This is a genomic window from Pseudomonas sp. CP-1, assembly GCF_021213715.1.
Lineage (GTDB): Bacteria > Pseudomonadota > Gammaproteobacteria > Pseudomonadales > Pseudomonadaceae > Pseudomonas > Pseudomonas aeruginosa.
This window is the reverse complement of the sequence record NZ_JAJQKY010000021.1, coordinates 1-113,509: the sequence shown is the minus strand read 5'-3', so window position 1 is coordinate 113,509 and position 113,509 is coordinate 1. Positions and strand designations below refer to the sequence as shown.

Annotated in this window: 101 protein-coding genes and 5 pseudogenes; 58 read left to right on the top strand and 48 right to left on the bottom strand. The window is 65.5% G+C overall.

The window, feature by feature from the left end; all coding sequences use genetic code 11:
- Together LT948_RS28115 and pedF are read right to left on the bottom strand one after the other, a co-directional pair.
- The coding region (locus LT948_RS28115; protein WP_232197129.1) for a hypothetical protein at positions 1-96 on the bottom strand (96 nt) is incomplete at its 3' end.
- Positions 97-182: 86 nt separating this feature from the next.
- On the bottom strand, positions 183-620 hold the full coding sequence (gene pedF, locus LT948_RS28110) for a cytochrome c-550 PedF (protein ID WP_003088533.1): 438 nt from the start codon (positions 618-620) through the stop codon (positions 183-185).
- A gap of 312 nt (positions 621-932) precedes the next feature.
- On the opposite strand from pedF, the gene exaA reads away from it, so the two are divergent.
- Positions 933-2,804 (top strand): quinoprotein ethanol dehydrogenase, encoded by a 1,872-nt coding sequence (gene exaA / locus LT948_RS28105; protein WP_023099665.1) that lies wholly within the window; start codon positions 933-935, stop codon positions 2,802-2,804.
- Positions 2,805-2,857: 53 nt separating this feature from the next.
- The gene (locus tag LT948_RS28100) at positions 2,858-3,505 is read left to right on the top strand and encodes a pentapeptide repeat-containing protein (RefSeq protein ID WP_003088520.1); all 648 of its coding nucleotides are present in this window, start codon (positions 2,858-2,860) and stop codon (positions 3,503-3,505) included.
- 26 nt (positions 3,506-3,531) lie between these two features.
- On the opposite strand, the gene LT948_RS28095 is transcribed toward LT948_RS28100, so the two are convergent.
- Genes LT948_RS28095 through LT948_RS28085 form a run of 3 tightly spaced genes read right to left on the bottom strand, consistent with a single transcriptional unit; the run spans position 3,532 to position 5,021 of the window.
- Positions 3,532-4,209 (bottom strand): response regulator transcription factor, encoded by a 678-nt coding sequence (locus LT948_RS28095; protein WP_003088518.1) that lies wholly within the window; start codon positions 4,207-4,209, stop codon positions 3,532-3,534.
- Positions 4,210-4,221: 12 nt separating this feature from the next.
- A complete protein-coding gene (locus LT948_RS28090; protein WP_003110776.1) occupies positions 4,222-4,872 on the bottom strand; it encodes a sensor histidine kinase in 651 nt (216 codons plus the stop codon).
- A gap of 8 nt (positions 4,873-4,880) precedes the next feature.
- Positions 4,881-5,021, bottom strand: a complete 141-nt coding sequence (locus tag LT948_RS28085) for a hypothetical protein (protein ID WP_003088510.1) — start codon at positions 5,019-5,021, stop codon at positions 4,881-4,883.
- 515 nt (positions 5,022-5,536) lie between these two features.
- Here LT948_RS28085 and agmR point away from each other — a divergent pair.
- Complete coding sequence (gene agmR / locus LT948_RS28080) at positions 5,537-6,202, top strand: response regulator AgmR (RefSeq protein WP_003132666.1); 666 nt, start codon at positions 5,537-5,539, stop codon at positions 6,200-6,202.
- A gap of 9 nt (positions 6,203-6,211) precedes the next feature.
- A complete protein-coding gene (locus LT948_RS28075; protein WP_003113465.1) occupies positions 6,212-7,075 on the top strand; it encodes a DMT family transporter in 864 nt (287 codons plus the stop codon).
- A 1-nt stretch (position 7,076) separates the two neighbouring features.
- Here the strand turns inward: LT948_RS28075 and nahK are convergent, their stop codons facing one another.
- The 5 genes from nahK to LT948_RS28050 all read right to left on the bottom strand — a co-directional run bounded on the left by nahK (position 7,077) and on the right by LT948_RS28050 (position 16,491).
- Positions 7,077-9,722, bottom strand: coding sequence for a hybrid sensor histidine kinase/response regulator NahK/ErcS' (nahK, locus tag LT948_RS28070; protein WP_003139767.1), 2,646 nt, complete (start codon positions 9,720-9,722; stop codon positions 7,077-7,079).
- The gene (gene nosP, locus LT948_RS28065) at positions 9,652-10,815 is read right to left on the bottom strand and encodes a nitric oxide-sensing protein NosP (RefSeq protein WP_003139768.1); all 1,164 of its coding nucleotides are present in this window, start codon (positions 10,813-10,815) and stop codon (positions 9,652-9,654) included. Before nosP ends, nahK begins: the two co-directional genes overlap by 71 nt.
- 102 nt (positions 10,816-10,917) lie before the next feature.
- Positions 10,918-12,117 (bottom strand): porin, encoded by a 1,200-nt coding sequence (locus LT948_RS28060; RefSeq protein WP_003088502.1) that lies wholly within the window; start codon positions 12,115-12,117, stop codon positions 10,918-10,920.
- Positions 12,118-12,383: 266 nt separating this feature from the next.
- Positions 12,384-14,711, bottom strand: coding sequence for a pyrroloquinoline quinone biosynthesis protein PqqF (gene pqqF, locus LT948_RS28055; protein WP_023112475.1), 2,328 nt, complete (start codon positions 14,709-14,711; stop codon positions 12,384-12,386).
- A 76-nt stretch (positions 14,712-14,787) separates the two neighbouring features.
- A complete protein-coding gene (locus LT948_RS28050; RefSeq protein ID WP_003139773.1) occupies positions 14,788-16,491 on the bottom strand; it encodes a phosphoethanolamine transferase in 1,704 nt (567 codons plus the stop codon).
- 525 nt (positions 16,492-17,016) lie between these two features.
- Here LT948_RS28050 and brnQ point away from each other — a divergent pair.
- Both brnQ and LT948_RS28040 read left to right on the top strand, forming a co-directional pair.
- A complete protein-coding gene (gene brnQ / locus LT948_RS28045) occupies positions 17,017-18,330 on the top strand; it encodes a branched-chain amino acid transport system II carrier protein (RefSeq protein WP_003113469.1) in 1,314 nt (437 codons plus the stop codon).
- A 235-nt stretch (positions 18,331-18,565) separates the two neighbouring features.
- Positions 18,566-18,805, top strand: coding sequence for a hypothetical protein (locus tag LT948_RS28040; protein WP_003088496.1), 240 nt, complete (start codon positions 18,566-18,568; stop codon positions 18,803-18,805).
- Between the two features lie 66 nt (positions 18,806-18,871).
- Here the strand turns inward: LT948_RS28040 and LT948_RS28035 are convergent, their stop codons facing one another.
- Together LT948_RS28035 and LT948_RS28030 are read right to left on the bottom strand one after the other, a co-directional pair.
- Positions 18,872-19,219, bottom strand: a complete 348-nt coding sequence (locus tag LT948_RS28035; protein WP_003088494.1) for an I78 family peptidase inhibitor — start codon at positions 19,217-19,219, stop codon at positions 18,872-18,874.
- Between the two features lie 91 nt (positions 19,220-19,310).
- On the bottom strand, positions 19,311-19,544 hold the full coding sequence (locus LT948_RS28030; RefSeq protein WP_023099670.1) for a hypothetical protein: 234 nt from the start codon (positions 19,542-19,544) through the stop codon (positions 19,311-19,313).
- Between the two features lie 184 nt (positions 19,545-19,728).
- Here LT948_RS28030 and LT948_RS28025 point away from each other — a divergent pair, with 184 nt between their 5' ends.
- Positions 19,729-20,229 carry a hypothetical protein gene (locus LT948_RS28025; RefSeq protein WP_003117402.1) on the top strand — a complete coding sequence of 167 codons (501 nt, stop codon included), beginning with the start codon at positions 19,729-19,731 and terminating at the stop codon, positions 20,227-20,229.
- Positions 20,230-20,249: 20 nt separating this feature from the next.
- On the opposite strand, the gene LT948_RS28020 is transcribed toward LT948_RS28025, so the two are convergent.
- Complete coding sequence (locus LT948_RS28020; RefSeq protein WP_003117401.1) at positions 20,250-20,621, bottom strand: 5-carboxymethyl-2-hydroxymuconate Delta-isomerase; 372 nt, start codon at positions 20,619-20,621, stop codon at positions 20,250-20,252.
- A 128-nt stretch (positions 20,622-20,749) separates the two neighbouring features.
- The gene (locus tag LT948_RS28015) at positions 20,750-21,085 is read right to left on the bottom strand and encodes a hypothetical protein (protein WP_003111314.1); all 336 of its coding nucleotides are present in this window, start codon (positions 21,083-21,085) and stop codon (positions 20,750-20,752) included.
- 304 nt (positions 21,086-21,389) lie between these two features.
- On the opposite strand from LT948_RS28015, the gene LT948_RS28010 reads away from it, so the two are divergent.
- On the top strand, positions 21,390-22,979 hold the full coding sequence (locus LT948_RS28010; RefSeq protein WP_003111315.1) for an ABC-F family ATPase: 1,590 nt from the start codon (positions 21,390-21,392) through the stop codon (positions 22,977-22,979).
- A gap of 85 nt (positions 22,980-23,064) precedes the next feature.
- Here the strand turns inward: LT948_RS28010 and LT948_RS28005 are convergent, their stop codons facing one another.
- Together LT948_RS28005 and azoR2 are read right to left on the bottom strand one after the other, a co-directional pair.
- Positions 23,065-23,331 carry a hypothetical protein gene (locus LT948_RS28005; protein ID WP_015503049.1) on the bottom strand — a complete coding sequence of 89 codons (267 nt, stop codon included), beginning with the start codon at positions 23,329-23,331 and terminating at the stop codon, positions 23,065-23,067.
- Between the two features lie 106 nt (positions 23,332-23,437).
- Entirely contained in the window at positions 23,438-24,046 is a 609-nt protein-coding gene (azoR2, locus tag LT948_RS28000; RefSeq protein WP_003088332.1) for an FMN-dependent NADH-azoreductase AzoR2, read from the bottom strand.
- A 147-nt stretch (positions 24,047-24,193) separates the two neighbouring features.
- Between azoR2 and LT948_RS27995 the strand changes: the two genes are divergently transcribed.
- Positions 24,194-25,129 (top strand): LysR substrate-binding domain-containing protein, encoded by a 936-nt coding sequence (locus LT948_RS27995; protein ID WP_033995833.1) that lies wholly within the window; start codon positions 24,194-24,196, stop codon positions 25,127-25,129.
- Between the two features lie 10 nt (positions 25,130-25,139).
- On the opposite strand, the gene LT948_RS27990 is transcribed toward LT948_RS27995, so the two are convergent.
- Together LT948_RS27990 and LT948_RS27985 are read right to left on the bottom strand one after the other, a co-directional pair.
- Positions 25,140-25,856: a DUF1294 domain-containing protein gene (locus tag LT948_RS27990; RefSeq protein ID WP_049878882.1), complete on the bottom strand. Its 717-nt coding sequence runs from the start codon at positions 25,854-25,856 to the stop codon at positions 25,140-25,142.
- Positions 25,857-25,927: 71 nt separating this feature from the next.
- Positions 25,928-26,761, bottom strand: coding sequence for an undecaprenyl-diphosphate phosphatase (locus LT948_RS27985; RefSeq protein WP_003088326.1), 834 nt, complete (start codon positions 26,759-26,761; stop codon positions 25,928-25,930).
- 281 nt (positions 26,762-27,042) lie between these two features.
- On the opposite strand from LT948_RS27985, the gene pnuC reads away from it, so the two are divergent.
- The 8 genes from pnuC (at position 27,043) to LT948_RS27945 (ending at position 33,415) form a co-directional block, all read left to right on the top strand.
- Positions 27,043-27,618, top strand: a complete 576-nt coding sequence (pnuC, locus tag LT948_RS27980) for a nicotinamide riboside transporter PnuC (RefSeq protein WP_015503052.1) — start codon at positions 27,043-27,045, stop codon at positions 27,616-27,618.
- Positions 27,615-28,142, top strand: a complete 528-nt coding sequence (locus tag LT948_RS27975; protein WP_003117398.1) for an AAA family ATPase — start codon at positions 27,615-27,617, stop codon at positions 28,140-28,142. Before pnuC ends, LT948_RS27975 begins: the two co-directional genes overlap by 4 nt.
- 302 nt (positions 28,143-28,444) lie before the next feature.
- Positions 28,445-28,936 (top strand): hypothetical protein, encoded by a 492-nt coding sequence (locus LT948_RS27970; protein WP_003117397.1) that lies wholly within the window; start codon positions 28,445-28,447, stop codon positions 28,934-28,936.
- On the top strand, positions 28,933-29,502 hold the full coding sequence (locus LT948_RS27965; protein WP_033995831.1) for a hypothetical protein: 570 nt from the start codon (positions 28,933-28,935) through the stop codon (positions 29,500-29,502). Before LT948_RS27970 ends, LT948_RS27965 begins: the two co-directional genes overlap by 4 nt.
- A 56-nt stretch (positions 29,503-29,558) precedes the next feature.
- A complete protein-coding gene (locus tag LT948_RS27960) occupies positions 29,559-30,581 on the top strand; it encodes a hypothetical protein (protein WP_003088317.1) in 1,023 nt (340 codons plus the stop codon).
- A 61-nt stretch (positions 30,582-30,642) separates the two neighbouring features.
- Positions 30,643-31,323, top strand: a complete 681-nt coding sequence (locus LT948_RS27955) for a C39 family peptidase (protein ID WP_003117395.1) — start codon at positions 30,643-30,645, stop codon at positions 31,321-31,323.
- Positions 31,324-31,336: 13 nt separating this feature from the next.
- Complete coding sequence (locus LT948_RS27950; RefSeq protein ID WP_003117394.1) at positions 31,337-32,089, top strand: hypothetical protein; 753 nt, start codon at positions 31,337-31,339, stop codon at positions 32,087-32,089.
- A gap of 60 nt (positions 32,090-32,149) precedes the next feature.
- Positions 32,150-33,415 carry a transporter gene (locus LT948_RS27945; RefSeq protein WP_003088309.1) on the top strand — a complete coding sequence of 422 codons (1,266 nt, stop codon included), beginning with the start codon at positions 32,150-32,152 and terminating at the stop codon, positions 33,413-33,415.
- 133 nt (positions 33,416-33,548) lie between these two features.
- Here the strand turns inward: LT948_RS27945 and rbsK are convergent, their stop codons facing one another.
- The 7 genes from rbsK to LT948_RS27910 all read right to left on the bottom strand — a co-directional run bounded on the left by rbsK (position 33,549) and on the right by LT948_RS27910 (position 42,329).
- Positions 33,549-34,475, bottom strand: coding sequence for a ribokinase (gene rbsK, locus LT948_RS27940; protein ID WP_003117393.1), 927 nt, complete (start codon positions 34,473-34,475; stop codon positions 33,549-33,551).
- 53 nt (positions 34,476-34,528) lie between these two features.
- A complete protein-coding gene (locus tag LT948_RS27935; RefSeq protein ID WP_003119158.1) occupies positions 34,529-35,542 on the bottom strand; it encodes a LacI family DNA-binding transcriptional regulator in 1,014 nt (337 codons plus the stop codon).
- Between the two features lie 3 nt (positions 35,543-35,545).
- Positions 35,546-36,544 (bottom strand): ABC transporter permease, encoded by a 999-nt coding sequence (locus LT948_RS27930; RefSeq protein WP_003088303.1) that lies wholly within the window; start codon positions 36,542-36,544, stop codon positions 35,546-35,548.
- A 23-nt stretch (positions 36,545-36,567) separates the two neighbouring features.
- The gene (locus LT948_RS27925) at positions 36,568-38,100 is read right to left on the bottom strand and encodes a sugar ABC transporter ATP-binding protein (protein ID WP_033995828.1); all 1,533 of its coding nucleotides are present in this window, start codon (positions 38,098-38,100) and stop codon (positions 36,568-36,570) included.
- 21 nt (positions 38,101-38,121) lie between these two features.
- Complete coding sequence (locus LT948_RS27920; RefSeq protein WP_003088297.1) at positions 38,122-39,081, bottom strand: sugar ABC transporter substrate-binding protein; 960 nt, start codon at positions 39,079-39,081, stop codon at positions 38,122-38,124.
- A gap of 218 nt (positions 39,082-39,299) precedes the next feature.
- Positions 39,300-40,628, bottom strand: coding sequence for a sigma-54 dependent transcriptional regulator (locus tag LT948_RS27915; RefSeq protein ID WP_003119160.1), 1,329 nt, complete (start codon positions 40,626-40,628; stop codon positions 39,300-39,302).
- A 135-nt stretch (positions 40,629-40,763) separates the two neighbouring features.
- Positions 40,764-42,329 (bottom strand): RimK family protein, encoded by a 1,566-nt coding sequence (locus LT948_RS27910; protein ID WP_232197128.1) that lies wholly within the window; start codon positions 42,327-42,329, stop codon positions 40,764-40,766.
- 190 nt (positions 42,330-42,519) lie between these two features.
- On the opposite strand from LT948_RS27910, the gene LT948_RS27905 reads away from it, so the two are divergent.
- From LT948_RS27905 to LT948_RS27880, 7 genes and pseudogenes are all read left to right on the top strand, one after another.
- On the top strand, positions 42,520-43,617 hold the full coding sequence (locus LT948_RS27905; RefSeq protein WP_003088292.1) for a GNAT family N-acetyltransferase/peptidase C39 family protein: 1,098 nt from the start codon (positions 42,520-42,522) through the stop codon (positions 43,615-43,617).
- A gap of 157 nt (positions 43,618-43,774) precedes the next feature.
- Entirely contained in the window at positions 43,775-43,909 is a 135-nt protein-coding gene (locus LT948_RS33230; RefSeq protein ID WP_003088290.1) for a hypothetical protein, read from the top strand.
- A 310-nt stretch (positions 43,910-44,219) separates the two neighbouring features.
- Positions 44,220-46,115, top strand: coding sequence for a di-heme-cytochrome C peroxidase (locus LT948_RS27900; RefSeq protein ID WP_003111268.1), 1,896 nt, complete (start codon positions 44,220-44,222; stop codon positions 46,113-46,115).
- A 178-nt stretch (positions 46,116-46,293) separates the two neighbouring features.
- Positions 46,294-47,433: a catalase family protein gene (locus tag LT948_RS27895; protein ID WP_003121990.1), complete on the top strand. Its 1,140-nt coding sequence runs from the start codon at positions 46,294-46,296 to the stop codon at positions 47,431-47,433.
- Between the two features lie 522 nt (positions 47,434-47,955).
- The gene (locus LT948_RS27890; protein WP_023091908.1) at positions 47,956-49,389 is read left to right on the top strand and encodes an ABC-three component system protein; all 1,434 of its coding nucleotides are present in this window, start codon (positions 47,956-47,958) and stop codon (positions 49,387-49,389) included.
- Positions 49,389-50,102: an ABC-three component system middle component 1 gene (locus tag LT948_RS27885; RefSeq protein ID WP_103119351.1), complete on the top strand. Its 714-nt coding sequence runs from the start codon at positions 49,389-49,391 to the stop codon at positions 50,100-50,102. Before LT948_RS27890 ends, LT948_RS27885 begins: the two co-directional genes overlap by 1 nt.
- A pseudogene (locus LT948_RS27880) lies at positions 50,099-50,692 on the top strand (AAA family ATPase); the annotation flags it as partial. The gene LT948_RS27885 and the pseudogene LT948_RS27880, both read left to right, overlap by 4 nt.
- A gap of 479 nt (positions 50,693-51,171) precedes the next feature.
- Here the strand turns inward: LT948_RS27880 and LT948_RS27875 are convergent.
- Positions 51,172-52,107 (bottom strand): recombinase family protein, encoded by a 936-nt coding sequence (locus LT948_RS27875; RefSeq protein ID WP_218816338.1) that lies wholly within the window; start codon positions 52,105-52,107, stop codon positions 51,172-51,174.
- Between the two features lie 216 nt (positions 52,108-52,323).
- Here LT948_RS27875 and LT948_RS27870 point away from each other — a divergent pair.
- Positions 52,324-52,707 (top strand): annotated as a pseudogene (locus LT948_RS27870) (transposase); the annotation flags it as partial.
- A 288-nt stretch (positions 52,708-52,995) separates the two neighbouring features.
- Here LT948_RS27870 and LT948_RS27865 read toward each other — a convergent pair.
- Genes LT948_RS27865 through LT948_RS27850 form a run of 4 tightly spaced genes read right to left on the bottom strand, consistent with a single transcriptional unit; the run spans position 52,996 to position 58,721 of the window.
- Positions 52,996-54,231 (bottom strand): TolC family protein, encoded by a 1,236-nt coding sequence (locus LT948_RS27865; RefSeq protein ID WP_003089075.1) that lies wholly within the window; start codon positions 54,229-54,231, stop codon positions 52,996-52,998.
- Positions 54,231-54,533: a DUF3240 family protein gene (locus tag LT948_RS27860; RefSeq protein WP_003288512.1), complete on the bottom strand. Its 303-nt coding sequence runs from the start codon at positions 54,531-54,533 to the stop codon at positions 54,231-54,233. Before LT948_RS27860 ends, LT948_RS27865 begins: the two co-directional genes overlap by 1 nt.
- Positions 54,526-57,609, bottom strand: a complete 3,084-nt coding sequence (locus LT948_RS27855) for an efflux RND transporter permease subunit (RefSeq protein ID WP_003089077.1) — start codon at positions 57,607-57,609, stop codon at positions 54,526-54,528. Before LT948_RS27855 ends, LT948_RS27860 begins: the two co-directional genes overlap by 8 nt.
- The gene (locus LT948_RS27850; RefSeq protein ID WP_003089078.1) at positions 57,609-58,721 is read right to left on the bottom strand and encodes an efflux RND transporter periplasmic adaptor subunit; all 1,113 of its coding nucleotides are present in this window, start codon (positions 58,719-58,721) and stop codon (positions 57,609-57,611) included. Before LT948_RS27850 ends, LT948_RS27855 begins: the two co-directional genes overlap by 1 nt.
- Positions 58,722-59,090: 369 nt before the next feature.
- On the opposite strand from LT948_RS27850, the gene LT948_RS27845 reads away from it, so the two are divergent.
- The 3 genes from LT948_RS27845 to LT948_RS27835 all read left to right on the top strand — a co-directional run bounded on the left by LT948_RS27845 (position 59,091) and on the right by LT948_RS27835 (position 61,487).
- A complete protein-coding gene (locus LT948_RS27845) occupies positions 59,091-59,765 on the top strand; it encodes a heavy metal response regulator transcription factor (RefSeq protein ID WP_003288515.1) in 675 nt (224 codons plus the stop codon).
- Entirely contained in the window at positions 59,762-61,156 is a 1,395-nt protein-coding gene (locus LT948_RS27840) for a heavy metal sensor histidine kinase (RefSeq protein WP_003089080.1), read from the top strand. The genes LT948_RS27845 and LT948_RS27840 overlap by 4 nt, the downstream gene beginning before the upstream one ends.
- A 124-nt stretch (positions 61,157-61,280) precedes the next feature.
- Positions 61,281-61,487: a hypothetical protein gene (locus LT948_RS27835; RefSeq protein ID WP_003089081.1), complete on the top strand. Its 207-nt coding sequence runs from the start codon at positions 61,281-61,283 to the stop codon at positions 61,485-61,487.
- A gap of 98 nt (positions 61,488-61,585) precedes the next feature.
- Here LT948_RS27835 and chrA read toward each other — a convergent pair whose 3' ends face one another.
- Together chrA and LT948_RS27825 are read right to left on the bottom strand one after the other, a co-directional pair.
- The gene (gene chrA, locus LT948_RS27830) at positions 61,586-62,953 is read right to left on the bottom strand and encodes a chromate efflux transporter (RefSeq protein WP_003089083.1); all 1,368 of its coding nucleotides are present in this window, start codon (positions 62,951-62,953) and stop codon (positions 61,586-61,588) included.
- A complete protein-coding gene (locus tag LT948_RS27825) occupies positions 62,946-63,887 on the bottom strand; it encodes a chromate resistance protein ChrB domain-containing protein (protein WP_023095846.1) in 942 nt (313 codons plus the stop codon). Before LT948_RS27825 ends, chrA begins: the two co-directional genes overlap by 8 nt.
- A gap of 158 nt (positions 63,888-64,045) precedes the next feature.
- Here LT948_RS27825 and LT948_RS27820 point away from each other — a divergent pair, with 158 nt between their 5' ends.
- Positions 64,046-65,350, top strand: coding sequence for an MFS transporter (locus LT948_RS27820; protein ID WP_003089087.1), 1,305 nt, complete (start codon positions 64,046-64,048; stop codon positions 65,348-65,350).
- An 80-nt stretch (positions 65,351-65,430) separates the two neighbouring features.
- Here LT948_RS27820 and LT948_RS33225 read toward each other — a convergent pair whose 3' ends face one another.
- The 3 genes from LT948_RS33225 to LT948_RS27810 form a co-directional block, all read right to left on the bottom strand.
- Complete coding sequence (locus LT948_RS33225) at positions 65,431-65,553, bottom strand: hypothetical protein (protein WP_016713062.1); 123 nt, start codon at positions 65,551-65,553, stop codon at positions 65,431-65,433.
- Positions 65,554-65,614: 61 nt separating this feature from the next.
- A complete protein-coding gene (locus LT948_RS27815) occupies positions 65,615-66,295 on the bottom strand; it encodes a hypothetical protein (protein WP_003089089.1) in 681 nt (226 codons plus the stop codon).
- 12 nt (positions 66,296-66,307) lie between these two features.
- Positions 66,308-67,045 (bottom strand): HupE/UreJ family protein, encoded by a 738-nt coding sequence (locus LT948_RS27810; protein ID WP_003089091.1) that lies wholly within the window; start codon positions 67,043-67,045, stop codon positions 66,308-66,310.
- A 511-nt stretch (positions 67,046-67,556) separates the two neighbouring features.
- Between LT948_RS27810 and LT948_RS27805 the strand changes: the two genes are divergently transcribed.
- The 7 genes and pseudogenes from LT948_RS27805 (at position 67,557) to LT948_RS27775 (ending at position 73,367) form a co-directional block, all read left to right on the top strand.
- Positions 67,557-67,862, top strand: a complete 306-nt coding sequence (locus LT948_RS27805; protein WP_003089094.1) for a metal-sensing transcriptional repressor — start codon at positions 67,557-67,559, stop codon at positions 67,860-67,862.
- Between the two features lie 20 nt (positions 67,863-67,882).
- The gene (locus tag LT948_RS27800) at positions 67,883-68,323 is read left to right on the top strand and encodes a YqaA family protein (RefSeq protein WP_003089095.1); all 441 of its coding nucleotides are present in this window, start codon (positions 67,883-67,885) and stop codon (positions 68,321-68,323) included.
- Positions 68,320-68,556 (top strand): annotated as a pseudogene (locus tag LT948_RS27795) (TraX family protein); the annotation flags it as partial. The gene LT948_RS27800 and the pseudogene LT948_RS27795, both read left to right, overlap by 4 nt.
- 687 nt (positions 68,557-69,243) lie before the next feature.
- Entirely contained in the window at positions 69,244-69,690 is a 447-nt protein-coding gene (locus LT948_RS27790) for a hypothetical protein (protein ID WP_003288519.1), read from the top strand.
- Between the two features lie 30 nt (positions 69,691-69,720).
- Complete coding sequence (locus tag LT948_RS27785; protein WP_003089107.1) at positions 69,721-69,960, top strand: ribbon-helix-helix domain-containing protein; 240 nt, start codon at positions 69,721-69,723, stop codon at positions 69,958-69,960.
- Positions 69,960-70,370: a putative toxin-antitoxin system toxin component, PIN family gene (locus LT948_RS27780; protein ID WP_003150546.1), complete on the top strand. Its 411-nt coding sequence runs from the start codon at positions 69,960-69,962 to the stop codon at positions 70,368-70,370. The genes LT948_RS27785 and LT948_RS27780 overlap by 1 nt, the downstream gene beginning before the upstream one ends.
- Positions 70,371-70,373: 3 nt before the next feature.
- Complete coding sequence (locus tag LT948_RS27775) at positions 70,374-73,367, top strand: Tn3 family transposase (RefSeq protein WP_003299771.1); 2,994 nt, start codon at positions 70,374-70,376, stop codon at positions 73,365-73,367.
- A 12-nt stretch (positions 73,368-73,379) separates the two neighbouring features.
- On the opposite strand, the gene LT948_RS27770 is transcribed toward LT948_RS27775, so the two are convergent.
- From LT948_RS27770 to LT948_RS27760, 3 genes are read right to left on the bottom strand one after another with little or no spacing between them, the layout of a single operon-like run.
- The gene (locus LT948_RS27770; protein WP_003089113.1) at positions 73,380-73,592 is read right to left on the bottom strand and encodes a GDCCVxC domain-containing (seleno)protein; all 213 of its coding nucleotides are present in this window, start codon (positions 73,590-73,592) and stop codon (positions 73,380-73,382) included.
- A gap of 7 nt (positions 73,593-73,599) precedes the next feature.
- A complete protein-coding gene (gene merP / locus LT948_RS27765) occupies positions 73,600-73,875 on the bottom strand; it encodes a mercury resistance system periplasmic binding protein MerP (RefSeq protein ID WP_003150552.1) in 276 nt (91 codons plus the stop codon).
- Positions 73,876-73,887: 12 nt separating this feature from the next.
- Positions 73,888-74,238: a mercuric transporter MerT family protein gene (locus LT948_RS27760; RefSeq protein ID WP_003089115.1), complete on the bottom strand. Its 351-nt coding sequence runs from the start codon at positions 74,236-74,238 to the stop codon at positions 73,888-73,890.
- Between the two features lie 74 nt (positions 74,239-74,312).
- On the opposite strand from LT948_RS27760, the gene merR reads away from it, so the two are divergent.
- Together merR and LT948_RS27750 are read left to right on the top strand one after the other, a co-directional pair.
- The gene (gene merR / locus LT948_RS27755) at positions 74,313-74,711 is read left to right on the top strand and encodes an Hg(II)-responsive transcriptional regulator (RefSeq protein ID WP_003089120.1); all 399 of its coding nucleotides are present in this window, start codon (positions 74,313-74,315) and stop codon (positions 74,709-74,711) included.
- 66 nt (positions 74,712-74,777) lie between these two features.
- Positions 74,778-76,154, top strand: a complete 1,377-nt coding sequence (locus tag LT948_RS27750; protein WP_218816337.1) for a hypothetical protein — start codon at positions 74,778-74,780, stop codon at positions 76,152-76,154.
- Positions 76,155-76,518: 364 nt separating this feature from the next.
- Here LT948_RS27750 and LT948_RS27745 read toward each other — a convergent pair whose 3' ends face one another.
- The 4 genes and pseudogenes from LT948_RS27745 to LT948_RS33405 all read right to left on the bottom strand — a co-directional run.
- The gene (locus LT948_RS27745) at positions 76,519-77,394 is read right to left on the bottom strand and encodes a M48 family metalloprotease (RefSeq protein WP_023980447.1); all 876 of its coding nucleotides are present in this window, start codon (positions 77,392-77,394) and stop codon (positions 76,519-76,521) included.
- A gap of 709 nt (positions 77,395-78,103) precedes the next feature.
- Positions 78,104-78,484, bottom strand: coding sequence for a DUF4354 family protein (locus LT948_RS27740; RefSeq protein WP_023112951.1), 381 nt, complete (start codon positions 78,482-78,484; stop codon positions 78,104-78,106).
- Between the two features lie 417 nt (positions 78,485-78,901).
- Positions 78,902-79,246 (bottom strand): annotated as a pseudogene (locus LT948_RS33410) (methyl-accepting chemotaxis protein); the annotation flags it as partial.
- 183 nt (positions 79,247-79,429) lie between these two features.
- Positions 79,430-80,197 (bottom strand): annotated as a pseudogene (locus LT948_RS33405) (PAS domain-containing protein); the annotation flags it as partial.
- A 308-nt stretch (positions 80,198-80,505) separates the two neighbouring features.
- Here LT948_RS33405 and LT948_RS27730 point away from each other — a divergent pair.
- Positions 80,506-80,802 carry a DUF7660 family protein gene (locus tag LT948_RS27730; protein WP_003088248.1) on the top strand — a complete coding sequence of 99 codons (297 nt, stop codon included), beginning with the start codon at positions 80,506-80,508 and terminating at the stop codon, positions 80,800-80,802.
- A gap of 46 nt (positions 80,803-80,848) precedes the next feature.
- On the top strand, positions 80,849-81,418 hold the full coding sequence (locus LT948_RS27725; protein ID WP_073657428.1) for a GNAT family N-acetyltransferase: 570 nt from the start codon (positions 80,849-80,851) through the stop codon (positions 81,416-81,418).
- A 61-nt stretch (positions 81,419-81,479) separates the two neighbouring features.
- On the opposite strand, the gene metE is transcribed toward LT948_RS27725, so the two are convergent.
- From metE to LT948_RS27695, 6 genes are all read right to left on the bottom strand, one after another.
- Positions 81,480-83,780 carry a 5-methyltetrahydropteroyltriglutamate--homocysteine S-methyltransferase gene (gene metE / locus LT948_RS27720; RefSeq protein WP_033951382.1) on the bottom strand — a complete coding sequence of 767 codons (2,301 nt, stop codon included), beginning with the start codon at positions 83,778-83,780 and terminating at the stop codon, positions 81,480-81,482.
- A gap of 132 nt (positions 83,781-83,912) precedes the next feature.
- A complete protein-coding gene (locus LT948_RS27715) occupies positions 83,913-86,183 on the bottom strand; it encodes an OsmC domain/YcaO domain-containing protein (protein ID WP_031627920.1) in 2,271 nt (756 codons plus the stop codon).
- A gap of 80 nt (positions 86,184-86,263) precedes the next feature.
- Positions 86,264-86,590, bottom strand: a complete 327-nt coding sequence (locus tag LT948_RS27710) for a DUF2149 domain-containing protein (protein WP_003088238.1) — start codon at positions 86,588-86,590, stop codon at positions 86,264-86,266.
- The gene (locus LT948_RS27705) at positions 86,590-87,066 is read right to left on the bottom strand and encodes a MotA/TolQ/ExbB proton channel family protein (RefSeq protein ID WP_003088234.1); all 477 of its coding nucleotides are present in this window, start codon (positions 87,064-87,066) and stop codon (positions 86,590-86,592) included. The genes LT948_RS27710 and LT948_RS27705 overlap by 1 nt, the downstream gene beginning before the upstream one ends.
- Positions 87,063-90,908, bottom strand: coding sequence for a cobaltochelatase subunit CobN (gene cobN / locus LT948_RS27700; protein ID WP_073657427.1), 3,846 nt, complete (start codon positions 90,906-90,908; stop codon positions 87,063-87,065). The genes LT948_RS27705 and cobN overlap by 4 nt, the downstream gene beginning before the upstream one ends.
- On the bottom strand, positions 90,908-92,869 hold the full coding sequence (locus LT948_RS27695; protein WP_023091916.1) for a TonB-dependent receptor domain-containing protein: 1,962 nt from the start codon (positions 92,867-92,869) through the stop codon (positions 90,908-90,910). The genes cobN and LT948_RS27695 overlap by 1 nt, the downstream gene beginning before the upstream one ends.
- 167 nt (positions 92,870-93,036) lie before the next feature.
- On the opposite strand from LT948_RS27695, the gene LT948_RS27690 reads away from it, so the two are divergent.
- From LT948_RS27690 to LT948_RS27605, 18 genes are all read left to right on the top strand, one after another.
- A complete protein-coding gene (locus LT948_RS27690) occupies positions 93,037-93,846 on the top strand; it encodes a class I SAM-dependent methyltransferase (RefSeq protein ID WP_003088221.1) in 810 nt (269 codons plus the stop codon).
- Between the two features lie 157 nt (positions 93,847-94,003).
- Positions 94,004-96,031: a ribonucleoside triphosphate reductase gene (locus tag LT948_RS27685; RefSeq protein WP_033995820.1), complete on the top strand. Its 2,028-nt coding sequence runs from the start codon at positions 94,004-94,006 to the stop codon at positions 96,029-96,031.
- Positions 96,032-96,074: 43 nt separating this feature from the next.
- Complete coding sequence (gene nrdD / locus LT948_RS27680) at positions 96,075-96,221, top strand: anaerobic ribonucleoside-triphosphate reductase (protein ID WP_003088212.1); 147 nt, start codon at positions 96,075-96,077, stop codon at positions 96,219-96,221.
- Complete coding sequence (locus LT948_RS27675; protein WP_023095776.1) at positions 96,218-96,916, top strand: anaerobic ribonucleoside-triphosphate reductase activating protein; 699 nt, start codon at positions 96,218-96,220, stop codon at positions 96,914-96,916. Before nrdD ends, LT948_RS27675 begins: the two co-directional genes overlap by 4 nt.
- Before the next feature lie 193 nt (positions 96,917-97,109).
- Entirely contained in the window at positions 97,110-98,510 is a 1,401-nt protein-coding gene (locus tag LT948_RS27670; RefSeq protein ID WP_073657426.1) for an NAD(P)/FAD-dependent oxidoreductase, read from the top strand.
- A 12-nt stretch (positions 98,511-98,522) separates the two neighbouring features.
- Positions 98,523-98,870, top strand: coding sequence for a cupin domain-containing protein (locus LT948_RS27665; protein WP_021264670.1), 348 nt, complete (start codon positions 98,523-98,525; stop codon positions 98,868-98,870).
- Positions 98,871-98,914: 44 nt separating this feature from the next.
- Positions 98,915-100,147, top strand: coding sequence for an aromatic amino acid transport family protein (locus tag LT948_RS27660; protein WP_003088197.1), 1,233 nt, complete (start codon positions 98,915-98,917; stop codon positions 100,145-100,147).
- Positions 100,148-100,210: 63 nt separating this feature from the next.
- On the top strand, positions 100,211-101,758 hold the full coding sequence (locus LT948_RS27655) for a PucR family transcriptional regulator (protein WP_030047271.1): 1,548 nt from the start codon (positions 100,211-100,213) through the stop codon (positions 101,756-101,758).
- A gap of 568 nt (positions 101,759-102,326) precedes the next feature.
- Entirely contained in the window at positions 102,327-103,553 is a 1,227-nt protein-coding gene (locus tag LT948_RS27650) for a DUF2599 domain-containing protein (RefSeq protein WP_003112111.1), read from the top strand.
- Between the two features lie 106 nt (positions 103,554-103,659).
- Complete coding sequence (locus tag LT948_RS27645) at positions 103,660-104,340, top strand: hypothetical protein (RefSeq protein ID WP_033995818.1); 681 nt, start codon at positions 103,660-103,662, stop codon at positions 104,338-104,340.
- A gap of 91 nt (positions 104,341-104,431) precedes the next feature.
- Positions 104,432-104,938, top strand: a complete 507-nt coding sequence (locus tag LT948_RS27640) for a sigma-70 family RNA polymerase sigma factor (protein WP_003088185.1) — start codon at positions 104,432-104,434, stop codon at positions 104,936-104,938.
- The gene (locus tag LT948_RS27635; protein WP_023108110.1) at positions 104,935-105,885 is read left to right on the top strand and encodes a FecR domain-containing protein; all 951 of its coding nucleotides are present in this window, start codon (positions 104,935-104,937) and stop codon (positions 105,883-105,885) included. Before LT948_RS27640 ends, LT948_RS27635 begins: the two co-directional genes overlap by 4 nt.
- A 208-nt stretch (positions 105,886-106,093) precedes the next feature.
- Positions 106,094-108,508, top strand: a complete 2,415-nt coding sequence (locus LT948_RS27630) for a TonB-dependent receptor (RefSeq protein WP_023122565.1) — start codon at positions 106,094-106,096, stop codon at positions 108,506-108,508.
- A gap of 40 nt (positions 108,509-108,548) precedes the next feature.
- Positions 108,549-109,700, top strand: a complete 1,152-nt coding sequence (locus LT948_RS27625; protein ID WP_033995817.1) for a PepSY-associated TM helix domain-containing protein — start codon at positions 108,549-108,551, stop codon at positions 109,698-109,700.
- Positions 109,697-109,885, top strand: coding sequence for a hypothetical protein (locus LT948_RS27620; protein WP_003088166.1), 189 nt, complete (start codon positions 109,697-109,699; stop codon positions 109,883-109,885). Before LT948_RS27625 ends, LT948_RS27620 begins: the two co-directional genes overlap by 4 nt.
- A gap of 1 nt (position 109,886) precedes the next feature.
- Complete coding sequence (locus LT948_RS27615; protein WP_011666695.1) at positions 109,887-111,098, top strand: MFS transporter; 1,212 nt, start codon at positions 109,887-109,889, stop codon at positions 111,096-111,098.
- Entirely contained in the window at positions 111,095-112,735 is a 1,641-nt protein-coding gene (locus tag LT948_RS27610; protein ID WP_010794068.1) for an alpha/beta hydrolase, read from the top strand. The genes LT948_RS27615 and LT948_RS27610 overlap by 4 nt, the downstream gene beginning before the upstream one ends.
- Before the next feature lie 42 nt (positions 112,736-112,777).
- Positions 112,778-113,314: an HIT family protein gene (locus tag LT948_RS27605; protein ID WP_033995814.1), complete on the top strand. Its 537-nt coding sequence runs from the start codon at positions 112,778-112,780 to the stop codon at positions 113,312-113,314.
- Positions 113,315-113,509 lie beyond the last annotated feature (195 nt).

Sequence of the window (113,509 nt, the reverse complement as noted above, 5' to 3'; positions counted from 1 at the left end):
CTTGACCGGAGGCACGAACTCGCCGCCGATGTAGTTGCCGTAGCGAGGCTTGAAGGTGACGACGGCACCGGGGGTTCCGGGCGCTGCGTAGATCATGGCGAAGCTCTCCTGTGTGGTCGTTCCGCCGTGGCGCGGCGGACTCGTGGAAGGGCGCCGCGGTCGGCGGCGAAGGGTCGGGCGCGTCACTCGTCGACGTGCACGCTTTCCAGATAGCTGCGGATCGCCCAGAGGCCTTCCTGGCTGATGAAGTCGGCCATCTTCGGCATGTACACCGCGCCATCGCGCACCGCGCCGTTGATGACCCGCTCCTTGAACCATTCGTCGCCCTCGGCGCCGGTCTCCAGCAGGCGCAGGTCCGGGGCGATGCCGCCGGACTTGGCTTCCAGGCCGTGGCAGCGCGCGCAGTTCTGGTTGTAGGCGGAGGCGCCGATCTCGACGGCGAGGTCGTGCTTGGCGTAGGGCTCGCGGTAGGGGTTGGTGTCGCGCCATTCCTTGCCCAGCGGCTCGAGTCCCTTGGTGTCCACTGCCTGGGGGGTCACATCGCCGTGGGCCAGCGCCAGGCTCGAGAGGCTGAGACCGGCCAGCACCAGCAGGCCGCGCAAGGCGTTGTTCTTGTTCATCACTTCATTCCTCCGGGGAGACAGGACAAGGCACGGGCGCCAAACGGCGCTCATCACCATCCTAGGAAGCTCCGCCGCGCGCCCGAATCCTGCTTTGGGCGTCCTCGCCTACTCCCTTCGGAGTAGAGCCTCGGAAGGCCTTACGCGGGGCTTTGGCAGCAAGTCCAAGTCATGCCCCGGCCGGGAAGTCTTCCCGGACGAATCGGGCGATCTTCCGTTCCCGTCGGCGCGCCCCGCTTCCACCATGAAGCCGCCGCGGCCCGAGCAGCGGCCTGCCGTTTCTCGACCCTCACTCCAAACGGGAACCCGATCATGACAACAAGAACCTCACCCGCCCCTGCCGGCCTCCTGCGCCCGAGCCTGCACTGCCTCGCCTTCGCCGTCGCCCTGGGCAGCGCTGGCGCCGCGCTGGCCAAGGATGTGACCTGGGAGGACATCGCCAACGACGACAAGACCACCGGCGACGTGCTGCAGTACGGCATGGGCACCCACGCCCAGCGCTGGAGCCCGCTCAAGCAGATCAACGCCGACAACGTGTTCAAGCTGACCCCGGCCTGGTCGTACTCCTTCGGCGACGAGAAACAGCGCGGCCAGGAGTCCCAGGCCATCGTCAGCGACGGCGTGATCTACGTGACCGCCTCCTACTCGCGGCTGTTCGCCCTCGACGCGAAGACCGGCAAGCGCCTGTGGACCTACAACCACCGCCTGCCCGACGACATCCGCCCGTGCTGCGACGTGGTCAACCGCGGCGCCGCGATCTATGGCGACAAGGTGTTCTTCGGCACCCTCGACGCCTCAGTGGTGGCGCTGAACAAGAACACCGGCAAGGTGGTGTGGAAGAAGAAGTTCGCCGATCACGGCGCCGGCTACACCATGACTGGCGCGCCGACCATCGTGAAGGACGGCAAGACCGGCAAGGTCCTGCTGATCCACGGCAGTTCGGGCGACGAGTTTGGCGTGGTCGGCCGCCTGTTCGCCCGCGATCCGGATACCGGCGAGGAAATCTGGATGCGTCCCTTCGTCGAAGGCCACATGGGCCGCCTGAACGGCAAGGACAGCACGGTGACCGGCGACGTCAAGGCGCCCTCCTGGCCGGACGATCGCAACTCGCCGACCGGCAAGGTCGAGTCGTGGAGCCACGGCGGCGGCGCTCCCTGGCAGAGCGCCAGCTTCGACGCCGAGACCAACACCATCATCGTCGGCGCCGGCAACCCCGGCCCGTGGAACACCTGGGCGCGCACCGCCAAGGGCGGCAACCCGCACGACTACGACAGCCTCTACACCTCCGGCCAGGTCGGGGTGGACCCGAGCAGCGGCGAGGTGAAGTGGTTCTACCAGCACACCCCCAACGACGCCTGGGACTTCTCCGGCAACAACGAACTGGTGCTGTTCGACTACAAGGCCAAGGACGGCAAGATCGTCAAGGCCACCGCCCACGCCGACCGCAACGGCTTCTTCTATGTGGTCGACCGCAGCAACGGCAAGTTGCAGAACGCCTTCCCCTTCGTCGACAACATCACCTGGGCCAGCCACATCGACCTGAAGACCGGCCGCCCGGTGGAGCGCGAGGGCCAGCGCCCGCCGCTGCCGGAACCGGGGCAGAAGCATGGCAAGGCGGTGGAAGTATCGCCGCCGTTCCTCGGCGGCAAGAACTGGAACCCGATGGCCTACAGCCAGGACACCGGCCTGTTCTACGTGCCGGCCAACCACTGGAAGGAAGACTACTGGACCGAGGAGGTCAGCTATACGAAGGGCAGCGCCTACCTGGGCATGGGCTTCCGGATCAAGCGCATGTACGACGACCACGTCGGCAGCCTGCGCGCCATGGACCCGGTCAGCGGCAAGGTGGTCTGGGAACACAAGGAACACCTGCCGCTCTGGGCCGGGGTGCTGGCCACCGCCGGCAACCTGGTGTTCACCGGCACCGGCGACGGCTACTTCAAGGCCTTCGACGCGAAGAGCGGCAAGGAGCTGTGGAAATTCCAGACCGGCAGCGGCATCGTCTCGCCACCGATCACCTGGGAACAGGACGGCGAGCAGTACCTCGGCGTGACCGTCGGCTACGGCGGCGCCGTGCCACTGTGGGGCGGCGACATGGCCGACCTGACCCGGCCGGTGGCCCAGGGCGGTTCCTTCTGGGTATTCAAGCTGCCCAGCTGGGACAACCGCACCGCCAGCCGCTGATCCCTGCGCCGCGCCCTGCGAGGCGCGGCTTTCCCCGCCTGCGGAGTATCCCGATGAAGACCTTCCTCCTCTGCGCCGCCTTGCTCGGCGCCGGCCTGGCCCAGGCCGCCGACGACATCGACGACGTCCGCGTCATCGCCGGCTGCCGCCTGGAGCCCGGCGCGCGCTGCGCCAAGGCCGACTTGCGCGGCGCCGACCTGCGCAACCTCGACCTCGGCCGCATCGACCTGGCCGGCGCCGATCTCTCCGGCGCCGACCTGCGTCACGCCAGGCTCGACCTGGCCAACCTGGAAAAAGCCAACCTGCGTGGTGCCGACCTCACCCGCGCCAGCCTACAGCAAGCCAACCTGCGCGGCGCCGACCTCTCCGGCGCCAGGGCGGTGGCCATCCAGGCCTGGGGCCTGTTCGCCCAGGGCGCCCAGTGGCAAGGCGCCGACCTCACCGCCGCCTACCTGGAGTTCGCCCGTCTCAGCGGCGGCCGCCTGCACCAGGCCACGCTGCGCGCCGCCGACCTGGAGATGACCTGGCTGTCCCGCGCCGATCTCAAGGGCGCCGACCTGCGCGACGCCAACCTGCAGGAAGTCAAGCTGGCCGAGGCCAACCTGGAAGATGCCGACCTGCGCGGCAGCAAGGTGCGCTTCGGCAACTTCCAGGGCAGCAACATGCAGGGTTGCAAGGATTGCCCCGCGGGCTGGCAGTGAAGCGCCGGACAGCAGCGACGGCCCCCCTAGCCGAGGCTGCCGCGAGCCTCCTCGGCGAGCGGCAGCGGCAGGCCCAGCCGCAGCACGCCGCTGTCGATGGCCCGGTGCACCAGTTCCGCCTGGGTACTCACCTGCAACTTCTGCTTGAGCAGGCTGACATGGTTGGACACGGTCTTGGCGCTTACCCCCAGGTGCTCGGCCACCTCGCGCAGGGCCAGGCCACGCGCGAGCAGGCGGAAGATCTCGAACTCGCGACGGGTCAGCCCGCGCAACGCTGCCCCGCCCTGCTCTTCCCACGACTGGCAGGCCAGGCGCGTGGCCAGCGGCTGCTCCAGATAGAGCTGGCCGGCGAGCACTCGCCGTATCGCCTCCAGCAGCACCGTCGGCGCCGCGCGCTTGGTCACGTAGCCGCGGGCACCGGCATCCAGCGCCTGGCGCACCAGGGCCAGTTCGTCGTGGAGGCTGAAGAACAGCACACGCAACTGCGGCAGGCGCTGGCGCAGCCGGCGAGTCAGCTCCAGGCCGCTGATGCCCGGCAGGCCGAGATCGACGATGACCAGCGAAGGAATGTCCCGCTGCACCGCCTGCAAGGCTTCTTCGCCATCGCCGGCCTCGCTCACCTCCACGTCGGGGAGCAGCCCGCGCAACAGCGCGGCCAGCCCTTCGCGGACCACGAAATGATCGTCCACCAGCAGGATCCTCATCGTCCCCTCCTCTCAGTCGCCGCGTTCCAGCGGCATCCGCAGGCGCAACGCCAGGCCCTGTCCGGGACGGCTGCGCAGGCTCAGTTCAGCGCCCAGGCAGCGCGCGCGCTGGCGCATCGAGTCCAGGCCGAAGCCGGGTGCCGGGTCCGCCGCGCAGCCGCGACCGTCGTCGCGTACGCTCAGGTAGAGAAAGCCGCCACGGCGTTGCAGGCGGATCCGCACGCGGCTGGCGCCGGCATGCCGGGCGACGTTGTTCAGCGCCTCCTGCAACAGGCGGTAGAGATGGGTCCCGGCCGCCGCATCCAGGGGCGGCAGCGGACCGCCCAGGCGCAGCTCGCAGGCGATGCCCTGGCCTTCCTGCCAGTCCGCCACGCAGGCGCGCAGCGCCTCGTCCAGCGACTGGCGTTGCAGGGCCGGCGGCGGTAGACCGCGCAGCAGCGCGCGGAAGCTGTCGTCCAGCCCCTGGCAGTAGCGCTCCAGGCGTGCCAGCGCCGGCTGCCCGTCGCCTGCCGTGCAGCGCAGCAACAACAGTTGGGTGCGGATACCCGTCAGGTACTGGCCGATATCGTCATGCACCGCCTGGGCCAGCAAGCGCCGCTCGCGCTCCTGCACGGCGAGCAGCCAGCGGCACTCCGCCGGGCCGGCGGGTCGCAGGTCATCCATGGCGTGGCTCAGGGGGCGATCCGACAGGCCTGTCCGACGGCGCAGGCGGCAGGTCTTTCCTGGCCGAGGTGGCGGGAATAGAGGAAATCGAACCCGAGCAGGCTGAGGATCAGCAGGATGGGCAACACCAGGGTGACGGCGATGCGCATGGCGGCGACTCCTGTCCATTGTCGTTGTCGAGACATGCTAGGACGCGCGGAGCCACGGCGTGCTACTACCTTGGTACTGCCGGGCCGCTACTTTTGCGCGGCCACCCGCCTCCAGCCGCCCTTGCGGGCGCCGCCGATGCAGCAGGAGCGCTGCGCAAGCGCCTGGTCCTGCTACTTTGGTACTGGTTCACCCCTCCGGACGTCGAATTTCCAAAGCAGCGCGCCTGCCCTGTAATGACGCATACAAGAAGAAACGACGAGAAGCCGCCATGCCCCGCCTTGCCTTGCCCCGCGTAGCGCCCGACTACCCTGCGGCGGTCCCGCCGCAGTACCGAGTTCGCCTTCTCCGCCTACCCGGCTGCCGACCGTCCGCGACGCGTCCCCGGCAGCGCGCGGCGGAACGCCCGCCCGCTGGGCTATCGCGCCCACGGCTGCTACCGTGAGCGCATTCGCATCCGCCCGCGTGCCCCGAGCCGCCACCAGCCGCCCATAACGACAATAACGAGGTGCAGGCCATGTACAAGATCCTGATCGCCGACGACCACCCGCTGTTCCGCGAGGCCATCCACAATGTCATCGCCGACGGATTCCCCGGCAGCGAAGTGATGGAAACCGCCGACCTCGACAGCGCCCTGGGCCTGACCCAGGAACACGACGACCTCGACCTGATCCTGCTCGACCTGAACATGCCCGGCATGCACGGCCTCAACGGCCTGATGAACCTGCGCAACGAGGCCCCGACCATTCCCGTGGTTATCGTCTCCGCCGAGCAGGACAAGCAGGTGGTGCTACAGGCCATCACCTACGGCGCGGTGGGCTTCATCACCAAGTCCTCGCCACGCGCGCAGATGACCGAAGCCATCGAGCAGATCCTCAACGGCAACGTCTACCTGCCCTCGGACGTGATCCGCACCCAGAAGAGTTCGCCGCGACGCAGCGGCCACGAAGAACACGGCATCTCCCCGGAACTGCTCCAGGCCCTGACCCGCAAGCAGCTGCTGGTGCTGGAGCGGATGACCAAGGGCGAGTCGAACAAGCAGATCGCCTACACCCTGGACATCGCCGAGACCACGGTGAAGGCGCACGTCTCGGCGATCCTGCGCAAGCTCAAGGTACACAACCGGGTCCAGGCGATCCTCAGCGCCGGCGACATCGACTTCGCCGCCTACCTGCGCCGCTGAGACCCGCCGATGCCCGACCGCCGTACCCTGCTGCTCACTGTCCTGGCGATGCTGGCCTTCGCCGGCAATTCGCTGCTCTGCCGCGCGGCGCTGAAGGACACCGCCATCGACGCGGTCAGCTTCACCGCCCTGCGTCTCTTCTCCGGCGCCCTCATGCTCGCCGTCCTGCTGCATCTGCGCCGGCGCCCGGCCACGCCCGCGCGCGGCGGCTGGCGCGGGGCGGCGGCGCTGTTCGTCTACGCGGCCGCGTTCTCCTACGCCTACGTGCAGCTGGACGCCGGCACCGGCGCGCTGCTGCTGTTCGGCGCGGTGCAGGTCACCCTGCTGCTGGCCGGCCTGCTGCGCGGCGAACGGCTGGGCGGACAGGCGCTGCTCGGTTTCCTGCTGGCCCTGGGCGGCCTGCTGTTCCTGTTGCTCCCCGGAGCCAGCGCGCCGCCGCTGGGCGGTGCCCTGCTGATGCTCCTGTCCGGCCTCGCCTGGGGCCTCTATACCCTGCTCGGCCGCGGCGGCGGCGATCCGCTGGCGGTCAGCGCCGGCAACTTCCTCCGAGCCCTTGCCTTCGCCGCCCTGCTGCTCCTGGCATTCCACGGGCAGTTGCGGCTGGACGGCGCCGGACTGGCCTATGCCCTGCTTTCCGGCGCCCTCGCCTCCGGCCTCGGCTACGCCGTCTGGTACAGCGCACTGCCGGGGCTGACGGCGATCCAGGGCGCCTCGGTGCAGCTCAGCGTGCCGGTGCTCGCCGCCCTCTGCGGCGCCCTGTTGCTCGGCGAGCCGCTCGCCCCGCGATTGCCGCCGGCGACCCTGGCGGTGCTCGGCGGGATCGCCCTGATCCTCGCCCCGCGCCTGGGCCGCGCGGCGCGCGAAGGCGCCTGAATCAGACCGAGGCTTCGCGCTCCAGCAAGTGGCAGAGCGCGGTCTTCAGCTTCATCGGCCGCACCGGCTTGTGCATCAGGGTATGGCCAAGCTCGCGGACCTGCTGCTTGAGCTCGTTGCTGTAGTTGGCGGTGATCATCAGCGCCGGCAGCGGCGAGCCGCGCCGGGCGTTGATCGCGGCAACCGCGTCGACGCCGTTGCGCTGGTCGTCGAGGTGATAGTCGACGATCAGCAGGTCGGCCTCGGCATGGTAGTTGTCGACCTGTCGCGCCAGGTCTTCCTCCGACAGCGCCGTCACTACCCGGCAGCCCCAGGCTTCGAGCAACGTGCGCATGCCGGCGCAGATCGCCGCATCGTTGTCCAGCACCCACACCCGCGAACCACGCAGGCGCTCGCGCAGGTCGTCCGCGCTGGCCAGCGGCTCGGCGCGACTGCGCGGGGCATGGCGGGCCAGCGGTACCTCGATGGCGAAGCATGAGCCCTTGCCCGGCAGCGAGCCGACCCGGACCCGGTGGCCGAGCATGCGGGCGATCTTGTCGACGATCGCCAATCCCAGGCCGAGCCCGCGGTCCTGGTGACAGCGCTGTGACTCGCCGCGCTTGAATTCCTGGAAAATCTCGCCGAGCTTGTCGGCGGCGATGCCCACCCCGGTGTCCCAGACCTCGATCGACAGGCGCTGCCGATGCCGGCGGCAACCCAGCAGCACGCGCCCTCGCGGGGTATAGCGGATGGCGTTGGAAAGCAGGTTGCGGAGGATTCGCGCGAGCAGTTGCTGGTCGCTGCGGACCAGCGCCCCGCAGGCCACGAAGTCCAGGCGCAGGCCTTCGCTGGCGGCTACCTGGCGGTACTCCGCGGCCAGGTTGCCCAGCAGTTCGCCAAGCTCGAACGGGGCGATGTCCGGGGTGATCACGCCGGCGTCCAGCTTGGAAATGTCCACCAGGGTGCCGAGCAGGTTCTCCACGTCCTCCAGCGAATGGCTGATGTTGTTCACCAGCGCCTCGTTGTCCCGCGTCGCGCTGCCGCGCTCCTGCAAGGCGCTGGTGAACAGCCGCGCGGCGTTCAGCGGTTGCAGCAGGTCGTGGCTGACCGCCGCGAGGAACTTGGTCTTCGACAGGTTGGCCTGTTCCGCCTCGCGCTTGGCCTCGCGCAGGCGCGCCTCGACCTGGCTGCGCTCGTGGATCTCGCGCTTGAACTGGTCGTTGAGGGTGGTCAGCTCGGCGGTCCGCTCGCGCACCCGCTGTTCGAGGTTCTGGTAGGCCTGGTGCAGCGCCTCGGCGGTCCGCCGGCGCTCGGTGATATCCCGAATCAGCACGAACAGCCCGGCGACCCGGCCGTCGGCCTGGCGGTTCGGCACGTAGGAGCGCTGCATGTAGCGCTCCTCGCCGGACAACGCGGTCTCGGCGATCTCGAAGGTCACGCTTTCGCCGGCCAGGGCCCGCTCGAAGTACGGCTCCAGGCGCCGGCAGTGCTCGGCGCCATGCACGTCGCGCAGGCAGCGGCCGAGCATCGAGCCGCTGGGCCAGCGGTACCACTCCTCGTAGACCTTGTTGGTGAATTCGTAGACCAGTTCGTCGCTGAGATAGGCGATCAGCGCCGGCACCTGGTCGGTGATCAGGCGGATCCAGCGCTCGCTGGCACGCAACGCCTCGGCGTGGCGATAGCGTTCGGTGATGTCGGTGAAGGTGTTGACGAAGCCGCCGGTGGGCAGCGCATGGGTACGGATCTCCAGCACCCGGCCATCGAACAGGCGCTGCTCGCGGGCGCTCAGCGGACTCCCCTGGGAGTCCTGGCTGCGCGGCGTGAGCAACGGCAATTCGCTCTCCGCCATGACTTCGGCGAAGGCCCGGTGCCCGGCGATCGGCGCCAGCCCGCAGAGCTCCAGGAAGCGCCGGTTCCACAACTCCAGCACGCCGTCGGCACCGACCATCGCCACGCCCTGGGAGAGATTGTCCACCGCCCGCTGCAACAGGTGCGACTTCTGCGCCAGCGCCTGCTCGCGGCGCGCGGTCTCGCTGAGCTTGATCTCGGTGACGTCGCTGTAGAGCACCGCCAGCCCGCCGTCGCGGGTCGGCCGTTCGCTCATCCGCAGCCAGCGCTCGTCGCGCAGGCGATACAGGGTCTGCTGGTCGCCGCCGCGCTGCTCCTCGACGATCAGCCCGCCGCTGCGCGCCAGCCGGTGCAGTTCGGCGCGGCGCATGCCAGGACCGATCCGCGCCCGGCTGTCGACCCACAGCGCGCGGAAGCGCTCGTTGAACAGCACGATGCGCTGCTGCGGATCGAACAGGACGAAGGCGTCGGAGATGCTTTCGATGGCGTCGAGCAGATGCTGGTGGGCGGTCTCGGCACGCAGGCGAGCGTCGCTGAGCAACTGGTTGCTGGCCTTCAGTTCGAGCATCGTCTGGCTCAGCGCGTCGGTGCGCTCGCGGACCTGCTCGGCCAGCACCACGGAATACTGGAAGGCGCCGTAGGCCTCGTCGCTCTGCGCGGCGCTCGACTCGATGCGTCCGATCAGCGCCTGGTTGATCCGCTGCAACTTGTGCCGCTCTTCTTCGAGGGCGACGACCCGCGCCTGCAGCTCAGCGACGGACACCTCCACGGGGTCGGCCAATGGCGACCCCGGTGAAGGTCTGGTTGATATGCATGCCATTGAATTGCTCTCCGTAGGTGTTGAAGCCGATCACCTGCTGGCTGCGGAGAAACGCGGCGGTAGCTTGCGTGTCACCGCCGACCTCCAGCTCCAGGCGCCGCAGGAAGCAGTCGCAACCGATGGTCAGCAACGGCGGTCCGAGGCGCTCGTGGAGGCGGCGGAACTGCGCCTCCAGGTTGGGCAACAGCGGGCCGGTGCTCATCGCGGTGAGAACGATGCCGTTCTCCACCGCACAGTAGAACGTCAGGCTCAGGTCCTCGTTGGCCTGCTGGATCGAGCGCACGTAATAGCGTTCGTCGACCCGCACCGCCAGCGGATGCGCGGAGAACAGGGCGAAATCCAGCGCCTGCGGTGCCACCCCGACCAGCCGGGCGTATTCCAGCGCCGCCGGCTCGGCGTTGAGTTCGTGGACCCGCCGGCTGCCGCTGTCGGCGCGGGTCACCACCAACTTTTCGGCGCGCGGCACCACGTGATGGGTGGTGAAGACCTCGAAGTCCAGCCAGGTGTTGACCAGCACCACCACTGCCGCCCCGGTATGGAACTGGCCCTGGTGGTAGACATGGGTGTGGGTCAGGTGCCGGTCGTCGCCGGCCGAGCCACCGAAATGCGGGATCGCGCCGAGCGCCGCGCCAAGCGCGGCGAGCACCACCTCTTCGCGGCTGGACAGGCCGTCGAGCAGGGTCAGGGCGAAGCTGTGGTCCTTGATCGGCGCCAGGCCGCCGCGGCGACAGCCGGCCACCAGGGTCTCGACCATCTGCTGCGCGTCCAGCAGGCTGAAGCGCTCCATTTCGTCGATCAGCGCGCTGCTGATGGCGAAGCTGCGCACGTCGAAGCCCACCGCGCTGACGCAGCCGCGCCCGTAGCCCGCCGGAGTGATCTCGCCGGCGGTGGTGCAACCGACCAGGTCGATGCCGCCGAAGTAGCGTTCGAGCATCTCGCCGAGGGCCGGCAGGTCGTATTCCGCGGAACAGAAGAACAGCACGAAGCCCAGGTGCGGATGGATAAGCTGGCGCGCCAGGTCCTGGGCCACCACTTCGACGTCGCGGGCGCTGGACATGCCCCTGCAGACCCCTTCCCCCTGCCCTTCGTACATGCCCGCTCCCCCGTCGTTCCGCCTCGCCAGCATTCTACGAAGGGCGCCGCCGCGGCCCCTATCCTACTTGGGTCGCGGCGGGGTCCTTCGAAAGTAGCGGTATCACCAGTTCAGTACGGCGCCGAGGGCCACGGTGTCGGTGTCCTCGTCGAGCGCGGCACCGTCGCGCCCGTCGATCCGGTAGCGGTTCAGCTCGGCGACCAGCTTGAGGTTGTCGTTGATCGTGCGGAAATAGGCGATGCCGCGACTCTCGTAGTCGGCCGCGGAACCCAGGCCGTTGCCGTCGTCGACGGTCTTGCCGTAGGACAGCGCCAGGCGGTTCTTGCCCCATGAATACGAGCCCTGCAGCAATGCGCCGCGGCTGTCCACCTCGCGCAGCGCGGCTTCGCCGGCGTTGTTGGTGAAGAAGGGATTGATGCCCTTGGCGGTGAACCCCGAACCGGTCACGGAGAAACCGCCCATCTTCACCTGCAAGCCATAGCCGACCCCCTTGGAAGTCACGCTGTCGACGCTGTCGCTGGTGTTCTTCGAAGTCTGGTAGCCGCCGTTGATCCAGCTGTAGACCTGCGCCCCAGCCAGGTCGAACTGGTAGCTGACCTCGCTCTCGTAGCGCGGGTTGTCCTGGTAGGCCTTGTCGTCGAGGCCGTCGCTGGCATCTTTGTCGATCTGGTTGGAGTCGATCGGGTCGAGGATGCCCACGGCGATGCGCAGGCCGGGCAGCAGGTCGTTGTTGCGGTAGGTGATTTGCGAGGTGGGGAACGGATACGGATAGCCGGTGCCGATGTTGCCGAAGGAGACGCCCTTGCCGTCCACCAGGCCGAGGGTGTCGCTGGGGTTGCCGAAACCGGCCAGCAGTTCGTCGAGGAAGATGTTCGAGCGCGAGAACAGGCCGAAGTCCTTGCCGATCAGCACCTCGCCCCAGTCGCCGGCGACCGTGCCGTAGAACTGACGGACGTCGATGGCGGTATCGGTGCCGTCGGTCTCGCTGTCGTTGATGGTCACCCAGAAGGAGGCGCGACCGCCGAGGCTCAGCTCGTCGATCTTCCTGCCGAAGTTGAAGCCGATGTAGTTCGGCAGGAATCCCATCTTCACCCGCGACTGGCGGCGATCGTAGGTCTCGCCCTGGCGGTCGACGTCGCTGTTGACGTAGAAGGCATTGAAGTAGCCGTCGGTGGAAAAGGTGGTCTCGTCCTTGTCGTACAGCAGGATATCGGCGGCGGCCGGTTGCAGGCCGCCCAGGGCACCCAGCGAGGCCAGGGTCAGCGGCAGGATTCGGCGAACGGCGGTGTTGTTCTTGTTCATGGCGCACTCCGCGAGGTGAAACGACCGGGCCGGTCGTGGCGGAGCCGATTATCGAAACCGGGAAAGCCCGGCCATACGCTTCCTTGGGCCTGCTTCGACGCTTCTTCATGGTGGGCGTGGGTGCCGCTGCGCAAGGCGCGGGCAGCGCTCCTCCGGCGGTAGCGCAACCTTGGTCGCGGCGGGAGCGCCACCGAAGCAGCGCGGCTTTCGACCTAACGCCGCAGTGACGCCGGCAAGGCTGTCGTCGAGTTACCGCGTGGCTCGCTTCAGCGCCGGCTGGAAAGCACCCACCAGCCGCCGCGCGCCTCCAGCAACCGGGCCTGGGCCGCGAGCAGGTCGTCGCCGCTCAGGCCGAGGGCGGCCTCGGCGAGCAGCCGGGAGCGACCGGCGCCACCGCCAAGGTGCTCCGCCCAGGCGCGCCGGGCTCGCTCGGCGAAGCTACCCGGCGCTCGGCGCAGGTCGTCGGCGAGGGCTTCGCGCAGGCCGGCCAGGCGTTGCGCCGGCAGTTGCGCGAGCGCCTCGACGGAGCGCTGGAGGAAGGTCTCCATATGCTCCAACAGGCGTTCCGGGCAGGCACGCGGGGATTGCGCGGCGAACAGCAGGCCGCGCCGGGCGCCGACCTCGCGGAAGCCGCAGAACAACGCGTAGCCCAGTTGCAGCTCGTCGCGCAGGCGCCGCTGGAAGGCCGGTTCGTGCAGGCGCGCCAGCAAGCGCCAGGCCGCCTCCATCGGCACCTCCGGCGAGGGCAGCGGGCAGAACAGCAGCAACGCCGACTCGCCGTCCACGGCCAGTTCGCGGCGATGCCGTCCGGGCCTCGGCGGCATAGGCTCCAGGCGCTCGCCGGCAGCCTGGCCGGGCATCCATCGGGGATCTGGCATCGCGGCCTGCATGACCAAGGCGTCCCAGCGCGTCCGCCGCCAGTCGTCGACCTCCGCCAGCGGCTCGCCGAGTAGGCCGGGCAAGGCGTCCAGCAACTGCCGGATCGGCAGGCCAGTGGCGCTGCGGCGCCGCTCGGCAGAGGACAGACGCTCGCCGTTTGCGCGCCAGTCGGGCGGCGCCGCGAGGAGCCGGGCCAGGGCCGGGCGCACGGCGGCCTCGAGGCGATCGCGCGGACCGAGCAGGCTCAGCGACCAGTCTTCGCCGAGCGCCTCCAGGCCCATCTCCACTCCCCCCAGGCGCGCCTGGCCGCACAGCGGACGCAACGCCTGGCGCAGCGCCAGGAAGCGTGACCGTGCGGGCACACCGGGAAAGCGCCAGCGCAGGAACAGCGCGCCCTCGGCGGCGGCACTGGGCGGCAACGGCAGTTCGAAGCGCCAGGCATGCCGCTGCGCGGTCAGCGGCGGCGCTGCGGCAACCGGCGCCACGCTCAGGCGGAAGCCCGCCGACCAGCGCGCTTCGGCGCCGTCGAGTTCGCCGTCCAGGTGCAGCCGCAGGCAGCGGTCGGCGCGCAGCGCGTCCAGGCAGGCCGGGCGAATCTCCGCCGGCAGGCCGAGAACGCGCTGGCGTAGTCGCTCCAGCGGCGCAGTGGGCTCCGCCAGCAACGGTCGGCGCGCCGCCAGCAAGCTGGCGGCATCGTCGCGCAGGGCGCCCAGCCAGTCGAAAAAGGCCGCCTCCAGCGCCGCCGCCGCGCTGCCGTCGAACAGTTCGAAGGTCAACGCCAGGAGCGCCTGCCGCGCGTCCCGATGAACCACCCGCAGCGCCGCCGATTCGCCCAGGCCCTGTTCGCCGAGTGCCGCCAGCAACCCACCCGGCGAGCGATCGCCGAGCAATTCGGCGAACGCCAGCAGGGTCTGTTCGTCGGTCCCCCGCAAAGCGTCGAGGGCAAAGCCCAGCACCAGCCGCGGAGGTCCCGGCAGGCGCAGCGCCAGCGCTTCGCCGGCGAAGGGCAGCAACGGCGGCGGCGGCGGACTCGCGCCTGGCGCGCGCCCCGGCAGGTCGGCGCAGGCACGCTGCGCCAGCCTCTCCAGCTCGTCCAGTGCCTGCGGCCCTTGCAGCCATAGCTGGCAATTGCCGGCGTGATAGTGGGCGGCATGGAATTCGCGCAGGGCCCGCTGGAACGCATCGCTCTCCAGGGCCAGGCTGTCGCGGCGCCCGGCAGCGAAACGCCGCAGGGGGTGTCCGGCGGGCAGGCCGAGGGCCAGCGCCGCGTCGATCAGGGTCTGCTCGTCGGCCGAGCGCGCCAGGTATTCGGCCTCGAGCACTTCGCGCTCGCGCCGTTGCGCATCGATGTCCAGCAAGGGGCGGGCGAGCATGTCGATCAGCCGTGCCAGACCGGCGCCAAGGTGCTCCGCCGTCACCTCGAAGAAATAGTCGGTGGTCCTGCCCCGGGTGCTGGCGTTGACCTGGCCGCCGCGCACCTGCAACCACGGCATCAGGCGCTCGTCGCCGGGAAACGCCGCGCCACCGAGAAACGACAGGTGCTCGAGGAAGTGGGCCAGGCCGGGATGCGCGCTCGGCTCGTCGTGGCTGCCCGCCGCCACCCGCAGCCAGGCAGCGGCGCGCGATGCCGCCGGATCATGCGCCAGGTGCAGGCGCAGGCCGTTGGGCAGCACGCAGGCGCGGCTCCTGGGGTGGTGTTGGGCGTGGCGATCCATGGGCGTCCTCGCGGGTTCCGAGGCTGAACCTTACCCTTCCGCGAGGCGAAGGAAATAGTCCTTTCGCCGGGTCGTATCAGGAAGCCGGCGGCTCCTGGCCAGACGCTTCCTCGGAGTACAGCGCCCGTCCGCCGTCGGCCTTGAGCGCCTGCAGGACCTCGGGCGCACGGCACGGGGCGAACAGGTCGAGGCCGGGATCGTAGGCGCCGGTGCGCACTTCCAGCAGGCCGAGCATCGAGTGGAACAGGTTGTCCTGGGACAGCTCCTCGTTGCTGCGCTGGCGCAGGCAGCCACTGTCGAGGCCGAAGGCGCTCTGGTAGCCGGGCGAGAACCAGGCCAGCATGCCGACGTGCTTCTGCTGGTCCGGCGCCAGCAGGTAAGGCGTGCCATGCAGGTAGAGGTTGTACTCGCCGAGCGACTCGCCATGGTCGGAGAGGTAGAGCATGCCGGTATCGATGCGCTCTTCGTTTTTGCGCAGCAGGTCGATCAGGCTGGCCAGCACGTGGTCGGTGTACAGCAGGGTGTTGTCGTAGCCGTTGATGATGCTGTCCCGCGAGCAGGCGCTGAAGTCGTTGCTGGCGCAGACCGGGGTGAACTTCTCGTACTCCCTGGGATAGCGCTTGAAGTAGGCCGGGCCGTGGCTGCCCATCTGGTGCAGGACCAGCACGGTGTCCTGTTGCAGCCCGTCGATGAAGGCCTGCAAGTCGCGCAGGAGGATCTCGTCATGGCACTCGCCGCCGGCGCACAGGGCCGGATCCTTGCTCTCGCTCAGGTCCTGGAAGGCGACGCGGTCGCAGGTGCCCTTGCAGCCGGACTGGTTGTCCCGCCACAGGACCCGCAGGCCTGCGCGCTGCAACACATCGAGAAGGCCTTCCTGGGTGCGCGCGCGAGCGTCGCTGTAGTCCGCGCGGCCCAGGTTGGAGAACATGCAGGGCACCGACACCGCGGTCTCGGTACCGCAGGAGTGCACGTTGGAGAAGTTGATCAGGCCCTCCTCGGCCTTCAGCCGCGGGTTGGTCTCGCGAGCGTAGCCGTTGAGGCCGAAGTTCTGCGCCCGCGCGCTCTCACCCACCACCAGCACGGTCAGCGACTTGCGCGCATGGCCCTGCCACAGGTCGGCGCGCCGGGCATCGACGGCGATCGGCCGCAGCGGCTGGCTGGCGGCCTGGGCCTGGCCCTTGGCGTAGCCGATGGCGGCGCCGACCAGGTTGCTCGGGGTGACCTGCAGGCGCAGTTCCTTGTTGTTGCGGAACAGCGAGGACAGCCCCTGGTAATTGGCCAGCGCCACCCCGGCAAGCAGGGCCAGGCAGGCGAGCGCCACCAGCAGCTTGCTCAGCAGCTCGCGTGGCCACGGCCGGTAGCGCACCGGCGTGCGCCACAGCAGCCAGACCGGCAGCGCGCCAAGCAACGCCAGGTAGACGGCGAGCTTCGGCGAAAGCAGGTCGGCGACCTCGGCCGGGTTGGTCTGCATGACGTTGCGCAGCATGCCGACGTCCATCAGCACGCCGTACTGGGTCATGAAGTAGGTGGTACCGGCGGCCGCCAGGATCAGCAGGGTCAGCGCCGGCTTGAGCAGCCAGCGGAACGCCAGCAGGGTCAGCGCCAGGTTGAAGATCGCGGCGATCATCAGGCCGACCGCCAGCATCATGCCGAGGCCCTGCCAGCCCGCCGGGGTGATCGCCAGCAGGCGCTGCCACAGCGGCAGGTTGTAGAACAGCAGGAAGGCGAGGCTGACCAGCAGGGTCAGCAGTTCGGGACGGACGGCACGGGCTTTCGACATGGGCATGGATCTTCACTGACTTCCGGGTTGCCGTGCGCAGCGTTGCCCCTGGCAGCACTCGACGACGGCGGCAGTCTGCTCGGCGATCCGTCAATCTTTCGTGAAGAATACCTACAGAAAACGTAACCCTCCGAAAGCGCCGCAGCCCTTGTATTCCGGGGCTTTCAGCCGGATTGCAAAAAGTTCGCGGGAAGCTTTCCGGGCGCTCTCCGGGTTCGCCGGCATCCCCCCGCATGGCGCCGCCGACGCAGGCGGAAGACAGCAAGCGGCAAGGAACGCGGAGGGCTCCGGCGCCAGTGCCTACGGACTGTTCTGATTGCGACGTCGTTTTTCAACAAAAGGACAGCCAGACCAATGTCTATCCCGCGACCACGGCATTTTCGTTAGCATGCCAAGCTTACGGCCCGGTTCCCACAAGGACGGCGGCCGCCTCCCCTGCTCGTCCCATCCAGATGAGTGCCGTTTCCCCTACCCCCCGGGAAACCCTTCTGTGAATTTCCTCGAGCAGCGCGGTACCTCTCCAGCATGAACGCTTTGAAAGGCCGGGACATCCTGGCGCTTGGTTTTATGACCTTTGCCCTGTTCGTCGGGGCCGGCAACATCATCTTCCCGCCCATCGTCGGCTTGCAGTCCGGCCCCCATGTGTGGCTGGCGGCGCTGGGCTTTCTGATCACCGCGGTGGGGCTGCCGGTGATCACCGTGATCGCCCTGGCCAAGGTCGGCGGTTCGGTCGACGCCCTCAGCCATCCGATCGGCAGGTATGCCGGCGGCCTGCTGGCGGCGGTCTGCTACCTGGCGGTCGGCCCGCTGTTCGCCATTCCGCGCACCGCCACGGTGTCCTTCGAGGTCGGCGTGGTGCCGCTGCTCGGCGAGAGCGGCACGGCGCTGTTCGTCTACAGCCTGGCGTACTTCCTCCTCGCCCTGGCCATCTCCCTCTACCCCGGTCGCCTGCTGGACACCGTCGGACGCTTCCTCGCCCCGCTGAAGATCCTCGCCCTGGCGATTCTCGGCGTCGCCGCCTTCCTCTGGCCCGCCGGCCCGATCGGCACGGCCCAGCCGGAGTACACCCAGGCCGCGTTCTCCCAGGGTTTCGTCAACGGCTACCTGACCATGGACACCCTCGCCGCGCTGGTCTTCGGCATCGTCATCGTCAACGCCATCCGTTCCCGCGGCGTGCAGTCGCCGCGGCTGATCACCCGCTACGCCATCGTCGCCGGGCTGATCGCCGGCGTCGGCCTGGTGCTGGTCTACGTCAGCCTGTTCCGGCTCGGCGCCGGCAGCCATGCCATCGCCGCCGACGCCAGCAACGGCGCGGCAGTCCTGCACGCCTACGTGCAACATACCTTCGGCAGCCTCGGCAGCTCGTTCCTGGCGGGACTTATCGCGCTGGCCTGCCTGGTCACCGCGGTCGGCCTGACCTGCGCCTGCGCCGAGTACTTCTGCCAGCGCCTGCCGCTGTCCTACCGCAGCCTGGTGATCATCCTGGCAGGGTTCTCCTTCATCGTTTCCAACCTCGGCCTGACCAAGCTGATCCAGGTCTCGATCCCGGTGCTCACCGCGATCTATCCGCCCTGCATCGTGCTGGTGGCGCTGAGCTTCTGCATCGGCCTCTGGCATTCGGCGACGCGCATCCTCGCCCCGGTGATGCTGGTTTCCCTGGCGTTCGGCGTGCTCGATGCCCTGAAGGCGGCGGGCCTGGGCCAGGACTTCCCGCAATGGCTGCTGCACCTGCCGCTGGCCGAACAGGGCCTGGCTTGGTTGATCCCCTCGGTCGCCACTCTCGCCGCCTGCAGCCTGGTAGACCGCCTGCTGGGCAAGCCTGCGCAAGTCGCCGCCTGAGCAGGCCCCAGCGGCCTGCCGCTTGTTCTCCCGGCCGAGCGCGGGACATGCCGGCGGGCGGCGCCAATCGCGGCGTCCGCCCCACGGCCCGGCTGGCGCCTGCCGCCGCCGGCAGCGCTTCTTCCCGCGTTCAGCCGAACGAATAAGCACTATCGAGCGGGATGATTTCTAGCGCAGCGGCGCGGTTGTTAGCCTTTCGACCATTCCCCCAGGAAAGCGAATCCAGGAGCCGGTCATGGCCAAGGCACTCATCAGCGTACTGTTGTTCTCCCTCGCCCTCGCCGGCTGCGCCAGCGACTACAACCCCTCTCGCCCGTACAGCAGCGACGAGGTCAGGCAACTGGCGCTGGAAGACCTGGCCCGGCGCAGCCTGTCGTTCGAGGAATACCAGGCCAAGCGTCAGGCGATTCTCGAGGAAAAACCGCAAACCGCCGTCAGCCAGTCCAACGCCGCCCTACGCAGTACCGCCATCTGAGGCCTTTTCGAACGGCCAAGAGAAAGCCCCGCGATGCGGGGCTTCTTCGTATTCGGGGCTGGGCGGTCAGCCGCAGGACAGGCGCTTGATCACCAGCGTGTCGTCGACATCGATGTTCAGCCGGCGCGGGTTGTAGTCCATGGTCACGGCATCGTGCGGGCGCAGCGCCCGGGCGACTTCCGCTCCGGCGGCGCGGCGGGCCTCTTCGACGATGGCCGCGGAAGCCTGCTTGCCGACATAGGCCTGCACCGCGTTGGCATCGCAACGGCCGTCCGCTGCCGGGGTGGCCGCGGGCGCGCTGGCGCTGCCGGTGGCTACGCTGGCGCCTTCGGTGGACGGGCTGTCGCCGTTGCTGCTGCAACCGGCGAGCAGGGCCGCGAGAACGAGTGCACTGGAAAACTGCTTCAAAGGCATACCGCCTCCTCTGATCTTCTGGGATCGCCACCTTACCAGTGGCATGGGTTTCCTGGCGAAACTGCAATCCGCGCTGACAAATTCGCCAGCTTCAGTCGCCGCTCAGGCGCTGCAGTTCGCGACGCACCATGGCCGCGTACTCCGGCGGACGCAGGAGGTAGAGTTGGCCCGCGACCCAGTCCAGCCAGCGGCCGCCCTGTTCGGCGCGGGCGTCGAGCAGGCGCCGCGCCTCTTCCTCCGCCCGTTGCCGGTGCTGCCGATGGAATGCCTGGCGCTTCGACAGGCTGGAGGCATCTCCGGTTCGATCGTCGGGAGTGTCGGTCATGGCTCTCTTCGCAACCTGCTGCACAAGCCGGACATTCTAACCGCGGAACGCCGTTGCCGTTCGCGGCAAGCGCTTGCCTCCGCCCCGCCCTGCGCCATGTGCCGAGCCCTCTGGCGCGGGGTTCGGCGACCTGGCACGGCCCTTGCGACGGAGCGGCGGTCATTCATTTCCATGGAGGCAGGTCATGAACAGCATCGGTCCCGCCAGCCTTTCCGGCTGGTCTGCGCGTTACCCGAACAACCAGCGGCAAGCCAGCACCGAGATCGGCAACGGCGATCTGCTGAAACCGCGCCCCGCCCTCGGCACGCCATTGCGCAACGAGGCCGTCGATCCCGCCGCGGAGTCCGCCCGCCAGGCCCTGGACGAGGGTTTCGCGAAGCTGAACCTGACGCTGAAGCAGAACCAGGCGAATGCCACTGCCGGCGCCGGCGAAGGCAAGTCGGCCTATGACGAGTTCAAGGAGTACATGCAGAAATCGCCCGCCGAGCGGATGCGCGAGCAGGTCCTGAAGAGCCTCGGCCTGACCGAGGAGGAACTGGACGCGATGCCGCCGGAGAAACGCGAACAGGTGGAGAAAGGCATCGGCGAACGCATGCGCGAGATGATCGCCATGCAGAACGGCCAGGCGCCGGGACGGCAAGAGGACCCGACGCAGGCCGGCGCGACGCTGAACGCCTGGATCTGAGCCAGGTGCGCGCCAGTCTCTCAGCGCTGCCGGGCGACGACGCGCTTGGCGTAGCTGGCGCGCTCCATCTCGCGCACTTCGACGCTGACCTGCACGCCCTCCACGCCGCCGCCCGCCACCGCTCCGGCAAGCACCTCGCCGAGCGCCTCGCCCAGCGCCTGGCGGGTCGCCGCGTCGCGCCCGTCGAGGATCGACAGGCAGGCATGCAGGTAGGCGCGCTCGACCGCTGCGGTTCCCTGCCGGTAGGCCTCCAGGGTGACGAAGCGCGACTTGATGTCCGCCTCGCCGAATTGCCCGGAAGCGAACAGCGCGGCATTGGCCTGCTCCAGCAGTTCGCCGGGGGACGTTTCGAGGCGGAGGTTGGCAGTGGCTTCGATAACGAGATGCGGCATGCTGGCGGGCCTTGCGGGGAATGGAGAGCGGGATTCTAGCGGCTCGACGAGCGATGCGACAGCCGGCCTGCGCCTGCGTGGCTCAGTCAACCCGGCGGCCGCGAAAGCCCGCGCGTAGATGGCGCGGATCAGCGCGTCTCGCAGGCCTGCCGCTGGCCCTTGGCCGGCGTGTACAGGTAGCCGGGCGTGTCGCCCGCCTGGCGGTACAGGACCGAACCGTCGCTATAGGAAATCGCGCTCAGCGCCTGGCCATCGGCGAGGCTGCGGACATCGCCGCCCAGCGACTGGACGCTGCTGCCGTCGGGCAGCTTGAGGCTGGCGAAACCGTCGATCACCTCGAGTTTGCCGAAGTCTCCGCAGTGCAACGCCAGCGGCCCGGAAGCGGCCTTCCGGTCCGACGATGAATCCCCGCAACCGCCCAGCAGCGACAGAACCAACAACGCGGGGAGAACAGCGGGCTTCATCGGGGAGTCCTTTGCGGATGAGCGGAAGACGGGACTCTACCACCTGCCGGGCGGCGGGAAAAACCGCTTCGGCGTACGCTGTCATGCAACGGCAGGCGCACCTGTGAGACAATTCGCCGAATGCCAGGCATCACACCCCGCCTTCATCGCGCTACAGCCACGTCATGACGCTGGCTGCGGCACTCCACGAATGCCCGCAGGATCGACCCATGCTCCAGATGGAGCGCAGCGGAAAGCCGAGAACCGGTAGCAGACCGGTATCGCCACGGTCCAGGCGTGCGTAAGTCCTCTATAGGTAAAGAAGTTGATCTCCACCGCGAATATCACCATGCAGTTCGGCGCCAAGCCGCTGTTCGAGAACGTTTCCGTCAAGTTCGGCAACGGCAACCGCTACGGCCTGATCGGCGCCAACGGTTGCGGCAAGTCGACCTTCATGAAGATCCTCGGCAACGACCTGGAGCCGAGCGCCGGCCAGGTCATGCTGGAACCCAACGTGCGCCTGGGCAAGCTGCGCCAGGACCAGTTCGCCTACGAGGACTTCAGCGTCATCGATACGGTGATCATGGGCCACGAGGAACTCTGGGCGGTGAAGGCCGAGCGCGACCGCATCTACTCGCTGCCGGAAATGAGCGAGGCAGATGGCATGGCGGTGGCCGAGCTGGAAGTCCAGTTCGCCGAGTTCGACGGCTACACCGCCGAGTCCCGCGCCGGCGAGCTGCTGCTCGGCCTGGGCATCCCGCTGGAGCAGCACTTCGGCCCGATGAGCGCCGTCGCCCCCGGCTGGAAGCTGCGCGTGCTGCTGGCCCAGGCGCTGTTCTCGGACCCGGACGTGCTGCTGCTCGACGAACCGACCAACCACCTGGACATCAACACCATCCGCTGGCTGGAAGGCGTGCTCACCGCGCGCAACAGCACCATGATCATCATTTCCCACGATCGCCACTTCCTGAACAGCGTCTGCACCCACATGGCCGACCTGGACTACGGCGAGCTGCGCCTGTTCCCGGGCAACTACGACGAGTACATGACCGCCGCCGAACAGGCCCGCGAGCGCCTGCTGTCGGACAACGCCAAGAAGAAGGCGCAGATCGCCGAGCTGCAATCCTTCGTCAGCCGCTTCTCGGCCAACGCCTCCAAGGCCAAGCAGGCCACCAGCCGCGCCCGGCAGATCGACAAGATCCAGCTGGAAGAGGTCAAGCCGTCCAGCCGGGTCAGCCCGTTCATCCGCTTCGAGCAATACAAGAAGCTGCACCGCCAGGCGGTGACCGTGGAAAACATCAGCAAGGGCTATGACGGCAAGCCGCTGTTCAAAGGCCTGAGCCTGCAGGTCGAGGCCGGCGAGCGCGTCGCCATCATCGGCCCCAACGGCATCGGCAAGACCACCCTGTTGCGCTGCCTGGTCGGCGACCTGCCGGTGGACGGCGGCGAGGTGAAATGGACCGACAGCGCCGACGTCGGCTATTTCGCCCAGGACCATGCCGACGACTTCGCCGACGACATGAGCCTGTTCGACTGGATGGCCCAGTGGACCCAGGGCGGCGAACAACTGGTGCGCGGCACCCTCGGCCGCATGTTGTTCTCCAACGACGAGATCAAGAAGTCGGTAAAAGTGATCTCCGGCGGCGAGCAGGGCCGCATGCTGTTCGGCCGGCTGATTCTCAAGCGTCCCAACGTGCTGGTGATGGACGAGCCGACCAACCACCTGGACATGGAGTCCATCGAGGCGCTGAACCTGGCGCTGGACAACTATCCGGGCACGCTGATCTTCGTCAGCCACGACCGCGAATTCGTTTCCTCGCTGGCTACCCGCATCATCGAGCTGGGCGAGAACGGCGTGACCGACTTCAGCGGCAGCTATGACGACTACCTGCGCAGCCAGGGCGTGATCGTCTGAGTCCCCGTCGCGCAACGCAAAAGCCCCGCATCCGCGGGGCTTTTTCATTCCGACATGGACGCGCAGGGCCTATGGGGAGCGCGACTCAGTCGACGTAGCCGGCCATCATCGCCGCGCGGGTCGCCAGGCGCTGGCCCTCGGCGATCTTCTCGCGCTGTTCGGCGGTCAGCTCGCGGGGCGGGTGGTCCTTGATGTAGGCAGCCACGTTCACCCCGATGTAGACGATCAGGGCGGCGGCGATCAGGACGTTCTTCGGATTGATGTCCGAGCGCCGCTTGCAGGCTTCGCAGATGCCGCTCTCGACGAGACGGGTCGCTCGGGTGCCGCAGTTGCGGCAGTAACACGCGCTCACAGGCCGGTTCCTTGTGCTTGTAATTGTCCGGCCAATCTACACGCAGCGCGCCGCTGCGCACAACGCGAAAACCCCGCCGAAGCGGGGTTTTCCGATGACGCGGGGATCAGGCCGCGGCGAACTGCCCGGCGATCTGCCGGCGGGCGGCGGCGATGGCCTGGGCGCGGGGCTCCTCGCCATAGGCCAGGCCTTCGGCGCGAACCACTTCGATATCGGTGATGCCGAAGAAGCCCAGCACGGTGCGCAGGTAGCCTTCGTGGGCCGCGCCGGTCGGCTGGCCGGCATGCACGCCACCGGCGGTGGAGACGATCACCACTTTCTTGTCGCCGGCCAGGCCAACCGGGCCGTTCTCGGTGTAGCGGAAGGTCTTGCCGGCGACCGCGATGCGATCGATCCAGGCCTTGAGCTGGCTGGAGATGGTGAAGTTGTACATCGGCGCGCCGATGACCACGACGTCGGCGGCGAGGAACTCTTCCAGCACTTCTTCACCCACCGCGACTTCATGCTTCAGCGCGGCATCGCGCAGCTCCGCCGGGGTGCTGCCGGCGGCCAGGGTCAGGGCGGAGAAATGCGCCACCGCGTCGGCGGCCAGGTCGCGGTAGGTGACGTCAAGCCCGTCTTCGTTCTGCCGCCAGGCCTGGACCAGCTCGGCGCTCAGTTGGCGGGAAGCGGAGGCGTCGCCGAGGATGCTGGAATCGATATGCAAAAGTTTCATGTCTCGCTCCTGAAAGTGGGGGATCGCAGTGTGGCGATCGAGTGGTTTGCATCCTACCGGCAAGGCCAATCGACGATTAGTCGGCAGAAACATGACTATTCGTCCCACACATAGGACAATCTGTTTTTCCCCCAGCGGAGCGCCTGCATGCCCCACGACCTCAACGACCTCTACTACTTCGCCAAGGTGGTGGAATGCGGCGGCTTCGCCGCGGCCGGACGCGAGACGGGGATTCCCAAGTCGCGCCTGTCGCGGCGCATCGCCGAGCTGGAGGAACGCCTCCAGGTACGCCTGCTGCACCGCACGACACGCAAGCTGGTGCTCACGGAGGTCGGCGAACGCTACCTGCAGCACTGCCGCAACCTGCTGCTGGAAGCGGAGATGGCCGACCAGGTGATCGCCGAGCTGAGCGTCGAGCCGCGTGGCCGGCTGCGCCTTTCCGCACCGGTGGCCATGGCTTCGAGCAACCTGGCCGACCTGTTGCCGCGGTTTCTCGAACGACACCCGCAGGTCCAGCTGGAAATCCTCCTGACCAACCGCCGGGTCGACCTGCTCAACGAGGGGGTGGACGTGGCACTGCGCGTGCGCGAACTCGGCGACGAGGACCCTGCGCTGGTCTGCCGGCGCCTGGCTCCGGCGACCACGCAGATCCTCGCCGCCCCGTCGCTGATCGCCGGGCATCGCCTGGAACATCCGGAAGACCTCGAGGACCTGCCCTTCCTCGGCGCTATCCATAACGACCGCAAGGTCCACGCGACCCTGATCGGGCCGGATGGCAGCCGCTACCAGTTGGAACGCGAACCGCGCCTGGGCGTCGACGACTTCGTCCTGCGCAAGAAAGCCGCCGTGGCCGGCCTCGGCGTCACCCTGCTGCCCGAAGGCTACTGCGACAGGGAACTGGCCGATGGCAGCCTGGTGCGCATCCTGCCGCAGTGGACCTTGCCGAAAAGCACCATGCAGGCCGCCTACCTGCCGCGCAGCAGCCAGATTCCGGCGATCCGTGCTTTGATCGACTTTCTCGTGGAAGCCCTGCAACGCCCCTCGGGCGAGACCGGCCCGGCCTACCGCCGCGCCCGCGAGTGAGCCGCGCCGTTCAGCCGATCCACTGCAACAGCGCGGCGGACAGGCGCCCGCCGAGCAGGCTGTCGAGCCAGAACAGCTGGTGCAGCAGGACGATGCCCCAGAACACCAGTTGGAACGAGAGCTTGCGGGTCTTGTGGCGGAACGCCTGCTGCGCGACCAGCGCGCCAGGCCAACCGCCAAGCAGCTCGAACAGGTGCAGGCGGACCTCCGGGGTACGCCAGTCGCCGCGTGCGGCGCTGCGCTTGTCCTGCCAGTAGAGGGCGAATGCGAGCAGGCTGGCCAGCGGATAGGCCAGCAGCGGCCAGAGGGCCTGTCCGTCCAGGTACATCCGCCAGGCGCCGGCGGCCGGCAGCACGCAGAGGATCAGCAGGACCAGCAGCTTCGCCAACGGGTGCTGCAACGCGCTCGGCGGAGTCGGCGCCGGCCGTGCCTGGGCCCGCGTCACCGGCGCCTGGGCGCCACGGCGGACAGTCGGCGGGTCGAGGGTCAGCGCGTCCAGCCGCGCCCTCTCGGCGCGCAGGCGGCCCTGGGCGTCCTGGCTGGCGAGGAACCACACCTGGTCGCCCTGGCGGGGACGGCGGTCACCGCGGAACGCGGAGATATGCAGGAAGACTTCTTCCCCGCCGGTCTTCGGCAGGATGAAGCCGAAGCCCTTGTCGTCGTACCAGCGGCTGATCATGCCCGGCTTTTCCATATCCACTCGCTCGCTACCCGTTTCGCGCTGCATTCTAGCCACCCGCGGCGGCCAGGCGAAAAAAAACGCGGCTCGCGCCGCGCCTTTTACCTGGTTCCCGGGCCTCACATTTCGCCGGCGGTGCTCCAGTCGATCAGGTGGAATTGCCAGGTCGCCAGGATCAGCAGGCCGAAGGCGATCCGATACCAGGCGAAAGCCGCGTAGCTGTGGTTGCCGATGAACTTCAGCAAGGCACGCACCGCCACCATGGCGAAGACGAACGAGGTGACGAAGCCGACGGCGAACACCGGCAGGTCTTCGGGGCGGAACAGGTCGCGGTACTTGTAGCCGGAATAGACCGCGGCGCCGACCATGGTCGGCATCGCCAGGAAGAACGAGAACTCGGTGGCCGCCTTGCGCGAAAGGCCGAACAGCAGGCCGCCGATGATGGTCGCGCCGGACCGCGAGGTGCCGGGGACCATCGCCAGGCACTGGGCACAGCCGATCTTCAGGGCGTCCTTCCAGGTCATGTCGTCGACGTGTTCGGCGTGGATCACATGCTTCCGGCGCTCGGCCCAGAGCATGACCACCCCGCCCACCACCAGCGCCAGGGCGACGGTGATCGGATTGAACAGCCACTCGTGGATCAGGTCGGCGAACAGGACGCCGAGGACTACCGCCGGGAAGAACGCGATCAGCAGGTTGGCGGTGAAACGCTGGGCCTGGCGCTGGCTCGGCAGGTCACGGACGACTTGAAAGATCTTTCCACGAAACTCCCAGACGACAGCGAGGATCGCCGCCAGCTGGATGATGATGTTGAACGCCTTGGCGCGTTCGCCGCCGAAGCCGATGAGGTCGGCGACGATGATCTGGTGCCCGGTGCTGGAAATCGGCAGGAACTCGGTCAGCCCTTCCACGACGCCCAGGATGAACGCCTGGAAAGCAGTCCACCACTCCATGTTTCTCCCCCTTCTACTACTGTCCCGAACGAGCTTTCGTTGTTCTCGGCGATACACTTGCCGTCTTTTATGAAGGCCTTACGACTCCGAAGAACCCGACCAGTTCCCCCACTGCCGAAGTCGAAACCGGCGGGCATGCTACCAGAGCGGCCGGCAAAGAATCTTGGAATTGTTGCCGGCCGGCGTCCGAACGAATCCGTCCGCGCCCCCCTTTTTCCCAGGCCTTCGCGAAGCGCCGGATACATTCGCTACAATGCGTCCTCGTCGCATGAGGGCCTTCCGTGTCACCCCTTGAACTCTTCGCCGCTTCGCTCGGCGCCATCGCCGTCTACCTGACCGTCCGCCAGAATCCCTGGTGCTGGCCCATCGGCCTGGTGATGGTGGCGCTCTACGCCTGGATATTCTTCGAGGTGAAGCTTTATTCGGACATGCTCCTGCAAATGGTCTACGCGGCGCTACAGCTCTATGGCTGGTGGCAGTGGACCCGCGGCGGGCAGGACCACGACGGCCGCTCGGTGAGCCGCCTGAACGCCGCGCAGCGCCTCTACGGGCTCGGTGCGGGCCTGGTCGGCAGCGTCGCGCTCGGTTACCTGATGGCCAACCACACCGATGCCGCCAGTCCCTGGTGGGACGCCGGATTGACCGCCTTCAGCCTGGTGGCGCAATGCTGGATGGCGCAGAAGCGCCTGGAATGCTGGGCCCTGTGGATCGCCGTGGACGTGCTGTTCGTGGCGCTCTTCGCCAGCAAGGCGCTGTACCTGACCGCCGCCCTCTACGCCCTCTTCACCCTGCTGGCGATCCACGGCTGGCGGACCTGGCGCCGCGACCCGGCATTACGCGAGGGCGTCGTCGCATGAAGGTGCTGGTACTCACCGGGCCCGAATCCAGCGGCAAGAGCTGGCTTGCGGAGCAGCTCCAGGCCCGCTTCGGCGGCCGGGTGGTCGGCGAGTACGTCCGCCACTTCATCGACGAACAGCGCCGCGACACCTGCTACGCCGACATCCCCGCCATCGCCCGCGGGCAACTGGCCTGGGAGGACGCCGCTCGCGCGGAACGGCCGGCGCTGCTGATCCTCGATACCCACCTGCTGAGCAACATCCTCTGGAGCCGGATTCTCTTCGGCGCCTGCCCGGACTGGCTCGAACCCGCCCTGCTGCGGCGGCGCTACGACCTGCACCTGCTGCTCTCGCCGGAGGGCGTAGCCTGGAGCGCCGACGGCCAGCGCTGCCAGCCGGAACTGGCGCAGCGCCAGGCATTCCATCGCGAATGCCATGCCTGGCTGGAGCGGCATCGGCAGCCCTACCGCGCCATCGCCGGCGACTGGGCCGAGCGCCGGCGCCAGGCTTTCGCCGCAGTGCAAGGGCTGCTCCGGGACGGCTGACGGGCCGGCCCTGTCACGCCGCCGATACACCGCCAGCGCGGTCCGGGCCTTGGCGCAGAGCGTTTCGCGACGGCACCGCGGAAAGCTGTCTCGGCGCTGAAACAGCTCCAGGCGCGTCCCCGGCAGGCTTCGCCCCCTGGTTGGCGGGCCTGCTGTTGCACGGATGCAACACTGTCCGCCAGGTTCCCCCGGCACTCACGGCCAAGTCCTTGATGGACAAGGAAAGCGCAAAACCGGCACGCCCCATGCTCGCTCCCTGCCAACGCTGATTAGGGCTCAGCGCCAACGAAGGAAGCGCCATCATGTCGGGGAGTTCGCTACGCATCGTCGTTCCAGCGCTGCTGGTCATCGTCGGCTCCGTGCCGGCGAACCTCCCGCCCGCGCATGCGGCGGACGGCACGATCGTCGTCCAGCGCCAGGTCCAGCCACGGGTCGCCTACCGTCCGAGCATGGTGCCCGACCCACATCCCACCGTCGTCGACACCAACGTCTCCGCCGAGGTCAACGCCCTCGCCAACGGGGCGGCCAGCGGCAATACCGTGAGCCGCGAACTGGGCGATGCCGACTTCGCCATCGTGACCAGCGGTTCCGGGATTCGCAGCATGATTCTCCCCGGTGGCGCCCTGCCGGGTTTCGCCAACCAGCCGGCGAACCCGGCGACGGTCCAGGCCGTCGGCAACCTCGGCACCACCCACGGCGCGGGAGGCGGCGCCGGCGCCGGCCTCGCCGGGCAGATCAACGGCAGCCTCAAGCAGGGCCTGGCGCCGCTGCAGATGCTCGGGGGTGGACAATGAAGCGCCTGTCCGCCCTCCTCCTCGCCTTCGCCTGTATCGCGTCGCTCCAGGCCGACCCGCTGGCCTCACGCAATCGCGCCAGCATCGATGCCAGCGGCACCTACCGCGGCAACTTCGCCCTCAACCAGGCCGCCGGCGACGCCCAGCAACAGAGCAACGTTCGTGTCGTCGCGGTCGGCTCCGCGGCCCTCGTCGGCAGCGACCAGCGCCAGCATCTGCAACTCGACGCCAGCCAGCCGATCGCGGCTAGCGCCAGCATCTCGGGGGCGGCGCTGCGCGGCAGCGGCATCCTCGGCGTCAACCAGGGCGCCGGCCTCGGCAACCAACAGATCAACGCCTTCCGGCTGAGCGTCAGCAGCGGCCCGGAAAGCCTGGATGACAGCGTTCTCGCGCAAAGCGTGGCGCTGACCAAAGTCTCCGGTTCGGCCACTCCGGTCCCGGGAGGACGCAGCGTCTCGACGGACGATCGCGCCTTCGCCGGGAGCAGCGGCGTGGTGCAGGTGAACCAGAGCGCTGGGGTGGGCAATCAGTCGATGAACACCCTCAGCGTCAGGGTCATGGAATGACTCTGCCAAGCCAACACAAGCCCAACACTAAGCACAGAAATGCAAGGAGAAACGCCATGAAAGCGACTATGGTCCTGACCCCGCTGGCCCTGGCAATGGCTGCAGTGCTGTCGGTATCGGCCTACGCCGGAAACGAAGGTGGCTGGCACCCGCCGAAACCCAACCCGCAGTCGAACAACAAGGGCGGAGCCACGGCCCTGGTGGTGGATACGCAGCAGAACTACAACAACAAGGTCAGCAACTTCGGCACGGTGAACAATGCCTCGGTGAGCGGCTCGATCAAGGATGCCTCGGGCAACGTCGGGGTCAACGTCGCCGCCGGCGACAACAACCAGCAGGCCAACGCCGCCGCGCTGGCCAGCGCCGACGCCAGCTTCGTGTTCGGCACCGCGACCGCCAGCACCAGCGTGCTGCAGAGCGGCTACGGCAATACGCTGAACAACTACTCCAACCCCAACACCGCATCGCTGAGCAACTCGGCCAACAACGTCTCGGGCAACCTGGGCGTCAACGTCGCCGCCGGCAACTTCAACCAGCAGAAGAACGACCTGGCCGCCGCCGTCTCCAACGGCCAGTACAGCACTGCCGGTAGCGCCGCGTCGCAGACCTCCACCGGCAACACCACCGTCAACAGCGCCAACTACGCCTATGGCGGCACCTACGTGTCGCTGAAGCTGAACGCCGACGGCAGCTACAAGGGCACCTCCGACCAGATCGGCAACGTCTACCTCGACACCTGGGAAGGCCAGACCCATCCGGGCGGCAGCAATACCGGCCACATCGACGTGGACAGCCAGGCCCAGGGCGCCAAGGACCTGAACCACGACGGCGGCGCGTTCGCCTTCAAGGAAAAGGGCGACGTCGACCTGAAAGGCACGGTGTCCGGCTTCATCCCGGCGATCGTCGGCTTCAAGACCCCGGTTACCAACAACGCCAGCCTGAGCAACTCGTTGCAGAACGTCTCGGGCAACGTCGGGGTGAACATCGCCGCCGGTGGCGGCAACCAGCAGAGCAACTCCCTGTCCATCGCCGCCGGTTGCAGCAGTTGCCCGGCCGGTGGCGAGAGCCTTGGCTTCTGATCCTGGCCCAGGGGTTCCGGCGCCAGCCGGAACCCTTTTCCATCCGACACAGGAATCGGCCATGCGCACGCTCATCCTTTCCCTGCTGCTGCTCGTCGACCTCACCGCCCAGGCGGCGACCCTCGGCTTTCCCGCCCTGCCCGGCGGCGGCCTGGTCTACAAGCAGGTGCAGAGCATCCGCGAGCGGCGCTTCGCCGACCTGGTCGAGCAGAAGACCGATTTCAGCTGCGGCGCCGCGGCCCTCGCGACCATCCTGGAGAAGGCCTACGGCGCCCCGCTCGACGAGCAGGCGGTGATCCAGGGCATGCTCGCCCACGCCGACCCGGAGATCGTCCGCACCCAGGGCTTCTCCATGCTCGACATGAAGCGCTACGTCGAATCCATGGGCATGCGCGCGCGCGGCTACCGGATCGAGGCGGCGCAACTGGAACAACTGAAGATCCCCGCCATCGTGCTGATGGAAATCCGCGGCTACAAGCACTTCGTCGTCCTGCAACGCACCCAGGGCGAGTACGTGTACGTGGGTGACCCGGCGCTGGGGCACAAACGCTACGCGCTGACAGAGTTCGCCAAGGGCTGGAACGGCATCGTCTTCGCCGTGATCGGCCAGGGATACGACCGCGGCAATCCGCTGCTGACGCCGCCCGAACCGCTGACCGCGCGCAATCGCCTGGACCGCTTCAAACCGGTCAGGGACGCCGAACTGATGGAGTTCGGCTTCATCCAGAGCGATTTCTTCTGATCGCAGGAGCCGGATGCTCCGGGAGCACGCCATGTACCCGCACCACTGCTTCGTCCTCGCCTGCTGCCTGGGCGCTGCGCTGCCCGCCCCCGCCAGCGACCTCTTCGCCCCCGCCGAACTGAGCGACCAGGAGCTTTCCCAGTTGCGCGGGCGCTACGTGCTGCCGGGGCGGATCGTCAGCTTCGGGGTGACCATGAGCAGCACCTGGCAGAACGCCAGCGGCCAGGTCCTCGGCGCACGCGTCGACCTGCAGGTGCGGCAGAACCTGGCGCGCCCGGTCCTCAACGTCACCCTGGTCGATCGGCCAGGCGACGCCCCGCCACCCGTCGCCGGCAACGGCCAGGTCCTCGGCGGCGCCGGACTGGCGCAGACCCAGGGGGTCAGCCAGAGCATCCGCACCGCCGGCGACCACAACAGCGCCAGCAATGGCGTCAGCATCGAGGTCCGCCACGGCGAGGCGCCGCCGCCACTGCCGGGCGGCACGCCGCTGGAAGGTGCGCTCGCCCTCAGCGGCGAGGCCGGGACGGTGAAGGTCACGCCGAACGGCGGCGCCCTGCAACTGGCGATCCAGGCCAGCGGCCAGGGCGCCAGCCTGCAACGCCTCGGCGCCGGCGGACTGGTGCAGAGCGTGGCGCTCAGCGGAAACCGCAACCTGGTGCAGAACCTGGCGGCGCTCGAGGTGATGCTCAAGGACCGGCCGGGCGCCGATCCGGCACTGAATTGCGCCTGGGAGCAATTGCGCGCGCTGCGCCCCAGCGGCTACTGAAAGTTGATCTAGTCTGAAATCACTGTGCTATCGGAAGGCCATAAAAACGGAACGGCAAACATGACCCAGACACTCTCGCTGCGAGCTGTCCTCTGCGCCACCACCCTGGTTTCCCCGTTCCTGGCGCAGGCCGCGACGGAGTCCGAGGTCGAGGCGCTGAAGAAGGAACTCCTGGAGCTGCGCCAACGCTACGAGGCCCAGCAGAACGCCCTGATGGTCCTCGAACAGCGCGTGCGCCAGGTCGAGGCGCAACCCCAGGCGCCGCAGCCGCAACGCCTGGTCAAGTCGATCCAGCCGCCGGCGCAGGCGCGCAACGACGCCAACGCGGTCGCCGGCACCTACGGCGCCAGCCTCAAGGACGATGGCGCGCCCGCGCCCAGCGTGGAAAACATCTACCAGGACGCCAGCGGCTTCTTCGGCGGCGGCACCTTCAGCCTGGAGACCGGCCTCACCTACAGCCACTACGACACCCGCCAGTTGTTCCTCAACGGCTTCCTGGCGCTGGACTCGATCTTCCTCGGCAACATCGGCGTGGATCAGATCGATGCCGACATCTGGACCCTCGACCTGACCGGCCGCTACAACTGGAACCAGCGCTGGCAGGTGGATATCAACGCCCCGGTGGTCTATCGCGAATCGACCTACCAGTCCGCCGGCGCCGGCGGCTCAACCTCGCAGATCACCGAGAAATCGGTGACCGGCGACCCACGCCTGGGCGACGTCAGCTTCGGCGTCGCCTACAAGTTCCTCGACGAAAGCGAGAGCACCCCGGACGCGGTGGTCAGCCTGCGGGTCAAGGCGCCCACCGGCAAGGATCCCTACGGCATCAAGCTGAAGCAGGTACCGGGCAACAACAACCTCAACGTGCCCGACGACCTGCCCACCGGCAACGGCGTCTGGTCGATCACCCCGGGCATCTCGCTGGTGAAGACGGTGGACCCGGCGGTGCTGTTCGGCAGCCTGTCGTATACCTACAACTTCGAAGAGTCGTTCGACGACATCAACCCGCAGCAAGGCGTGAAGACCGGCGGCAAGGTCAAGCTCGGCAACTGGTTCCAGCTCGGCGTCGGCGTGGCCTTCGCGCTGAACGAGAAGATGAGCATGTCGTTCTCCTTCTCCGAACTGATCAGCCAGAAGAGCAAGGTCAAGCAGGACGGCCAGAGCTGGCAGACCGTCAGCGGCAGCGACGCCAACGCCGGCTACTTCGGCCTGGGCATGACCTATGCGGTGAGCAACAGGTTCAGCATCGTGCCCAGCCTGTCCATCGGCATCACTCCGGACGCGCCGGACTTCACCTTCGGCGTGAAATTCCCCTACTACTTCTGAGGGGCCACCGTTCGAGCCTGGGCATGCCTTACCCCTCGAAGGGATGCGTGAGCCTGGGAGCGGTCCTCGCCTAGCTGCGCAGGGCGGATAACGCCGCAGGCGTTATCCGCCGGTAGCAACGGCACCGTCCCTCTCAAGCCTCGCCAGCGAGCGCCCGCTCGACTTCCTCGCGCGAGGGGATCGAGGTCTGCGCGCCGAGGCGGGTCACCGAGATCGCCGCGGCGGCCTGGCCGAAGCGGATCGCCGCCGCCTCGTCGAGGCCGCGCGCAAGGGCCGCGGCGAAGCCACCGACGAAGGTGTCGCCGGCCGCCGTGGTATCCAGCGCCTTGACCCGCGCCACCGGGAAATGCTCGACCCGCCCCTCGCCCACCAGCAGGGCGCCCTGGGCGCCGAGGGTGACGATCACCCTGCCGGCGCCCATTTCGCGCAGGCGCTCGGCGGCACGTCCGGCGCTCTCCAGGGAGTCCACCGGCAGGCGGCAGAGCAGTTCGCTTTCGGTCTCGTTGGGGACCAGGTAGTCCACCAGCGGCAGCCAGTCCGCCGGCACGTCGCGGGTGGCCGGCGCCGGGTTGAGGATCACCGTCTTGCCCAGCGCATGGGCCCGGCGCAGCACATGGCCAATCGTCTCCAGCGGGCTTTCCAACTGGCAGACCACCACCTGCGCCTGCTCCAGCAAGTGTTCGTGGCGCGCCAGCACGGCCGGCGACAGGTGGCCGTTGCCGCCGGCGACGATGACGATGGCGTTCTGGCTGCTGTCGTCGACCACGATCAGCGCCACCCCGCTGGACTCCCCGGCCACCCGCTCGACGCCCTGGCAGTCGATGCCCTCGGCCTGCAGCGCGCGGTACAACTGGTCGCCGTAGGCATCGTCGCCAAGGCAGCCGATCATCGCCACCCCAGCGCCGAGACGCGCCGCGGCGACCGCCTGGTTGGCGCCCTTGCCGCCGGGAATGGTGGTGAAGGACTGCCCGGCGAGGGTCTCGCCGCCCCGTGGCAGGCGCGGCGCGCGCACTACCAGGTCCATGTTCAGGCTGCCCACCACCAGTACTTTCGCTTGCATCGTTGCGTCCTTGTTCCAGCCTCTCTCTAGCGAGGGCGCCCCCGGCGCCCGGTTCAGACCCGCACCAGCGGCGGCGCGGTGGATTCGCGCAGGACCAGCGCCGGCGCCACCACCCGCCGCTGCATCGGCTCCTCGCGCTCGGCGATGCGTTGCAGCAGCAGTTGCGCGGCGATCTCGCCGAGCAGGCGGATCGACTGGCCCACGGTGGTCAAGGCGGGAAACACGAAGCGGCTCAGCTCGATATCGTCGAAGCCGATCACCGACAGTTCGTGCGGCACCCTGATATTCAGCTCGGCCGCGGCGCGCAGCACGCCGATGCCGATCATGTCGTTGCCGGCGACGATCGCCGTCGGTCGCTCGCCCTCGCCGCCCAGCAGGCCGAGCGCCGCGTGGTAGCCGCCGGGGCTGCTGAACTCGCTTTCCAGCAGCCACTGCGGACGCACCTCCAGGCCGGCCTTGGCCATCGCCCGCCGGTAGCCCTCGACCCGCAGCGTCGAGACCTTGGTCGACAGCGGCCCGCCGATGCAGGCGATGTCGCGATGGCCCAGTTCGAGCAGGTGGCGGGTCGCCAGGTAGGCGCCCATCTCATGGTCGATCTGCACCCGGTCGGCTTCCACGCCTTCCACCTCGCGGTCGACGATCACGGTCGGCGTGCGCATGTTCGCCAGCCCCTTGGCCAGCGCGCCGTCGCCGCCGGCGGACGCCAGGACCAGGCCGTCGATGCGTTTCTCCTGGAGCACGCGCAGGTAGTTGGCCTGCTTCTGCGGGTTGTCGTCGGAGTTGCAGAGGATCACGCAGTAGCCGTTGCGCTCGCAGCAATCCTCGATGCCCCGCGACAGCTCGGCGAAATACGGGTTGGTACTGTTCGGCACCAGCAAGCCGATGATCGAGGTGGTGCGCACCTTCAGCGAGCGCGCCACCGCGCTGGGCACGTAGTGCAGCTGCGCGATGGCGTCCTCGACCTTCTTGCGCACCGCGTCGCTGACCGGCCGCGTCCTGTTCACCACATGCGATACGGTGGTGAAGGAAACCCCCGCCATCGCCGCCACGTCCTTCATTGTCGCCATCGTTCAGCCCTGTCTGCGGGCGCGATGGCTGCGGTAGGTATCCAGCACCACCGCTACCACGATCACCGCCCCGGTAATGATTCGTTTGGTCGGCTCCGACGCACCGATCTGCGCCAGCCCCGCCGCCAATACGGAAATGATCAGCACGCCGAAGAAGGTGCTGACCACCGAACCTCGCCCGCCCATCAGGCTGGTGCCGCCGATCACCACCGCGGCGATGACCTGGAGTTCCAGGCCGACCCCGGCGTTGGGATCGGCCGCTTCCAGACGCGAGATCTGGAACAGCGCGGCCAACCCGGCGAGCAGCCCCATCAGGGCGAATACTGCAATCTTATAGGGTTTCGGGTTCACACCGGCCAATCGCACCGCTTCTTCGTTGGTGCCGATGCCGATCAGGTAGCGGCCGAACACCGTGCGGGTGAGCACCGCCTGGGCGGCGAACATCACCAGCAGGGCGATCACGAAGGCCGGCGAAATGCCGAACGCCAGCGGATTGGACAGCCAGGCATAGGCGTCGCCGATATAGGCCGTGCGCGAGTCGGTCATCTGGTAGGCCAGCCCACGGGCCATCTCCAGCACCCCGAGGGACACGATGAACGAGGGAATCCGCCAGGCCACCGTGATCGAACCGGTGACGCAGCCGGCCAGGGTCGCGCAGGCCATCCCGAGCATCGCCGCCGGCAGCACGCCCCAGCCCCAGCCGAGCGTCGCCAGGCTTACCGCCGAGGCCGCCAGGGCCAGCACCGAACCTACCGAGAGATCGATGCCGCCGACGATCAGGATGAAGGTCATGCCCACCGCCAGCACCACCAGGTCGGGGATCTGGTTGGCGATGGCGAGGAAGGTGCCATAGCTGAGGAAGTGGCTGCTCAGCGCCGAGAACAGCGCGATCATCGCCAGCAGCGCGCCGGCCAGGCCGAGGTAGGTGCCCAGGCCGAAATAGTTGCCGCGTCGCAGGGTTGGCGCTGCGGCGGCGGTAGCGGAAGACGTCGGGTCGCTCATTTCTGGTTCCTTGCGTTGCGTGTTCACGACGTCGCCAGCAGCGCGTCGCGTTTCTTGTAACCGGCGAAGGCCGCCGCCAGCAGCGCGTCCTGGGTCCAGGCGTCGCGCTCGAAGGTGTCCACCATACGTCCCGCCGAGAGCACGCCGATGCGATCGCAGATCAGCATCAGCTCGCGCAGGTCGCTGGACACCACCACCAGCGCCTTGCCCCGGCGGGTCAGTTCGGCGAGCAAGGCATAGATGTCGAACTTGGCGCCGACGTCGATGCCACGGGTCGGCTCGTCGAACAGCAGCACCTGGCAGTCGCGTTCCAGCCAGCGGCCGATCACCACCTTCTGCTGGTTGCCGCCGGACAGTTCGCCCACCGCCTGCGCGGTGTCCGCGCAGCGCACCCGCAGCGCCTCCACCTGGCGCCGCGCCAGGGCTTCCTCGCGGCGCCGGTCGATCACCCCGTGGCGCGCCAGCGCCGGCAGGTTGCCCAGGGCGAGGTTGGCGCTGATCGACTGGTCCAGCAGCAGGCCCTCGCCCTTGCGGTCCTCGGTGATCAGCGCCACCCCCTGGCGCACCGAGTCGGCCGGCGAACGCAGGCTCAGGCGCTGCGGCGGATCGCCAAGCAGGACCTGCCCACCGTCGGCACGGTCGGCGCCGTAGATCAGGCGCAACAATTCGGTGCGCCCGGAGCCGATCAGTCCGGAAATGCCGAAGATCTCCCCCGCGCGCACCTCGAACGACACCTCATGCACCTTGCCGCGCCGGCTCAGCCGCTCCACCCGCAGCAGCGGCGCACCGGTCTGCCGTGGGCCCAGGTCGAAGCGCTCACCCAGGTCGCGGCCGACCATCAGGGTCACCAGTTGGTCGGCGTCGTAGCGCTCGATCGGCTCGACGCAGACCAGGCGGCCATCGCGCAACACCGCGATGCGCTGCGAAATCCGCGCCAGTTCCTCCAGTCGATGGGAGATGTAGACGATCGCCACGCCGCGTTCGCGCAGCCGCTCGACCTGCTCGAAGAGCATGTCCACTTCGCGCGCGGTAAGCATCGCCGTGGGTTCGTCGAGGATCAGCAAGCGGCAGTCGCCGATCAGGTTGCGGGCGATCTCGACCATCTGCTGGTGGCCGATGCCGAGGTCGCCGACCAGCGTGCCGGGATCGATCGCCTCCAGGCCGACCTGGGCCATCGCCTCGCGGGCCGCCGCGCGCAGGCGCCGACGGTCGATCCAGCCGGCGCGCCGGGGCAGGTCGTGGAGGAACAGGTTCTCCGCCACCGACAGGGTCGGCAGCAGGTTCAGTTCCTGCATCACCATGCGCACGCCCAGCGCCTCGGCCTCGCGGCGGCTAGCGGGGGCGTAAGGCCGGCCGAGGAGCTCCAGGCTGCCGGCGCCGGGACGTTCCAGGCCGCCGACGATCTTCGACAAGGTGCTCTTGCCGGCACCGTTCTCGCCGGTCAGGGCCAGCACCTCGCCGCCGAACAGTTGCAGGTCGATCTCCGCCAGCACCGGCTGCGCGTAGGTCTTGCCGACCCCGCGGATGCTCAGCAGCGGCAATGCGTCGCTAGACATGGGAAGGCTCCATCGGACGGCTCAGGGCGCGGTCACCAACTCGACAGGCGTCTCGACCACGCCGTCCTTCTCATGTTCCGGGGTTTGCCCGGCGAGCAGCTTGAGCGCGGTCTGGATACCGAACACCGCCTGCTTCGCGGCGAACTGGTCGGCAGTGGCCAGCACCCGGCCATCCTTGAGCATCGGCTTGATCGCCTGGATATTGTCGTAGCCGACCACCTTCACCTGCCCGGCGCGGCCCGCCGCGCGCACCGCCGATACCGCGCCGAGGGCCATGCTGTCGTTGCCGGCGAGCAGCGCCTTGAGGTCCGGATGCTCGTTGAGCATCGCCGAAGCCACCGCGTTGCCCTTCTCGATTTCCCAGTTGCCCGACTGCAAGGAGACGATCTTCATCCCCGCCGCGTCCATCGCATCCCTGAAGCCGGCGGTGCGCTGCTGGGCATTGGTGGTCGTAGAGACCCCTTCGATGATGCCGACCTCGTCGCCGGCCTTCAGTCGCTTCGCCAGGTACTCGCCGACCAGCCGCGCGCCCTTGCGGTTGTCGGGCCCGACGAAGGGCACGCCGATCTTCTTCGCCTGCAGCACCTGCGGGTCGAAGCGGTTGTCGATGTTGACCACCACGATGCCGGCGTCCAGCGCTTTCTTCACCACCGGCACCAGCGCCTTGGAATCGGCCGGCGCGATCACCAGTGCGTCGACCCCGGACACGATCATCTGCTCGACGATGCGGATCTGGCTGGAGGTATCGGTCTCGTCCTTGATGCCGTTGGAAACCAGTTCGAACCGGTCGGCATGCTCCTTCTGGTAGGCCTTGGCGCCGTCCTCCATGGTCAGGAAGAACTCGTTCGCCAGCGACTTCATCACCAGCGCGATCCTGGGCTTCTCGGGAGTTTCCGCGTGGACGGCGGACAGGGGCAGGAACGAGGAACAGGCAGTCAGCACAACGGCAGCCAACAGGCGCCGGGAAGCGACCCGCTTCATGGTGTATCCTCCAGCTTTTCTTATCGTTGTATTGAGGCTTTTCCAGGAGATTATCCAGACGCAAACGTTTGCGTTAGGTGAATATGCGTCGATCTGACAGATTCTGTCAATCGCCACGAGCAACTGTCGCGAACCGGTCGGGATCGGTTGGATTCTAGTTCGCTACGGCTGGGAAACGCAGGATATTTTGCCTGGCCGGCAGATCTCCCGCCGCCCACTCAGCGCAACCGGTGCTTGTGCAACAGGCGGTAGAAGGTCGGCCGCGACACCCCGAGCATCCGCGCGGCCACGCTGAGGTTGTCGCCGTAACGGGCCAGCGCATCACACATCGCCTGGCGCTCGGCGCAGAGCTTGTAGACCTCCAGGCTGGACAACGGCGGGCCGTCGCCGCGCGCGCATTCCAGGCCGAGGTCCTGGGCCTCGATCTGCTTTCCCTCTGCCAGGACCAACCCGCGACGTACCCGGTTGGCCAGTTCGCGGACATTGCCCGGCCAGGCGTGCATCGCCATCGCCGCCAGCGCGTCCTCGCTGAAGCGGCGCGGGCGGCGGCCGGTCTCCAGGCTGTAGAGCCGGGAGAAATGCTGGGCCAGCAGCGGCAGGTCCTCGCTCCGTTCGCGCAACGGCGCGGTGCCGACCTGCAGGACGTTGAGCCGGTAGTAGAGGTCCTCGCGGAACGTCCCGGCATCGATCGCCGCCTCCAGGTCGACATGGGTCGCCGCCAGCACCCGCACGTCCACCTCGACCGGCCGGCTACCGCCGACCCGCTCGATCTGCTGTTCCTGGAGAAAGCGCAACAGGTTGGCCTGCAACTCCAGCGGCAGGTCGCCGATCTCGTCGAGGAACAGAGTGCCGCCGTCGGCCGCCTCAATCCGTCCGACCTTGCGCTGGTGCGCGCCGGTGAAGGCGCCCTTCTCGTGGCCGAACAGCTCGGACTGGATCAGGTGCTCGGGAATCGCCCCGCAGTTGATCGCGACGAACGGCTTGTCCGCGCGCCGCGACTGCCGGTGCAGGGTACGCGCGACCAGTTCCTTGCCGGTGCCGCTCTCGCCACGGATCAGTACCGGCGAGTCGGTCGGCGCCAGCTTCGCCAGCAGCCGGCGCAGGTCGCGTACGGCCAGGCTCTCGCCGAGCAGTTCGTGCTCGCCCTCGGCATCGCCGGGCACCGTGCCGCGCCCGCGCAGGCGGGCCATGCCAAAGGCGCGGCCGAGGGTCACCTGCACCCGCGCCATGTCGAACGGCAAGGTATGGAAGTCGAAGAACCATTCGCAGACGAAATCGCCGACGCCATTCAGCGGCAAGGTGTCCGGGCTGAGCACGGCGATCCACTCGGTGCCGCTGCGGCTGATCAGGTCCTTCACCGTCTCCGGCCGCTCCAGGTGGAACGGCCGCAGGCGCAGCAGGCCGACGTCGCAAGCGCGTTCGCGCGCCGTTTCCAGCGCGCAGCTGTCCACTGCCCAACCCGCCTCGCGAAGGCCCGGCAACAGGCGCCGGCAATCGTCGCACGGGTCCACCACCAGCAGACGGCGGAGGTTCGATGCATCTAACATGTGTGCTCCTTTGCGGCGCCAATTCTTTGAGCCGTCATAAAAACGGCATGTTGGCGCTCTGAAAGGAAAATCTAGCAATTTTTTGACGCGCGAAAGTGAATCTTTGTTTATATCGCCAATGCCGAAATCGTCTTATCAGTCGTAGCCGCGACGCTTGACTTCCAGGCGCCGGACGAACTCCTCCAGGACCAGCTTGTAGAGGTCGTCGCCGAGGTAGACATCCTCCACCCCGCAGTCGATGTTCGGGTTGTCGTTCACCTCGATCACCACNTTGTAGAGGTCGTCGCCGAGGTAGACATCCTCCACCCCGCAGTCGATGTTCGGGTTGTCGTTCACCTCGATCACCACCACCTTGTCGCCGGCCTGCTTCAGGTCCACCCCGTAGAGGCCGTCGCCGATCAGGTTGGCGGTCTTCACCGCCAGCTCCACCACCTTGCGCGGCGCCTCGTGCACGGGCATGGTGCGGAAATCGCCGCTGACCTCCTCGGCGTCCGGGCTGTGGTCGTAGATCTGCCAGTGGCCCTTGGACATAAAGTACTGGCAGGCGAAGATCGGCTTGCGGTTGAGCACGCCTATACGCCAGTCGTACTCGGTATAGAAGAACTCCTGGGCAAGGATCAGCACCGAGCGCTCGAACAGCTCGGCGCTGGCCGCCAGCAACTGCTCCTGGTCCTCCACCTTGATCACCCCGCGCGAGAAGCTGCCGTCGGGAATCTTCAGCACCAGCGGGAAGCCCAGGCGCTCGCCGACCTTCTCCAGTTCCTGCGGGTTCTCCTTGTAGAGAATCTCCGTGGCCGGCATGCCCAGCTTGTGGCTGCGCAGCAGGTCGGCCAGGTACACCTTGTTGGTGCAGCGCAGGATCGACACCGGGTCGTCCATCACCACCAACCCTTCGCTCTCGGCCTTCTTGGCGAAACGGTAGGTGTGGTCGGCGACATTGGTGGTCTCGCGGATGAACAGCGCGTCGTACTCGGCGATCCGCGAATAGTCCTTGCGCTCGATCAGGTCGACGTCGATGCCGAGGCTGCGGCCGACCCGCACGAAGTTCTTCAGCGCTTTGGCATCGGACGGCGGGAACGCCTCGCCGGGGTCGTGGAGGATCGCCAGGTCGTAGCGGAACGGCTTGCGCGAACGCGGCTTGCGCCAGATCTGCCGGCTGAAGTTGTCCAGGGCGTTGGCGAAGAGGTCCTCCTGATCCTCGCGCAGCTTGTGGATGGCGCCGGGCTTGATGCCCTCGATGTGCCAGGTGCGGTTGCGCTTGAACTCCACCAGCAGCAACGGGCAGGGAAACGCCTCGAACAACTGTCGCGCCAGGTCCTGCAACGGCTCGATGTCGGTACGGCCGAAATACAGGGTCAGGGTGAAACCATCGGTGCTGCCGTAGGGGTGCGCGGCCAGGGCCTTGTCCAGGGTGCGATCCAGATCTTCCAGGACCAGGCTGTACAGCGACTTCCTGGCCAGCTCGCTGATCGTCCGCACCGAGGGGATCACCTTGTGCCCGCGCGCCTCGGCGAGCAGCGAGCAGTAGTAGCCATGGCGCAGGTACTTGTAGTGCCGGCACAGGTTGATCACCTGGACCCGCTTGCCAGTGTCGTCGTCGATGGGCAGTTCCAGGTATTCCTGGGCGGTGACCACATCCTCGCTGGGGTAATAGGACGTCCAGTCTTCCTTGCGTTCCACGATGATGAACAGCTTGCTCACGACACCTCCCGGGGGGACAGCGAAACCACGGCGCATTCGGAACCGGCTTGCCGGCGCACGCATCCCGGCCAATACTCGGCGGGAATCCCTTGCGAAACCGCTCTATGGCGCCTGCCAGCAAACCGAAGCGTACAGCACCCATTACAGCACGCCCGCGCGGAAGTTCCCGCCCGCGGCCGTGGAGACCGCTATGAACCTGACCCTCCGCCCGGCCGGCGCGGACGACCTGTCCGCCCTGGTCGAGCTGGAAAACCGCTGCTTCGACTACGATCGCCTGTCCCGCCGCAACTTCCAGTGGATGCTCACCCGCGCCCACGCCAGCCTGACGGTAGCCGAGGGCGACGGCGGCGTGCTCGGCTACGCCCTGGTGCTGTTCCACGAAGGCACCTCGCTGGCCCGCCTCTACTCCATCGCCATCGACCCGCGCGCCCGCGGCATCGGCCTCGGCCAGAAGCTGCTGGAAGCCGCCGAGCAGGCCGCGCGGGACAACGACCGCGCCTACATGCGCCTGGAAGTGCGCCCGGACAACCGTGGCGCCATCGCCCTCTACGAGCGCAACGGCTACCGTCCCTTCGCCACCGTGCGCGACTACTACGAGGACCACAGCGAAGCGCTGCGCTTCGAGAAACGCATCCGCAACCCCGGCCACGACCAGCGCCGCCACGTGCCCTTCTACCGGCAGACCACCGATTTCACCTGCGGCCCGGCCTGCCTGCTGATGGCCATGGGCGCGCTGCAACCGGAACGCCAGTTGACCCGCCGCGAGGAACTGCGCCTGTGGCGCGAGGCGACCACCATCTACATGACCGCCGGGCACGGCGGCTGTAGCCCCCAGGGCCTGGCGCTGGCCGCCTGGCGGCGCGGCTTCCGGGTCAAGCTGGTGCTGTCCGCCAGCGGCCCGCTGTTCCTCGACGGCGTACGCAACGAAGACAAGAAGGCGGTGATGCGCCTGGTCCACGAGGACTTCTGCGAGGAACTGGACGCCTCGGGCGTCGAGCAGAAGCGCTCGGCCAGGCTCGACATCCCGCGCCAGTTGGCCCGGGGCGGCCAGCCGCTGGTGCTGATCAGCAGCTACCGCCTGACCCGCTCCAAGGCCCCGCACTGGGTGCTGGTCACCCACTACGACGAGGACTTCGTCTACCTCCACGATCCCGACGTCGACCACAGCCAGCACCGCCAGCCGCTGGACTGCCAGCACATCCCGGTAAGCCACGCCGAGTTCGACAAGATGAGCCGCTTCGGCCGCAGCAAGCTGCGCGCGGCGGTGATCCTGTTCAACCCGGAATGATCCGCATCGCCCCGCCCTGCGGCGGGGAGATGTTCTCGCCTATCAATCAATTCCATCGATAGTGGCTAGTGAGACTATCCATTTTTCATTCGCCAACGCCGATGTTTACATAGTCGCCAGATCCCCGAATAACCAGAACGGAACTGGAGACGACACCATGAGCTACTCCGCCAAATCCTTCTCGGCCCTGATCAATGCCATGCGCGCCGACGGCATCACCCGCCTGGAACAACTGGCCCGCCAGCCCTTCCGCAACGCCCAGGGCTTCTGGAGCGCGGAGGCGAAGAAATGAAAGCCCTGCTCGACCGCCGTACCGATCCCACCTGGATGCTCTACGCCGCAATCATCGCCTGGCTGGCCTTCTCCGGTCTCTGACCGGCAGGCCACCGGCGCCTCGCCCTGCCGTTCCACGACGCTCCGGCGTCCACCTTTCTCCGGTGAAATACCGAGCTTTCGTCGCCAACATCGCCAGGCGAGGCCTGCGCAAACGTTTCACCCGTTCGCTGTCAAGAAAACCTTGTCAAAAAAGCTGATAGCAGCTTGCCAATATGCCAACGCCTTGGCATAACGGTGCCCAAAAAAGGCCTACAAGGACGTTCCTGATGCGCACCGTGAAAAAGGCTCTGCTGGTTGTCGGCGTGATCGTGCTGGCGGTCGTCGGGGTGGTGGTCTACTACGTCGCCAATCCCAACCTGCCCCACTACCAGGCGCCGAGCGAGGTACGCTACCTGCCGCAATGGAAGGACGAGGCCCGCCAGCGCTTCTACTACACGCCCCAGGGCACCCTGGTGAAGGGCCTGCACTACGACTGGTTCACCGCCCTCGAACTGCCCTTCTCCGAAGAACCCTTCGCCGCCCCCGAATACCTCGCCCGCTTCGGCTTCCTCGTCGATCCGCAGCAGAAGGCCAGCGACCTCAACCCCGGCAACCTGCCGGTGGGCTTCAGCCAGCACCGCGACGAGAAGACCGGCACCCGCTACCTGGACATCACCTGCGCCGCCTGCCACACCGGCGAACTGCGCTACCAGGGCAAGTCGCTGCGCATCGACGGCGGTGCCGCCATGCATTCCATCGCCGCCACCGTGCCGACCCTGCGCGGCGGCGCCTTCGGCCAGGCGCTCGGCGCGAGCATGGCCGCCACCTACTACAACCCGTTCAAGTTCAACCGCTTCGCCAGGAAAGTCCTCGGCGAACGCTACGAACAGGACAAGTCGCAACTGCGCGCCGACTTCAAGGCCGTCCTCGACACCCTCCTGCGCACCGCCTGGAACGACACCCGCCGCCACCTCTACCCCACCGAGGAAGGCCCCGGCCGCACCGACGCCTTCGGGCGCATCGCCAACAGCGTCTTCGGCGATGCCATCGACCCGAGCAACTACCGCGTCGCCAACGCCCCGGTGAGCTATCCGCAGGTCTGGGACATCTGGAAATTCGACTGGGTGCAATGGAACGGCTCGGCCATGCAGCCGATGGCGCGCAATATCGGCGAGGCCCTCGGCGTCGGCGCGCGCCTGCAGATCTTCGACGAGCACGGCCAGCCGCTGCGGGGCGAGCAGCGCTACGCCTCCAGCGTACGCCTGCACGACCTGCACGCCCTGGAAGAAACCCTGCAACAACTGAAACCGCCGACCTGGCCGGAAGACCTCTTCGGCCGCATCGACCTGCAACGCGCCTCCCAGGGCCGCGCCCTGTTCGAAGCCAACTGCGCCTTCTGCCATGCACCCAAGGTGCAACCGGCGGAATACGCCGCCCCCGGACGCAATCCCGAGTGGCGCATGCACATGGTGCCGACCGAGGTGATCGGCACCGATCCGACCACCGCCGACAACATCGCCGACCACCGCTACGACCTGCGCAAGCTCGGCTGGAGCGTCGACGAACTGGCGCGGATGAACGTCCAGCTGATCGGCGCCGATCCGCAGCAACTCGACCTCTCGCAACTGTCCTCGGCCAAGGGCCTGGCCTACATCACCGCCTTCGTCGAGCAGCGCGCCTACCGGGACGCCGGCATCCCGCCGGAACAGCAGAAGACCATGAACGGCTTCGACCTGCCGATCGGCGTACAGGAACTGCGCGCCTACAAGGCCCGCCCGCTGGACGGCGTCTGGGCGACCCCGCCGTTCCTGCACAACGGCTCGGTGCCCAACCTGTTCCAGCTGCTCTCCCCGGCCGCCGAACGCTCGCCGCAGTTCTACGTCGGCACCTTCGAATTCGATCCGAAATTCGTTGGATTCCGCACCGAGAAATTCCCCGGCGGCTTCCTCCTCGACACCCGTCTCACCGGCAACCGCAACAGCGGCCACGAATTCCGCGACGGCTGCCGGCAGAACGGCGTGATCGGCCGCGCCCTCAGCCCGGAAGAACGCTGGGCGCTGGTGGAATACCTGAAGGTGCTCGGCAACCCCGAATTCGAGCGCCGCCTGGTCCCGGCCCAGACCCCACCCTGGACGCCCGGCCCGAAATGCCCGGCGCCGGAGCAACGGACCGCGCAACGCTGAACCTGGGAAATGGAGAAGCGCGAGGCATGGCGCCGCCGCCCCTCTCCACCCCGAGCAGCCCCTCTCCCTTCAGGGGGGACGCCTGGCCAGAGGACGGGGAGAAGCAATCGTGGCGCACTCCCCGCCCAAGAAGAATAAAAGCCCACAGCCTACGCACACCACCAAGGACACACACTCCATGCGCGCACTCCTCACCCACGCCTGGCTGTTCCTCGGCAAATGGCTCGGCCGCCTGCTCCTCCTGCTGCTGGCCGTCGGCCTCGGCGGCTGGGCCATCGGCAGCCTCTACTACGCCTGGAAATTCTCCGGCCCGGTGTCCGCGGAAGAGCAGATCGCCCCGGACGAAGCCCGCATCACCCAGGCGATCATCCAGGACGCCATCCGCGTGGTCGAACAGCACCGCGACAACACCCGCGTCCTGCGCGATGCCCACGCCAAGGCCCACGGCTGCGTGAAGGCCGAGTTCAAGGTACGCGCCGACCTCGACCCGACCCTGCGTCGCGGCGTGTTCGCCGAAGCGGGCAAGAGCTGGAACGCCTGGGTGCGCTTCTCCAACGGCAACGCCTACCCGCAGTTCGACAGCAAGAACGACGCGCGCGGCATGGCCATAAAACTGCTCGACGTGCCCGGCGAAAAACTCCTGCCCGGCCGCGGCCATGACGGCGAGCAGGACTTCGTCATGTTCAACCAGCCGGTGTTCTTCATCCGCGACATCGCCGAATACCGGCAGAACTTCGCCGCCCAGGCCGACGGCAAGAAAGCCCTGGCCTTCTTCCCCAACTGGAACCCCGCCAGCTGGGAACTACGCCACCTGCTGATCGCCCTGCGCACCCTCGCCCCCGCCCCGGACAGCCCGCTGCACGCCGGCTACAACGGCATCTCGCCGTACAAGCTGGGCGAACACAACATCAAGTTCCGCGTCGTCCCCGCCCCGGAGAAGTGCCCGGCCTACCAGCTACCGAAGCAGAACCAGGACCTGCCCAACTTCCTCCGCGCCGCCCTGTACCAGCAACTCTCCATCGACCGCACCCCCGCCTGCTACGCCTTCCAGGTGCAGCGCCAGGACCCGGGCAAGTACATGCCCATCGAAGACACCAGCGTCGAATGGAAGGAATCGGACGCGCCCTTCGCTACCATAGCTGACATCATTGTGCCAGCTCAGGATTTTGATAGCCGGGAACAGAACCTGTTCTGTGACAACCTCTCGTTCAACCCCTGGCACGCGCTGCCGGAGCATCGGCCGATCGGCGGGATCAACCGGTTGCGGAAGGCGGTTTACGAGGCGGTCAGTGGGTATAGGTTGGGGAGGAATGGGTGAGGGGTTGGGTGGAAGGTAGCTGCGTATGGCGTCTCTCATGGGTGTCTATCATGGGTATTGATTTCGTCAATCTGGACTGGCAGAAAACGGCCAGTAGCTGTCGCTCGCCTATGGTTGCTCCAGATCTGAAGCCGTCATTAAGGGTTTAAAGCGGGGGCAACTCTCGCCGGGATTATCTCTGGACATCAGCGCTCCGCCCGAACAGTACAGGCCAGCGCTGTGAAGTTCGAAGCTGCTGCTGAAGAGGAGGCCTGAAGATTAGCCCGGGGCGAGACACCTGTTTACTGGCCATCTAAAAGACTGCAACAACCTGTTGGAAAGCTTGGATGCGCACAGCCCGAACTGCAACTAGAACCGGCAAGCACCTAAACGCACGTAGCGAACGAAACAAACCTTATGAAAAATGGCACTCTGCCATGTGATTTCGTCTAGTATTGGTAAGTGCGTAACAGAGAGGGCGAGACCTCGCTGTCGTTCTTCCCGTACGCGCATTTCGTTGCAATGTAGTGCTGGAGTTTTCTGATGGCTTTCGATGCGTCTCCTTCTTGGAGCGGCTTCAATTACCAAGGTAAGGTCGCTCTCTACTACGCCCTAAGGCTGATAAACGCAAAGCCTGTAGGCGCAGATCTGTCGAGTTACAGCTTGATGCTTGAGTCCACTGAGGACTTCGAGATCCAGCACGATGGAGATCCCGTCTCTTTCCATCAAGTCAAAGCATATAACTCTAGCACTTACAGTGACTACTCCGATGCTCTGTTCGGGATTATCCTGGAACTATGCAAGCAACCAGGCGTTACCGGGCTAATCCACACTTGGAAGTTAATAAACCCCAAGCCTGGCTTTCAGAACCTGACAACATCGATAAGAGATGACCTGAACACCATTCTCGCTCAGTACCAAAATACAAATCCCAAGATTGGGAGTACGGTGCTCGAAAAGGCCGTTTCCAATGAAACAAGTATTCCTAAGCAAGCAGCCAGATTAAGGGCCGCCTTCAAGGGTAAGACCGCAGATCAGTTATACGCGCATTTAGACTCGATCCTGAATGGCAAAAATAACGCTCTAGCCAGACTTGATTCTTATCAATATGACGATGGCAACAGGTTCTGCAGCCTAGACAACATCAACACCAAGATAAAGTCGGAAATCTCTAACGCACTGACTATCAGAGAGACCATTGTCACATCTGAGCATCTGGAAAAAATCTTCCACTGTTTCCTAGGGATGATCGACCAATACATCATCCATCGGCACAAGACCAAACAGCAAGGCACGAAAATCCCAATAACCTTTGAGGAGATAGTTCGAGCCCTTGACGTCGACCATGAAGATATTGGCAAAGAATACCTAGCCTGTAAATTTAAAGAAAAATTTGCCTATTTGATCGATGAATACATGGGCGACCAAGACGACTATGCAGATCCAGGCCAAGGCGAACAGTGCAATCTAAAAGAAGCAAAAAAACTTCTACTAGGCTTAAGCGCCACGGATCTATGGTCGCACTATCGAGGCTTCTCGCCTCAAATTTATCTTGATCATACTAACAACACGGAAAATGCCTTTGCAACAAACCTAGAAGGCATTCGACATGTGCTTATAAAAGCTCTACACGCCATCAACTTTCAGCGCGCCTCGCATAACGAGGTCAAGTATAAGTTTACGTATCGCACAACAACGCCGCCGCATCAGCATTACCTACCAACCACCATTACAAATGCAGCACGGGTTAGCCAGACAAAAAGAAAAATCATAGACAATCCGAGCATGAGCGAGATACTATTCGAAGTTGAAAATCTTATATACGGCGGTTTGGAATCTCACTCATTCTCGCCCACATTGATGGTGCATACAGAGGCTCCGAAACCAGAAAACGCAGACCCCCGCTCTAAAAGAGACGAAGTCTTGAATTTTATAACCCTAGTCCCTATAGCGACTGCGAAGGATGAATTGGCATAATGATAAGTATCATCAATAACATCTTATCCAGCAATGGTTATAAACAGGTCGACATGGAGACTTCTCTCGATAATGACTCCATCTACCTTTTCTGCCCATCCGAGAGAAGCAAGCGGGAAGAGTACTTCGTCACTATGCAGCTCCAAACGCAATCCGACGCAGCGGCACAGAAGATACTAGAAGAGAAAGCGCAAGAGCTATTCGAGGCAATCAGCAACTCGGGAAAAGTAGACCGGCCCTTCGAGAAGAACTGCACCATGCTTATCTGCCACGAAGAGGAAGGGATCAGCAGGCAAACAATACTTGCCCTCGAAGAAGATCAGTATAATTTTAAGAAGAACGTTATCACCTACACCCCAGGGGACCTCGCAACTCTAAAAGCCCACCTCTCAGAGGGCGGGATAAAGAAAATAACCAATGACGCCATAAATGAGATAATCAATTCAGAAGGCGGAAGAAACTTTCTGGCATTTAAGGGCAATCACCCGAACAGTAAAGGCTACTATTCGCTCACACTAAAGACTGCACTCAAGTTGCCATTTATTACTTACAGCCCGCAGGAACAGCAACTCACCAACTTGAGTAGCGAGATCGAGAACTCTCTCAGCCCACATCAATCTTCGATCTACAGTCAATTGATGGAATCTGAGGCAGAATGGACTGATGATAATATCCATCATCAAGTCGCGAAAATTTGGGGAGGCTTGGCATGATCCACCTCAACAAAATCACACTCAAGAACTTCAAAATATTTGGTGGCGAGCCATACACCATCAGCTTTGAGGACAGCAATCTCGTTCTGCTTGATGGGCCAAATGGATATGGAAAGACATCAGTCTTCGATGCTATTGAGCTAGGCCTTACAGGAAATATCACTCGTCTTATTTCTCTTGAGAACCGTCAAAACCCAGCCGACATAGTTGTTGCGCATAACGGCGCAGAAAACGTTGAGATCATTCTGGAATTCAAAAATAAAGACTCTAAGCTAAAAATATTTCAAAGAAAACTAAAGACTCAAATTCCCAATATATCCAAGAGAATCTCTAGATTCGCAGAGCTTTGGGAGCTCAACGAAATCATAGATGGGAAATCCTTCCCAACGCACCAGAATGCACTGGAGCAATACTTTGATAGCCAGAACTTCCCGCGAGACTTCTTGCTATTTCATTACGTGCAGCAAGAAGAAACCGCTAGGTTCCTGAAGACGAACAACGAAACCCAAAGGGCTGAAGAGCTTGCACAACTGTTTGGCAATACGCGGGAAGCAGATGAGCGACTTAGTAAGCTAGCAGATATTTCTCGCAAGGTTGCAGCTTCCAAAAGAAGCGTCACGTCGCGGATCGAGAGCATTAAATATCTGTATAAAATCGATGATAATACCAGCATCGCAGCCGGAGACATCGAGCCACACGTTTATGCTTTCCCATGGCTAGCCAAGGCCAATAAGAGTCCCTTCTGGGACGCAATTACGATTTCGGAGTTAAATCAGGAGAAACTTAACAGCTCCTTGGTAGAGATCAACTACACTAAGAGTCTTCTTGCGCATCAGCACTTTTTCGTAAGAAGCCGCCGATTTGAAAATGCCGCTCTCCAGCGAGAGGTGCTTGAACTCTATATTGGTTACTATAATTCGATAAATGATCATGATCTGCACATCACTAGGAGCAGCACGTATCAATTAATCCGGCAGTCCTATACGACTCTTAAAAGTGGTGACTCGAAACTAATTCGCACCATTAATAGGGGTTTGGGGAGCAATGGAACCAAAAACCAACGTAAGCCCTACCAACGCTTTTCGGTGTCTTCTTCCCAGGCGCCCATCTCGACAAAACAGTTGCGCATGTCGGCCTCCTGGCTGATCTCGGTCAGCAGGTCATGCACGCTCTTGTCCAGCTCATCGTCGCTCCGATACGGAATGGTCAACTCATAGTGGCCGGCATCCAGCCGCTTCATGCCATAGGGCTCCAGGCAGTAGCGCTCAATGTTCTCCGTGGCCCGCTTCCGGCCGCGCACGAACTTGCTGTTATTCACCACCGCGAGGCGCAGGGTGACGGTGGCCACCCGCTCGACAGCGGGCGGCTCTGCCGGCGATGACGACGAGGCCGTGATCTGCTGATCGCGTGACCGGGCGCTCTTCTGGTATGCGCCGATCTCGACACCCCGGTGGCGCAGGTAGCTGTACAGTGTGCTCTTGGAGATGTGTAGCTTCTCGCCGATGGCGCTGACGCTCAGGCGACCCTCGCGGTACAGCGTTTGCGCCGCCATGGCGGTGGCCTCGGCCTTGGCGGGCAGACCCTTGGGACGGCCACCGATCCGGCCCCGCGACCGTGCGGCCGACAGGCCCGCCTGAGTCCGCTCGCGGATCAGCTCGCGCTCGAACTCGGCCAGCGAGGCGAACAGGTTGAACACCAGGCGGCCTTGGGCATGGGTGGTGTCGATGGGGTCATTCAGGCTCTGCAAGCCGACCTTACGCTCTGCCAGCTCGCCGACCAGCTCGACCAGGTGCTTGAGCGAGCGCCCGAGGCGATCCAGTTTCCAGATCACCACGGCATCACCCGGACGCACGTTGGCCAGCAGTTTGTCCAGTTCCGGACGGGCGCTTTTCGCGCCGCTGGCGATGTCTTGGTAGATGCGTTCGCACCCGGCCTGTTTCAGGGCATCGACTTGTAGGTCGGCTTTCTGATCCCGAGTGCTCACTCGCGCATAACCGATCTTCATCAAAAGTACCGTTTACTCGACTACGTTAGTAATAGTTGAACTTTGATAAAGCGTACCAGTTATTTGAACCGTAGCGTGGGGAGCTTAACGAACCGAGCCATTCCTCGATAGAGTTCGGCAAAACCTTGGTTTTCCCGAACTAACCAGACGCCACAAGGGTTTGCGGGCAGGCGCTGGGCTTAAGTGCACTTTCTGTTCCGTTGCTCCCCAAACCCCGATATCACCCAGGTCGACAAACTGCTGCACGGTAACGAGAACGTCGTCTGCGCCGATGCCGGCTACACCGGCGTCGAAAAGCGCCCCGAACATGCGGGCCGCGAAGTGATCTGGCAGGTCGCAGCACGCCGCAGCACCTACAAGAAGCTCGATAAACGCAGCGCCCTGTACAAAGCCAAGCGCAAGATCGAGAAGGCCAAGGCACAAGTGCGAGCGAAGGTCGAGCACCCGTTTCGAGTGATCAAGCGCCAGTTCGGTTACGTGAAGGTGCGCTTCCGTGGCCTGGCCAAGAACACCGCTCAGCTGGTGACGCTGTTCGCGCTGTCGAACCTATGGATGGCGCGCCGACATTTGCTGACTACCGCAGGAAAGGTGCACCTGTAATGCGGAAAATGGCTGCTGCGAGGTGCTCGCGGCGGCCAAAAACGGAGAACTGAGCGGGTTACCTGGTCGATTTTGATCGACGGCCCGCTTTCAAAAGCAGCAAGGGCTGAAGTCGACCGGAAATACAGGGTTACTTCAGACCTTCCCTTATTGAGATAGGACGGCCGTTTATTATTCAGCTGTGGTCACTGGCCGTTTCCTATCATTGCTGCCGAAAACTAACCGGAGCATGAGTAACTCATTACGATTCTGAAAGGTTGCCCGGCCTATGCCGGGCAACGCAACAACTCAGCTTTCGTCCAACCCCCATATCCAGTGGGCATCGATCAACAGCGACAGATGGGTGCGCAGCGTATCCGCGTGGGCCTGCAGGGCGCTGGTAGACGATGCGACGGCTTGCCGGCGAGCCAGCAACAACGACTGCAGATCCACCTCGCCCAGTTCGTAGGCACGCTGCATCTGTGCTTCGTTCTGGGTCATGGCAGCGGCGCCATCCTTCGCGATCAGGTAGCTCTCGTAAGCACCTGAAGCCAGTTCGACGTCACGGGCAATCCCGGCTTCCAGCTCGCGTTTGGCCAGGTCGACATCCTCGCGAGCCGCATTCTCCTGGGCCAGCGCCTGGCTGTAGCGAGCACTGCGCGACCCGCTGGGGATCGGCATGCTGAAGCTGACACCGTAGATGCGCTCACGGTTGCCCTGCTCGGAGGCGGTGAATACCCCCAACGTAGGATCCGGCACCCTGTCAGCCTTCGCCCGGGCCGATTGCCCCTGATTTCTCAGCAGAGAGGCTTCGACCCGACGCAGCACATCGCTTTCGGCCAGGATCCGCTCGCGCCAGGTGTCGTACTGACCGAGTTCGGCCGAAGGAATGGGCAGATCAACCACTTTGCGCTCGATGCCAGGGAAGCGCCGCGACAGTGTTGCCCAGCTCGCAGCGGCTTTTATCTTGGCTTCGTTGCCTTGTCGCAGTTGCTCGGCCACTTCCGCCTTGACCAGGCTTACATCCAGCTTAGAGGCGTCACCCGCACGGTTGCGTTTTTCCGCCGCCGCCAGGCTTTCCTTGGCTGAGGCCAGGCCTTTATTGGCGATGGTGAGCGCGTGCTCCGACACCAGCCAATCCAGCCACAGGGTCATCAGTTCCCGCGCGGCTTCATGACGGACTTCGCCATAGGTGGCATCTGCCAATCGCAGCGTTGCCGAACTGATGTCCTGGTCGGCACTGGCCTTGCCAGGCAGGCGCACCGTGCGCTCGATACCCACGTTCCATTCGTTGTAGTTGGGGCCAGCGTCGGTACGCCGTTGCTGGCCGATTGCCGTGGCCGTCCATTCATAAGGCGAACGCCGGATGATGCCAGCCTCCAGCATGGCGGCATCCATGCTGGAGCGTGCCGAGGCCACGCGGGGATCGGCGTTGAGCAGCGACACCACCAGCGGCTTGGGCAGAATGTTTGCCGGAGCGGCAGGTTGCGCCACGGCCGTGCCACACACACTGATCAGCAGAGCCAGGGGAACAAGGCGCTTCATCACACGAACTCCCCAAAGTTACTGACCTGGACCGTCCAATAGCGCAGCCCGGTATTTGGAAACTCCTCCTTGAGGGATTGCAGCACCTCCGTGAGTTGCTGCCGTTCCACCACGAGTTGGATCTGCACAGCCTTGGCCCGCCCCATGACACGCTCCATCGGATTGAGTGCCGCGGTGGACAGCCCGTGCGCCGCAACCGGTGTGCTGGTGAAGATCTGGTTCCCCGTCACGACCAGGAGGTGGTCGATGAGCTTCTCCTCCAAGCTTGGGGTGCAGAGCAGCGTCAACCAGGTATCAGGCATCTTTGGCCTCCTTTTTCGCGTGGGCGAATCGCAGATAGAGAATCGGGAGCAACATGAGGGTGAGCGCGGTGACGGTGATCAAACCGCCGATCACCACGATGGCCAACGGCCGCTGGATCTCGGAGCCGGGCCCGGTAGCGAACAACAGTGGGACCAGACCGAAGGCGGTGATCGAGGCGGTCATCAGTACCGGGCGTAACCGGCGACGGGCACCCTGGAGCACCACTTCCCGCAGTGGCAGGCCTTCGCCATGCAACTGGTTGAAGTAACTGACCAGCACGATGCCGTTGAGCACCGCGATACCCAACAAAGCGATGAACCCCACCGACGCTGGCACCGAGAGGTACTCGCCAGTGACCCACAGCGCGACGATGCCGCCCACCAGGGCGAAGGGGATGTTGCTGAGGATAAGCAACGCCTGGCGCACGGAGCCGAAGGTCGAGAACAGCAGGACGAAGATCAGACCAAGCGCCACGGGAACGACGATGGACAGCCGGGCAGCCGCACGCTGCTGGTTCTCGAACTGGCCGCCCCAGCTGATGCGATAGCCGTTGGGCAGTTCCACCTGCTGAGCCACCAGCGCCTTGGCCTCCTCGACGAAGCCGACCAGGTCACGACCGCTGACGTTGGCGATCACCACGCTGTAGCGGCTGCCCATTTCCCGGTCGATCTTCACCGGGCCATCGGCACGCTCCAGTCTCGCCACGCTGCTCAGCGGAATGGTCTGGCCATCCGGCGTGGTGATCCGCACCGCGTTGAAGTCCGCCGGCGACGTGCGCACCGACTCGTCCGAGCGAATGAGGATCGGCGTGCGCTGGTTGCCTTCGATCACCAGGCCGGCCTGCTGGCCTTCGATCTGCACGCGCAGTGCATCCTGGATGGCCTCGACGCTCAGGCCGAAACGGCCAGCCTGCAGCCGGTCGATCTCCACGCGCAGATACTGCACACCGTCGTTCTGCACGGTGTAGACGTCCTGGTTGCCCTGCACAGTCTTGAGCAGCGACTCGATCTTGCCGCCCAGTTGGCTCAGGGTGCCCAGGTCAGGGCCATAGATCTTCACGGCGAGGTCGCCGCGCACACCGATGATCATCTCGGAGACGCGCATCTCGATGGGCTGGGTAAAGCTGTAGCCGATACCCGGCATTGGATCGAGCACCTTGCGGACCTCGTCCATCAGCTCTTCCTTGGTGTCCATCCGCCATTCGCTCATGGGCTTGAGCAGCAGGTAGGTATCGGTCTGGTTCAGGCCCATGGGATCAAGACCGATCTCGTCGGAACCGGCCCGCGCCACGATGCCCCGGATCTCCGGGACCGCTGCCATCAGCGCGGTCTGGATCTTCTTGTCCAGCTCGGCCGTCTGTTCGAGGCTGACCGATGGCAGTTTCTCGATACCCACGATCAGGTCGCCTTCATCCATGGTCGGCATGAAGGTCTTGCCCACCTGGGTGTAGACCAGGCCAGCGACGACCAACATGGCGCCAGCGATGATCGCGATCAGTTTCTGCCGGCCAAGCCCCCACTCCAGCACCGGGCCATAGATGCCCAGCAGCTTGCGGGCAAGCCAGGGGTCTTCGTGCTTGACCTCGCGCAGCAGGTAGGAGGACAGCACGGGGATCACGGTCAGCGACAGCAGCAACGATCCCGCCAGAGCGAAGACGATGGTCAGCGCCACCGGGACGAAGAACTTGCCTTCGAGGTCCTGCAGGGTGAGCAGCGGCAGGAACACCGTGATGATGATCAGGATGCCGGACGTCACCGGTACCGCGACCTCGCGCACCGCCCGGTAGATGATGTGCAGACGCGGCAGCTTGCCACCGGAAGGATCGGTGGCCAGACGCTGGACGATGTTCTCGACCACCACCACCGCGGCATCCACCAACATGCCGATGGCAATGGCCAGCCCTCCCAGACTCATCAGGTTGGCGGACATGCCGACGAAGCGCATCAGGATGAAGGTGATCAACGCCGCCAGCGGAAGTACCAGGGCAACCGTCAGCGCTGCGCGAACGTTGCCGAGGAACAGGGCCAGCAACACGATGACCAACACGGTGGCCTCGATCAGCGCCTTGGACACAGCCCCTACCGCTTTATCGACCAGCGACGAGCGATCGTAGAAGCTGGTGATGGTGATGCCTTTCGGTAGTGTGGCCTCCAGTTCCTTGAGCTTCAGTTGCACACCGGCGACCACTTGGCGGGCGTTGGCGCCAGCCAGGCCGAGCACCAGGCCTTGCACAGCCTCGCCCTTGCCATCCTGGGTCACCACGCCGTAGCGGGTCAGGGTGCCAAGGCGAACCTCGGCCAGGTCGCCAACCCGCACCGGGCTGGAGCTGTTGGAATTGACCACAACGGCCCGCAGGTCATCCAGGGTGCGGATGCTGCCCTCGCTGCGTACCAGCAGGACTTCGTCACCTTCACCCAGTCGGCCGGCACCGTCGTTACGGTTGTTGGTGTTGACCGCGTTGGTCAGCTGCTCAAGGCTCACGCCGCTGGCAGCCATGCGGATGGGATCTGGCAGTACCTCGAAGGTCCTGACCTGGCCACCGAGGGAGTTCACATCCGCCACGCCAGGTACGGTACGCAGCGCCGGCCGGATCACCCAGTCGAGCAGGCTGCGACGTTCGACCAGAGACAAGGTTGTACCGTCCACCGTGAACATAAACATCTCGCCCAGCGGTGTGGTGATCGGCGCCATGCCGCCACTGATGCCGTCCGGCAGGCTGTCGCTCAGGTTGCCGAGACGCTCGGAAACCTGTTGCCGCGCCCAGTAGATGTCAGTGCCATCCTGAAAATCGATGGTGACATCGACCAGGCCGTACTTGGTGACCGAGCGCAGGATCTTGGTCTTGGGAATACCGAGCATTTCCACTTCGATCGGCACGGCAATCCGGCTTTCAACTTCTTCCGGGGTCATCCCCGGTGCCTTCATGATCACCTTGACCTGGGTGCTGGCCACATCAGGGAAGGCATCGATGGGCAGCCCACGGTAGGCATACCAGCCCGCGCCGGTCAGCAACAGCGTCGCCAGCACCATGAACAGGCGCTGGGACAAAGAGAATTGGATAAGACGGCTCAGCATCACTCACCGTCCTCTTCAAGCCAGGCGCCTTTCAGCGCAATCACGCCGGCGACGGCAACCTGGTCCTGTTCGCTGATGTTGCCCTGGACACGGACCAGTTGCCCCGCGCTGACTTCGACCTTGACCGGGCGGGCTTCAAAACCGTCGGGCGTGCGGACGAACACCACGGAGTCGGTCTTGTTGCGAGCGACGGCAGACAGAGGGATGTCCCAGGATTTGCCAGCGGCCTGAACCGGGATCTCCACGGTGACGAGCTCGCCGGGACGCAGGGCGCCGTTGGCATTTTCGATTTCGGCGCGCAGCACCACGAACTGGCTGGTAGCCGAGAGGGTCGGGCTCAGGTTGATGACACGCCCATTAATGCCCTTGTCGACCACCGTTACGCCCGCGCCCGGCTGAATGCCAATACTGGCCGCGGCCGGAATCTGCACGTCCAGCCACAGCGCATCGACCTGGGTGATGTTCAGCAGCGACGTGGCACCGTCGACCCGCTGGCCGGGCCGGACCGAGATGTTGCTGACAATGCCGTCCTGAACGGCGCTGAGGGTGATCCTGTCGGAAGGAATCCCGGAGCGGATGACCTGCTCGATCATGGCCGGGGTCATTCCCGCCAGGGCCAGTTCGGCCTTGGTCTGCACCAGAGTCGCTTCCGCTTCCTTCAGCGTTGCCTGGGCTTCCTGCGCCCGACGCTGCGGAATGATGCCCTCATCGAACAGCTTCTGTTCCCGGGTGTAGGCCTGCCGGGCCAGCGTGGCGCGGGCAGATGCCTGCAACAGCTGGAGCTGGAGCTGGCTCATCGCCGGACTGGACAGGCGCACGACCGGCTCGCCTTTGCGAACGGCCTGGTACTCGCCCACCAGCAGTTGCACCACCACACCTTCAAGTGGGGAACTGACGATCTGCTCCGCTTTCGGAGGCACGACAACCTGGCCGGGATATCGCGTGCTGACCGTCTGTTTCATGCTTTGCACAGCAGACGTCTTGATACCCAGCGCTTGAATCTGTTCATTGGCGACAGAGAACTTCTCAGCACTCATGGCAGGCCCTGAAATAATAAAAGCGATGGCGAAAGAGAGCCCCTTTACACTGCGCAGATAATGTTCGTTATTCATCGAAAGTTCCCCGTGAAGCGCCATGACATGGGCATGCTTTAGACCTGTCTTTGAGGATTTTTAAATCGCAAGGCGAGCGCGGTCGCAGGACACACATGAGTAACCCACTCGTCTGCTGCACCCTTTGCATGGAAGGAGATTGTCGTAGACTCCTCTACAGGTTCGATTCTAGAGGGGGTGACTATCAGGAACGTTACCGCTGAATTACAAATTTGAAGGATTCCACCTCCCTCCTGATTTTCGTTTTAAGATTGATTCATCGATGATCACCATGCTGGTTCGGTGCATGAGGCAATGACACTTCAAGAAATAAATGAATATTTTTTTATTTGACACCCGAATACTTTTTTAATTTGAGATAAACAAATAATGCGTGTTCTAGTAGTGGAAGACGAAGCCAAAACTGCCGAATATCTTCAGCAAGGGCTTACCGAAAGTGGCTATATCGTTGACCGGGCAAGTAATGGTGTCGATGCGCTGCACCTGTTCCAGCACAACACCTACGGCCTGGTCATCCTGGATGTGAACCTGCCCAAGGTGGACGGCTGGGACGTGCTCGACACGATCCGCAAGACCAGTCGGGTTCGCATCATCATGCTGACCGGTCGTGGCCGCCTGCACGACAAGCTGAAGGGCCTGGACGGCGGCGCCGACGACTATCTAGTGAAGCCGTTCGAGTTTCCGGAACTGCTTGCCCGCATCCGCTCGCTGCAGCGGCGTGGCGACAAGGTGGTGGACCACCCGACCTTGCGGGTCGCAGACCTTGAGCTGGATCCGGGTCGCCACCGCGCGTTCCGGGGTGACCTGCGCGTCGAGCTGACTACCAAGGAATTCGCCCTGTTGCGCCTGCTCATGAGCCACCCAGGGGAAGCCCTGACCCGCTCGCAGATCATTTCCCTGGTCTGGGACATGAACTTCGACTGCGATACCAACGTGATCGACGTGGCGATCCGGCGCCTGCGCGCCAAGATCGACGATCCGTTCGAGAACAAACTTATCCACACCCTGCGCGGTGTGGGCTATGTGATCGAGGAGCGTTCATGAAGCGCTTCAGCCTGGCCGCCAGGTTGGGACTCAAAGTCGGCTTGATGAGCGTGATACTGCTGGTGCTGCTCTCTATCGTGGGCTACCTGATGCTCGGCCAGGCGCTGGAGCGCACGGCGCAAAGCAGCCTGATCACCAAGATGGGTGGCATGGCCCATAACCTATCGACCGTCGCGGATCTGTCCGAGGTCACCGCAGACTCCCACCAGTTGGTCGACCTTGCGATGGGCCACAACAACCTGTTCGTCAGCATTTTCGATACGGCAAACAGCCGAATCCCCCTGCTGACCATCGGCTCGAAAAAGATAACCACCGAACTCACCAGCTTTCCTGCCAACGATCAAGTGGAGTTCTACGAGTGGAACAACGAACTGGGCATGCCCATGCTCAGCGTTTCCCAGCTCATGCGTCTGGCTGACGGTACCCAGGTCGGTGTGTACATGACCGTGGATGAATCCTCCGATGCCGAATTGCTCCGGGCGATGCTGAGCTGGGCCCTGATGGCGTCACCCTTCATCCTGGCGCTGATCATGGTCGTGGCCTGGTGGACGGTACGCCGGGGCTTGCTGCCGCTTACGCGCTTTCTGAAAGTCGCGTCGAAGATCTCCACCGACAACATGCAGCATCGGCTGCCTACCGACCGCTTGCCGATCGAACTGCTGGAGCTCGCGGACGGCATCAACTTTATGCTGCACCGCCTGGACGGTGGCGTGCAGCAGCTATCGCAGTTCTCGGACGACCTGTCCCACGAGTTGCGTGCTCCGCTCACTAACCTGATGGGCAAAGCACAGGTGGCCCTGTCACGACCACGCAGCTCGGAGGAGTACCGTGAGGTGCTGGAATCCTGCGCCGAGGAGCTGGATCGCATGAAAAGCATGGTGGCCGACATGCTTTTCCTGGCACATGTCAGCCAGCCTGCAGCCTTGGTGCAATTCGAGACGGTGGCACTGGTCGACGAGGTGCAGAGGGTCAGTGACTTGTTCAGCCTGAGTGCCGAAGAGAGCGGCGTTCGGCTCGATGTGTCAGGCAGTGTCGATGTGATCCAAGGCAATCGCCTGATGATTCAACGGGCAGTGTCCAATTTGCTCTCCAACGCCATTCGCTACTGCCCACAAGGGCAGGCTGTAGTGGTGAAGGTTCACCGTGAGCAGGAGCACATCAGGCTCAGCGTAGGCAATCCAGGCCAAGGTATTCCGGAAGAGCACCTGCCTCATCTGTTCGAACGCTTCTATCGGGTCGACAAAGGGCGTGCGCGCAGCGAGGGAGGCACAGGCCTCGGGCTTGCCATCGTGCGATCGATCATGAGCCTGCACCAAGGCGTGGCGAAGGTAGAAATAACGGGCTCGGGCTTTACCTGGTTCCACCTGAGTTTTCCGGTGAACCGTCTCTGAGCCCAAGGCGTCTTTCAACATTGTAATTCGCGCCTCACGTTGTCGTCAGAGACGCTTCTTTAAGCTTCAGGGGTATCGAAAATCTCACGATCCATTGAGATCCAAACCCCTGGAGTTTCTGAAAATGCGACTGACCCAAGCGCTTCTCATCGGTGTACTGGCTGTTGGTGTGACGACACCGGTATTTGCCGAAGATGGCTACGACCGCTCGATCGAATTCAACAAGAAATTCCGCGAGGACCAGAAACGCCTCTGGGGTGAAAAAGACACCGCAGACAAAGCCAAACCGGCAGAGACCAAAGAAAAGGAAAACGCTAAAAGCCCATCCTAGGCTCATGGATGTGCTGTTTCTCTACTTCCTCCTTCCCCCTCGATCTTGAGGCAGGCGCTTGACCGCCTGCCCCGGATCACCCTCAAGCGGCATCCTCCTCAACGCATCGACAGCTGGACCGCCAGCCCCGCCAGTGCACTCATCACCAGCACCTGGATCACACCGCGCTTGAAGTAGAACAGGGCAATAGCGGCGGCCGCGGCGATAAGTGCGGAGGCCCACTCGAATCCTCCCCCAAAGCCGTTGGGCCAGAGCACGTGGTAACCGAAGAACAACGCCAGATTCAGGATCACACCTACCACGGCGGCGGTGATCCCGGTCAGCGGCGCTGTGAACTTCAGTTCGTTGTGCGTCGACTCCACCAGCGGACCGCCGGCAAGGATGAACAGGAACGAGGGCAGGAAGGTGAACCAGGTGACCAGCACAGCCGCCACCGCGCCCGCCAGGAACGGATGGTCGGTGCCGAACATCGGGTGGATGTAGCTGCCAATGAAGCCGACGAAAGTCACCACCATGATCAACGGCCCCGGCGTTGTTTCCCCCAGGGCCAGGCCGTCGATCATCTGCGTGGGCGACAGCCAGCCGTAGTGACCGACCGCACCTTGGTAGACATAGGGCAACACCGCGTAGGCACCGCCGAAGGTGAGCAACGCAGCCTTGGTGAAGAACCACCCCATCTGGGTCAGAGTGCCTTGCCAGCCGAAGATGACGGTCAGCAACCCCATGGGGAGCATCCATAGCGCCGCACCGATCAGGATCAGCTTGAGCAGATAGCTCCAGCGGAAACGGGCATGCGCGGGTGGCGGTGTATCGTCATCGATCAGCGCAGGCCCGTAACTGGCCTTCCCGGAGCCATGCTTGCCAGCGGTCACGAACTTGTCCGGCAGCACTTTTCCGCCGATGTAGCCCAGCACGGCAGCGGCCAGAACGATCAGCGGGAACGGGACGTTCAGGGCAAAAATGGCGACGAAGGATGCTGCGGCGATCGCCCATAGCCAGCCATTCTTCAATGCCCGGGAACCGATGCGGTGCGCCGCATGAACGACGATCGCGGTGACCGCCGGCTTGATGCCATAGAAGATCCCGGCAACCACCGGAACGTTGCCGAACTCGATATAGACCCACGACAGCCCGATCAGGATGAACAGCGACGGCAGCACGAACAGCCCGCCAGCAATCACCCCGCCCCAGGTCCGGTGCATCAACCAACCGATGTAGGTCGCGAGCTGCTGGGCCTCGGGCCCGGGCAGCAACATGCAGTAGTTCAGGGCATGCAGAAAGCGCTTCTCGCTGATCCAGCGGCGACGCTCCACCAACTCCTGGTGGAGGATGGAGATCTGTCCTGCCGGCCCGCCAAAGCTGATGAAGCCGATCTTCAGCCAGAACAGCAACGCTTCGAACAAGCCCACCGGGGTCGCTGGCTTGAGGGGGGCTTCGCCCGTGGCCAGCGTCGTCGTTTCAGCCATGACCGTTTTCCTCGTTGGCAAAGGCCGCCAGCAGCCCGTCGAAGATGCCGTTTGCCGCTGCCATCAGTTGGTTGTCATCGGTAATGCTCTCGCGCAGGCCCGCCAGGACACGCTCGATGCCGGACGCTTCCGCAGGCTGGCTGCCACCGACATCGAGGTAGTGAACCAGCGCGGCGATGCGTGAAAGGCCTGGAGCCTGCAGCACGAAGCTGTCGATCAGGGTTTCGAAGGTGACGCGGTGCCCGACATGGCTGAACGCGGCGCCATCGAAGTCAAAGCCCAGTGCATCGGCGGGGCAGTCGCTCGGGGATTCCAGCCAGAGGATTTCCGCGCCGCTGTCGATGAAGCGCTGGATGAGCCAGGCACAGGCCAGCCGGTCGACCCAGGGACGTCGACGGGTTGCCCAGCGACGCCCCTGGTAATGACTGTGGTCCAGCAGCGTGACGGGATGATCCTGAATGTGCGGTTCATCAGGTGAGAGGGCACGGCTGATTGCCGTCTCCAGCGCTTCCAGCGCGGTCTCCGTCTGCTGCTTCGCAACGCCGGGGAAGAAGTCGATCAGGGCCAACTGGGCGAAGCTCTTGCGCAGTTTTCTGACCTGGCGAGCGACCTGCAGGGCGTTCTCGGGAAGCAGTCCCTCCCTGCACGCGGCGACTTCGTCGCGCAGCTTGCTGTACTCCTCACTCCGGTCGAACAGGCCGGCGAAGCGAGTTTCTTCGTCCGGGAATGCCAGCAGAAACGCAGTGCCGCCGCTGACCGTCACATCGCGCTCCACGGACTCGAACGCCTCGCGGCCCGCGTCCTGCTCAGGCAACAGGTACACACCGTCGCGCAGCACGGCAGCGCCGCAAGCCTTCAACGCCCGCCAGGCACGCATACGTTCGGTCGCGTTGGCCGTGGGGAGTGCCAACACAAGAAGAAGCCAATTTTTCATGTAGAGAATCAAACATAAAATGTATGAATCTCTACTTTAGCTCTGTTCTCAGGAAAATGCACTGCCGGGATGAGGGTTCGATTCACTCACGTTGACCGTATCCCCCCAGGGGGGATACGCTAGAAACATGAATCACCCGCACTACCCGGAGGTAGCGCATGCTATCCGTTCTAAAAAATCGTACTTATCGACACCTCTTTCTGGCCCAGGTGATCGCCCTGGTGGGCACTGGTCTGGCGACGGTTGCCCTCGGGCTTCTGGCATTCGACCTGGCCGGCGCCCAGGCGGGAGCTGTATTGGGTACCGCGCTCGCCATCAAGATGGCGGCTTACATCGGCGTTGCACCGGTTGCCGCCGCGTTCGCCGAGCATCTGCCGCGCAAGGCGATGCTGGTCACCCTCGATCTGGTCAGGGCAGCGGTCGCGCTGATGCTGCCCTTCGTCACCGAGATCTGGCAGGTGTACGTGCTGATTTTCGTGCTGCAGTCGGCCTCTGCGGCGTTTACGCCAACCTTCCAGGCCACCATCCCTGACATCCTGCCGGATGAGCGCGAGTACACCCGGGCGCTTTCCCTTTCGCGCCTGGCCTATGACCTGGAAAGCGTGATCAGTCCGATGCTGGCCGCGCTGTTGCTTACGGTGGTCAGCTTCCACAGCCTGTTCGCGGGCACGGTGGTGGGCTTCCTGGTGTCCGCCGCGATGGTCGGTACCGTGGTGCTGCCCCTGGCGGCACGAGGACCCAAACGCAGCATCTATGAACGCACCACCAAGGGCATGCGGATTTTCCTGCGCACCCCGCGGCTGCGTGGCCTTCTTGCACTGAACCTGACGATCGCAGCCGCCAGCGCCATGGTCATCGTCAACACCGTGGTACTGGTGCAATCCAAGTTCGCGCTGCCCCAGAGCTCTACCGCCATGGCCTTGATGGCCTTCGGCGGTGGCTCGATGGTGGTCGCCCTGATGCTGCCCAAGCTGCTGGAACGACTGGACGATCGCAAGGCGATGCTGGCCGGCGGTGCCGTGCTGGTAGCCGGTTTGATCCTGGGTACCTTCGTCTCCAGTTACCCGGCGCTGATCCTGTTGTGGCTGGTGTTGGGTGCCGGCTACTCCCTGGCACAGACACCGTCCGGACGCATTCTGCGGCGCTCGTCCTCAGCCCAGGATCGACCTGCGCTGTTCGCCGCCCAGTTCGCCCTTTCACACGCCTGCTGGCTGATCACCTACCCGCTCGCGGGATGGTTGGGGGCAAGCGTCAGCCTGACGGCTTCGTTCATCGGACTGAGTCTGGTTGCCGCCGTAGCCTGGCTGGTGAGCAAGCGGATCTGGCGCCCGGAGTATGAGGAAGACGTGGTAGCGCACAATCACGATGACCTGCCGGAAGACCACCCGCACGTGGCCAACGGCAATGCGCATGCGCACTCGTTCGTCATCGATGACGATCACCGGAAATGGCCAAAGCCATAAAGCCCGCGTTGCACGGGTTCTATCGATGATCTTCGCGTAATCCAGAAAGAAACAGGGCCGCTTTAGCGGCCCTGTTTGCATCACTCGTGCGAGTGGCCGTGACCCGCATCGCCAGACTTCGATTCGGTATCAGTACCACCGCAGGCAGCCAACAGGCCGAGGAAGCTCAGCACAACGAGCGATTTGAGGATTTTGGTAGTCATCTTCAGCTATTCCAATTGAGATCAAAAAGTCGGGGCGAACAACAGGTTCGCCCCGGCGGGATTACTTCTTCACGTTCAGGTAGTCGCCAGTCGTGTTCAGCACGATGGTGACATCGGCGTTGGTGCGGTTACGCCAGAACCAGCCATGGGTGCCATCGAACAGCGCGGTCAGGTCGCCCTTGTCGCCTTTCACCTGACGCCCTTTGCTGTAGCTGTGGAAATCGCCTTGGGCGGCGTTGTAGATCTCACCGTGGGTGTCGTGGTTGACCGGGCCGGATGCGGTCCATTCATAGCTCACAGTGCTGCCCTTGAGCATTTCCAGCTTGATCTCCCGACCTTCGCCTGGCGTCAGGGTTACGGTGACCTGATCGGACTTGGCGTTGGCAGCAGGTTTGCTGGATACGGGAGCCGCGGGCTGAGGGGCTGCTGCCACTTGCTGTACGGGTGGCGCTACCGGTGCAGGTGCCGGTGCAGCAGCAACGACAGGAGCTGGGGCCGGAGCAGCTGCCGCTTTCGACGCAGCCTCGTCAGCCAAAGCCTCGGCAGCGAGGGTGATCTTGATCTCGCCCATTTGCGTCAGGCCCATGGCGCGGCCCAGGCCGGTCGGGTCGACCGCGTATTCCGAAGGCATCACCACGGTGACCAGCAGGCCCATGGCGACAGCCAGGGCAATGACGGTGGAACGAACGAGTTGGCGGCTGCTCGGCAATTCGCTTGCCGATGGGAGTGGAGAATTGAACATGATCAGGAGTCCTTAAGCGGTCAGAAACAGGCCGGAGATCTGGTAACCCATCAACAGGAAACCAGCACTCATCATTGCGACGTTGGCGGTATAGGCATGACGCCAGAAGCTTGGGGTCTGCCTCCAGAAGCCCATCAGGATCAGAATGGCGCTCAACGCCATCAGCTGACCGATCTCCACCCCTACGTTGAAGGCGATCAGGTTGGGGATCAGCCCATCGGGAGAGATCTCGTATTCCTGGATCTTGGTTGCCAGGCCGAAGCCGTGCAGCAGGCCGAAAATCAGCGTGGCGGCCTTGGTGTTCGGCTGATAGCCGAACCAGCGCTGGAAGGCGCCCAGGTTATCCAGGGCCTTGTACACCACCGAGAAACCGATGATTGCGTCGATGACGTACGAGCTGATGCTGACTTCCGTCAGCACGCCGATCAGCAGCGTCACCGAATGGCCGACCGCAAACAGCGTGACGTACAGGCCGACATCCTTCAGCCGGTAGAGGAAGAAGATGACGCCGAACAGGAACAGCAGATGGTCGTATCCCGTGACCATGTGCTTGGCGCCCATGTAGATGAAGGGGATCAGCATGACCCCGGTGCTTTCCTGGATGAAGCCCTTGTCACCCTCGGCCACGGCATGGGCCAGAGCTTCTGGCATGCCGATGAACAGCGAGGCGACGAGCAGGAACAGCAGATACAACAGGTGGCGTGAACGCATGGCGAACAGGCCCCCACCCTTTAGGGAGTGCGAATGCATGGATCAATCCTTTCTTGCAGTGATTGTTGGCCGCAGAGCGGCCTTGGTCAGGAAGCAAGCACAGGACGGGGTGGGCGTTCGATACGGAAGATGGGGGGCCAAGGCACGGAATCGCCCAGCATGGCCAGGTGTACCGAGGCTTCGAAATGACTGGAGAAGTGGATTGCAGCTGGTATCTGAGGCGTTTCGTGCTGGTGATCGGGCGTCAGGGGGGAGTGGTAGTGATCAGAGCACTGCGCACAACTCAGGGACGAGTCGTGGGAGTGATCATGAGTCAGGCTCTGGGCGCTCTTTGCCGTGATTTGCGAGAGGACGGAAAGTGAATAGGCATGACCGGTCCAGGCCAGCAGAAAGGCCATTGCCAAAGCCACGATCATGGTCGCTGAAAGAAAACGACGAGACATCCCAATGCTTATCCGGTTGAAACACGGTGTGAAATAGCGCGTTTGACCCAACCCCCCCAGGGGGATAGCATGCAGAGCGTAAAGTATCGCCGTCTGAGACTCAAGTCATGTCAGAACACGTTCACGACCAACCGCATGGTCACGCTCATACCCACCAGACTCACGACGCCATCATCAAACGCCTCAAGCGAGCGGACGGCCACCTGCGCAGCATCATCACCATGATCGATGAAGGACGTGAATGCGTGGACATCGCCCAGCAGCTCCATGCTGTTGAAAAGGCCGTGTGCCAGGCGAAGCGGACACTGATCCAGGACCACATCGACCATTGCCTGGAAGACTCGGTGACAGCCCTGAGCAAGGGCGACCGTTCGGCACTGGACGAATTCAAGCAAATCACCAAATACCTGTAGGCACGGTGCTCGGTTGTTGAATGTTTGAGTACGGCGGTTACCTCGGCCTGTTTCTGGCTGCATTCGGCGCGGCAACCCTGCTGCCCATGCAATCGGAGGCAGTGCTGGGCGGACTGCTGATATCCGAGCGTTTTTCCACAGCCATCCTGCTGGTGGTGGCCACCACAGGCAACGTACTCGGATCGGTTGTGAACTGGCTGCTGGGACGAGGTATCGAGGCTTATCGCGAAAAGCGCTGGTTTCCGGTAAAGCAAGCGGCCTTCGAAAAAGCCAAAGCCTCCTATGAACGTTACGGGTACTGGTCGCTGCTGCTCAGTTGGGTACCCATCATTGGAGACCCGCTAACCGTGATCGCCGGCGTGATGAAAGAGCCGCTCTGGCGGTTCGTCCTGATCGTCACGCTCGCCAAGGGCGGACGGTATCTGGTCCTTGCGATTCTCATCCTGGAGAACCTGAGTTGAGCGCGTACGAATCACCACCTTCGCGGGTTGAACGACACAACGGACAGGACCTCATCAAGTGGATCGCCCTGCTCACGATGGTGCTCGACCACATGCGTCTGGCATGGCCATCACTGGATAACCTGTTCATTCTGGGACGCCTCTCGTTCCCGCTGTTTTGCCTGGCGATCGCCGTGAATGTCTGTCGAACGGAAGTTGGCGCGTTGTTCACTCGCAGCAATGGCCGCTACCTAAGGAAGGTCTGAAGTAACCCTGTATTTCCGGTCGACTTCAGCCCTTGCTGCTTTTGAAAGCGGGCCGTCGATCAAAATCGACCAGGTAACCCGCTCAGTTCTCCGTTTTTGGCCGCCGCGAGCACCTCGCAGCAGCCATTTTCCGCATTAGGGGGCATGCCGAGATAAGGCAAAAATTAGGACATTCGTTCTGTAACCTGCTGTATCTAAAGGATTAACTTTGAGAGGCGCTGCTCAGTAGTGGCGGCTAAATATTGATCAATTATCTATGCCGAGATAATTGCAGATAATTCCCGCCGTCCGTACCCAGCGCGAGTTCATAAGATTGGAGAAATGCCGAGTTAGAGGGCCTGCGAACAGCTTTGGTCGAGGCTTTGCGCTTCGACGCATAACGGCTGCTTAGTACTGGGGGCTCTCCCAGAAGCGACAAAGGCGGCCTCAACGAGACCGCCTCAAACCAAGTTTCATCACCGGTACACGCACCCGGGAGAGGAAGCTCTTGGGCAGGTTTCAATAATAACACCGATCAAAGCGTCACTGCCAAAGCCCTCTCGCACTGCCGAGTAGCCTTCAGATAGTGTTCATTCGCTCTCTCTCGAAGCTACGGTGCGGATGGTTCGAGACCATCATGCGCAAACTCGGGGCCAAGATGACATTATCAAATGGCCAATTATCCTGGAGGCAGTTATGGAAAGGCTCCGCGAAAAACTGGATTTGCCGAGAGGCCACTACTATCTGCACGTCGCCGTACTGGCGGGCCTGCCGGTGTCGTTGATCTCCGATTTGGCAAGCGAGTTGGAGCGATCGCCAGCGCAGATCGCGCAGTGGATCACTGCGTCCCCCGGCAGTGCCGTGATGTCTATACAGGCTGGTGAGGTGTTCTGTCGTCTTATCGAGATCCTCGATGCGCTATTGGAGCTGTACGATGGGGATCTAGGAGGTGCGCTCCACTGGCTAACGGCACCGAATGTCGTGCTGTCCAATGAGAGGCCGGTCGAGGGGGTTTGGGGAGCAACGGAACAGAAAGTGCACTTAAGCCCAGCGCCTGCCCGCAAACCCTTGTGGCGTCTGGTTAGTTCGGGAAAACCATCGTTTTGTCGAACCATTGCATCGCCCTTTGTGATTGGCGTATAAACACACAAACACCTATTAGCGGAGAACGCTATGAATACCATTCGCTGGAATGTCGCCGTCTCGGCCGACACCGACCAGTCGCTTCGGATGTTTCTGGCCAGCCAGGGCGGCGGCCGTAAGGGCGACCTGTCGCGCTTCATCGAAGAAGCGGTACGGGCACACATCCTGGAGCTGAGCGCTGAGCAGGCCAAGGCCGCTAACGCCCATCTGAGTGAGGCAGAATTGACCAACGCGGTTGACGAAGCGCTCGACTGGGCACGTAAGCGCTGATGCGGGTCGTGTTGGATACCAACATCCTGTTCAGCGCCCTGATCTCGCCACATGGCGCGCCCGATGCGATCTACCGTGCCTGGCGGGCGGCGCGTTTCGAGGTGGTGACCTCGCGGATGCAACTCGATGAAATTCGTCGAGCCAGCCGCTATCCCAAGCTTCAGGCCATCCTACAGCCCGCCAAGGTGGGCGCCATGATCAATAACCTGCAACGGGCTGTGGTACTGGAGCGCCTGACCATCGAGGTCGAAGCCGATGATCCGGATGACTCGTTTTTGCTGGCCATGGCCTTGGCGGGCGATGCGGACTACCTGGTAACCGGTGATCGCCGCGCCGGCCTGCTGCAACGCGGGCACATCGAACGCACGCGGATCGTCACGCCCGCCGTGTTCTGCGTCGAGGTGCTGTGATCAATGCCGGTCGGTTTTCTGACTCAAGAGCAACGCGACGGTTTTGGCCGCTATGTTGATTCGCCCAGCCGTGAAGAGCTGGAACGTTACTTCCACCTGAGCGATGAAGACCGTGAAGCCATCCAGGTGCTGCGGGGTAACCATAACCGTCTGGGTTATGCCGTTCTGCTGACCACCGTCCGCTTCGTTGGCGTTCTGCCGGACAAGCCCGCCGCCGTGCCGGTGGAAGTCCTGCAGGTGCTTTGCCGACAACTGGCGATTCCAGACCCCGACTGCCTCCAGCGCTATAGCGATCATCGCCGCTGGATACATGCCACCGATATTCAGAACCGCTTTGGCTATCGTCATTTCACCGATCCGGGCATCGGCTTTCGCTTGAGCCGCTGGCTGTATGCCCTCTGCTGGACGGGCACCGACCGGCCGGGAGTGCTGTTTGAGCGAGCCACCTCGTGGCTGTTCACACAGAAAGTCCTCCTGCCTGGTGTGTCTCAACTAGAGCGCTTTATCGCCCAGTTGCGCAGTCGGGTCGAAGAACGCCTCTGGTTTACGCTGGGCCGCAGCGTGACTGAGGAACAGCGATTGCAACTGCAAGACTTGCTGACGGTGGCCGAAGGCAACCGCAGCTCCCGGCTGGATCAATTGCGCTCCGGCCCGGTCATGGTCAGTGGCCCCGCGTTGATTCGGGCACTGCGCCGGCTCGATGACGTGCGCGGCATCGGCATCACCTTGCCGGCGGCGGCGCACATCCCTCCCAGCCGTATCGCCGCCCTGGCCCGCTTCGCCAACACGGCCAAGGTCACCGCGATTAATCGGCTGCCGGCGTCGCGGCGGATGGCGACACTGGTGGCCTTCGCACTCTGCCTGGAGGCGACTGCGCACGACGACGCACTGGAAGTCCTGGAGGCCTTGCTGCGCGACCTGTTCAGCAACGCGGAGAAGGCCGACAAGAAAGCCCGCATGCGCAGCCTGAAAGACCTGGATCGGTCGGCCGCGACGCTCGCCGCCGCGTGCAAGGTCGTGCTGGACAGCTCGATCAGCGATGACAACGTGCGCGCCCGGCTGTTCAACGACCTGCCGAGGACCACCCTGGAAAAGGCCCTGGAAGAGGTCAACGCGCTGATCCGCCCGGTAGATGACGTCTATTTTCTTGCATTGGAAGCGCGCTACCGCAGCGTGCGCCGCTTCCTGCCCGACCTGCTCAAGCACATCCGCTTCGGCTTCAGCCCGGCCGGCAAGGGCGTGGCGGCTAGTCTGGAGTGGCTGCAACTGAACCTGCCGCGCCGGAAGCCAGAGGATGACGCGCCGCAGGAGATCGTGGCCAAGGCTTGGCAGAAGCACATCACCCGCGAAGATGGCTCCCTCGACATGGGTGCCTATGTGTTCTGCACGCTCGATGCGCTGCGCACGGCCCTGCGCCGCCGCGATGTCTTCGTCTCGCCCAGTTGGCGCTATGCCGACCCGCGCCTTGGCCTGCTCGACGGTGCCGAATGGCTGGCGGCGCGACCGATCATCTGCCGGTCACTGGGCCTGACCATCGACGCCAAAACCACCCTGGACGCCTTGTCCGTCGAGCTGGATGCAACCTGGCTGGCAGTAGCCGCGCGCCTGCCCGACAACCCGGCGATTCAACTGAGCGAGAACACCGAGGGCAAGACCGAACTGTCGCTCGGGGCGCTGGACAAGCTGGACGAGCCCTGCTCGTTGCTGCAACTGCGGGCGGCCGTGTCTGACCTGATGCCGCGTGTCGATCTGCCGGAAATCCTCTTGGAAATCGCCGCCCGCACTGGCTTTTCCGAGGCCTTCACCCATGTCTCCGAACGCAATGCACGCGCCGACAACCTGGTCACCAGCCTCTGCGCGGTGCTGTTGGGCGGGGCCTGCAACACCGGCCTGGAGCCCTTGATCCGCACCGACAACCCGGCGCTGCGCCGTGACCGGCTGTCCTGGGTCAGCCAGAATTATATCCGCGACGACACCCTGTCAGCGGCTAACGCCATCCTGGTCGGAGCGCAAAGCCAACTGGAACTGGCCCAAGTCTGGGGTGGCGGCGAGGTCGCCTCCGCCGATGGCATGCGCTTCGTCGTACCGGTGCGCACCGTGCATGCCGGCCCCAATCCGAAGTATTTCGGCACCGGCCGGGGTGTCACCTGGTACAACCTGATTTCCGACCAATTCTCCGGCCTCAACGCCATCACCGTGCCCGGCACGCTGCGCGACAGCCTGGTGTTGCTGGCGGTCGTGCTGGAACAGCAGACCGAGTTGCAGCCGACGCAAATCATGACCGACACCGGGGCCTACAGCGATGTGGTGTTCGGGCTCTTCCGCCTACTTGGCTACCACTTCAGTCCGCGGCTGGCCGATGTCGGCGGTACCCGCTTCTGGCGCACGCGCCCGGACGCGGACTACGGCAAGCTCAACGGGCTGGCCCGCCAGTCGGTCAAACTCGACCTGATCGCCGAGCACTGGGACGACCTGCTGCGCCTGGCCGGCTCGCTCAAACTCGGCCGGGTGCCGGCGACTGGCATCATGCGCACGCTGCAAACGGGAGATAGACCCACCCGGCTGGCCCAGGCGCTGGCCGAATTCGGGCGGATCGAAAAGACTCTGCACACGTTGACCTATATCGACGACGAGTCCAAGCGCCGCGCCACCCTGACCCAGTTGAACCGAGGCGAAGGCCGGCACAGCCTGGCCCGCGCCGTGTTCCACGGCAAACGCGGCGAGCTCCGCCAGCGCTACCGCGAAGGCCAGGAAGACCAGCTCGGTGCTCTGGGCCTGGTGGTGAACATCATCGTGCTGTGGAACACCCTCTACATGACGGCGGCCGTGGAACGGCTCAAGCAGCACGGCTATCCAGTGCTGGAAGAGGATTTGGCCCGGCTATCGCCGCTGATCTACGAGCACATCAACATGCTCGGGCGGTATTCCTTTGCGGTACCGGAAGAAGTTGCGCGCGGCGAGCTGCGGCCACTGCGTAATCCAGACGACGACCTGTGATCCCCCTAAACGCTATGAGCAACACCCAAGCTGCTGCTGGATCGGCGGGCACTTCACCGAGCCGAACGAACAGAAAACGCAGCAATCCCCTGGGTTGGGGCGCAGCAGCGCCTTGCAGTTGCTGCACTCGTAATAGAACTGGCAGGCGTCCGTGGGCATGGTTTCCGGCTTGGCGAAGCCGCAGCGCGGGCAAGTCAGCACGGACTCAAGGACAATGGCGCTCATCGTGACCTCACTTCTGCACTGTGGAGGGGTATCCCGCGTTCGCGGTCGCCTCAGTCAGTGCCTCGGGCTGGGCCTTATCGGGATCGTAGGTGACGGTCGCCGTCTTCTGGTCGAAATTGACCTGGACGTCACTCACGCCGGACACCTTCTCCAGCGACTTCTTGACCGTGATCGGACAGAGTCCGCACGTCATGTTCTGCACGTCGAGCGTGACGGTTTTCGGGGGAGCCGCCAGCGCCACGAAGGGCAAGGCGAAAAGCACGGCGATCAGCAGTTTGCGCATGGTTAATCTCCTTCAGTAGAACAGCGGGGCGAGCCACGGCACGGCCAATAGGCCGAGCAGCAGCACGCTGACGATCCAGAACACGAGTCGCTGTCGCACGAGCGTGCGCGGATCGGCGCAGGGTGTACCTGGCGTACAAACCTGTGGCACCAGGTAGAGCTTGCGGAATGCCAATCCCAGGAACAGTAGAGTCAACCCGATGAAGAGGGGGCGTAGTGGCTCCATCATGGTCAGAGCGCCCACCCACGTACCGCCGACACCGAGTGCCAACAGCACCAGTGGCCCGACACAGCACACCGACGCACCGATGGCGGTCAGCGAACTCGCGACCAGCGAGCCTTTCCCGGTGAGTTGCATCCCCATTCCCATCTCCTGAGCCTGATTGCCTAGGTGCTATTCTAAACTCCGTACCAAAGTACGGAATCAAGGAGAAAGTGATGGCCACAGAGCTGACCATTGGCAAGCTGGCAGACGCCGCCGGGGTGAACGTCGAGACGATCCGCTACTACCAGCGACGCGGGCTGCTGGATGAACCAGCCAAACCCTTGGGTGGCCATCGGCGCTATCCGGTGGACATGGTGAAGCGACTGCGTTTCATCAAGCGGGCTCAGGCGCTGGGTTTCACGCTCTCGGAAGTCGGTGGACTGCTGACGCTGGATGAGTCGTGCGCCTGTGCCGAAACGCGAGCACGGGCTGCACGCAAGCTCGCGTTGATCGAGCAGAAGATGGCCGACTTGGTCGTCATGCAGCAACTGTTAGGCGAACTGGTGCAGCAATGTGATGCGGGAGACGGCGGAACGATCTGCCCGATCATCGAGGCACTGATCAGAGAGTAATGCCTGGCGGGTGAGCTGGAGATCGGAAAGCCCCTTTACGGTGGGATTCAGAGCTTACGTTGGTTTTTGGTTCCATTGCTCCCCAAACCCCTTAATAGCTTTGAGACCATCTTCCAAGCCTTGACCCTCGGAAGCAGCGCCGCATTTGAAACTGCCCTCCAAACACTCATCGAAGAGGAGAACAAAGCGAGTGGTTTGAGCTCCATTTACTCCGAGCTCCTCAATCACCACGATGCCATGTCTGCCGGACTTCAGAAGGTGCCAAACGAGGCTGCCTGCTTGCTTTGCGGGCACGACTATAAGACTCATGATGCGCTGGCTCACGCCATTGCTCAGCATGGCCATCTAATTCGCTCACAACTCTCAGGGCAGGATCGGCAACTGGTGGCGGCGAGGGATTCTTTCAACACGATTCATCTCTCTCCCTTGCTCCAGACCTGTGCCACTTATCTCGAGCGGACGGCGGCTTCCACCCAAGAGGACTTACTCGCACTATCTAAAGCGCTAGCTGCAAAAGAGCGCTTTGAGAAGCTCAGAAAATGGCTACTGTCGGAACGCATTGAGCATGATGACTTGCTTGCAACGACGTTTCCGGTTCAAGGCGGATATAACTACATTGCCGAGGCGACCGGAAACTTATGTGAGCGGATACGCTCGGCAATCGGTGCAGCACCAGAGGGCTATTACGAAGCCAACGGCGCCAATGTATTTGAAAGAATTTATAGGGATTATTTCAACGGCGAACAGGACAAGTTGGCTCTGGTGAGCATCGACCTGCTAGATAAGAAAGAGATCTACATCAAGAGCCTCTATTTCAACTCGCTGAAGGAGATATCCGAAGAGCTCGCCAAGCTGCTGAAACAGTATGAAAATTTAGAGCGTGCTGCATCAGACGTGGGTGAGCTCATAACAATAGTTCGGACTCAGATCCGGCAGTACCGGAAAAAGCTGATCACCGACATCGAGATTCCCTTCTACATTTACTCCGGTAAGATCCTCCAGACCCATCAGGCTGGGCTTGGCCATGGCATATTCATCAAAGACCCAACGGGTGAAGATGAGCTGAAGAACGTGCGCCTCGTTTCCAACTGGGAAAGCGACCACGATATTCTCAACACCATGAGCTCCGGGCAGATTTCCGCTGTAGTCATCGCTTTGACTCTGGCACTGCATCGGGTCTACTCTACTAAGTTTTCTAGCATTCTCATCGATGACCCTGTCCAGACTATGGACGACATTAACATGGCCTCTCTGGTCGAGGTGCTGCGTAACGACTTCAGCGAGAAGCAGATCATCCTGTCCACGCATGAGGACAAAGTAGCTAGGTACTTCACCTACAAGTATTTGAAGCACAGCGAGAACGTCAAAATCATCAACCTTATGCAAAGGAAAGAGTACGTTCCAAGCAACAAATATCTCTACAGATCGGAAAGCGCCAGCTAATTCCCGCCCGACAGAGTGGTTAGGCGATCAAGTTGCTTAAGCTTCTATTCTATTTGATCGGCACTTTCGGTGCGATTTCTATCGGCCACGTTCGGTCTAATAATGGCACAGAGCGTCCGCTTTTAGCTTTCTTGCTTCTCGCAACCGGTCGCTTTGGGTCGACTCCAGCCTTTCACGACTGTCAGCCCCGACCCAAAGCGGTTATCCACATGCGTGTCGGCTGGAATGTGTGCCGGTCTCTGACGCGACCGCGCGATCTGGCTATACGTTGACCTACTGACTGGATCCTGCGGCGCTAATGTCGAACGGCATCAAAAGGATAGTCCTCTATACGATAAATCAAGGCTTTCGACCAGTAGCGTTCTTACCAGCCCTCAGGCAGAGCCAGCCCAAGCTTTGCGAGCTCTTCCTTCAGCTTATCCCGCTGCCGTTCTGCTTCCGCCATGCGCTCCTGCTCGCTTCCCTCATAGTTAGTGTGCAGCCAAGCCGATGGGATAGGAAGCATGCCCACTGTTATGGAGGCTCTGTCGCTCTGGATGTGCTGATGAATTCGTCGAATGGTCGAGAACTGACCGCGCTCAGGAACGCCCGCGCCTTCCACTTCTCCCACTTTGCTGAGCACCAAGCGCATTGCGGGCGACTGATACAGCCGCAGTTGCAGCGACATCGAACGCCCTACGTTGCGGGGGATACCATTCAACGACCAAAACGTGTCCAGTGCAGACATGACGCCCGCAACACAAGTCGCCACACGAACAGGTGCGGGCTCATATCGGGTACTTCCGGTCTCGAAATACGTCTTTCCTAATAGGCCGATTGCCGCGCCAATCGCCTCCACGCGCGCACCCGTCTCCTTCCCGCCGGGTAACCCGGTCACCATGTCTTGTATCTTGTCGCCAATCGTCATTGCCACCATGGCTACCTTAGTGCCGAAGAAGTCTGCCCATACTTCAAGAGCCTTGGTGTCTTGGTTGGACTCATCTCGAAACCCGCCATGCACGTTGAGTAGGTGTGCTGTCTCGTGGCCCAGAACCAGGAGTATGAACATCATCCTCTCTAGGCTGTCGACCTCACATTCCGCGAGGTCAGTGCTGATCAGGATGCGTCCACTGTCTGCACTGCCTCTATATGCTGTGCGCGTGCCTTGCACAGAGATATTCATCACAAAGCCTGCCGTCGGGTAGAAGAATCCCTCTATGTCAGACTTGAATGCGTCAATTACGTCTCTTCCCTTTAGCACTTCTTCGATCCATTACTTATTTCCCCAATCTAATAGTATCAAAATCGATTCCCGTACATGTTGAGGTTTGAAGATGCTTCCTTGGCGGGGGTCTGCTTAGGCGGAATCATTACTGCGAGTCAGCTAAAATGAATGCGGTTCCCCAGAGGAGTTGCAACCCACGTTGCGGCGCTCCATGGCGAGCGCGAGGCGTTTCTTGCTCACAAGATTCAATCAGGCTTGGGCTGTCTCCATGACTTTGGCGTGGATGTCCGCTTCTGGCCGTATACAGCCGTTCCCTCCCCAAGCCATAGCCTCTCCCATACCTGGTCGGCACATCTATTATTGCCACCCGCAGAACCACAATCTCCCCCACTGCTAACCGCAATAGCTGCGGCTTGAGTAGTGCGGATTCGTTTTTTGGAATCTGGTGTTGGCGGGTATTGTGCTGCTGGCCCTCGCCCCAACCCTCTCCCGCACGCGGGAAAGGGGGCCGGGCGTGCCTTGTGGGTCGAGCGCCTCGCTCGGGCGCAGCCTGGAACGATGTCTACCCTCCCCTAGCCCCGGGCATCTGGAATCTGGAATTCGGCCCCCAGCCCAGGCAACCAGAAGCGCCGGAAACGCGCCCTGAATGATTTCAGATTCGCGCCGAAACCTTCGAAAGCCGTTTCCTCGCCCCCGAAAGCCGCCGAGACTGCCCTGCGGCTTTCGCTGCGCAACGGCTAGTCGCCTACTTGCACCGGTCGCTCAGCCTGACCAGCGATGCGCCGTACACCGCGTCGTCTTCGGAGGCGAAGATCGCGTCGCCTTCGACGGAGGCGCCCGGCTTGAGGGTATCGGCGGTGAGTTCCTCGTCCACGGTATCCAGCCTGAAGGACTGGCCGGCGGCGGACAGCGCCACCAGGCAGCTGTTCTTCAGGCTGATCTCGCTCTTCGCCGCATTCACCAGGCGGACCTTGAAGGCCTGGGTGCGGAAGTGCTTGTCGCCGACGGATACGCTGCCCTTGTCGCCCTGGCGGGCGAAGACCATCACTGCGTCCGGCGCGGCGGCGAAGCCGAGGGAAGGAGCGGCCAGCAGGCCGGCCAGGGTCAGGGCCATTGCGTTCTTCATACTGATTTCCTTTGGCAAAGACTGAACGACCCGGTGATTTTCCGTGGGTCTTTTCGCCGCTATCAAGCGCAGTGCCAAGGAATGCGGGGCGCCTCGTGTTCTGCAAGTCGGAGGGTTTCCAGCGGAACTTTTCCCGCAACCGTGCTTCCAGGCGAAAACCGCTCGCTACGCGGAGCGCCGGTCTTCGGCCCCACACGATCCTCGCGCCCGCCAGGCTGTCCTCGAACGCTTGCAACCGAAGGCCAGGCGCCCGGCCAAGGCGCTGGCGGCGCAGAAGCTGTCGCCGGAGGGATGGCCGAGGATCAGGCGGACGCTCTTCGGTGGCATGTCGCGTTCGACTCCGCTGCGGGTGGCGAGCGGAGTCTGCGCTCGCCACCTTGTGGGAGAGTCACGACCGGGCGCCGTCCCGGTTGCGCCTCACTTGAACAGGCTCGACACCACCCGCGCCACGTGCTCGGCGCCCTTGCTGATCTCCTGCATGATGCCGGCCACGGTGGTGATCTGGTTGTTGTTCTCCTGGGCGCTGGACTCGATGGTCTGCATGTTGTGGTTGATCTGCTGGGTCAGCTTGACGTTCTCGGTGACCACGTTCTTGATCTCCACCGTGGCGCCGCTGGTGCGCGCCGCCAGTTGCCGCACCTCGTCGGCGACCACCGCGAAGCCGCGCCCCATGTCGCCGGCGCGAGCAGCCTCGATGGCGGCGTTGAGGGCCAGCAGGTTGGTCTGTTCGGCGACGCTCTGGATGGTGGTGACGATGTTCTCGATGTCCTTGGTCTGGTGGGTGAGCTGGGAAATCAGGCCGACGGCGGTGTTGACCATCGACAGGGTCTTGGCCGACAGGGCGACGGACTGGTCGAGGGAGTCGATGCCGCGGGTGGAAATCTGCGCGGTCTCTTCCGCGGTGGAGAACGACAGCTCGGCGGCGCGCCGTACTTCCTCGTTGCGATTGACCTGTTCGGTAACGTCGATGGCGAACTTGATGACCTTGATTATCCGCCCCGAACCGTCCTTGACCGGGTTGTAGGTGGCTTCGATATGTACCCGCTCACCGGCGGCTGTGCGGCGCTCGAAATGCCCGCGGGAGAATTCGCCGTGCCGCAACCGGGCCCAGAAATCCGGGTTCTCCCGATAGAACTCGTCGAAGCAGAGCATGCGGTGGTGCTGGCCCTTGAGCGACTTGAGGCTGTAGCCGAAGAGACGCAGGAAGTTTTCGTTGGCATCGAGTATCTCGCCGTCCGGGGTGAACTCGATGACGGCCATGGACTGGCGTATGGAGTCGTTGATCGCGTTGAGCAGGAGCAGTTCGGAATGGTTGCGGGTCACGTCGGCGGCGATCTTCAGCACCTCGACGACCGCCCCTTCGGCATTCTTCACCGGGAAATAGGTGGCCTCCAGCCAGATCGGCGAACCGTCGCGTCGCAGGCGCTTGAACACGCCGCGCTGGGGCGTGCCGCTGGCCAGTTCCTTCCAGAAGCGCACGTAGGCGGCAGAGGCCTGGTAGTCCTCGTCGCAGAAGATCCGGTGGTGCTTGCCGACCAGTTCGTCCGCCGAATAGCCGACCGCCGCGAGGAACAGCGGGTTGGCGGACAGTATCTGGCCATCGGGAGTGAATCGGATGGTGGCGACGTTCTGCCCGATGGCCTCGAGTCGCCACGCTACATCTTCATCCTTGGCGGCGCTTTCGACCGCCCTGCTTTTTCTGCCGAAGAGCATCGCGCACGACTCCTTGATGGCACCTGTCCATCGCGAGGGAGTGGAGAACCGGAGATAGTCGTCCTGCCGCTACACGCCAGTTTAGATCGGGGTCCGGCAATTTTCCTCGGCGCCCGCGGCACCGTCCGTCCCCTGCCGGGCGCGGCACCGCGTCCGCGCCATCAGCCACGCAAGCGCCGGCCCGCGCTATGATCGCTACGCCCTGCCGATCGCGGTGGCCAAGGCCGGCATTGGCCAGAGGCGCCCGGCCTGACCGCGCTCCGACCGCGCGCCGTCGTACCCCGAACCCCACCTCCAGGAGGAAGCACATGGCAACCGATCTCTACGCGCTGGCCGAACAGGTCGAGGACGAAGCGGGTTACCTGCGCTTCCTCGCCGCGCTGGCGGCGGACTGGGAGGAAGACCGCCGCCTCGCCGCCGCCAACCCGCCGAAGCCGTTCGGCCCCAGCCCGCTGGGTTGGGAGAACGGCAGCATCGGTGGCTTCCTCGATGCCGCCGCGACCTGGGGCGAGGACTCCCGCGACGGCCTGCCGGGCTATTCCAGGCCGGAGAATGCCTGGCGGCGCGCGGCGCAACTGATGCTGGCGGGCAAGTTCTATGAATGACTTCAAGTCTGCCCTGGCGCCCTTCCCGCCCGGCTACCCGAGGGGCTTGCCGGGCAACCGGCGGCAGGTGCCGATACTGCATCGCGACGCAGACTTCCTCCTGCGCGCGCTGCAACCCGACGATTTCGTCCGGACCAGCCGCTACGAGAACGCCAACCGCGAGCACCTGGCGCCGTGGGAGCCGCTGCGCGACCCGGGGTATTTTTCCGTGGACAACGCCCGCGCCCGCACCCTGCTACAGGTGGCGAGCATGGACGAAGGCGAGGCGCTTCTCCTGCTGTTGCTCGATCCCGACGACGGCGAGGTGCTGGGGCGCTGCAGCTACACCAACATCGTCCGCGGGGTATTCCAGGCCTGCCACCTGGGCTTTTCCCTGGCCGCTGCGGCACAGGGCCGCGGCCTGATGGCGCGTGCCCTGCGGGTAGCCAACCAGTATTGCTTCGAGCAGCTCGGCCTGCACCGGATCATGGCCAGCCATCTGCCGCGCAACGCACGCAGCGAGCGCCTGCTGGAAAGCCTCGGCTTCGAGAAGGAGGGCTACGCCCGCGCCTACCTGAAGATCGCCGGGGTCTGGGAAGACCATGTGCTACGGGCGCTGGTGGACGCTCCGCGCTGAACCGACGTGCAAATGCGGAACGGGACGCCAGGCGTCCCGTTGCGCTCACCAGGCCCGCCGGTCAACCGCAGGCGAGGTCGCCACGCAGTTCGCGGGCAGCGGCGACCATGTTCACCAGCGCCGCCTCGGTTTCCGGCCAGGCGCGGGTCTTCAGGCCGCAGTCCGGGTTGACCCAGAGCCGCTCGGCGGGTATCCGCCGGGCTGCCTTGCGCAGCAGCGCGACGATCTCTTCCCGGCTCGGCACGCGCGGCGAATGGATGTCGTAGACGCCCGGACCGATCTCGTTCGGGTAGTCGAACTGCTCGAAGGCCTCCAGCAGCTCCATGTCCGAACGCGAGGTCTCGATGGTGATCACGTCGGCGTCCATGGCGGCGATGGACTCGATCACATCGTTGAACTCGCTGTAGCACATGTGCGTATGGATCTGGGTTTCGTCGCGGACTCCGGAGGCGCACAGGCGGAAGGCCTCGGTGGCCCACTCCAGGTAGTGCGGCCAGGCGTTGCGGCGCAGCGGCAGGCCTTCGCGGAAAGCCGCCTCGTCGATCTGCACGATCCTGATGCCGGCCGCCTCCAGGTCGACCACTTCGTCACGGATCGCCAGGGCCAACTGGCGCGCCTGCACCTCGCGAGACACGTCCTCGCGCGGGAAGGACCACATCAGCATGGTCACCGGGCCGGTCAGCATGCCCTTCATCACCTTGTCGGTAAGGCTCTGGGCGTACCTGATCCACTCCACGGTCATGGCCCGCGGACGGCTCAGGTCGCCATAGATCACCGCCGGCTTCACGCAGCGCGAGCCGTAGCTCTGCACCCAGCCGAAGCGGGTGAAGACGTAGCCGTCCAGTTGCTCGGCGAAGTACTCGACCATGTCGTTGCGCTCGGCTTCGCCGTGTACCAGCACGTCCAGCCCCAGTTGTTCCTGGATCTGCACCGCATGGCGGATCTCGCTGTGCATCGCCTCGATGTACTCGGCCTCGCTCAGCTTGCCCTGCTTGAACGACTGGCGGGCCAGGCGGATCGACGAGGTCTGCGGGAAGGAGCCTATGGTGGTGGTCGGGAACGCCGGCAGGTCGAGCCCGGCACGCTGCCTGGCGATGCGTTCGGCGAACGGCGAGCGGCGCTGGGCGTCGCTGGCCTTGATCGCGGCCAGGCGCGCCTGCACGGCCGGCTTGTGGATTCGCGGCGAGGAAGCGCGGCTGGCCTGGACCGCACGGCTCTCTTCCAGGGCGGCAAGCACCTCGGCGGCTTCCGGCTCAGTGGCGGCACGGGCCAGCACCGCGACTTCGCGGCACTTCTGCACGGCGAAGGCCAGCCAGCTCTTCAGCTCGGCGTCCAGCCCGTCTTCGCGTTCCAGGTCCACCGGGCTGTGCAGCAGCGAGCAGGACGGCGCGACCCACAGCCGCTCGCCCAGGCGCTCCCGGGCATGGCGCACCACCTCCAGGGCTTTCTCCAGGTCGCAGCGCCAGACGTTGCGCCCGTTGACCAGGCCCAGCGAGACGACCTTGTAGGCCGGCAGGCGGTCGAGGATGCTCGGATACTGTTCCGGCGCTCGCACCAGGTCGATGTGCAGGCCGTCCACCGGGAGGTTGGCGGCCAGGCCCAGGTTGTCTTCCAGGCCGCCGAAGTAGGTGGCGACCAGCTTCTTCAGCGGCTCGCTCTGTAGCAGGTTGTAGGCGCGCTCGAAGGCATTCTTCCATGCCTGCGGCAGGTCGAGGACCAGGATCGGCTCGTCGATCTGCACCCACTCCACGCCCTGGCCGGCGAGACGACGCAAGATCTGGCCGTAGAGCGGCAGCAGGCGGTCCAGCAGGTCGAGCCTGTCGAACTCGGCGCCCTTGGCCTTGCCCAGCCACAGGTAGGTCAGCGGACCGATCAGCACCGGCTTCACCTGGTGGCCGAGGGCCCTGGCCTCGTCGACCTCCTCGAACAGTTGTTCCCAGCTCAGCTGGAACTGCTGATCGGCGCTGAACTCGGGGACCAGGTAGTGATAGTTGGTGTCGAACCACTTGGTCATTTCCTGGGCATGGGCACCGCCGCAACAACTGTCGTCGCTGACGCCACGGGCCATGCCGAACAGGGTATGCAAGGTCGGCCCGGCCTCGCCGTGCGCCCGGAAGCGCTCGGGGATCACGCCGAAGGTCAGCGAATGGGTCAGCACCTGGTCATACCAGGCGAAATCGCCGACCGGCAGCAACTGGATGCCGGCGTCCTTCTGTACCTGCCAGTGGGCGGCGCGCAGCTGCCGACCGACGGCCCGCAGGCCGGCCTCGTCCAGCTCGCCCTTCCAGAACGCTTCCTGGGCTTTTTTCAGTTCGCGATCGCGTCCGATGCGTGGGAAGCCGAGAGTGTGGGCCAGGGCCATGGGTGTTCCTCCAGTCGAAAGGTCGATGGAGGGATTCTCGGGAGACTCATGCCATGAGACAAACTCAATTTCTTCGTGATGAAATCAAGTTTCCCTCATGATCATCCTCGCGCCCTGACCTCGGCGCCCTCCTCACTTGCGCTTGCGGATCGCCATGCGCCGAGGCTTGAGGCCGCCAGCCGCGGCAGCGCCGGCCTCGCCGTCGACCACGGGCTGCATCCTGGCTCGCGCCGCGTGCAGCTTCTTGTAGCTGTCGATCAGCCGCAGGTGCCGGTCGAGCCCTTCCAGCTTCATGCTGGTCGGCGTCAGGCCGAAGAAGCGCACGCTGCCGTCCACCGAGCCCAGCGCGGCGTCCATCCGCGCGTCGCCGAACATGCGGCGGAAATTGGCCTCGTAGTCGGCGATCTCCAGCTCGTCGTCGAGGACGACCTCCAGCACCACGTTCAGCGCCTGGTAGAACAGGCCGCGCTCGACGCTGTTGTCGTTGTACTGGAGGAACGCCTCCACGCCTTCCTTGGCGTCTTCGAAGCGCTTCAGGGCGAGGCCGATGAGCACTTTCAGCTCGAGGATGGTCAGTTGGCCCCAGACCGTGTTGTCGTCGAACTCGACGCCGATCAGCGTGGTGATGTCGGTGTAGTCGTCCACCTCGCAGTCTTCCAGGCGCTCCAGCAACGCCCCGAGCGCTGCGTCGTCGAGGCGGTGCAGGTTGAGGATGTCCTCGCGGAACGCCAGGGCCTTGTTGGTGTTGTCCCAGATCAGGTCTTCCACCGGATAGATTTCCGAGTAGCCCGGCACCAGGATCCGGCAGGCCGTAGCGCCGAGGTGCTCGTACACCGCCATGTAGACCTGCTTGCCCATGGCTTCGAGGATGCCGAACAGGGTCGCGGCTTCCTCGGCGTTGGCAGCCTCGCCCTGCCGGGTGAAGTCCCACTCGACGAACGGGAAATCGGCCTTGGCGCTGAAGAAGCGCCAGGACACCACGCCGCTGGAATCGATGAAATGCTCGACGAAGTTGTTCGGCTCGGTCAGCGCATGGCTTTCGAAGGTCGGCTGGGGCAGGTCGTTCAGGCCTTCGAAGCTGCGCCCCTGGAGCAGTTCGGTCAGGCTGCGCTCCAGGGCCACCTCGAAGCTCGGGTGGGCGCCGAAGGAAGCGAACACGCCGCCGGTGCGCGGATTCATCAGGGTCACGCACATCACCGGGAATTCGCCGCCCAGCGAGGCGTCCTTGACCAGTACCGGGAAGCCCTGCTCTTCCAGGCCGCGGATCCCGGCGAGGATGCCCGGGTACTTGGCCAGCACCTCCGGCGGCACGTCCGGCAGCGCCAGTTCGCCTTCGAGGATTTGCCGCTTGACCGCACGCTCGAAGATCTCCGACAGGCACTGCACCTGCGCTTCGGCCAGGGTATTACCGGCGCTCATGCCGTTGCTGAGGTAGAGGTTCTCGATCAGGTTGGAGGGGAAATACACCACCTGGCCGTCGGACTGGCGCACGAAGGGCAAGGCGCAGATACCGCGCTGCACATTGCCCGAGTTGGTGTCGTACAGGTGCGAGCCGCGCAGCTCGCCGTCGGGGTCGTAGATCGCCAGGCAATGGCCGTCGAGCAGTCCCAGCGGCAGCGCATCGTCGCGGCCGGGCTTGAACCAGCGTTCGTCCGGGTAATGGACGAACGCCGCATTGGCGATCTCTTCTCCCCAGTACTGGTCGTTGTAGAAGAAGTTGCAGTTCAGCCGCTCGATGAATTCGCCCAGCGCCGAGGCCAGCGCGCTTTCCTTGCTCGCGCCCTTGCCGTTGGTGAAGCACATCGGCGACTGCGCATCGCGGATGTGCAGCGACCAGACGTTGGGCACGATGTTGCGCCAGGAGGCGATCTCGATCTTCATGCCGAGGCCGGCGAGGATGGCCGACAGGTTGGCGATGGTCTGCTCCAGCGGCAGGTCCTTGCCCGGGATGCGCGTGCAGCCGGCGGCATCGGTGCCGGGCATCAGCAGCGCCTGGGCGTCGGCATCGAGGTTGTCGACCTCCTCGATGACGAACTCGGGCCCGGTCTGCACCACCTTCTTCACCGTGCAGCGGTCGATGGAGCGGAGGATGCCCTGGCGGTCCTTCTCCGAGATGTCGGCCGGCAGTTCCACCTGGATCTTGAAGATCTGCCGGTAGCGGTTCTCCGGGTCGACGATGTTGTTCTGCGACAGACGTATGTTGTCGGTGGGGATGTTGCGCGTCTGGCAGTACAGCTTGACGAAGTAGGCGGCACACAGCGCCGACGACGCCAGGAAGTAGTCGAACGGCCCCGGCGCGGAGCCGTCGCCCTTGTAGCGAATCGGCTGGTCGGCGATCACCGTGAAATCATCGAACCTGGCTTCCAGTCGAAGGTTATCGAGAAAATTGACCTTTACTTCCACGGCGAGCACCAAGAGAAACGGAAACCGGCCATTATCCGGGAACTCCGGGCAAAAGTCCCAGCTCTCCGCCGTACGCGTCGCTACTTGCCGGCCTCCCCGCCGCTCTCCGGCACGTAGATCATCCGTCCGTCGGCCAAGCGGTAGGTCACCCCGGCGCGGCTGCCCTGCCCTTCGCCGATCTCGCCGCTGGCCTGGTAGCGCTTCAGCTCCTTGCCATCCTTGACCAGCATGCGCATGTCCGCCTCGCCGGGATTCTCGACCACCACCACCTTGTCCTGGCTGAACGGGTTGAGCGGGTTCTGCACGATGACGATCAGGAGGATGCCGATCACCACCAGGAACAGGTCGATCAGGTTGACCATCGAGAGGATCGGGTCGTCCGCCTCGTCGTGTTCGAGGAAGCGCATCAGCCGGCCTCCCGCGCACGTTCGACGGCGCGCAGTTCCTGGAGCAGCCAGCGGCGACGCACGGTAAGGATGAAGAAGGTGATGCTGGCGGCGACCAGGGCCAGGATCACCGCGGAAAACGCCACCACCAGGTTCTCGCCGATCCCCTGGGCGTCGTTGCGGGTCAGCGCCAGCAGTGCCGGTCCCATGGGGATCATGGTCGCCACCAGGCCGAGCATCGGCGCGCTGCGCGAGGTGATCCGCAGCCATTCCAGGCGCTGCATGATCCACAGTTCGAGGTCGTCGCTGTTGCCGCCATGCAGCGCCTGCCAGGCCGCCAGGCGCGAGCGGTAGCGCCCGCGACGGCGCTGCCAGGCTTCCATGGCGAAGCCGCCGAGGGCGACGAAGGCGTAGGCCAGCGCGGCGAGGATCAACAGCAGCACCGGCAGCAGGAACAGGCGGGTGAGTTCGTAGAGGCTGGTTTCCAGACCATTCATGAGCGATTTTCCATCGGACGACGATTGACTACGGATTGCCGGACGGCGCCGGCGGCGAACAGCGCGAGCAGCACGGCGGCGGCCAGCCGGAGCCACGGCTGCGGCTCGCCGGACGGCGGCGGCGCGACTTCTTCGAGGACGCGGCCGCTGACCGTTTCGCCGGCACCGGACGCGGCCGCGCCCTCTGCCTGCGCCGCGGCCTCGCCGAAACCGCCGGCCATCCGTTCGATGAATTCACGGGTGGTCGCCGCGCCGACCTCGCCGGCGCCGGCGGCCGCCAGTTGCCGCCAGCGCTCGGCCAGTTCGCGGCGGGTCTGCTCGCTGGCGTCCCAGTAGCCCTTGCGGATGGCCTCGGCCATGCGCGCGATGATCTGCGCCTGGGCGGTCGGATTGTGCGTTTCGAACCACTCGGCGAGACCCAGCTCGCGGCGGTCCATGACGAAGGTGTCGTGCAACGCCTGCCACTGGTCGGCGCGGACCATGGTGCGATCCGCCGCCTGCCAGCCCCACAGGTTGTTGGCCAGGTCGAGCATTTCCAGGCTGCCGGCGTAGCCCTCGCGCTGCATCGCGGCGATCCACTGCGGGCTGAGGTAGCGCCCGCGCAGCTCGCTGGCGAGGAACTGCGCGGCGGCCGTGGTGCGCGGCTGGCGCTGGCGCAGGTCGGCGATGTACAGCGCCGGGCTGGCGCCGTCGAGGTGGCGTACCGCCAGTGACAGGCCGCCGAGGTACTCGAACGGGTGGTCGGTGGAGAGCACGCCGTTGAGCGTCGAGGAGCGCGAGAGGATCGCCGCCTGTACGCCCTTCAACTGTTCGGCGAACAGGTTGCCGCCATCCAGCTTCACGCCCCAGTCGCGACTGCCATAGGCGTATTGCAAGCGCCCGAGGAACTGCTCGGCGAGCGCCGAGTCGTCGTCCCAGCGGGTGGAGTCGAGGGTCAGTTGCGTGACCCCGGTGCCGTAGTCGCCCGGCGCATTGCCGAACAGCCGCAGGCGCGACAGGCGCTGCGCCAGTGGCGCTTCGACGCCGCGTTCGCGCAGGCGCCGCTCCAGCGCCTGGCTGTTGCGCGCCAGCGGGTTGCCCGGCTCGTCCAGCGCGGCGAGGCGCTCGATGGCCTCGGCGAGCAGGCGCATGAAGCCGTCGAACTGGTCGCGGTAGACACTGGTCACCTGTAGCACCACGTCCACCCGTGGACGCCCCAGTTCCGCCGCCGGCACGATGTCCAGCGCCAGCAGGCGGCCACCGGCGTCCCAGCGCGGGCGCAGGCCGAGGGCGTGCAGCGCCTGGCTTTCGACGATGCCCAGGTGGCGCATGGTTTCCGACGACCAGAGGCTGAAGGCGAGCTTTTCCGGCGCCCTGCCCTGGTGCTCGGCGCGGTAGCTTTCCAGCAGTTGGCCGAAGGCCTCGGCGCCGGCTTCGTAGGCGGCGCGGGTCGGTACCTTGTCGGCCTCGAAGGCAAACAGGTTGCGCCCGCTGGGTACCTGTGGATTGCGGATCGGATCGCCGCCCGGCCCGGGCGCGACGAAGCGCCCGGCGAGGCCGGCGAGCAGCGCCTCCAGTTCGCCGGTGTCGGCGAGCTGGCGGTCCAGTTCGCGGGCGCGCAGCAACTGCTCGCGCAGGCGCGGATTGGCCACCTTGGCGATCTCGCCGCCGTCGCGCAGGTAGCGTTGCAGCGTGCGGTAGGCACGACCTTCCCGCAGCGCCCTGAAATCGGCGGCGAACAGTTCGTCGGGGTCGAGACCGAGCGCGCGGTAGTAGGGCTCGCCGAGCTGCTGCATGACGGTGCCCAGGCGCAGCTCCGGCGAGGCGGCGACACCGAAGGTGTGCAGCCCCAGCGGCATCGCCGAGCCGGCCAGTCGGTGCAGGTGGTCGTGGAGCACGCCGAGGAACGCCGGGAAATCCTCGCGCATCGCTGCCTCGCTCCAGCCCAGGTCGTCGTTCATGTGCGCCGCCCGCACCGCCGCGCGGATCTGCTCGGCGCTGCGTTCGCGCACCGCGCCCTCGTCCAGTTGCTGGTATTCGTGGATCAGCTGGTGCAGGTCGCGCAGTTCGTCGTACAGCCCGGCCGGGGCGAACGACGGCGTCTGGTGGCTGACGGTGACCGCGCGCCCGCGCCGGCGCGCCTGGATCGCCTCGCCAACGTTGTCCTGGATGTACGGGTAGAACACCGGCAGGTCGCCGAGCGCCCGCAGCGGGTAGTCGCCCACCGCCAGCCCGCGGTCCTTGCCGGGTAGCCATTCCTGGGTGCCATGGGTGCCGAAATGGATCAGCGCGTCGGCGCCGAAACCCTCGCGGACGAACTGGTAGACCGCCAGGTAGAGATGGTCCGGCGGCACCGCGCTGTCGTGGTAGGCCTCGCCCGGACGGCCGGCGCGCGGCGGCTGCGGCAACAGCAGCAGATTACCCAGGCGCGCCGCCGGGAACACGAAGCGTCGCTGGCCGTCGATATCGCGCAAGGCCCAATGTCGACGCGGGTCGCCCCAGCGCGCGCGGATCTGCTCGCGCAGGTCCGCCGGCAGCGCCTCGAACCAGTGCAGGTAGGCGTCCAGCGGCAGACTCGCGGCGAGGCCGTCGCGATACAGCGCGTCCAGGGTCTGCGGCCGGTAGTAGCCGCCGAGCAGGCGCTGGGCGGTATCGATCAGCGCGCTTTCGTCGCTCGTCGCAACCCGGTAGCCGGCCGCCCGCAGCGCCTCGCCGAGACGGGCCAGGCTGGCCGGTACATTGAGATGCGAGGCGGCGACGTTCTTCTCGCCTTCCGGGTGGTTCCAGAACATCAGCGCCAGGTGCTTGTCCGCCGCCGGCAGGCGACGCAGGCGCAGCAGTCGGTCGAGCTTGTCCAGCAGGGCCTCGGCCTGCCCGGCCATCAGCTTCGGCTCGCCGTTCTCCAGGGCGCTGATCACCAGCGGATCGCTCATTCCCCAGGTTTCCGGCATGCCGAGGAAGGCCGTCGCGGTACGCGGCGCCACCCCGCTGGCGGCGGCCAGCCAGTCGGCCTCGTTGCCGTCGCGGTAGCCGAGGGTCTGCAATACCGGCACGTCCAGCGCGAGGAACTCGGCACGGCGCGCCGGGCCGTTCTGCAGGTGCTGCAGGTTGACCAGCGCCTGGACATCGGCGCCAGCGAAGGACTTCCTCAACGCTTCCGGATCGCTGTCGTCGAACCACACCGCCAGCGGCGCCTGGCCGTGCCGCTCGCTACGCCGCAACAGTTCGTCGATGGCGCCGGTCTGGGCGTCGGCGATGGCGCCGCGCGGGATCAGGAAGGCGATGCGCGGGGCGTCGCTGGCCCAGCGCGAGGCGCCCCAGGCGAGGTAGTCGGCGAGGCCGGCGAACGGCGCCGGTGCGTCGGGATGATAGAAGCCGGCCTGCGCCAGGGGGTGCGGCGCCGGCAACGCGTCGACGGGCAGGCCGGCATGCCAGCGTCGGACCGCCTCGAACAGCCGGCGCAGGTTGGCTTCGCCGCCGTTCGCGTAGTAGCCGACCAGGCGCCCGCCCAGCGCCGCCGGCAGGTTGCCGAAACCCGGCGGACCACCGCCGACGCGGATCCAGGGTTGCGTCCCGCCTTGCAAGCGCTCGCCCAGCGCCTGCTCGACCTGGGCGCGATCGGTCGGACGCGGTGTGTCGAGGATCAGCAGGTCGCCGCCGTCCAGCCAGTCGCCGGGCGGCGCCTCGCCGATGCCGAGGCGCAGGCCGCGCAACTCGACACCGGCCTCGCGCGCCCAACCGGCTAGGCGCTGGTGCTTGCCCGGGAGGACGAAATCGCTGCTGAGCAGACGCACCTGGGCCGGCTCCGCCCAGGCACAGAGACTGGCCAGCAGCGCGCCGCAGAAGAGTAGCGAACGGCGCATCAGAAGCTCGCCACCAGGCCGAGATGGAAGGTCCGCCCAGGTTCGGCATAGGTGAAGTGCGTGTCGTCGTCGGCCAGGCGCTGGTCGCCAAGGTTCTCGATGCCGCCGCGCAGCGTCAGGTTCTCGCTGAGTTTCTGGCTCAGCTCCAGGTGCCACAGGCTGTAGGCCGGCAAGGCGTAGCCGACGTTGCTGCTGTAGGCCACCTGGCTGCCGACGTATTCGGTACGCAACTGGGCGCTGAAGCGCGCATTGGGGCTCCAGCGCAATTGGCTGTTGGCGAGGTGCCGGGAGCGGTCGCCGAGGCGCTTGCCGGCGGTGCGGTTGCGCGCGTCGAGGTAGGTGTAGTTGAGTTCCCAGCGCAGGTCCGCCGGCAGGTCCACGCCGCCGCCCAGCTCGAGGCCGCGGATCCGTGCCCTGTCGACGTTCTCGTAGTTGCGCACCTCGCCGCCGCGCACCCCGCAGCGTGCTACGCAGACGGTCTGGATCAGGTCGCGGACATCGTTCTCGAACACCGTGCCCTTCAGCGACCAGCCGTCGCCCTGGTAGTCGGCGCCCAGTTCGTAGGACGTATTGGTCTCCGGCTTCAGGTCGGGATTGCCGTAGATGGTGAAGCGCCCGCCGCCGCCGACCGCTGCATACTCCGGCGATAGCTGCTTCAGGCTCGGCGCCTTGTAGCCGCGACCGACGCCGGCGCGCAGGGTCAGCGCATCGGAAAGGTGGTGCAGCAGGTATAGGCGCGGACTGCTTTCCCAGCCGAACGCCTCGTGCTTGTCGAAGCGGCTGCCGAGGGTCAGCGACCAGTCCGGGCCGAAGGCGATCTCGTCCTGCAGGAACAACGCCTTGTGTCGCGCGCTGGCGTCGCCGGCGGTATTCACCGAGCGATCCTCCAGTTCTTCCTTGCGCCATTCGCCGCCGAGGGTGAAGAGATGCCGCTCGAAGGCCGGCATGCTGAGGTGGCCGTCGACCACGCTGTCGGTAAGGCGCTGCGGGTTGCTCGGCGGTTGTCCGTCGGAACGCGCGTTGTGCCGCTCCAGGCGGTTGCGGTAGGTGCGCAGCTGGCTGCTGCCCCAGTCCCACTGGCCATTGTGGGCGAGCGACCAGCGCTCGCGTTCGATCACGTCGCGCGACTCGTAGTAGCGCGAGCGCGGCCCCCCGGTCTCGCTGTTGCGCCAGCGTCGTTCGCGCCCGCGCTGGTGGCCGAGGTCGATGCGCTGGGCGTCGTCCGGGGTCCAACTGAGGTTCAGCCCGCCGCTGTCGGCGTTGCCGCCTTCCAGCTCGGAGAGCCGGCGCTCGTCGGCGTCCGGGGTTTCCTGCTGGCGGCGGCTCTCGCCGTTCAGGGCGAGGCCCAGCTTGCCGGGGACCAGCGGCCCGGCGAGATAGGCGCCGAGCTGGTGGCTCTGCCCGCCGAGGCCGTCCTCGCGCACGCCGCCATCGAGCAGGCCGCTGCCCGTCCAGGTATCGGTGGCGCGCCGGGTGATCACGTTCACCACTCCGCCGAGGGCTTCCGAACCGTAGAGCGAGGACATCGGTCCGCGTACCACCTCGATGCGCTCGATGCTCTCCACCGGCACCCAGCCGAGGTCGAAGTCGGAATGGGCGATGGCCCCGGACGAGGTGGAGATCCGCTGGCCGTCCACCAGCACCAGGGTGTGCTCGCTGGACATGCCGCGAACGCTGATGCCCCGCCGGGACATGCCGACGCCGTTGAACTGCAGGCTTTCCGAACCGCGCAGGGCTTCCTGCAGGTCGCGCACCGGGCGCCGCCGCAGGTCCTCGGCGGCGATCAGCGAAACGCTGGCCGGGGCGTCGCGCAGCTTGCGCTCGGTAGTGGTGGCGCTGACCACCGTCGGCTCCAGGTCGACCGGCGCGGCCAGCGCCAGGCAGGGAAGCAGGTAGAGGAACGGCACGGCGCGGGCCAGCCGCAGCGGAGGAAGACGGTGCGGGGAGGAATGGGGGGTCATGGTCGGCAGGTATGAATTATGAATATTTATAAGTTATAACATAACATTTAATCGAATGAAGAATGCCCGCCGTTTCTTCTTCATCGAGGCCAGGGAACGTCTCGCTCGCCGTATCCCTCGAAGCACAGGACCCCACTCTCAACCGGGCATGCCCCCCAGGAGGAAAGATGACCGCAACCGAGCAGATCATGGCGCTCCTCGAACGCTGGGACCGCCAGCAGGAGGGCTACATCCGCCAGCGCGAGGAGCGCTACGAGGCGATGTTCCAGTTGCTCGAAGACCTCTTCGGCCGCGACGGGCGCTTCACCGCCATCGACGCCGCCTGCGGCCCGGGCTCCCTCGGCCGGCGCCTGCTCGAACGCTTCCCGGCAGCGCGGGTGGTGGCGCTGGACGCCGACGTCATGCTGCTGGAGATCGCGCGTACGGCGCTGGCCGGTTTCGCCGAGCGGGTCCGCGTGGTGGAGTGCGACCTCACCGATCCAGGCTGGACCGAACGGGTCGCCGAAGCGCGCGAGTCCCTCGCCGGCGAACGGCCCGCGGCGCTGCTCTCTTCCACCGCGTTGCACTGGCTGTCGCCCGCCGAACTCGCCGGGTTCTACGCCCAGGCCGGCGAGCTGCTCGCCCCCGGCGGCGTGCTGCTGAACGCCGACCACATGCGCTACGACCGACGCTGGCCGGGACTCGCGGAATTGTCCCGGAAGCACCGCGAGCGGGTCCTCCAGGCTTCCGTGGCCAGCGGCGCGGACAGTTGGGAAGACTGGTGGCAACGCGCCGCGCAGATCCCCCGGCTGGCCCCGCTGAAGGCGCAGCGCGACGCCCATTTCGCGCGGCGCCCGCTCAGGCGCGCCAGCGAAGACGAAGACTGCTCGCTCGATTTCCATCTCGCCGCCCTGCGCCAGGCGGGCTTCGCCGAGGCCGCCACGGTCTGGCAGCAGTTGGACAACTACGTGGTCTTCGCCCGCCTCGCCCAGGCCTGATACGCCGTCACCCGGGCGCGGGGAATACCTCCAATGGAACCCGGGCAATCCGCCGGACGTTGACGCAGATCAACGCCGGCTCGGCGTCGCTCGCCAGAATCCACAACATCTTGTTGTTTTGCAAAATCAAAACACATCATGTTGTGGAGAGACTGAAATGACCCAGCCCCGGAAGGCTACCTGGCCGGCCACCCTGCTCAAGCGCAACGGACGTGAAGTCCCCTTCGATCCCGGCAAGATCGAACGCGCCATCGCCGCCGCCGGCCAGGCCACCGGCGAGTTCGACCCGCAGCAGGCGCAGGCGCTCGCCGAACGCGTGGTGGAACGCCTGCCGGAACGCGCCTGCCTGGATATCGAACGGGTCCAGGACCTGGTCGAACGGGTGCTGATGGAGGCCGGCCACTACCCCACGGCGCGCGCCTACGTGGTCTACCGCGAACGCCACGGCCGGCTGCGCCGCGAGCGCAAGACCCTGGTGGACGTCGCCGCGTCGATGAACGAATACCTTTCCCGCGAGGATTGGCGGGTGCGCGCCAACGCCAACCAGGGCTATTCCCTCGGCGGGCTGATCCTCAACGTATCCGGCAAGGTCACCGCGAACTACTGGCTGGACGAGGTCTACGATGCCGACATCGCCGCCGCCCACCGCGACGCCGACCTGCATATCCACGACCTCGACATGCTCGCCGGCTATTGCGCCGGCTGGTCGCTGCGCACCTTGCTGAACGAAGGCCTGAACGGCGTGCCGGGGCGGGTCGAGGCCGGTCCGCCGAAGCACCTGGGCAGCGCCCTGGGGCAGATGGTCAACTTCCTCGGCACCCTGCAGAACGAGTGGGCCGGGGCCCAGGCCTTCAGTTCCTTCGATACCTACCTGGCGCCCTACGTGCGCAAGGGCCGCCTCGACTACGCCAGCGTGCGCCAGGCCCTCCAGGAGTTCATCTACAACCTCAACGTGCCGTCGCGCTGGGGCACCCAGACGCCCTTCACCAACCTGACCTTCGACTGGGTCTGCCCGGACGACCTGCGCGACCAGGTGCCGCGCATCGGCGGCGAGGAGATGCCCTTCGCCTACGGCGAGCTGCAGGCCGAGATGGACCTGATCAACCGCGCCTACATCGAGGTGATGCAGGCCGGCGACGCCCATGGCCGGGTGTTCACCTTCCCGATCCCGACCTACAACATCACCCACGACTTCCCCTGGGACAGCGACAACGCCACGCGCCTGTTCGAGATGACCGCGCGCTACGGCCTGCCCTACTTCCAGAACTTCCTCAACTCGGACATGCAGCCCAACCAGGTGCGCTCGATGTGCTGCCGCCTGCAACTGGACGTGCGCGAACTGCTCAAGCGCGGCAACGGCCTGTTCGGCTCGGCGGAGCAGACCGGCTCGCTGGGCGTGGTGACGATCAACTGCGCGCGCCTGGGCTATCGCCACCGTGGCGACGCCGCCGGCCTCTACCGCCAGCTCGACCATCTGCTCGAACTCGCCTTCGCCAGCCTGGAGCTGAAGCGCAAGGTGATCCAGCAGCACATGGATGCCGGCCTCTATCCCTACACCCGACGCTACCTGGGTACCCTGCGCAACCATTTCTCCACCATCGGCGTGAACGGCCTGCACGAGATGGTGCGCAACTTCAGCGACGACCGCGAGGGACTGCACAGCGAAGCCGGGCGCGAGATGGCCCTGGCCCTGCTCGATCACGTGCGCGCGCGGCTGGTGGGTTTCCAGGAGAACAGCGGGCACCTCTACAACCTGGAAGCCACGCCCGCCGAGGGCACCACCTATCGCTTCGCCCGCGAGGACCGCAAGCGCTATCCGCGCATCCTCCAGGCCGGCACGCCGGAGGCGCCCTACTACACCAACTCCTCGCAACTGCCGGTGGGCTTCACCGACGACCCGTTCGAGGCGCTGGAGCTGCAGGACGCCCTGCAATGCAAGTACACCGGCGGCACCGTGCTGCATCTCTACATGGCCGAGCGGATTTCCTCCGCCGAAGCCTGCAAGACCCTGGTGCGCACCGCCCTCGGTCGCTTCCGCCTGCCGTACCTGACCGTCACCCCCACCTTCTCGATCTGCCCACGGCACGGCTACCTGGCCGGCGAGCACGAGTTCTGCCCGAAGTGCGACGAGGAGCTGCTGCAACGCTCCACGCCCAAGAGCTGTTGCGGCGGCTGCGGCGGTTGAGTCGCCTGTCGTTCCTTTCATCCACCAGCAAGGAGTACCACCGATGAACCCCAACCAGTTGCCCGAAGGCCAGCGCCAGCGCTGCGAAGTCTGGACCCGCGTGATGGGCTACCACCGTCCCGTGGCAGCGTTCAATGCCGGCAAGCAGTCCGAGCATCGCGAACGCCGCCATTTCCGCGAGACGCGATGAGCGCCACGCTCAGGGTCGGGGGCCTGGTGCCCCTGACCACCCTCGACTACCCCGGCCTGCTCGCCTGCGTGCTGTTCTGCCAGGGCTGCGCCTGGCGCTGCCGCTACTGCCACAACCCGGAACTGATCGCGCCGCGCGGCGCGGAGGAAATCCCCTGGCCACGCCTGCTCGACTTCCTCCGCCGACGCCAGGGCCTGTTGCAGGCGGTGGTCTTCAGCGGCGGCGAGGCGACCCTGCAGGCGGCCCTCGGCGACGCCATGCGCACGGTCCGCGAACTGGGCTTCCGCGTCGGCCTGCACAGCGCCGGCATCAACCCCCGCGCCTTCGCCCGGGTGCTGGCGCAGAGCGACTGGGTGGGCTTCGACGTCAAGGCGCCGGCCGAGGACGTCGCCGCCATTACCGGCGTGGACGGCAGCGGCGCGGCCAACTGGCGCAGCCTGGAATACCTGCTGGACAGCGGCGTGGCCTACGAATGCCGGACCACGGTGCACTGGCGCTTGTTCGATAGCGAACGCCTCTGGCGCCTGGCGACGCGCCTGCGCGCGATGGGCGTGGAGCGCTTCGCCGTACAACTGGCGCGCCCGGCCCGCCAGCTCGATCCGCAGCTTCTCGCGAAGCCCGCGCCGCAGGGCGCTGCGCAGCTATGGCGAGAACTGGAAGAGCTGTTTCCCGCCTTCGAACTGCGCGACGCCTGAGCCTCCGGTTCAGCGGCGCCGCTCGGGCCTGCCAGCTCGCTCGGACAGGGCGGGCAGTCCCGACCAGGCCTGCTCTTCACAAGACTCATACGATCGTACGAGAGCACCTTCTCGATTCCTAGTTGCGTCCAATTGTCGCGGACGGCGCCGCTCGCCACCCTTGCTCCAGATTCAGCGACCCCGGACCCGCGCCATGAAACTCACGCTCACCCCTCCCCTGACCCCCAGCCACTGGATGCGCTCGACCGACCTGGCCGACACCGCCAGCGCCCCCCTCGTCGGCGCCCACTCGGCGGACGTGGCGATAGTCGGCGGCGGTTTCGTCGGGCTCTGGACCGCCATCACCCTCAAGCAACTGGAACCGGACGCACGGGTCCTGCTACTGGAGCAGGACGTCTGCGGCGGCGGCGCTTCCGGCAGGAACGGTGGTTTCGTGATGTCCTGGTGGCCGAAGATCGGCACCTTGCTGGGCTTCTGCAACGAGGCGCAGGCGCGCTTCCTTGGCGAAAGCGCGGAGCGGGCGATCCAGGAACTCGGGGAGTTCTGCGCGCGGCATGACATCGATGCGCACTTCCAGCAGAAGGGCTGGCTGTGGACCGCCACCACGGCGCGCCACCTCGACGCCTGGAACGATACCCTCGCCGCCTGCGAACGGCTCGGCGTCAGTCCCTTCGAACGCCTCGACGCCAGCGAAGTGGCACGCCGGACCGGTTCGCCGGTGCATCTCGCCGGGGTCTTCGAGCGCAGCAATGCCACCGTGCAACCAGCCTTGCTGGTGCAAGGCATGCGCCGCGTAGCGCTGGCCCTCGGCGTGGAAATCCACGAGCGCTGTGGCGTCAGCCAGATCGTTCCCGGCCAGCCGGCACAGCTGCTGAGCGCCGGGGCCCGGGTCCAGGCCAAGGCGGTGGTTCTCGCGACCAACGCCTGGTCGGCCGCCCTGCCCAGGCTCTCCAGGCTGATCGTGCCGGTGAACAGTTCCATCGCGGTTACCGAGGCGATACCGCAACGGCTGGAGCGAATCGGCTGGACCGGCGGGGAAGCCATCACCGATTCCCAACTGATGGTGGACTACTACCGCACCACCCGCGACGGGCGCATCGCCTTCGGCAAGGGCACCGGCGCCATCAGCTACGGCTCGCGCATCGGCCGGGTATTCGACGTCGACCGGGAGAGCCTGGCCCTGACCGAGGCCGACTTCCGCCGCACCTATCCCTCGCTAGGCGACGTCCCGCTGGTCGACGGCTGGTCCGGCCCCATCGACCGTACCTACGACAGCCTGCCGGTCTTCGGCCACCTGCACGAGAACATCCACTACGGCATCGGCTGGAGCGGCAACGGCGTGGGACCGAGCCGCCTGGGCGGGCGGATCCTCGCCAGCCTCGCCCTCGGCCGCGACGACCCGTGGAGCCGTTGTCCGCTGGTAGAACGCCGCTGCCGGAGCTTCCCCCCCGAGCCGCTGCGCTACCTGGGTGGCTCCCTGGTGCGCAACGCCGTCCTGCGCAAGGAACGCGCGGAACTCGCCGGTACCGCGCCCTCGGCCACCGACCGCTTTCTCGCGCGCTTCGCCCCCGCCGGCCTTGAAGACAAATCCTGAGGAGCCCATGGCATGAACCCTTCGCTCATCCGTCTCGACGACGAAAGTCCTTTCACCTCGCCCACGCCCGTCGGCCAGCCCCTGGGCGAACCGGTAGCCCTGACCCGTACCGCGGCCCACCGCCCGCTCGCCGACGGCAACGGCGTGACCGGCATCTGGGAATGCACCCCGGGGCGCTTCCGCCGACAGGTCGAGCAGGCCGAGTACAGCTACATCGTCAGCGGTGAAGGTCGCTTCACCCCGGACGAGGGCCAGGCCGTGGAGTTTCGCGCCGGCGACGCACTCTATTTCGCCGCTGCCACCCAGGGCACCTGGGACATCCGCCGGACCGTGCGCAAGACCTACCTGATCTTCGACTGACCCCGAAGAACCGAACTCCACCGCCCTGACAGAGGAAACAAGAAATGGGTATGCGAGAAGCGAACGACAACGCATCGGGCCTCAAGGCCCATCCCCTGGGCTCGCTCGAGACGATCGCGATCATCATCGGCACCAACATCGGCGCCGGCGTGCTGAGCATGGCCTACGCCGCCCGCAAGGTCGGCTACGTGCCGTTGCTGGTATGCCTGGCCCTGACCTGCCTCTTCTGCATCGTCACCATGCTCTACGTGACCGAAGCCTGCCTGAGAACCCGCGGCAACAACCAGCTCAGCGGCCTCTCCCGGCGTTACCTGGGCCCGCTCGGCGGCTGGCTGATCTTCATCGCGGTGGCGGCCAACAGCTACGGGGCCCTGGTCGCCTACATGACCGGCAGCGGCAACATCATGCTCGAGTTCTTCGGCCAGTACGGCCTCACGCGCGAGGTCGGCAGCCTGATCTTCTTCGTCCCCTCGGCGCTGGTGCTCTACCTGGGCCTGAAGGCGCTCGGCGTGGGCGAGAAGCTGATCAGCGCCGGCATGGTGGCCATCGTCTGCATCCTCATCGGCGCTACCCTGATGCACGACGACGCCCGTCTCGCCCACCTTTGGCAGAGCCAGTGGCAATACGTGGTTCCAGTGTTCAACCTGGCGGTCTTCGTGTTCGGCGCGCAGTTCCTGGTTCCGGAGCTGGTGCGCGGCAACCTGGCAACCCCCGGGCGCGTGCCGCGCCTGATCGTGGTCGGCATGCTGCTGACCTTCCTGCTGGTGGCGGCCATTCCTGCCTCGGTCATCGCCCTGGTCGGCCCCGACAACCTCAGCGAGGTGGCGACCTTGAGCTGGGGACGCTCCCTCGGCCAATGGGCCTACTACGTGGCGAACACCTTCGCCTTGCTGGCGATGCTGACCTCCTACTGGGGACTCGGCGGGTGCCTGTTCACCAATATCTTCGACCACTTCCGCCTGGGCAGCGAAACCAACCGGCGCAAACGCCTGGCGGTGCTCGCCGCGGTCTCGGTCCCGCCGTTCCTGCTGGCCTATGCGGGGCTCGGCGGCTTCGTGAACGCGCTGTACTTCGCCGGTACCTTCGGCGGCGTACTGATGGGCATCATCCCCATCCTCCTGCTCAACGCGGCGCGGCGCCACGGCGACCAACTGCCGGCATTCAGCTGCGGCTGGTATGCCCATCCGCTGATACAGGGGCTGATCGTCCTGGTGTTCGCCTCCAGCGGGGTCTATGCGATCGCCTCGGCACTGGGGATGCTGCCCGCCAGTTGGTGACAGGGCGCGCTGCCTGCGCCCGGGGCGATTACACTGAAAGCCCATGCCTGGAGTTTCCTGGACATGCCGCAGAGCATCCGCCACCTGATCGCCCTCCCCGAACTCCGTTCACGCCTGCTGAGCGGAGCCGGCGGCCTCGACCGCCCGGTTCGCTGGGCGCATGTCTGCGAACTCGACGACCCCACCGAATGGCTCGGCGAGGGTGACCTGCTGATGACCACCGGGCTGGGCATACCGAGCGAGGCCGAGCGGCAACGGCGTTACGTCCGAAGACTGGCCGAGGCCGGCCTGGCAGGCATGATGATCGGCGAGAACATGGAAGCCCCGAGCGACCTCGATGCCCTGCGCGAGACGGCCGAGGCCCTGGGCTTCCCGTTGATTCTCACCCACTACGGCGTCCCTTTCGCCGCCGTGACCCGGGCCATCGTCGATGCGGGGCAGAAAGACGAATACGAGCGCCGCAACGCCCTGGCCCGGATATACGAAAGCGCCCGATTGAGCATGCAGGGACTGGGCCTGCCGGCGCTGCTGCAACGCCTCGGCAAGGACGTGCGGAGCAGCCTCTACCTCATCGTTCCCGACACCCTGGCGGCCTGGCAGCCAGGCCTGCCAGGGCTGCCCGCGGAGTTGGCCGACGCGCTGCGCAACCGCCGTCGCGAGCAGGCGGAGCCGCAGCCAATGGTCCTTCGCCATCCGCTCGCGGAAGGCGAAGCGCTCAGCATCGGCATTCCTTCCGACCGGAACTGCCTGCTGATAGCCCTGGGCGAGCGGCTGCCGGACTACAGTCTCCTGCACCACCTGACGGCAGTGCTCGGCATAGAGATCGAACGGCTGCGCGTCGAAAGCGAACGCCACCTGCGCCTGGCTTCGGAATTGCTCGACGACCTGCTGCAACGACGGCTATACCGGGAACAAGCCGAGGAGCGGCTGGAGGAACTGCTGCCCGGGCTCGATCTCGACGATGCAGTCGTTTCCGTGGCAAGTTCCGAGGGGCTCGCGACCGACCCTATCGGTCTTTTCCGGGGCCACGACTCACGCCTGCTGGTTCGCGCGCAAGGCCAGGAAATCATTCTGCTGCACCAGGCCGGCCTCGCCTCGACACTGCAGGAAGCCCTGGACAGCTCGCTGGGAGTGAGCGCTCCGCTCCGTCGTGCCGAACGTTGCGCCGAGGCCTTGCGCGAAGCGCGCCTGGCCCTGGCCCACAGCCATTCCCGGCAGCCGTTGTGTCGCTACGCGGAACTGGACGACGAGGCGCCCTGGCTACCCAGAAGCCTCGCCGAGGCCGAGCGGGCGTTCCGCCTGGTCCTCGGCGCCCTCCACGACTATGACGCGGCCAATGGCTCCGCACTGCTATACACGCTGCAGGTCTTTCTCGAGGAAAACAGGTCCTGGTTGAACGCCGCGCAGCGGCTACACATACACAAGCAGAGCCTGGTCTACCGGATACGCCGCATCGAGGAAATCAGCGGACGCTCGCTGGACAGCACCGCCGATGTGGCGACCCTCTGGTTCGCCTTGCAGGCAACCCGGCTGTCGCCGGAAGCGAGGGGCAGGACGGCGAAGAGCAGCCTCCTGGAGCAGTCCGCGCACCATGGCGGCGACATGGACTGACGGCGGAGCCCGATACCTGGCGCTTGCAGGGCGACGCCGCCGCCAACAGGCGCGGCCAGGAACGGTTGCCCGGCAGGGGCGTGGCCTGTGGATGCCGGACCACGGTGCATCGCAGCGAGCGCCGTTGCGAATGCATTAATCCCCCTTGCTAGCTAGCCACCCCGCCGCTGGAGCGGCGCGGCCCGCGCTTCTAGGCTCGAACGGTAAGACGGAAGCCCATCGGCGCGGCGCAAAGGAGGCCTGCGATGCGTAACGGAATCCACGCTGTATCCGCCCCGCTACCCACCCTGTTCGTATCTCCGCCGGCGGTCTTCACTGCCTCCCTCGAGCGACTTCCCCCACACGCTCGGCAGGCCCCCGCCGCCCAGCGCCCGCCGGGGTCGCCCGGCATTCCCGGCAGCGCCCGGTTGCAGACTGGCGCCACCACGTCCCACTGACGTCCCAACGCCGACGGCCATGCCGTCGCAAGCGCTTCATCCCCCCGCGATCCGCCCGTCGCGCTCGTCCCCATCGGGACCAACCGGGCCGCCCCCGGCCCGCTCCTTCGAACCTGCGTGGAGTCCATCCCATGAACGGAAGCAGATCCACCTTTCTCTACCTTCTCGCCGCCGCCGGCCTGGCGCTGACACCCGCGGCCCAGGCCGACCGGGGCAACGACGTGGTCGCCCGGCTCAACCAGTTGTACAACGACACCCGCCAGGATTGCGGCGGACCGTCGAAGCCGGCATTCCTCTGTTCCGGCGTGCTGTTCCGCGCCACCTGGCCTTCGACCGACTACATGTTCTACAGCATCAGTCCGAAGAGCCAGAAAAGCGGCGGCGTCTCCGCCTCCTACCTGCGCAAGGACGCCAAGTACCGCAAGCTCGCCTATGGCCTGAAGAGTGGCTTCATCTTCGACACCATCTTCGGTAATCCGAAGGACCACCAGGACTATGCGGTGCTCTGTTCCTTCCCCATCGACGCCGCCACCGACGACCGCGCCCAGCAGGGTTGCACCGATTCGCGGCGCACGCCGAACAGCGTCGAGAAGTCCTGCCAGGACATCAACGTCAGCACCGCCGAGCAGTGGGCGGCGAACTACCGGCAGAACCGCGGCGACCATTCGCGGCAGTGCTCCTTCGACGTCCGCGACGAGCGCAATACCGCCGCCGGCCCGGCCTTCTACCAGAGCATCCGGGCGATGGCGCAGATCGCCGACGAATCCTTCACCACCCAGAACGAACTGCGCCTGGCCAAGTGGGAGGAAAACCCGCCGAAGTCGCCGTCGATCCTCGCCGCGTTCTACACCGAGGACGCCGGCCTGGAGGGCGCTCGGCTCAACCAGATCCAGTGGTATCAGTCGGTCCAGGCATTCCTCCCGATCATCAACATGCGACTGCCGCAGACCCGCCAGCAGGACGCGCAGTTCGCCTACGACGGGCGTAAGCAGGCGATCTACCCGACCAGCGAGAAGAATGCCTGCGAGCGCTATGTGGAAAGCGCCACCTGGGTGGAGCGCGACGATCCGGGCTTCAGGAAGAAGATCATGACCCTGGAAGTGGTACCGACCGATTGCGGGCGCAAGATCCAGGACAACCAGACCAACAATTTCTTCAACGAGCTGGTGGTCGACCACTACCTGGACAGCGAATGGAAGGACAACCCGGACAACCGCGACAGCAATATCGGCAGCATGCGCCGACAACTGGTCTGCCACTTCAACGTCGCCCGCAACAAGCCCGAGTGGAACCTGGAACCCTCGCGGCCGTACACCTCCAACGAGGACTCCATCGCCAAGGGCTGCAATAACACCTGAGGCCGCTCCGCGGGGGCGCTACGGCGTCCCCTGCGAACAGCGATATGGCCTTTTGATATCACACGCTCTACCATGCCGTCTTTCCAAGCCGCCAGGGAACGAACGCATGGCTTTCGATGCCGCCCGCTATGTCCACCGCGACTACGCCAGCCTGGCGCCCGCCCCGGGCAACGAATACCCGCGCCTGAGGGCCTGGGAGTACCTCTGGGAGTATGTCTGGGACCCCAGTCGCAGCTGGGACGACCTGACCGCCCCCGAACAGCTCGACACCACCGCCCTGCACCTGGGTTTCTACCTGGCCAACTGGGGCATGTTCCGTGGCTCCTCGGGACTGCTGCAGAACAGCAACCTGGACCTGATGAAAGCGCTGGCCCGGCAGCTCTTCAGCGGTGCCGGAGCGGAACTCTTCGAGCTGTCCCTGGTGGATTTCGCCGGCAACGGCGCGCGCCTGGCGCACAACCGCAAGCTGCTGGAAACGGTACTCGGGTCGATGGACGCCCTCAGCAGCCGGGTGAGCTGGACCGACACCCTGAAGAGCAAGATCCTGCTCGGCGTCTGGGGCGAGTTTCCCGCCCTCGACCGCCACTACCTGGCCGCCTGTCGCGCGCTGTATCCACGCCGGGGCCTGACGAGCGTCAACGGCGGCACCCTCACCGCGCTGCACCGCCTGATCGGCGAAGAAAGGCTGTCGTTCCCGCGCCTGGAGACCGCCCGCAAGGGGCTCCTCTATCCCACCAGACGCCTGGCCGACATGGCTTTCTTCCAGTACGGCCTGGAAAACGCCTGAGACGCTGCGCCGCCGATCCGGGGGACTTGTAGGCATGCCCTCGCTGTAAGTAGTATGAGACTCATTCTCAATTACAACAGCGATCCCCTCCATGCCGCCGGCCGACGCCTCCCTGCACGACGCTGTGAGCCATCTCTACCAGGACCACCATGGCTGGCTGCAAGGCTGGTTGCGGCGACGCCTGGGCTGCGCGGAAAACGCCGCCGACCTGGCCCAGGACACCTTCGCCCGCCTGCTCGCCTCGCGCCGGGTACTGGATGCGCGCGAACCGCGCGCCTACCTGACCACCGTCGCCAAGGGGCTGATGATCAACTGGTTCCAGCGCCAGTCGCTGGAGCGCGCCTACCTCGATGCCCTGGCCAACCTCCCGGAAGACCTCGCGCCGCCGCCGGAACAGCGGTTGATGGTGCTGGAAACCCTGCATGAAGTAGACGCCCTGCTCGGCAGCCTGCCGGACAGGGTCCGCCAGGCGTTTCTCCTGGCGCAGATCGAAGGCCTGAAGTACGAAGCCATCGCCGAGCGCCTGGGCGTGTCCCTGGGCTCGGTCAAGCGCTACATGCAGCAGGCCTTCCGCCAGTGCCTGGAGCTGATGGAATGAATTCCGCGGGCGAAGGCCGGATTCCCTCGCCGATCCTCGACGAGGCCGCCGAGTGGCTGGTGCGCCTGCAGGACAGCGGCTGCACCGACGACACGCGCCAGGCGTGCGCCCAGTGGCGGCAGCGCAGCCCACAGCACGCCCATGCCTGGGAGCGCGCCGAGCGCCTGCTGCAATGCCTCGGCCGACTGCCGCCGGCGCTGGCCCTGCCGACCCTCGGCCGCGAGCGCGGGCTGGACCGGCGGCGCGCGATCAAGCACCTCGCCCTGGTCCTCGGCGGCGCCTCGCTGGGGCTCGCCACCTGGCAGGCCGAGCCGTTGCGCGACTGGCTGGCCGACCAGCGCACCGGCGTCGGCGAACAGCGCCGCCTGACCCTGCCCGACGGCAGCCTGCTGACCCTGAACACCGACAGCGCCGTGGACCTGGCCTTCGACGCCAGCCAGCGGCTGGTACGCCTGCTGCGCGGCGAGATCTTCGTCGATAGCCGCGCCGACCCGCGTCCGTTCCGCGTCGCCACCGCCGAAGCGCGACTGCATGCCGGCGCCGCCCGCTTCAACGTACGCCAGGAGATGGCCGCGACCCGGGTCGCGGTACTCGCCGGGCGGGTCGAACTGAGCCCGCTCCACGGACGCGGACGCTGGCTGGAAAGCGGCGAGTCGGTGCGCCTGGGCACCGACGGCGAAGCGCGCCGGCTGGCCTTCGACGGCCTGCCGGACGCCTGGACCCGCGGCATGCTGATGGCCGACCGGATGCCGCTGGCCGAGGTGCTCGCCGAACTCGCCCGCTATCGTCGCGGCTTACTGCGCTGCGACCCGCAACTGGCCAGGCTGGCGGTGTCGGGCGCCTATCCGCTGCTGGACCTGCGGCGCACGCTGGGCATGCTGCAGGCCACCTATCCGCTGAAGGTGCGCGGGGTGACCGACTACTGGATCAGCCTGGTACCGGCGTGACGGCGCGGCCGCCATCCCCGTGGCAACCGCCCCCTCGCGTCCACCCCGGCAGGCCGTCCGCCGTTGCGCCGGAACAGGCGTTGCCATCGACATACCGTGCTCCGCAGAAAAATAACCGCCTCGACCTGAGACCTTTTTCCTTCTCGGCTGGCAAGTAGAGGAATCCGCCCCGACCCAAGGTCCGCAGAGACCACGAGGAACCCTGTACATGCCCGTACGCACGCTTCGCCCCCGTTCGCTGTCCCTGGCCATCCACGCCGCCGCCATGACCCTCGCCCTCGCCGGAGCGGCCCCCGCCCTGCTTGCCGCCGAGGCGCCCGCCGCCAGCTCGGCGCGCAGCTATGACATCGCCCCCGGCCCGCTCGGTCGCACCCTGTCGGCCTTCGCCAGCGACAACGGGGTGTCCCTGGCGTTCGACCCGGCGCTCACCGAGGGTCGCCGCAGCGCCGCCCTGCGCGGCCGCTACGCGCCGGTCGAGGCGCTGCACCGCCTGCTGCTGGGCAGCGGCCTGGAGTTGCAGCAGCGCAGCGACGGCAGCTACACCCTGGTGCCGGCAACCACCGATGGCGCGCTGGAACTGCAATCCTCGCTGATCACCGCCCAGGCCGCCGGTGCCGAGACCCTGCCCGCCGAGTACGCCGGCGGCCAGGTAGCCCGTGGCGCGCGCCTGGGCATGCTGGGCAACGCCGACGTGATGGACGCGCCATTCAGCATCACCAGCTACACCGCCAGGACCATCGAGCAGCAGCAGGCGCGCAGCGTCGCCGACCTGCTACAGGCCAACGATCCGTCGGTGCGGGTGGTCGGCGGGCGCGGCGACCTGGTGGACAGCTACACGATTCGCGGCTTCAGCGTGCAGAACGCCGACGTCGCCTTCAACGGTCTCTATGGCCTGCTGCCGTTCTGGCGGGTACCGATCGAATTCGCCGAGCGCGTGGAAGTGCTCAAGGGACCAAACGCCCTGCTCGGCGGGATTTCCCCCGGCGGCAGCGTCGGCGGCACCATCAACCTGGTGCCCAAGCGCGCCGACGACCAGCCGCTGACCCGCGTCAGCGTCGATTGGACCCAGCGCAGCCAGCTCGGCACTCACCTCGACATCGGCCGGCGCTTCGGCGAGAACAACGCCTTCGGCGTGCGCTTCAACGGCGTCTACCGCAACGGCGATACCGCCGTCGACCATCAGAGCCGCGAGTTTCCCATGCTCTCCCTGGGCCTGGACTTCCGTGGCGAGCGCCTGCGCCTGTCCAGCGACCTGCTGTACCAGAAGGAAAGCCTGGAAGGCGTGGTGCGCCCGCTGCTGACCGGCCCGGGAACCACTCACATCCCCCACGCCCCGGACTCGAAGACACGCTTCGGCCTGCGCGATTCCTACCTGGACCAGGAGGATTACTCCATGGTCAACCGCGGCGAGTACGACCTCGCCGACAACCTGACGGCGTTCGCCAGCATCGGCGGTCGCCAGAGCAACTACGAAACCATCGCCGCCAACAGCATCCTCGTCGGCAACCAGGGCGATATCGTCAACAGCCTGGCACGCCAGCGCGGCGACCGCCGCACCTATTCCGCCGAGGTCGGCCTGCGCGGCAACTTCGACACCGGCCCGCTCCGCCACGACTGGACGCTCAGCGCCAACCGCCTGCACGAACGGCTGGGCATGGTCTATGCCTTCACCGGGATGCAGCCGGGCAACCTCTACCAGACCTCGCCGCATACGCCGCTGCCGGACTTCTCCAGCCTCGACGGGAGCATTCCGAAGACCAATGAAACCGACCTCGGCGGCGTGGCGCTGGCCGACAGGCTGTCGTTCCTCGAGGATCGCGTGCAGGTCACCCTGGGCGTGCGCCGCCAGCAGATCGAGTCGCGCAACTACGACCAGACCAGCGGCGCGCGCACCAGCCACGACAAGCGGCACGTGTGGACGCCGATGGCCAGCGTGCTGGTCAAGCCGCTGCAGGACCTGTCGCTGTACGCCAACTACATCCAGGGCCTCAGCCAGGGCGAGGCGGCGCCGATGACCGCGGCCAACGCCGGCCAGGTGCTGGCGCCATACAAGGCCGAGCAATACGAGATCGGCGCCAAGTACGACCTGGGCGGCTTCACCACCACCCTGGCGCTGTTCGAGATCAGGAAACCGAACGCCTATACCGACGCCAGCAACGTCTTCCGCGCCGACGGCGAGCAACGCAACCGCGGCGTGGAGCTGAGCCTCTATGGCGAACCCCTGGACGGCGTGCGGGTGATGGCCGGCGCCACCTACATCAAGCCCGAGCAGAACAAGACCGGCGACCCTGCCAGCGAAGGCAAGGACGCGCCCGGCGTGGCCCGTCGCCAGGCCAACCTGGGGGTCAGCTGGGACACCCCGTTCGTCGACGGACTGACCCTCGACAGCCGCTGGATCTACACCGGCTCGGCCTATGTGGACAGCGCCAACGCCCTCGCCGTGCCGCACTGGAACCGCGTCGACCTCGGCGCCGCCTACGCCTTCCAGGTCGCCGGCAAGCCGCTGGTGGCGCGCGCCAACCTGGAGAACGCGCTGGGCAAGGACTACTGGACCGCAGCCAACGGCTACCTGTCGATCAGCTCGCCGCGCACCCTTTCCCTTTCCCTCACGGCGGACTTCTGAGTCCGCCCCACCATAACCAGAAACCGCCGATGACCAGCCAATGACCGCGAAAACCCTGCGCACCTGGTACCTGGTGCACAAATGGACCAGCCTGATCTCCACGATCTTCCTGCTGATGCTTTGCCTCACCGGGTTGCCGCTGATCTTCCACGAGGAGATCGAGCACTACTTCGAGCCGCATCCGCAGCTCGAGCCGCTCACTGCCGAGTCGCCGCGCATCGATTACGACGACGTGATCGCCCGCGCCCTGGCCGCCCGGCCGGGCGAAGTGGTGCGCTTCCTGGTATTCGAAAAGGACGACCCGCTGGGCCTGGTGATCAGCGCGCCGAGCCTGGTACCGCCGCCGGAGAACGGCCACATGCAGCCGTTCGACGCGCGTACCGGGGAATTCTTCGACGCGCTGCCGCCGCCGGGCGGCTTCATGTACCTGATGCTGAAGCTGCACACCGACCTGTTCCTCGGCCTGCCCGGCTACCTGTTCCTCGGCCTGATGGGCCTGCTGCTGGTGGCCTCGCTGGTGTCCGGGATGGTGGTATACACGCCGTTCATGCGCAAGCTGGACTTCGCCACGGTACGCGCCGAACGCAGCCGTCGCCTGAAGTGGCTGGACCTGCACAACCTGCTGGGCATCGTCACCCTGTCCTGGGTACTGGTGGTCGGCGTGACCGGGGTGATCAACACCCTGGCCCTGCCGATCCTGATGCTCTGGCAAGGCGGGCAGTTGGCGGAAATGACCGCGCCCTACAAGGACGCGCCGCCGCTACAGCGCCTCGGCTCGCTCGACGCGGCCCTGGCCACGGCACGCCGGGCGGCGCCGGACATGGAGGTCAGCTTCGTCGGCTTCCCCGGCACCCAGTTCAGCAGCCAGCATCACTATGCGGTGTTCATGCGCGGCAACACGCCGCTCACCGAGCGCCTGCTGAAGCCGGCACTGATCGACGCGCAGAGCGGCGAACTCACCGACATGCGCGAGATGCCGCTGTACGTGAAGACGCTCCTGCTGTCGCAGCCGCTGCACTTCGGCGACTACGGTGGCATGCCGCTGAAGATCGTCTGGGCGCTGCTCGACCTCGTCAGCATCGTCATCCTCGCCAGCGGTCTCTACCTCTGGCTCGGCCGACGCAAGACGCCATTGGAGAAGCGCCTGGCGGAACTGCCGGGCGGCAGCCTGGCGACGGAGGGCAAGGCATGAGGCGCGGTCTCTGGATGATCTTCCGCTGGCCCCTGCTGCTGGCCCTGCTCGGCCTCTTCGGGCTGCTCTCGGCGCTGCTCGGCGACGGCCTCTACGACCTGCTCTCCTGGCTCGCCCTGGGCACTCCGCTGGTGCTGGTCGGCTGGGTCTGGCTGCGCCTGCCGCGAACCCGAAGGAATCCCTGAGATGACCACCCCGCCGCCCTCCGCCAACACCCTGGACCTGCGTCCGCTGATGTTCGAGACCTTCGTCTGCACCCTCGCGGTGATGTCCTTCGTCGCCCTGGTCGGCCCGCTCGCCCGCAAGCTCGGCCTGGCGCCCTGGCAGGCCGGCGCCGCGGTGACCGTCGGCGGCATCGCCTGGATGCTAGCGGCGCGGCCCTGGGGCATCGCCAGCGACCGGCATGGGCGACGGAGGATACTGCTCGGCGGGCTGGCCGGCTTCGCCCTCTCCTACGCCTCGCTCTGCCTGTTCATCGTGCTCGCCCTGCACTGGACGTTGCCGACCCTGCTCGCCTTCGCCGGTATCGTTCTCCTGCGCGGCCTCGCCGGCGGTTTCTACGCCGCGGTGCCAGCCTGCACGGCGGCACTGGTGGCCGATCACGTCGAGGCGCAACGACGCGCCGCGGCGCTGGCCGGACTCGGCGCGGCCAGCGCGATAGGCATGGTGATCGGGCCGGGGCTGGCCGGACTGCTGGCGACTCACGGGTTGGTCCTGCCGTTGCTGGTCACCGGCGCGCTGCCCCTGGTCGCCCTGCTGGCGCTCTGGCGCTGGCTGCCGCGCGAGGAGCGTCGCCAGCCGAACCGCGGCGCCGCCCTGGCGATCGGCGACCGCCGCCTGCGGCGGCCGCTGGCGGTGGGCTTCGTGGCGATGTTCAGCGTCACCGTGGCGCAGATCACCGTGGGCTTCTTCGCCCTCGACCGGCTGCGCCTGGATTCCGCCGACGCCGCGCGGGTGGCCGGCATCGCCCTGACCGCCGTGGGCGTCGCGCTGATCCTGGCCCAGCTCCTGGTGCGCCGCCTGGACTGGCCACCGCCGCGACTGATCCGGGTCGGCGGGCTGGTCGCCGCCATCGGTTTCGCCGCCGTGTGCTTCGCCGACTCGCCGCCGCTGCTCTGGCTGGCCTTCTTCGTCGCCGCGGCGGGCATGGGTTGGGTGTTCCCGGCAGTCTCGGCGCTCAACGCCAATGCCGTGCGCGCCGAGGAACAGGGTGCCGCCGCCGGCACCCTGGTGGCCGTACATGGCTTCGGCCTGATCAGCGGGCCGCTGCTCGGCGCGCTGCTCCACCAACTGGACAGCCGCGCCCCCTACGCGCTGGTCGGTCTGCTGCTGGCGCTGGCGGCGTTCTGGCCGAGCCAACCGACGCGCCCCGTGGAAACGAGGAGCGAAGCACCATGACCGCTGTCGACCTGCTGCTGGTCGCGACCCTGCTGGCGGCCCTGCTCGCCTGGTGGATACCCGCCCTGCCCGGCCGCCGTGGCCTGCTGGCGCTCGCCTCGACGCTGGCGCTCGGCGCCGGCCTGTACGCTGCATGGGACGACCGCTGGCAAGCCGGCGTCGGCGCCTTCGCCGGTTTCTCCCTGCTGCTCGGCGCCTGCCTGCGCCGGAAGCCCGTGCGCGGCCTGCCGTTCCGGACCGGTTCGCTGTACGGCCTGCTGGTGCTGCTGGCAATCGCCGCGCTGTACCTGTTCCCGGTCGCGCCGCTACCGGCGCCGAGCGGCCCCTATGCGGTCGGCGTGCGCGATTTCGAACTGGACGACCCCAGCCGGCCCGGCCTGCTCGGCGCCCCGGCCGGGCAGCCGCGGCGCCTGCTGGTACGTGCCTGGTACCCGGCGCGCCCGATCGCCGGCGCCGCACCACGCCACTACTTCGACCCGGACGAGGCACGCAGCACCGCGCGGGGCTTCGGTGAAATACTCGGCTTTCCGCCGTTGCTCGCCTACCTCAAGCACCTGCGCACCAATTCCTATCCGGACGCCCCGCTACGCGACGACTCCGCTCGCCTGCCGGTGGTGTTCTACAGCCACGGCTACAGCGCCTTCGCCGGCGGCAACTGGACCCTGATGGAAGAACTGGCCAGCCACGGCTACGCGGTCTACGCCATCCAGCACAGCGGCGACGCGTCGCCGACCCGCCTGCCCGACGGCACGCTGCTGCCCATGGACCCCGGGCTGGTCGAACACCTGCGCCGGGCCGCCCACGACGGCTTGCCGCAGGCCATGCGCCAGGGCTATGTCAGCGACGATCTCGACCAGCGCCTCGACGGCCAGTTGCACACCGCCCTCGACCTGCCCGCCCCGGCCAACCGCGCCGTCAACCTCAGCGCGCCGGTATGGCTGGCCGACCGCCTGTTCGTCCATGACCGCCTGCAGGCCGGCGAGGTCCCGGACAGGGTCGCCGACCTGGTGGCCGCCAGCGACTTCGCGCACACCGGCGAGATGGGCATGTCCTTCGGCGGCTCGACCACCGGCGCGGTCTGCATGGTCGACCGACGCTGCGCGGCGGCCGTCAACCTCGACGGCGGCGACTTCGACTTCGCGCCCTTCGATAGCGATTTCCCGGCGCCGCTGCTGATGCTGCACGCCGACCTTGGCAACTTCTACCGGCTGTTCGGCATCGAACCGCCGGCCCGCCCGAGAAGCTTCAACGACTTTTCCTACGAACGCTTCGAGCACGCCGGCCAGCGCCAGGACATTCATCGCCTGGTACTGCGCGATTCGGCCCATGCCGGGCTTACCGACAATCCGCTGTTCATCCGCCGGCCGCTGCGCGACGGGCTGCTCGGCTCGGCACCGACGGAAGTCCTCATCCAGGCTCCCAATGCCCTGGTGCTGGGTTTCTTCGATCACTACCTGCGCGGCCGCGCCAACGACTTTCCGCAAGCGCAGATGGCGCGCTTCCCCGCCTGGCTGACGCGCTACGACAACTCGGCGGTGCGCGACTGGTGGCTGGCCAAGCCGGAAGCCCAGCGCCTGGCGCTGCGACAACGCATCGACGAAATGAAACGGCGCAAGACCGGGCTGGATCTTCCCTGACGACGGGTTACAGTGGGCGCCCCATCTGCGGAGCGCCGCCCCATGCATATCCCGCCCGAGCTGATCATCCACCAGACCCGCCACTGGACGCTGAACCAGCGGATCGACTCGGCCCTGCCCGGCTACTGCATGCTCGGCTCGCGGCAACCGGCGACGGCCTTCCACCAATTGCCGGAACAAGCCCTCGCCGAATTCGGGCCGCTGCTGGCCAGGGTCGAGCGCGAAATGGACGCGCTGCTGCGGCCGCGACGCATCTATGTCGGCCGCTACGGCCACATGCCCGGCCTGCCGGTGCATTTCCACCTGATTCCACTGTACGACTGGGTCGAGGAACTGTTCTGGGAGGACACGCGCTACCGGACGTTCCAGCAGTTCGGCGTGCCGACCGCCGAACCCCTTACCGATGGCGCCGAGCTGACCCTGTTCGTCTGGCGCGAGTTCTGCGAACGCGCCGATCCGCCGGCCGTGCGCGGCATGGATCGGCAACAGGCGATCGCCGGATTGCGCCGGGCCTTCGGCTACGGCGTCCAACCCCGAACATCGCCTGGGCCGGACTCCGAGCCCGCGCAGGGCGCATGACCGCGTGCGGTTGGATGGGCTCCAAGGCCGCGTAGGGCGAATAACCGCTTGCGGTTATCCGCCATGAAACGTCGGCGCAGCGGCGGATAACGCCGGTGGCGTTATTCGCCCTACGGCCCGACTACGGGGCCGCGGGACGCATATCCGCCGTGAAACGCCGGCGCAGCGGTGTCGTCACGGTTGCAGGTAGCGGTG

What these genes read in the sequence shown, in the direction of transcription:
- LT948_RS27965 (WP_033995831.1), top strand. Translation starts at nt 28,933, where the DNA reads ATGAAGCGCCTGTCCGCCCTCCTCCTCGCCTTCGCCTGTATCGCGTCG.
- LT948_RS27990 (WP_049878882.1), bottom strand. Translation starts at nt 25,856, where the DNA reads ATGCAGCGCGAAACGGGTAGCGAGCGAGTGGATATGGAAAAGCCGGGC.
- LT948_RS27790 (WP_003288519.1), top strand. Translation starts at nt 69,244, where the DNA reads ATGGAAAGGCTCCGCGAAAAACTGGATTTGCCGAGAGGCCACTACTAT.
- pedF (WP_003088533.1), bottom strand. Translation starts at nt 620, where the DNA reads ATGAACAAGAACAACGCCTTGCGCGGCCTGCTGGTGCTGGCCGGTCTC.
- LT948_RS27655 (WP_030047271.1), top strand. Translation starts at nt 100,211, where the DNA reads ATGCCGCAGAGCATCCGCCACCTGATCGCCCTCCCCGAACTCCGTTCA.
- LT948_RS27835 (WP_003089081.1), top strand. Translation starts at nt 61,281, where the DNA reads ATGCGACTGACCCAAGCGCTTCTCATCGGTGTACTGGCTGTTGGTGTG.
- LT948_RS27800 (WP_003089095.1), top strand. Translation starts at nt 67,883, where the DNA reads ATGTTTGAGTACGGCGGTTACCTCGGCCTGTTTCTGGCTGCATTCGGC.
- LT948_RS27630 (WP_023122565.1), top strand. Translation starts at nt 106,094, where the DNA reads ATGCCCGTACGCACGCTTCGCCCCCGTTCGCTGTCCCTGGCCATCCAC.
- LT948_RS27975 (WP_003117398.1), top strand. Translation starts at nt 27,615, where the DNA reads ATGAAGGTGCTGGTACTCACCGGGCCCGAATCCAGCGGCAAGAGCTGG.
- LT948_RS27845 (WP_003288515.1), top strand. Translation starts at nt 59,091, where the DNA reads ATGCGTGTTCTAGTAGTGGAAGACGAAGCCAAAACTGCCGAATATCTT.
- LT948_RS27895 (WP_003121990.1), top strand. Translation starts at nt 46,294, where the DNA reads ATGCGCGCACTCCTCACCCACGCCTGGCTGTTCCTCGGCAAATGGCTC.
- agmR (WP_003132666.1), top strand. Translation starts at nt 5,537, where the DNA reads ATGTACAAGATCCTGATCGCCGACGACCACCCGCTGTTCCGCGAGGCC.
- LT948_RS28075 (WP_003113465.1), top strand. Translation starts at nt 6,212, where the DNA reads ATGCCCGACCGCCGTACCCTGCTGCTCACTGTCCTGGCGATGCTGGCC.
- LT948_RS27815 (WP_003089089.1), bottom strand. Translation starts at nt 66,295, where the DNA reads ATGTTCAATTCTCCACTCCCATCGGCAAGCGAATTGCCGAGCAGCCGC.
- LT948_RS33230 (WP_003088290.1), top strand. Translation starts at nt 43,775, where the DNA reads ATGAGCTACTCCGCCAAATCCTTCTCGGCCCTGATCAATGCCATGCGC.
- LT948_RS27775 (WP_003299771.1), top strand. Translation starts at nt 70,374, where the DNA reads ATGCCGGTCGGTTTTCTGACTCAAGAGCAACGCGACGGTTTTGGCCGC.
- LT948_RS33225 (WP_016713062.1), bottom strand. Translation starts at nt 65,553, where the DNA reads ATGACTACCAAAATCCTCAAATCGCTCGTTGTGCTGAGCTTCCTCGGC.
- LT948_RS27610 (WP_010794068.1), top strand. Translation starts at nt 111,095, where the DNA reads ATGACCGCTGTCGACCTGCTGCTGGTCGCGACCCTGCTGGCGGCCCTG.
- LT948_RS28040 (WP_003088496.1), top strand. Translation starts at nt 18,566, where the DNA reads ATGGCCAAGGCACTCATCAGCGTACTGTTGTTCTCCCTCGCCCTCGCC.
- LT948_RS27640 (WP_003088185.1), top strand. Translation starts at nt 104,432, where the DNA reads ATGCCGCCGGCCGACGCCTCCCTGCACGACGCTGTGAGCCATCTCTAC.
- LT948_RS27740 (WP_023112951.1), bottom strand. Translation starts at nt 78,484, where the DNA reads ATGAAGAACGCAATGGCCCTGACCCTGGCCGGCCTGCTGGCCGCTCCT.
- LT948_RS27615 (WP_011666695.1), top strand. Translation starts at nt 109,887, where the DNA reads ATGACCACCCCGCCGCCCTCCGCCAACACCCTGGACCTGCGTCCGCTG.
- LT948_RS27925 (WP_033995828.1), bottom strand. Translation starts at nt 38,100, where the DNA reads ATGTCTAGCGACGCATTGCCGCTGCTGAGCATCCGCGGGGTCGGCAAG.
- LT948_RS27665 (WP_021264670.1), top strand. Translation starts at nt 98,523, where the DNA reads ATGAACCCTTCGCTCATCCGTCTCGACGACGAAAGTCCTTTCACCTCG.
- LT948_RS27825 (WP_023095846.1), bottom strand. Translation starts at nt 63,887, where the DNA reads ATGAAAAATTGGCTTCTTCTTGTGTTGGCACTCCCCACGGCCAACGCG.
- LT948_RS27620 (WP_003088166.1), top strand. Translation starts at nt 109,697, where the DNA reads ATGAGGCGCGGTCTCTGGATGATCTTCCGCTGGCCCCTGCTGCTGGCC.
- LT948_RS27635 (WP_023108110.1), top strand. Translation starts at nt 104,935, where the DNA reads ATGAATTCCGCGGGCGAAGGCCGGATTCCCTCGCCGATCCTCGACGAG.
- LT948_RS27645 (WP_033995818.1), top strand. Translation starts at nt 103,660, where the DNA reads ATGGCTTTCGATGCCGCCCGCTATGTCCACCGCGACTACGCCAGCCTG.
- LT948_RS27660 (WP_003088197.1), top strand. Translation starts at nt 98,915, where the DNA reads ATGGGTATGCGAGAAGCGAACGACAACGCATCGGGCCTCAAGGCCCAT.
- LT948_RS27950 (WP_003117394.1), top strand. Translation starts at nt 31,337, where the DNA reads ATGCTCCGGGAGCACGCCATGTACCCGCACCACTGCTTCGTCCTCGCC.
- LT948_RS27900 (WP_003111268.1), top strand. Translation starts at nt 44,220, where the DNA reads ATGCGCACCGTGAAAAAGGCTCTGCTGGTTGTCGGCGTGATCGTGCTG.
- LT948_RS28025 (WP_003117402.1), top strand. Translation starts at nt 19,729, where the DNA reads ATGAACAGCATCGGTCCCGCCAGCCTTTCCGGCTGGTCTGCGCGTTAC.
- LT948_RS28050 (WP_003139773.1), bottom strand. Translation starts at nt 16,491, where the DNA reads ATGTCGAAAGCCCGTGCCGTCCGTCCCGAACTGCTGACCCTGCTGGTC.
- LT948_RS27855 (WP_003089077.1), bottom strand. Translation starts at nt 57,609, where the DNA reads ATGCTGAGCCGTCTTATCCAATTCTCTTTGTCCCAGCGCCTGTTCATG.
- LT948_RS28095 (WP_003088518.1), bottom strand. Translation starts at nt 4,209, where the DNA reads ATGAGGATCCTGCTGGTGGACGATCATTTCGTGGTCCGCGAAGGGCTG.
- LT948_RS27955 (WP_003117395.1), top strand. Translation starts at nt 30,643, where the DNA reads ATGCGCACGCTCATCCTTTCCCTGCTGCTGCTCGTCGACCTCACCGCC.
- merP (WP_003150552.1), bottom strand. Translation starts at nt 73,875, where the DNA reads ATGCGCAAACTGCTGATCGCCGTGCTTTTCGCCTTGCCCTTCGTGGCG.
- LT948_RS27810 (WP_003089091.1), bottom strand. Translation starts at nt 67,045, where the DNA reads ATGCATTCGCACTCCCTAAAGGGTGGGGGCCTGTTCGCCATGCGTTCA.
- LT948_RS27710 (WP_003088238.1), bottom strand. Translation starts at nt 86,590, where the DNA reads ATGCGCTTCCTCGAACACGACGAGGCGGACGACCCGATCCTCTCGATG.
- LT948_RS27805 (WP_003089094.1), top strand. Translation starts at nt 67,557, where the DNA reads ATGTCAGAACACGTTCACGACCAACCGCATGGTCACGCTCATACCCAC.
- azoR2 (WP_003088332.1), bottom strand. Translation starts at nt 24,046, where the DNA reads ATGAAACTTTTGCATATCGATTCCAGCATCCTCGGCGACGCCTCCGCT.
- LT948_RS28090 (WP_003110776.1), bottom strand. Translation starts at nt 4,872, where the DNA reads ATGGATGACCTGCGACCCGCCGGCCCGGCGGAGTGCCGCTGGCTGCTC.
- LT948_RS27850 (WP_003089078.1), bottom strand. Translation starts at nt 58,721, where the DNA reads ATGAATAACGAACATTATCTGCGCAGTGTAAAGGGGCTCTCTTTCGCC.
- LT948_RS27650 (WP_003112111.1), top strand. Translation starts at nt 102,327, where the DNA reads ATGAACGGAAGCAGATCCACCTTTCTCTACCTTCTCGCCGCCGCCGGC.
- LT948_RS28100 (WP_003088520.1), top strand. Translation starts at nt 2,858, where the DNA reads ATGAAGACCTTCCTCCTCTGCGCCGCCTTGCTCGGCGCCGGCCTGGCC.
- LT948_RS27675 (WP_023095776.1), top strand. Translation starts at nt 96,218, where the DNA reads ATGAGCGCCACGCTCAGGGTCGGGGGCCTGGTGCCCCTGACCACCCTC.
- pqqF (WP_023112475.1), bottom strand. Translation starts at nt 14,711, where the DNA reads ATGGATCGCCACGCCCAACACCACCCCAGGAGCCGCGCCTGCGTGCTG.
- LT948_RS27820 (WP_003089087.1), top strand. Translation starts at nt 64,046, where the DNA reads ATGCTATCCGTTCTAAAAAATCGTACTTATCGACACCTCTTTCTGGCC.
- LT948_RS27840 (WP_003089080.1), top strand. Translation starts at nt 59,762, where the DNA reads ATGAAGCGCTTCAGCCTGGCCGCCAGGTTGGGACTCAAAGTCGGCTTG.
- LT948_RS27770 (WP_003089113.1), bottom strand. Translation starts at nt 73,592, where the DNA reads ATGAGCGCCATTGTCCTTGAGTCCGTGCTGACTTGCCCGCGCTGCGGC.
- LT948_RS27920 (WP_003088297.1), bottom strand. Translation starts at nt 39,081, where the DNA reads ATGAAGCGGGTCGCTTCCCGGCGCCTGTTGGCTGCCGTTGTGCTGACT.
- merR (WP_003089120.1), top strand. Translation starts at nt 74,313, where the DNA reads ATGGCCACAGAGCTGACCATTGGCAAGCTGGCAGACGCCGCCGGGGTG.
- LT948_RS27915 (WP_003119160.1), bottom strand. Translation starts at nt 40,628, where the DNA reads ATGTTAGATGCATCGAACCTCCGCCGTCTGCTGGTGGTGGACCCGTGC.
- rbsK (WP_003117393.1), bottom strand. Translation starts at nt 34,475, where the DNA reads ATGCAAGCGAAAGTACTGGTGGTGGGCAGCCTGAACATGGACCTGGTA.
- LT948_RS27995 (WP_033995833.1), top strand. Translation starts at nt 24,194, where the DNA reads ATGCCCCACGACCTCAACGACCTCTACTACTTCGCCAAGGTGGTGGAA.
- LT948_RS27930 (WP_003088303.1), bottom strand. Translation starts at nt 36,544, where the DNA reads ATGAGCGACCCGACGTCTTCCGCTACCGCCGCCGCAGCGCCAACCCTG.
- LT948_RS27780 (WP_003150546.1), top strand. Translation starts at nt 69,960, where the DNA reads ATGCGGGTCGTGTTGGATACCAACATCCTGTTCAGCGCCCTGATCTCG.
- chrA (WP_003089083.1), bottom strand. Translation starts at nt 62,953, where the DNA reads ATGGCTGAAACGACGACGCTGGCCACGGGCGAAGCCCCCCTCAAGCCA.
- LT948_RS27890 (WP_023091908.1), top strand. Translation starts at nt 47,956, where the DNA reads ATGGCTTTCGATGCGTCTCCTTCTTGGAGCGGCTTCAATTACCAAGGT.
- LT948_RS27605 (WP_033995814.1), top strand. Translation starts at nt 112,778, where the DNA reads ATGCATATCCCGCCCGAGCTGATCATCCACCAGACCCGCCACTGGACG.
- LT948_RS28035 (WP_003088494.1), bottom strand. Translation starts at nt 19,219, where the DNA reads ATGCCTTTGAAGCAGTTTTCCAGTGCACTCGTTCTCGCGGCCCTGCTC.
- LT948_RS27875 (WP_218816338.1), bottom strand. Translation starts at nt 52,107, where the DNA reads ATGAAGATCGGTTATGCGCGAGTGAGCACTCGGGATCAGAAAGCCGAC.
- LT948_RS27885 (WP_103119351.1), top strand. Translation starts at nt 49,389, where the DNA reads ATGATAAGTATCATCAATAACATCTTATCCAGCAATGGTTATAAACAG.
- LT948_RS28015 (WP_003111314.1), bottom strand. Translation starts at nt 21,085, where the DNA reads ATGAAGCCCGCTGTTCTCCCCGCGTTGTTGGTTCTGTCGCTGCTGGGC.
- LT948_RS27695 (WP_023091916.1), bottom strand. Translation starts at nt 92,869, where the DNA reads ATGACCCCCCATTCCTCCCCGCACCGTCTTCCTCCGCTGCGGCTGGCC.
- LT948_RS27730 (WP_003088248.1), top strand. Translation starts at nt 80,506, where the DNA reads ATGGCAACCGATCTCTACGCGCTGGCCGAACAGGTCGAGGACGAAGCG.
- LT948_RS27785 (WP_003089107.1), top strand. Translation starts at nt 69,721, where the DNA reads ATGAATACCATTCGCTGGAATGTCGCCGTCTCGGCCGACACCGACCAG.
- LT948_RS27945 (WP_003088309.1), top strand. Translation starts at nt 32,150, where the DNA reads ATGACCCAGACACTCTCGCTGCGAGCTGTCCTCTGCGCCACCACCCTG.
- LT948_RS28060 (WP_003088502.1), bottom strand. Translation starts at nt 12,117, where the DNA reads ATGAACAAGAACAACACCGCCGTTCGCCGAATCCTGCCGCTGACCCTG.
- LT948_RS28020 (WP_003117401.1), bottom strand. Translation starts at nt 20,621, where the DNA reads ATGCCGCATCTCGTTATCGAAGCCACTGCCAACCTCCGCCTCGAAACG.
- LT948_RS27690 (WP_003088221.1), top strand. Translation starts at nt 93,037, where the DNA reads ATGACCGCAACCGAGCAGATCATGGCGCTCCTCGAACGCTGGGACCGC.
- LT948_RS27685 (WP_033995820.1), top strand. Translation starts at nt 94,004, where the DNA reads ATGACCCAGCCCCGGAAGGCTACCTGGCCGGCCACCCTGCTCAAGCGC.
- LT948_RS28085 (WP_003088510.1), bottom strand. Translation starts at nt 5,021, where the DNA reads ATGCGCATCGCCGTCACCCTGGTGTTGCCCATCCTGCTGATCCTCAGC.
- LT948_RS27970 (WP_003117397.1), top strand. Translation starts at nt 28,445, where the DNA reads ATGTCGGGGAGTTCGCTACGCATCGTCGTTCCAGCGCTGCTGGTCATC.
- LT948_RS27865 (WP_003089075.1), bottom strand. Translation starts at nt 54,231, where the DNA reads ATGAAGCGCCTTGTTCCCCTGGCTCTGCTGATCAGTGTGTGTGGCACG.
- LT948_RS27760 (WP_003089115.1), bottom strand. Translation starts at nt 74,238, where the DNA reads ATGGGGATGCAACTCACCGGGAAAGGCTCGCTGGTCGCGAGTTCGCTG.
- LT948_RS27625 (WP_033995817.1), top strand. Translation starts at nt 108,549, where the DNA reads ATGACCGCGAAAACCCTGCGCACCTGGTACCTGGTGCACAAATGGACC.
- LT948_RS27860 (WP_003288512.1), bottom strand. Translation starts at nt 54,533, where the DNA reads ATGCCTGATACCTGGTTGACGCTGCTCTGCACCCCAAGCTTGGAGGAG.
- LT948_RS27905 (WP_003088292.1), top strand. Translation starts at nt 42,520, where the DNA reads ATGAACCTGACCCTCCGCCCGGCCGGCGCGGACGACCTGTCCGCCCTG.
- LT948_RS27705 (WP_003088234.1), bottom strand. Translation starts at nt 87,066, where the DNA reads ATGAATGGTCTGGAAACCAGCCTCTACGAACTCACCCGCCTGTTCCTG.
- nrdD (WP_003088212.1), top strand. Translation starts at nt 96,075, where the DNA reads ATGAACCCCAACCAGTTGCCCGAAGGCCAGCGCCAGCGCTGCGAAGTC.
- nahK (WP_003139767.1), bottom strand. Translation starts at nt 9,722, where the DNA reads ATGGCATGCATATCAACCAGACCTTCACCGGGGTCGCCATTGGCCGAC.
- LT948_RS28030 (WP_023099670.1), bottom strand. Translation starts at nt 19,544, where the DNA reads ATGACCGACACTCCCGACGATCGAACCGGAGATGCCTCCAGCCTGTCG.
- LT948_RS27985 (WP_003088326.1), bottom strand. Translation starts at nt 26,761, where the DNA reads ATGGAGTGGTGGACTGCTTTCCAGGCGTTCATCCTGGGCGTCGTGGAA.
- nosP (WP_003139768.1), bottom strand. Translation starts at nt 10,815, where the DNA reads ATGTACGAAGGGCAGGGGGAAGGGGTCTGCAGGGGCATGTCCAGCGCC.
- exaA (WP_023099665.1), top strand. Translation starts at nt 933, where the DNA reads ATGACAACAAGAACCTCACCCGCCCCTGCCGGCCTCCTGCGCCCGAGC.
- cobN (WP_073657427.1), bottom strand. Translation starts at nt 90,908, where the DNA reads ATGCGCCGTTCGCTACTCTTCTGCGGCGCGCTGCTGGCCAGTCTCTGT.
- LT948_RS27935 (WP_003119158.1), bottom strand. Translation starts at nt 35,542, where the DNA reads ATGGCGACAATGAAGGACGTGGCGGCGATGGCGGGGGTTTCCTTCACC.
- LT948_RS27670 (WP_073657426.1), top strand. Translation starts at nt 97,110, where the DNA reads ATGAAACTCACGCTCACCCCTCCCCTGACCCCCAGCCACTGGATGCGC.
- brnQ (WP_003113469.1), top strand. Translation starts at nt 17,017, where the DNA reads ATGAACGCTTTGAAAGGCCGGGACATCCTGGCGCTTGGTTTTATGACC.
- LT948_RS27960 (WP_003088317.1), top strand. Translation starts at nt 29,559, where the DNA reads ATGAAAGCGACTATGGTCCTGACCCCGCTGGCCCTGGCAATGGCTGCA.
- metE (WP_033951382.1), bottom strand. Translation starts at nt 83,780, where the DNA reads ATGGCCCTGGCCCACACTCTCGGCTTCCCACGCATCGGACGCGATCGC.